Origin of the sequence: Enterovibrio baiacu, assembly GCF_004120195.1 — a bacterium.
Classification (GTDB): domain Bacteria; phylum Pseudomonadota; class Gammaproteobacteria; order Enterobacterales; family Vibrionaceae; genus Enterovibrio; species Enterovibrio baiacui.
In genome coordinates this window covers 346,028-461,370 of sequence record NZ_SCHN01000008.1, presented here as the reverse complement: position 1 = coordinate 461,370, position 115,343 = coordinate 346,028, and the positions used below count along the sequence as shown (strand labels likewise).

The following is a 115,343-nucleotide window of genomic DNA, read 5'->3' as shown; positions in this document are numbered from 1 at the left end:
ACAGAATCTCTCTTATTGACGCTCACACAGAGCAGCAATACAAAAGAACAAAAACCAACGTCAATTTACATGAATGGTGAAAAAATCTCGTCAACGTCCATACGTCAAACGAGGGCGCAAACCTTATTGAACCTACCACTGAACAAACAAAACACAGAGTACGTGATTCGCTTTACGATGACGGAAAGTACCGCAGGTAACGTCGGCGCTGTTGCCTCGGATAGCCGGTGTTTCATCGCAAGCCTGGTCTTTTCCGACAGCCCTTATGTCCTCAAACACCTCAGGGCATTTAGGGACCACGTATTGTTAAACCTGCCATTTGGCGACTCCTTGGTCACCGCGTATTACGTGCATTCGCCGTTCTGGGTGAACACCATTCAACATAATCAAAGCGCTATCTTTGTCATTCAAATCACCCTTTTATTTTTCTTTTATCTGTTACCGCTCTTGTTGCTGATGGGTCTTTACAGAAAAGTCATGCACCCAAACAACCAGAAGACGCGGAATTCAACGAGTTTGTGCATACGTTAATGTTTCCACCATACAAAAATGGGCCAAACACTGGCCCATTTTCGCATTAAGGTGAAACTGATATATCTATATTTTTCATATTGTTACAACCAATATCTCCAGCCTGATTTATGACAAAAAATTGGCGTGTATTTTTGACACCTCAGTCGCAATTATTAGCCACTGCATAAGAGTGGTCATAAATAACCCATAGAATAACCCACATCCTAGAGAGCGAAAAACTAACAAATCTAACGCCTCATCTAGACAACAAAACATACACAAACAACTCAGTTAGGCTTAGGTATGACTATGTACACACCTTATATCGGTGCTTTTGCATTATCGTTTATTTCACTCTATCTATTTAGAAAGTTGGCATATCGAATAGGGCTCGTTGATATACCAACAGGAAGAAAACAGCACCAAGGCGCAGTCCCGCTTGTAGGCGGCCTCACCGTATTTTCTGTGGTCTCCACCTATCTTGTTTTCTTTGTCCCTTTTTACCCCGCAAGCGTGGTTTTTTTGGCATCTATTGCCTTATTAACACTCATTGGCGTATTGGATGACAAATACGATGTGAGCTATAAAATCCGCTTCTTTATTCAGATATTACTCGGCATCGTCATGATTGCCTCTGTCGACGTTGAACTTGCATATCTGGGCAATATGTTTGGGTTTGGCATATTACAGCTCGGTGTGCTTACTTACCCAATCACGGTATTGGCGGTCATTGGTGCCATAAACGCGTTCAATATGGTGGACGGTATTGATGGGCTGCTTGGCGGCCTGTCAATCGTCACTTTTGGTGCGTTAGCGTATTTCTTCTCTACAGCAGGGGTTTGGGAGCTTGTTCAGCTTTGCCTCGTTGTTATTGCGGCACTGATCCCCTACATCATGATGAATTTGGGGATTTTTGGTAAGAAGCGAAAGGTTTTCATGGGCGATTCAGGGTCAATGATCATTGGCTTCATGGCGCTGTGGTTAATCATTAAAGCCTCACAGCCTGATTTTGAAGCCGCCATGCGTCCAGTAACTGCCCTATGGATCATTGCGCTACCGCTAATGGACATGGCTGCCATTATGATCCGACGTATCCGTCGAGGCGATTCCCCTTTCAAACCAGACCGCGAACACTTACACCACATTTGCCAACGCGCAGGGTTAAACCCAATTCAAACCTTAACCGCCATTTGCACGCTGGCATTGATATTTGCAGCAATCGGTATCATTGGTGAAAACACAAACATTCCTGAGTACGTGATGTGTTTTGCTTTTGTTGCTACTTTCGGGCTCTACTTCTTTGCACTCAGCCACATCTGGCGACTACTCACCTTTGTCCGTCGTCTGTTCGGGAAAGAAGCGCTTGTCTACCAGAACGAAAGCTAACTGTTCGTGTTAACAATGAGCCTTTGAGTTGCTCACACAGAGTAAGTAACGCAAAGGCTTAATCCAATCCAAACAAATCCCGCGTATATACCTTGTGTTTGACGTCTTCTAATTCGAGCGCCATCCGATTAGACACAATCACATCTGCTCTATCTTTGAATTCCGCTAAATTCTCCACAACGTCAGAGCCATAAAACGCATCTTCTTCGTACACTGGCTCATACACAATAATCTCAATACCCTTGGCTTTAATTCGCTTCATCACACCTAGGATTGAAGAGGCTCTAAAGTTATCTGAACCACTTTTCATGATCAGCCTGTAGATCCCCACAACGCGCGGTTTTTTCTCCAATATCGCATTGGCGATAAAGTCCTTTCGGGTTCGGTTTGCATCGACTATCGCGCCAATGATGTTATTGGGCACCGCTTGATAATTCGCTAGCAGCTGTTTAGTGTCTTTTGGAAGGCAGTAGCCCCCATAACCGAACGAAGGATTATTGTAATGGTCACCAATTCGCGGGTCTAAGCACACCCCTTCAATGATTTCGCGCGATTCCAACCCCAGCGCCTCGGCATAAGAATCCAGTTCATTGAAATACGCCACACGCATTGCAAGGTAGGTATTAGAAAAAAGCTTTACCGCCTCGGCTTCCGTCGAATGAATAAATAACACCGGCACATCGTCACGCTCAGCACCCTCAATCAGCAAATCAGCCACCAGCCTCCCTGCATCATTTTGGGCACCAATAATGATACGAGAAGGGTTGAGGTTGTCTTTTAGCGCTTTGCCCTCGCGCAAAAACTCTGGGGAAAACAAAAGGTTTTCAGTTTGATAAGTCTCTTTGGCAGATTCGGTAAAGCCCACAGGCACTGTCGACTTAATCACGATAATGGCATCAGGGTTCACACTCATGACCTGCTGAATGACCGTTTCTACCGAAGACGTATTAAAGAAATTAGTCGTAGGGTCGTAGTCGGTTGGTGTCGCAACAAACACAACATCTGCCCACTCATAAGCAGCGTTGCTGTCCAAAGTGGCGTAAAAGCGTAGGTCTTTCTGAGTAATAAATACTTCGATATCAGGGTCTGAAATGGGCGAAAAGCCCTGATTAAGCATATCGACTTTATTGGGGACAATATCAACCGCAACCACATCATGATTCTGTGCAAGTAACATGGCGTTAGATAACCCGACGTAGCCCGTTCCTGCTACCGCTATCTTCATTCACTCACCCCATAAAAAAACAAATTAAAAGCACATCCAACTGCTTTTTGTTCTGCCTCTTGCGTTCATCCACAAGGGCAAAATCTCGATTTATCTTAAATATAGGACATGAAGAAATTCTGACGTTTATTTTGAGGTTTGATGACGCTGACGAAGAGAGGAAAGAAGGAGGGAAAGTGGATAAACAGAAAGCACTGCAACAACATTCACAATTGCATCACTGACGCTACCTTCACGGCCTTGCACCCAATAGGTTTGCGCAAACTCAGAAAAGATACCAAGCGCTAAGAGCGTTAACCACGCCAGACATCGCTTACCTGCACCGAATGAATATACAAGCCAACCACTGAGATGGAAAAGCGCGAAATGAAACAGCCAGTCACCATGACCGAAGAAAAAATGGCTGCCTTCCAAGTTAATGGCAGAAAGCCCTATACCTGTGAACAAAGAACTGACGCCCAAAAATGCAATAAAAAGTGCAGAGATATAGAGGGCGAGAGATAGACGTGATTGTTTCAAGAAATAAGAATCCTTGTGTAGGAGCAGGAAGTGCAGGAGGAGCAGATCCTAGGTCATAGATCCTAGAAAAAAAAGCAAAACTGCCCCCCTTGAAAAGTGGAAGGAGCTAAAAGTAAAAGCCCGGCACGTCCGTTCCGCCATGTTTGCTTTTTTCTAAATTCTGCCCTTTCTCTTATCTCGTCCCTGCTCTTCCTCGAACCTGCTCTACGAGTTACTTATCCGGATAACCATTCGGGTTGTTAGACTGCCAGCGCCAAGTATCAGTCACCATGTCATCTAAAGAGTGCGTGGCTTCCCAGCCCAGTTCAGCGCGCGCTTTTGCAGGGTCAGCCCAGCATTCTGCGATATCACCAGGGCGACGTGGTGCAATCTTGTACGCGATTTCCTTACCGCTCGCTTGGCTAAAGGCAGCGACCATTTCCAGTACGCTTTTACCATCGCCCGTGCCGAGGTTATAAATGTGCAGACCTGCTTTTGGTCCCACTTTGTCTAGCGCAGCCAAGTGACCATTCGCCAAGTCGACAACGTGGATATAATCACGTACACCACTGCCATCTGGCGTTGGGTAGTCATCACCGAACACAGACAAAAACTCACGACGGCCAACAGCGACTTGAGAAATAAACGGCATGAGGTTGTTCGGAATGCCTTGCGGGTCTTCTCCCATTTCACCGGATTCGTGCGAGCCAACAGGGTTGAAGTAGCGAAGTAGCGTAATGCTCCAATCAGGGTTTGCTTTGTGGAAGTCTGTTAGACACTCTTCCACCATCAACTTGCTGCGACCGTAAGGGTTAGTCGCAGACGTTGGGAAATCTTCACGAATAGGCACAGACGCAGGGTCGCCATATACGGTTGCTGACGAGCTGAAGATGATCGACTTCACACCGGCATCACGCATGGCATCAACCAGCACCAGCGTGCCATTCACATTGTTGTCGTAATATTCCAGCGGCTTCTCAACAGACTCACCCACGGCTTTCAAGCCCGCAAAGTGGATAACGGCATCAATGTTCTCTTTCTCAAAAATCGACGCGAGGAAGGCCTTGTCGCGAATGTCACCTTGATAAAAGGTCGGCATCTTGCCAGACAGCTTTTCGATGCGGTTAAGAACAGCTAACTTACTGTTGTGGAGGTTATCTACGAGGATCGGGTTAATACCCGATTCAATCAACTGCACACATGTGTGGCTGCCGATGTAACCCATCCCGCCTGTCACTAATACATTCATGTTTTATCCCAAAAATTATTGTCACTTTTCACTATTGAGCAGCATAGCAATACCAGCTCAATAATGCAGATTCCTTGGTAAGACGTAGAGAACTGTCGATAGAAATGGACATTATATCGTTTATCTCTAGATAGACGAACAACCTCTTCGGTTATTCCATTCTTTTTTAAGTGGTGATGAGATGCTAGATGCTAGATGCTAGATGCTAGATGCTAGATGCTAGATGCTAGATGCTAGATGCTAGATGCTAGATGCTAGATGCTAGATGCTAGATGCTAGATGCTAGATGCTAGAAAAAGCGTGAGGGTATATCCGGAGTATTGCAAATGGTAGAGAGACTTTTGCTTGAAAAAACATTGAACATTTGAGCTCTATTTCTTGACGCAGCCCTTCCTAGGCAAAAGGTACGCTATTTCAACAGAAACCACTAAAACATTCGGCTCCGAGCATTCCCCCCCAAACTCCCCCTTGGAAATAGGGACGGGCCAAAGCAAAAAACGCGACATCTCCGCACCGCAAGTTCTGCTATTCCCTGGTACTAGGGCCGTACTTCCTGCCCTTCCCCGCTCTTACCCCATACTCTTTTGCTTTTTAGGCGGCGTTAGAAACAGTTCATGCAAACAACCTGCGCAGTGTGCTTTCTGGTCATGACGATGTGTCAGGTTGCGCTCTACCCAGCTGCGTTTGATACGTACGAACCCAACCTTTTCCCCACAACTCGGACATTTGGTATTGCAAAACACTAACATTTGATTTTCCTCACAAAAAAACAAGCACGAACCTAACGCGCCCCAAAAATTTAGGCAATTAATAAATTGGCAAAAAATCAGAATATCGATCACGCTCAAATAATGTGATATTCAGCCCAAATAAAAGCCCTGAAACTCATAACAAGCGTCAACATCTCGTCACAAAACAGCAATGCGTCAAAGTACAACACTCTCGATGACCAACAAGATAGACAGAAGATTAGGTAGGGCACTCCGCGTAGAACGGAAAGCTCCCGAGAGCACTTCTGCGCTATCACGCGTTTTCAATATCCCCAGCGATCGTGAAATAGCATTAGAGGGCGCAGCGCTTATTCACATCTTCGTCATTTAGCGCATGAATATTGAAAAGAAGAAAAGGTAATAACATACCGCGACTGTTGCAAATTAATTGAATCTCTTCATTACAATGATCGCGCAGGTTCAAATGCTTGTTGCAAATAGCATTTCTTACATTCAGCTAATTCGAGTGAACAAGAAGAGCTATTATTCGACTCATCAATAAATAGCCACGCCATAAAGCTACTTATTCAGTTCTCTTTTATTTCCAAAAAAACCAATGAACGGCACCCCATACATTTGGCTTTTATTTTGTTACGTCGTAAAAAATGACGTTCAAAAAAACTTCTATTGATTCGATAGTACCCGGAAGTCTCCTGGCACTTTGGACATGGTATGGTTGGTAATATCAGCATTATTACGATCGCTACTTGGAATCATTCTCACAAAACCTAAGCGCTGCATTTCAACCCAAAGTCGTCAAACTAGATAGTTACAATTGTCACATGGCAATAAATTATAGAAAATGTAAGCGACTTACATTTTGAACCCAAGATGCAAAAAAAATTTACAATCACCTTTATTTCAATAATTTATGATGCAATAGTGCTTAACCTCGCCTCCCATTCACCTTTGATCTGCTGCGTGGCATCATCGGCACAAAAAACGAACACCGTGATCTCCCATAAAAGCATGAGCGAATAGACGAACATCAACCGTTAATGTAATTGATGTAATTATCACTCACACCTTAACCCGACGGACGCCAAACTTATTAAAACTGAAAAATAAAGTACATATATTATTTTTATACTCCTTCATTGACGAGATAAATATAGCAACCCATATGTCGATATTTTTTAAAGCACTGTTCACCGCCTTGATCATTTTAACCTTGTTTATTATTGACCCGCTTGGCATTCGTGTATCTGCAGAAAAACACTATGAAGACCATATCTTGAGGTTACTGTCTCCTTTCTTTAGCGACACAGTTTCAGATGAAATAACTGTCGTCCTTTTAGATGAAGCTTTCTTAGAGCAAACCAATACATTTCCCGTTAGCTATACCAATCTGGCTCGTTTATTAAAAGTCATTAATCAACACAAACCTGACGCTGTATTCTTTGATATATTGCAGCACCACGAACATTCCGAACGTCTCAGCCGCTGGTTGAAGGCATTAGAGCGCGCCAAAAGCCCTGTTTTTATGGCGAGCGATCCTGAATACGATACGCCGGATCGACTTAGTCAATCAGACTCCCTAAGGCGCAAAATTGCTGACGTTTCCTCTTTAGCTGCCGTTTCCTGGAGTGGCGAGAAGCACTACTACCCGATGCAGGTGGAAAGCCAAGGCAGATCAACCCCCAGCGTTGCGCATGCCATGTATGAAACATACTGCGAGAAACCATCGATTATCTGTGAACATAACGATGCACCGGGTAACCTTTCATCCTCAATGATTGTTCAATGGTCAAACACCTTCGACCCTCGGCAAAATCGCTATTTGTACGTTGGAGACAGTTGCCTCAAACAACCAGACTCTGCAATAGGCAGCATGTTCGACACCCTCTGGAGCCTATTAACACAAGGGCTGAGATCCGAGCAAGAACTCGATGACAGATTAAGAAAGCAATGTCCGCCGCTACTCACGCTTTCTGCCACATCACTCTTTGCACCTGGTGCATCAAAGTCACCCGAATTAAAAGAAGCACTCGAAGGGAAAATGGTGCTTGTGGGGTACCACCTAGGCGGAGGACTGGATACGGTGTTATCGCCCGTGCACGGAAAACTCCCCGGGGTTTTTAACCACGCCATGGCGCTCGAAAACCTCATACTCAAAGGTGGCGAGTACTGGCATGTCCCTGAGAATATTGGCGTATACAATCTTAGTATTGCCGACATTATCGAAATATCGATTCAGATCATCGTCCTATTTACAGTCATTTGGTATCGCTATTCCCACCTTGAAAATGGGCAAGCACATCGCAATCCCATTTCCGGTATCTGGCCCGTTTTGTTGATTGGGGGGCTCATCCTCGCATCTGTGCTTCTCTCGCACCTTTCTCTCGATCTTGGCGTGGCAAATTGGTATGCCCTGCCGCTTATCCTGATGCTCGATCTTCCCATCTTTCTCTACTTCTTACTCGAATCACTCAAAAAACGCATGCACACCATGAATCAACGCGCCCTGAGAAATTCGCGCGTTAGGTTTCGGTTAGCGAAGCGAAAGGTAAAACAAAAACACACCATCATTTTCAAGGAGGCAAAATGAAGAAAACCATCACACTACTGTCCACACTGTTGTTTGCACCCCTCGCGCTGAGTAACGCCAATGAAGGGGTAAAAATCCTCGCGTTTCTTATGGATGAAGTCGAGATCTGCGACAAAGATTATGCCTGTGCCGACATCGACAAGAAGCTGCTCCCTGACCCCGAGAAAAGTCCGATTTTTGTCACGTCATATGATGAAAGTGAAGGCATGCTGGAGTTTTTCCTGAACAACGACAAAAAATGGGTTCACCAAACCGAAGTCGAGCTCAATCAAAAAGCGGTCGCGTCAGTCATTTGCACGAATCAAAAAATCTCACGAAAAAGCGACAAAGAAGTGTTTGCCACATACGGATTAGGAGAGGGTTGCTGATATGAAAATGCACATACTCCCTCTCGCGTTAAGCACAGTGCTGCTCTCTGGGTGCGGCCTTCAAACCTTAACGGGCAGCACATATGCATCCTTTGACGGTAAGTTTATCGAACAAGAAACCAACACCCCAGTCGCCACTGATGCCGCTGGTAACCTGACAACTGATGATAAAAACACCACCGAGTTATCGAACACGCCAGCGAGTGAACACAACCATCAATCCCTGAGTAAGCTGCGCGCAGCGTCAGACAAAGACTTAGTAAACAACCCTTACGCACACCGCTACCTTAGCAGCATTCTCAACAATATATTGGAAGCATGGGACACACCGTTAAACACACCTATTTATGTCTCCATCACCACAGATCGTTCCTACACCGCGAGCGCCAGCAAAGACACAGTCATGATATCGCTCGGTGTGCTAGCAGATGCAGAATCTGAAGATGAGCTGGCGTTTATCATGGCGCATGAGCTCAGTCATATACTGCTCGAGCACAACGACACTAATGAGTATTTCAATAAGCAGAAAGCCTTAGTGTCTAAAGCGGCCAATGTGGCCATGGTCACCGCCAGCCTCTCAGACGTCAGCACCACCAAAAAGCCTGGCGGTTTGAAGGTTAACCTCAACACCACCAGCGAAACACAAAATCAAATTGGCGATATCTACAAAATGGGCCTCACCATCAACCGCTTAAGCCGTGATGTGATTAGCTCCTCCATGACGCGACTTGACGAAGACGAAGCGGATTTGCTTGCCATCGATTTGATCACCAAAGCCGGTTATTCCCCTTCGGTATACAAAGTGGTGATGCAGCGGTTGGAGAGCAGCCAGACATTTAACGATGAACAGCTAGCTGAAAAGAAAATGGAGTTCCAAAACTTCGTCAGTCTTGCATCCGATGCCAATAAAAACGTCACAGGCTTAAACAAAGAAACCCTTATGTACATGGCCGCTAATGAAGCATCTACCCGCTTACTCCAGGTGTTTGCAGAGCGACATAACTCCCCCAAAGAGCGGGAACTTGACCTCGCACACTATGTAAAACGTGAATACCGAAAAGAGAGAAGACGCCCAATTAACAGTGACGCCATCAATAAAAAGCTAAAGAAAGGCCATGCTGCAAACATGTCTAAAAACTACTGGTATGCATCAGAAGCGTTGCGAGCAGTAGAAGCAGGTTACCTTGATGAAGCAGAAAAGCTCGCCAAGCTGGCCGTACGCGGAAAAACCAAACACCACGCCTACCCACGCCTCGCCTTTTACACAGTCAGGGCGCAGCAGGGACAACACAAGAAAGCCCTCGCTAACCTGTCATTGATTAAACATTGGGATTACGCCTCCATCCAAACGTTTAATGCCGCGGCACAGGCATATCGCCAACTGGGGCAGCCGAAGAAAGCTGAAAACATCCTAAAAACCGCCGAGAAAAGCGTCGGAACGACACTGCCCTTCTATCCAGAATACATTCGTACCTACAACGCAATGAACAAATCAGCATTGGCGCAAAAAACGTTTGCTGCTTGCTCAGCATCATCAGAAGAAAACATCGTGAATCAATGTCATGAAGCCGCAGGCATCTCGCAAGAAACCAAAAAGCAAAAAAATGACGGTGGTGTCCTTGGCGTGCTCGATTCCGTCACCAATTTGATCGAGCTGTAACCAAACCACTGTGAAAAGAAAGCGCAGTATGGCTCACCGCTGCGCTTTCTTCTTTATACACCTAGCACCTAGCATAGGCGCTCACACCTTTCATTTACAAACCGTGATAATAATCATACATATCAGATAGTTGTAATTTGAAATCTTTTACAATCGATCTACTTATCGCCTCCCAAATTGTACATTTGCGCAAACTCGCAAATACATAATATTGGGCAATCAAGTCCATTTTCAACGATTAATAAGATGGCCAAAATAACCACTCCATCAACATGGAGTAACGTTCAATGAAAAAAACCACCCTCTGTCTAGCGCTCTTGTTAGCAGGCTGTGGCGGTGATGGCGGCAGCTCTACCGATACCGGTTCCGGTGGCGGAGAATCTTCGTCCAATACTGTTTCAGCAGACCAAGTGTTTGAACAGGCAACCGTCGTTAAAGATCCGACGACAGGTGTTAGCTACCAAGAAGTGAAGGTTGATGCAGGTGAAACCCTCATCGTCGAAACCACACCACAAGTGCCCTTTACTATCGCACAAGGCAAAGAAGCCCCTCAGCGATTGGTTGTGAAAGGCAATCTCACTATTTCAGCAAAATAAGGATGTAATGATGAATAAGTTCATGATGACAGGGCTGGCACTGCTGGTTTCATCAACAACAGTGGCTGCCGCCGACCACGCTGTATTGAATGTAGAAGGTGAAATTCAGATCAATGGTAAAACAATCATTGATCAAGAAGGCAACTGGACGGGAAACACCTCATCACCCGCAGTGATAAATGTTCTAGAGTATTTAAGTCCGACAGTCACGAAAGTAGAGTTAGTCAGCACCGTCGATTCAAACATGGAACATCACATGACATACAACCCGGCGACGGGCATGTCAGTGAAAGAGGAAACCGTATCAAATGGTAGCGTCGTCTGGTCCATGGAATGGTTTGAACAAACAGACACCAGCAACAAAGTGAGAACAACCAGTTCTTACGGCGAAGAGGTTTGTACCAAAGAGGTATTGAACACTTTTGCTGCCTCAACGTCATACCCTTCGGTTCCCGTAGGCACTCTAGCCGCCCGTGCTGATGTGCTTGATCAAGAGGTGACAGTAGATAATTGCTTCCCTGAAAATGTCGGAACAAAAACACCTATCAAAGACACCATGTCGATGATCGTCGCAGCTGAAATGACTTATCCTTTCGACGGACAAAACCTTGAATGTATTTACGCAAGTCAATTCCTTAGCTGGAAAAACGAATATCAAAACCGCGTGTACTGTAAAGGTGTTGGCCTTGTTGAAATGGGCGAATACAAATTGAAAGCCATCGTTCAGTAACCTTTCGCGGATCGAAACGTAGCCTCTAAAAGCGACAGTTTCCTGTCGCTTTTTCTTTTCAAGAGGGGGGGGCTTATACCCATATGTTTAAACGCGATGAGGTTCAACAACGAAAAGATAAGCACCTAAGCAGTATAAAGGACGCTCTGGATACCATAGTGCGCCTTTATACTGCGCGCCTGGTGTGTTAACCCTCTCATCGGACCGCATCAAGTAAGGGGAGGAATTGGTTACGTTTGCACTAAACCTGCATAATCACTTTGTCGTATCGACTGTGGCTATAACAGACATATCGCTGAACACATCCCTTTCTACGATCCACAATCAACCGATATCCACGCGGAAGAGAAAATCTCACAATGTGTTTATTACGTCTTAGCCGCCGACCTTCTTCCCGACAAATAGCGTCGCAGTCATGCCTTAGTTGATCACACAAATACCTGACACGCCGATAAACACACTTCGGTAGCCTGTCGCCCTTAAATTCAACGCCGCTATCAGTCATAAAGATAATAACCTTACACATACTTTCATCCCTCATTCGCTATCGTCGTAGCGACGTGCAAATTTTTCTGGGTGGAAGCCCGTTTCGGCCAAAGCCATGGCAATAGGAGTTGATAACAAAGAGCGGCTTTTTAAGTAGCCATCTTGCGTTCCCCCATTTTGATAGAAGCGCCCATCAGGGCTAACCATCAAATACGACCCCGTCATGGTGTCGTTGTTCTCAATAGACATGATTGATTGAACGCTTTGATGCCTTTTTACAAAGCGCTCGAACTCTTCATCCGTTACCGTCGGAATTGATTCAAAGACGGGCAATACACGCAGTACTTTCCATTTTGATGGCTGAAGTGAACGCATCACATCCGTCAAATTCTCATCGAGGTTGTGACGATTAACTACAGTATTTATTTTTAACTTTGTTTCTGGTGCAAACTGGCGAAGCTGTTGACCCATGCGAATTAGAGATGCTGATGATAAATAAGCACCAGAACGGGTCATTCTCCCAACGGATTGTTGTACATCTGGTTGGGAGGCATCGAAACTTATCCCTAGAAGCGCCATCTTTGCAGCATGTTGTTGAATAAAGTCATCATCAATCAAATGGCCATTGGTGATTAAAGACGTTTTAAACCCCAACCGTTGCGCCATATCAAGCGCATGAGTGAATCGATGTTTCAGCAACATCGGCTCACCACCGGCAAAGTTCAAGCGAACACTTTCATACCCGAGCGCATCTTGTATCGCGTTACTTTGCAGGAAGTGATCCGCCAAACGCTCAAGCAACATATCGACAGCCCCGTCAGTCTTGTGTATTTCGTGGGGTTGTTCCCATTTGGCATAGCAGTAGTGACAGTCGTAGTTGCAACGCTCTGTCATGTGATAATTGATAACAAGTTGTTTTGTTGTTTGATTTGCGCGGTGATTGTTGGATTTCATGACACTTCTCCTTAGTAATTAAGAGAAGTGTCTGAGTGTGCAGTGCACAAAAAAGCAGTTATTTGGGTAATTGGTTGAGTAACGCTTGGAATGACTCTGCGGCGTGATATTGCTTTTTCGTGTTATCGACGAGATCGGCAAGTACAGGATCAGAATAGCGAAGGTCATCTTCGATTGTTGACGCAAGATCATATGCGGCTTTTAGATCTCCCCCCATCAACTCGATAAGAAGCTGTTCTTTGAGAGATAAGCGCAAGCGGTGATGTCTTAGCAAAGCGTAAAGAAGGCCGCTGTTTTTTAACGCAAGGTCAGCTTGCGGCATTTTCTGGTCGATAAACGGATTACTAAATTTTTCAGTTTGAATAGCAAACGTTGGAGAAGAAAACTCACGTAAAAACGCCGTTGCTTCCGGTGACAGGTGTTCAGTTTGAGCGTTATCTGAACGCTGCGAGCCTAAAAGCAACTCCTTCATCAACTCACAAGACGACAAACGCTCATCTACCGAAGACATGATTTTTTTAACACGCTTTGTGTCATTAAAAAATGCATCCAGAATAAGTGCGTTGTACAAACAAGGCAGCGCATTCGCAGCTACAAGGCATTTACTCCGCATGTTTAATTGCGCATCGGAGTACCCCTCTCTGACTATCGCTTTCTCTGGTACCGTTTTATTGCGAATATAAGAATTTGCTTTATCGCGAAGAAATTTCCCCTCAACACCGAACAGGGCTTCGACAGCTTGATTACTGTTCATCGTTGCTTCTATCGACACAACGCCTCCTCGATCAGACGGTCTTCAGACTGATAATTAAGTTCCTCAAAGTCAGTATTGTTCGCAATGCTGCTGGCTTTTGAATAAATAGAGCCTTCTGCGAGGCCAGCATAAGTGCCACAATAATCACGACTCGACAGATGCAACAACGCCCCCAAACAGTACCCCGCACGGAACCCCTCTTCTTGAGACGTTGTCAAAAATGCGCCGAAACGCTCATCATCTTTTTTGTTGTACAACTCAATGTATTCTTGGCATGCACTGGCAAGAAAGGCTGCCGAACCCGGCCCTGAAAAAGCCGCACTTCTGGCCAACACAGCGTGAGGAAATAGCATGGCCAAAAACAATAAATACTTCATGACGATGCTCCCTCTTTTGAGTTGTCTTTATCCTTCGGAAAATCTTGGTTGGAATTCTGCTGAATATGATTATCAAGTTGTCGATAAGAGAAAAATAAAACCAACAGCATGGCCGCATAATTCGCCATTTCCACCATCGGTGAGTAGAAAATGAATTCAGTTTCCGACGGGAAGTAGATCAACAATGGCGTCGCCACAACTCCGACCCAAAAAAACAATTTACCTTGAGGGATAACTAACAATTTCACCCACTCAATAAATTTGTGCTTTCTTTGTTTCGCTTTTGAGCTGAATCTAACTAAGCCAATCCAAGACACCAGTAAGAATGCTAGCTCAAACCAATCCAGTTCGCGTATCGATAGACCTCGTTCAAAGATCACAAAGGGTGTAAAAACGAATACCAACAACCCACATAGGAATAGAAATCCTCGCCAGACCTTCACTGTAAACTTCACAACCGCAATCCATCCCTTTTAACAACCAACAGAACCACCTCAACAAAAACCGCTAAGTCAATGTTTTAAATAAGGATACTATCATGTTCACTGTGCTTTAATTCTAGTTTTTTGAGCGACATTCTCGTTTCATACAGCTTAGATTTAACAACCTTTCGAATATACGACGCATTTGGCGATCTTGATGAAATATTCGAACAACGCACCAATGAAACAAACCACCATGTTTTTGCACAAAAAGAAAGGCGCATTGATTCTCGATGCTTTCGAGTCGGTATTCAGTACTAAAGGTTGTCCTTGAAGCTGCGCACTCCGTTCAAAAGACGATTGATCACAGCGAGATTTGGCATGATATGTCCAAAGTGAACAATCAACATTTCACTGATGCTCATCCCACACCTCATGCCCACATCAATTTATGAGATCTCCCTTCAGGCCACCTTTTGCTAAGCAGGCCAGATATTGCTCCGCGCTGAGCAAACTTTGGCCTGTTCCACCAAATGTTGCAGGTTATCTCATTGTTTTTCTTATAAGCCCAAATTGGCATACACATTGCGTGGGTGTATTGGTCAACTGATACTCTCACTCAATAAGGAAAATGCGATGCCTACTCCTTGCTATATCGCCATCGAAGGCAAAACTCAGGGCAACATCACCGCTGGTGCTTTCACTGCAGACTCTGTTGGTAACATCTATGTTGAAGGCCACGAAGACCAAATGCTGGTCCAAGCCTTTGACCACATCGTCACTGTACCTACCGACCCACAAAGCGGTCAGCCTTCAGGCCAACGTGTGCACAAGCCATTCAAGTTCACCGTGGCACTTAATAAAGCTGTACCACTGATGTACAACTCACTCGCCTCTGGTGAAATGCTGCCGAAGATTGAGCTGAAGTGGTACCGCACCTCCGTGGAAGGAAAGCAAGAACACTTCTTCTCGACCATTTTGACTGACGGCACCATCATCGATATCGATTGCCAAATGCCCCATTGTCAGGATGCAGAGAAAAAAGAGTTCACTCAGTTAGTTACCGTCTCTGTTGCTTATCGCAAGATTGATTGGGAACACACAGTGGCAGGTACGTCAGGTGCCGATGACTGGCGTGCGCCGATCGAAGCGTAAGTCATGTGATAGAGAGTACGCAGACTGTATTGCACTGCGTACTCTTTCAAAAGCGGCCATCAGCCTGCTTTTGAAAGAGTACACACACTTAGATGGACGAAGCAGGTTACATTATGGCGACGGAAAGCGGACTGCAGTTTACATTAACAATCGAAGGGCTGTCGGACGATACATTTGCCGTCTTGGCATTTGTCGGTGAATCCGCCCTTTCCGCTCCCTTTGTCTTCGACGTCAAGCTTGCGAGTCGTCACGCCTCAATATCAGCGCTTGATACTGTTGACCGAAAAGTCACCTTACAGATTTGGAAAAACGGCCTGCTTGAGCAACGCGTTAACGGAGTTGTTAGGCAATTCGTAAAAGGAGACCGCGGGTTTGGTCATACGCACTACACACTTGAGTTTGTTCCTGCCCTCTCACGCTTATCACTGCGACAAAACAGCCGCATTTTCCAACATCAAACGGTTCCAGAGATCATCAGCCTTCTGCTTGATGAAATGGGAATCGATGATTATGCATTCTCGCTTTCAGGCTCACCCCAAGTACGAGAATACTGCGTTCAATATCGTGAAACCGACCTTGAATTTCTTGATCGCATTGCTGCTGAAGAAGGCATCTTTTACCTTTTCGTTCAGGAAAAAGACAAACATACCGTTCTATTTTCTGATGACACGCAAACCCTTCCCCATTCTGATTTATCACTGCCTTACAACCCACAAGCTGGCGGTCTTAGCGAAGAAGCCTTCATTCAACAATGGCAATACGCCGTAAAAAGACGGCCGTCGTCCGCAGTATTAAAAGATTACAGCTTTAAAAAACCTGCTTACGGATTCCTGCATGAAACCGCAGGAAGTGACATGGCATATCAACGTGGCGACTATGAGCACTATGACTTCCCCGGCCGATACAAAAGCGATGCAGCAGGCAAACCGTTTGCCCAATACCGCCTTGAACACCTAAGAAGTGACGCCTTTGTCGCACACGCGACCAGTAATGTTGCCCAAATAGATGCAGGGCTCCTGTTCGAACTTGAGGAGCAAGACGATACGTCAAGCAAAGGCTGGATTGTCATCTCAATGCAGTGTGAAGGTACACAGCCTCAAGCGCTCGAAGAATATGGGGGCGAAGGGATGACGTCTTTCAATAATCACTTTTCAGTCATCCCTGGACATCGACCATGGCGCCCCGCACCGCAGCCAAAACCTTGTGTTCAAGGGCCGCAAATCGCGACAGTCACAGGGCCTGCCGGTGAAGAAATTTTCTGTGACGAACATGGACGAGTGAAAGTGCAATTTCCGTGGGATCGCTATGGCCAAAATGATGAAGCATCAAGCTGTTGGGTTCGTGTGTCACAAGGCTGGGCTGGCGGTCAGTATGGCATGACAGCCATCCCTCGTATCGGACATGAAGTTATTGTTTCTTTTTTAGAGGGCGATCCTGACCAACCCATCATCACTGGACGCACACATCACGCAACTAACACGCCACCGTATGTATTGCCAACCAACAAAACCAAAACCGTCATCAAAACACAAACCCATAAGGGAGAGGGTTTTAATGAGCTGAGCTTTGAAGATCAACATGAAAGCCAGCTGATTTATGTCCATGCACAAAAAGACTACAAAGAAGACGTCAGGAACAATCAAAACAAGAACGTAGGCAATGACCGCGAGAAATACATTGGTAATGACCAACGTCTAACGGTGGGTCAAGATGAAGAGAACAACATTCATCGCGATCGCAAAACTGTCATCGGCCAAGACCAACATTTTGAGGTAGGGCGAGACGAATTTAGGTTAATAAAGCGCCACTTTAGGCTTGAAGTACAAGATCAACGAAAAGACATTTCTCGCGCTAATCATGATGTGTCCGTGGACGGTAACTACACAAATAAAGTCCTAGGGAAAACGGTTTTAGAGTCTTCTCAAGGTGTACTCATTCATACCGACAACCTCACACTCAACGGCTCTCAAAAAGTCGTCATTCAAGGGCCCGGTGGCAAAATTGTTATCGATGGCGGAGGTGTCACCATTGAATCACCCAATATCCAATTAAAAGGGCCTGTAGCCGTCTCCACGGGTGCCAGTGCGCAACTTGCGACTTTACAAGGCGCAGCTATTGAAGGGACGCCGCTCGTTGACCCTTGTCACGATTGCGGAGAATAGACCAATGACAACATCCAAGCGCGACAGTCTTATTGCGCACCAACAGTTTTTTGCCGTCATTGATAGCGCACTATTACCAGAGCCTTTGTGGTACGCCAAAGGGGCGGGGCTTCCTCTTAAAAGTCTTTTCTTGAACAAAGATAAACCGTTAGAAGACAAAGGCCCTTGGCTTATCAACCTCCAAGATGCACCTGACATGATGGATTTGCTGCTAGAACAAGATGTTCATGGGCATGGCACACTGTGGTGTTCCAGTCCTCTCGATATTCAGTCCCTCTCTGATCAACTGACAAAGCGGGTTTACGCGAAAAAGCCCGATGGCACCATCACCCGTTTTCGGTTCTACGATCCTCGCGTCTTACACCATTACCTTCTCTCAGAATCAGACGAAAAGGTTGGGCAGTTTCTTCAGCCATTTTCACGCCTCACTTACGCAAGCCTCAACCCCTTTCGGTTCGAACACTATTGGAATGAATGGCTCGTGCAAGAACAAGAGACCGTTTACCTAGAATCTCCTCTTTATTCAGCATCAACGGAGCAAAGCCATGGCAACGCCGATCGCGCTTAAAGGACATCATCACGCCTGCCCAATGGTGACAGGAAACACCCCTCATGTGGGAGGTCCCATCACCGACGGTGACAGCGCACTCACCATTAATGGCGTGCCTGTTGGGTTGGTCGGGCACGCTTGCCAATGCCAAGTTGGCGGGCCTGACACATTGTCACAAGGACACGGGGGGTTAACGGTGAACGGAACGCCTGTGGTACTTCAAGGCTACGGCACCCAGCATGGCGGTGTTGTAACCCAAGGCGATGGCGCACTGACCGTGGATTAGGACACAGATATGAACTGGGAACTGACTCAAGACATCATGGACGACATGCCTGTATGGATGCTGCGAAACGAACAGCACGCACTCGTCAGGCATTTATTGACACTGCCCTCCCCTCCTACGGATGAAAATCATTGTTATGAGTGGGTGGAAACGGAGTCGTCGCTAGCACGGCAATTGACGATCACCTCTTGCGACGCCTTAAAGCTCGTCATTGAAGCCCTGTATCTCACCGAGAACACATTGGCCGATGACATCACCTCACTCAAACTTGCTGGTAATGGGCTTCAAAGTGCTCGCGCTACTCTCTTTCATCAAGCGTTAATGTCTGCACATAGCCAAAAGGAAGATAGCCATGTCGTCATGTAGTGCCAATTGTAAATGCCGTTGTGGAACCATCGCCTTTGTTTTTGTACCGGGCATTATGGGGACGCGTCTTAAAAATGCTGGAAGTGGCAAATCAGTCTGGGATCCAGCAGCGGGAATGGAGTTTTCTGGTCCAAGTAGTCACGCGGAAGAAATCAAAGCAGAACGGGAAGCAGAGCTCGAAGCCGCTCAACCAGATAGCAGTGATAGATGGTATTGGGAAACACCCGGAAAATGGCTTCAGCGCCGCTGGATTGGCGTAAAAGATGTAGGGCATGGTGCATCTGAGAAAGTACGGAGGGGCCGAACCACAGTGGCGCTGGTTCCGCGCGTTTCTGACTTGTTGTTTTCAGGCCCTCTCGCACGAAAAAAACTTCTGGTCGACGCTAACACAAAAAAACAAGGCCCGCCCATTAGCCAGCGAAATGATGATTTACTGGATATTGATGAAGGAACGGATGACTACTTTCGTGTCTATACCTCTGTACCTAAATCTCAAATGGCAATGAAACGAGAGCGAGGCTGGGGAGAAGTGCATTGGGACAGTTATGGCCCCTTATTGAGATACCTAGAGCAAAAAGCACCGGCGCTTAAAAAAGATTTCCCAGGCATCGAGTTCCCTGTTTTTGCCGTCGGTTATAACTGGATGCTCAGCAATGAAGAAGCAGGGAAAAGATTAAAAGAAAAACTCGCCACGTTTAAAAAGCAGCTCTTAGACGAAGATAAGGCTGGCCCTAACCGAGGAATAACAGACAGCGACATTAAATTCATCGTGATCAGCCACTCTATGGGCGGGTTTGCCAGTCGCGCAGGGTTCAAACTCAGTGGTGTCGAGTCTGACGTGGAAGCGGTGATCCATGGAGCAATGCCAACCCATGGCAGCCCATCGACGTATCGGCAGTTTCGTGCGGGGGCCGTAGGCGGCGGAGCAGCAAAATTTATACTTGGCAAAAATGCCGCTGATACCGCCGCTATTTTGGGTTTCTGCCAAGGCGGCTTAGAGCTATTGCCGAATCAACTGTATGTCGATGCAAAGAACAACAGCGAATGGTTATTTGCAAATACCTCTCCGTCACAATCATCCTCACATCGGCAATCACTGATCAGCTACGGTGCATCAGTGTTTAGCTTTTATAAGAAGTTTGATAAGTGGTACAGCATGGTTCAGCCCGTGTTACTGGCGCCGGAATTAGCGGGAGTTAGAAACGCCAGTTTGGAAAAACATATCGATGCATACTCTGACAGAATAAATAAGATTAAAAAGTTCCACCTCTCTTTGGCTGCACAATTTCATGCTACAACTGCATTAATCTATAGCAACAACCCTGACACCAAGGCCTTTGATCATTGTGAATGGCGACGTGTCGATGATGCAGGTGATGATTTGTCTAAAGCGCCTATCGACAGCTTGCATGTTTACTCTGATGAAAATCATCAATGGTTTGGTGTTGACGGAGATTTAGGGTTATTGACGCCCGCAACGTCAGCAAAATTTAACCGAGAATTTGATGCGTGGATCCAAAACCAAAGATACAGCACCCGGCAATACCCTTCATCACCGCCGAAGGCGCCAGCGGCCAAAATGAGGCTTGAAGATGAAAGTGCCAATGGTGATGGAACGGTGCAAGAAGGTGCGGGGCTTTATCCTTCAGGGGTGCTGACGGAAGGGCTCAAAGCAACAGAAGAACACCAAGGGTTTTATAACTGCAATGACGTTAGGGATAAAATGATGGTTTACTTAGAGAAATGGGTAGCGGATATCCACCAACAATTTGCAGGGCCTTAAATGTTAAAACGTATCAAGTTTACAAGCCTGAACCTCATTAATGCAGGACTCCTCAGTTTTTTCATAGGAATGACGACAATGACACAAGCAAGCTCGCAACCAGAAGGCCCTGAGTCCATACCATTTAGTACACATTGCCTAGGCCGTTACCTTATCGATTTGCCACAAGACATGGCACTGTTAAAGCTCAGTGTTGTACATCCGATATACCAATTCAACACCTTTGGCAGCGGCGCAATTCGCGGTCGAGACAACAAAGGTTTGCTTGAAGGCAAAGAGAGAATCGCTACTTGGTTGAAAATGGTTGATGAAGAAAAGATAAAATACTACCAAGAAAATCCCGCTCAGTATGTTGCCCAAAAATTGGATCAAGATATAAAAGTAGGAGTCATCGAAGTTGACTTAAAAGCCTTAAGGGAGGACCCAAACGCAGACCGTTTATTTCAGACCTACTTGCTCGTCGATAATCCGGACATAAAGAAAAGCCTAGTGGTCAATGAAATCTATGATTTGAGGCTACCAAAGGGACAAAAGGATGCCACAGAAAAAATCAATGCAAGAGCAGCGAATCTTGTAAAAGCAGCGAGTAACATAGAACTTGGTAACGTGAGTAACACTAATGCGGTTGGTTTGTGTTTCCCAGACGGTATTACGGTCCACGCGTCTTCCCCTGAAAAAGACACAGACGGCTCATACAGAGAGCTTTACACCGTCTCGTTTAGAAATGGCAAAAACTCCTCGTTGGAATTTGATGTCACGACCTACCCAAGTGGCGCCGAAAGCAGTTTAGAAGAAGAAACAGATAAAGCCTCAGGGCTTTGGGCGATGCTGGCAAGCAAGAAAGTGACAGTGGCGGGCAGAGAAGGACGCTTGTTCATCAGTGACGGACAATACTCTTCGTCGCAAAGAGAGTTTGTGTGGACGAGTTCTGATTCCAAAACCAACAGCGTGCGAAATACGCACATCCAGATAAGCGGAGAACTTGAAATAGAAGATTACCCGCAAATGAAACCACTCAACGCCACGGATGTGATTATTGCTCTGCTTAAGTCAATCAGGATCAGAGAAAATGGGATGGCGGGTGTCACAAACTAACATGATGAAAGAACATGAAAATGCAACGGTGCTTGACGCCTTCAATACGGTACTTGGTATTGAAGGGCGTCCGTTTGGACAAACGAATAAACCCGTTTTTGGTTTGAGTGATAACAAGAAAGGCGTGCAGTGGAACATCGCGATATTTGCAGATACCAGCTTCATGCGTATCGGCGTTAACCTTGAGGGCATGAAATATCGTGATTGGCCTATCGCCACCTTCATCTTGAACGAACTGGCCGAGCCATCTCTGAACGATCTCAAACGTCAATTAGGTCCAGACAAAGAGATCCGCATTCGTTTCACGCGAGACGCATGGCAATTGGCTTCCCGCCCCACCATCGAAGAACAATTGATTGGCGGAAAAGCGTTCACGTTAGATAGCGTTGATGGCAACACGTGGCAAGCCATGTTGGAAGAAGCCAAAGGGTGTTTAGATGAGACAAAAGGCTATCGAGGAAGAGCAAAGCAACACGTTACCGTGCTGAAAAAAGATGGCAGCGCAAACCTAAAAGAGATGGAAGTGTCTCCCCACCTCACCATCTGGACGCCCCTGACATACGGCACAAACATGCAGACAAAGATTCAAGAATGCATGGAAGAATTACAGCCTGTGCACGATTGGATGACTGCTTGTTCAAAGGCATAAAACACTTTTCAGCGGCATTCACGATGTCTGCATTTACCACGAACATGACGTTCGTTCACACTAAGGATAGACAGTGAAACTACTTGGCATTGACCTCGCGTGGCAGGGAGAGAAAAACACCTCAGCACTGTGCTTCGGCACCTTGCATCATCAACGCTTAACCGTCGACACCCTCATACCCGCCGTGCTCGGTATAAACAATATCAAAACGCTCATCGCGCAGCACCCCACCACCAAAGGGATAGCCATTGATGCACCGCTTATCATTCCCAATAAAACGGGACAACGTGAATGTGAAAAAGCCTTGAGCAAAGTTTACGGCGCACGAAAAGCATCCTGCCATACCTCAAATCAAACACTTTACCCAGATGCACTAAGCGTTGCCTTATCCCAACATTTATATCAATCAGGTTATGAACACCTTGGACGCGATTGCTGGCAGATAGAGTGCTACCCCCACCCCGCCATCATAGAAAGTTTTGGGCTCTCAGAAAGGCTTCTCTACAAGAAAGGCACCGTGGCCGACAAGAAAACTGGCCAAGTTCATTTTGCTGACAAACTCAAAGCGCTCGCACATTCCTCGGTTCTTGCTCTGGACGTACCACCCGCTTATGCCCACGTTTTGAACCGCGATGAAATACAACAACTCAAAGGGCAAGCACTTAAACAAAATGAAGACGCATTAGACGCCATCATGTGCCTTTATATTGCAGGCTTATATGCGTCAAACCCCTCAATGGGTGTTCAATATGGAAACAGAGAAAGTGGCTACATATGGGTACCAACAACATTATGCATTTAGCTTATAAAAACCTGTAATTGCTCCTATCCGCTCAGCCTCTACTCTGCCCTCTCTGCTCTTCAAGCTCTTCCCAGACCCCAGGTCCGCTTTTCGCTTTCCCTGCTCTTCCCGCTTTTATCTGCTCTTTCTCGTATCTCGTCCCTGCCCTTACCCGCTCTTACAAAAATTAAGACAAACCTGTAAACAATAACGTCATATCCTACTTAGCGACTAAGAACAAAATCCAATAAAAATAAACAATTACGCGCATATCAACACGCTGTATACACGGAAGTATCTATGCTAACCAAAACCAAATATCTGCCCCTTCTCCTTCTCTTATCTGGCTGTAACTTGTCAGACTCCGCGCCGCAGAATGACGAAAACAATACAGATAGCCCCCCCATTACCGATATCGAGGTTCCCGAAGAAATTGTTCAAGAACTGAAAGATCAGCCAACGGTCGATGCCCAGTTTGGCGTGCTCTATGGTCAATATGACCACCTGCTCGATCGCAGTGATTCGTTGACAGGCACCGATGAGAACCAAAACGGCATTCGCGATGACATAGAAACCTTCATCAACCTCTTAGATGTTACCGAGCCAGTGCGCAACGCCCTGATGCAAGATGCCCGTCAAAAGCAGGAAAATCTCTACCATGACTTTAGCGAAAATACGGATGAGAACATCGATAAAGCCTGGGAGATCAGCGATAAGTACTTAAGGGTTATTGCCTGCAAGGAATACGTGGGTATGGCTGTAAGAGATATGACCAATACCTCAAAGACATTGACAGCACTGACTTACAATACGAAATCCCGAACACTGGCCTATCTGGCTTACAACCGATTACTCGACGGCCACCTTTCAACCTTGTTAGATGCAAAGGAGGAGTACTGTGAATAAGTTATTGTTCTCGGTTGCTTTGCTCATTCTGCCTTGTTTCACAACAGCAGCCACCCAAGATGAATGTAAGGTTGAAGGGTATGTGGTCGGATTTTTCAATGGTGTGGCAAATACCGAATCACAAGCACAAGATGGACTCTTTGAGTTAAAAAGCACCATAGGGATTAATAGCTACAACGGTGAAGACGTCGAATACCAGTTGTTTTATAACGACTCAAGGATAGACGAGGGCGCAATATATGTACTTGGCGATCTCGCTGAAACCTTCGATCAACGGACTAACGAATTAGGCGATATCGCGGGCGATCGATGGGAAGCGTTTTGGGATATCATCAGCGGTCGAAGTAACAGTTCGATGATCCAACGTATCATTTCAATCATCCCGTCTTTCGCTGATTTTGTACTCTCTGTTGTCAATAGCACCATGAACGAACTCATCACCGCGCTACTTGAATCTCTCGCCTCCTTGAGTGGCGGCTCTGCCAACACAGCAGAAGTGCGAACAACGCATAACCTAATCAATGACTCGCAAACCTGGCTAGGCAAAAAGCTCGTCTATGTTGCTCACTCACAAGGGAATCTGTGGGTAAACGAGTCATATAACTACGTGAATGCACAAGAAGGCTACGACAACGGAAGCTTGGCCGTTGTTCATATTGCGCCCGCGTCTCCCACACTGAACGGTGACTATGTGCTCTCCAGCAGTGACATTGTGATCAATGGGCTGCAATTTACAGGCCCTGGTTCAGTTGCACCGCCAAATTCGCTTGTTCCTCTATCTAGTGGCGATCCTTCAGGGCACATGCTTGTCGAGAGTTACTTAACCGATTCAGGCACCCGCTCTATGATCCGAAATCAGATTAACACGGCTTTTGCGCGTGTGGCAAAACCCGAGCTTGAAGATCATTTGTACAAAATCACTTACCAGTACTCACAGAACTTTTTACAACAACATAAAACGCCCGAATATGATTTTGTCGACAACAAAAAAGACAGAGACTATTGCGATGAATGGGTGAATGGTTACAGTTGCTTTGAATACGTTACCTCGGGAGGCGGAACAGGCTATAACAGCAAGCTAGACCCTGCCAGTGGCGTCAAACCCCTCATGTTCAAAAACAAAAAATCCGCGACCAAACACGACGTCACTATTGAAACATGTAAAGACATTGATGAAGTCGGTTCATTCTTGTTTGGTGATTTTGCCAACCCAAAACAGCTCAAAGGGCCGCTAGACATCACCAAGTCAATCAAAGTCGTGGATAGGTTCGATGACACCTGGTTAGAATTTGATCATGATATAAGCCCAGCCAAAGCTAACTCCCTCATATCATGCGCAGGATTTGGCAACTTCATCGAGCTTATCGCCTCACAAGAACACTACAGCGAAGATGAAAAAAACGCATTAAAAAGGCTCAACCTCTCCGGTAACTACGTCTTAGCCGCTGAAACGTTTGATAGCGTTTGTCTGCTGCACTAACAAACAAAAAAGGCGATGGTCACCCATCGCCTTTCCATTATCAATCAGAATAATTTGCATAACCTGAATAGAGTTCCCTAGCTCCGCTCTCCATGTTCTTCCTGCTCTTAACGCTCTTTGTCCCCTCCACTTTTCAAGGGGAGGGTTAGGGAGAGGTTAAGCGTCAGGGATGATGAAACAGATATCCAATACAAACATCCAGCACCGAGCAGTAACCCCCTCCCAGCCTCCCCCTTGAAAAGTGGGAGGAGCAAAAAAGCAAAAACACGGCACGTCCGCTCCACCATGTCTGCTTTTTTCTGCTCTTTCTCTTATCTCGCCTCTGCCCTTTCTGCTCTTCCCGCTCTCCCAAGGTCCTAGGACCGCCCCTCGCTCTCCCCGCTCTCACTCTGAGAGTTTTTTCTCTTTTTATTCAAAGAGATAAATAATATATGATGCTGCTTCCATAAAATTAATCCAGAAACATGGACAAGCCGTATTTATGAAAAAAACCATTCTCAGTGCGCTGGTAGCAAGCGCTCTACTTTCAGGTTGTGGCAGCGACGACAATCAAACCGCAGACAGCGCCACTCCGTTAGATGTGCAAACCACCTTCTCGGCGCGATACATCCAGACCCTGCCGAGTAAAAAAGCAGAAGCATCGGCTTATGCCCTTGAGCAACAAGCCAGCACCCTCGCAGAACAAACCTCGCAGGTTCGCTACCTCGGCAAACTGGAAGTCACTAACGTAGCCTCCGGTGAAGAAAACGTGTTTGATTGGCCGGTAACACAAACGGTTGATGCAGAGGGCAATGTCACCACCACCTCACACCGTGCGCTCACCCTCAAACCCGGCACATATGATTTCGCCCTGCTATTAACCACCGAAGGCGCAAATCCAAAGCAATATCTCGCCAATGCGCTTGCGGTTGATGTGGTGGAAGGTGAACAGCCAGCGATTAAATTCATTGTCGAACCAAACCTTGGCGACACCATCACCGATTTTGATGACATTGCTTATGTGTCAAAGCTCGCGTTCCAATGGCAAGCAGAAGAACTTGCCGCATTGAATAAGCCGCAGTTTGGCCTTTCCGTGAATGGCAACGACGAGCAAGTCTTTGAAATCAACAAAGAGACTGGCCTTGCGGAAATCACCATGAACGTCGAGCCAGGCGAATACACCCTCTCGCTGCGTCTTTATGACGGTGATTTGATGGTGGGTAAGAACGAAGATGATACGACAGTAAACTTTGTTGAAGGCGAAGATGCGCAAACAGACATTATCCCGCTGCAAGCAGATGTGATTTTTGAAGTAGCAGAAATCAAAGACCGTGGCACGATTGCCTTCACGATCCCTGATGTCGTGATTGAAGAAGTGGGCGGCGTTGAAAACCTCACGCTGAAAGCCAGCATCACCGCACAGGGCATAGCACCGCAAGAACACGTGCTCGAGATCCTCGATGTGAACGGCACCCACATCGCAGAAGAGATGTTAGAGACTGGCGGCGCGAAAAACCTTGGCGTTCACCTAGAGTTCTACAACACCAATGCGTCACAAGACTTGGCAGACCTGACGCCTTTCACACGCTGTAATACCACAGTCACGGTAGAAGCTAACCAAACCCTCGGCTGCAAACTGGAGTTGAAGCGTGAAAGCATCATCACCAACCGTATCCTCGGCACGCTTCGCATCAATGCCGTTAACGAAAACTGGACGCCAGCAGAAGGCGCAGATGTATTCCTAAACGGCGAAAAAGTCGGTGTCACCGGTTCAGAGATCGGGGCAGGCACGTTCAAAACGCACCTAGTAGCGGGTGAGTATCAGGTTGAAATAAAACAGGGGATGAACGTCGCACGCGAAGACATTCGTTTACAACCGTTGGATGTGGAAAATGCACAACTCATACTCGGAAAAGATGCGAGCATTGGCACCGGGAATTTCATCAAAGTAGCAACGTATGACACAGACAATTGGAATTCGCGTGGTGACACAGGTGATATTGACGGTGATGGCCACATCGACCTAGTGGTTGCTACGCGCGATAAAACCGTAGATTTGTATTTCGGAGATGGAACGGGGAAATTCAAAGAAATAACAGAGTTGCCACTCCCTAAAGAGGCAGCAAGTGTCACTATTGGAGATTTTGATGGGGATGGTAAACAAGATCTCGTGGTAATGGGTCATCTAAGCCGCGAAGCCAATCCTGCCCATATGATTTATCACAATGAAGGGCTGCGCACTTTCACTCTCCATCAAACCATTAATGATGAAAAACAAGGCGCAAGCTCTACCCCAACCGCATTTTTATCAGATATGGACAAAGATGGCACGTTAGAACTTGTGGCTGCCATTGGTCGCTCAAATGTCGGCATCTACACGCAAGACACCCAACACCATTTCACGCTTAAATCAACGCACTATGTTTCAACAGACAGAGAGTTTGCTGTTGGTGATGTAAACAATGATGGTTACCCTGACATCATTACTCGTGAGGTATTGATCAACAACCAGCAAGGAGGATTTACGCCACTCTCATTGTCCCTTCACGATGCCGCCAATATAAAAACGCAACAGCTGACTGATTTTGACAATGACGGCGACCTCGATCTGCTGGTCACGACAAGTTGGGAAAACCTCACTTCTGTTTACCTGAACAATGGAATGGGTCAATTCACCTTCAGCTCACACATTTCAGCGTACGATACAAGCCGAGAGCTCCCAGCAATTGGTGATATTAATAACGATGGCCTTGCTGATGTTGTCATGAGTGTCGCTGTGCCGAATGAAGGCACAAACTCAAGCAGCTTGAAATTCAACAGTTACACGAACGACATCAATCTTACGTTCAACGAAAAGAATATCGACGGTGGAGGTGGTCAGGCATTGTTAGCCGATTTAGATAACGATGGGGATCTGGATTTAATCAGCATTGATTTTGATGTGACGGTTTATAAAAACGCGCCCACAAATTAAGTTGCTGATTTAAAAATAAAGGCTCAAGCGTTTGCTAGGGCCTTTCTCTCAATATCAATACATACCCATTTCAGCCGATTCACCTCAGGAATAAAAGAGAACAACAGATGAACATTACCCATATTGAGGATCACATCGTTCCTCAGCTTTTCACTACAGCCATTGAAGCCTATGAATTTGACCACCGCGCACATAAAAAAGGAAAAGCGAATAGCCAACTAGAAACCTTTGGTCTGCTTTGGGGCTATACAATACCAGCCAAAGGCGAGCAACCAGCAAGAGTCATCGCGACGATGGCAACGGTGGAAACCTCCGCCCTCAGACATCAGGACTGGGTTGAGCCACAGTTTAATTCCATCATTGCGAAAAAAGCATTTTTTGCTAAGTATTGGCCGAATATCGAATTGGTCGGTACATTCCACTCTCACCCATACCAAGACTTGTCAGAAGTGAACGATGTAAAAGGTTGGAGAGCATCAAAAGGTGATAACAGTGATGAGATATTCTGGCCTTACTTACACAGCATTATTGCGCCAGAACAACCGTTACTTTCGCACCTAGTAATAACAATTACCAAGCTAGAAAAGAAAGGCTGGGCCTACCCAGATAGGCTAAAAGGCCGAGAAGAACTGAAAGGGTATGTCCTGTCTGCAGAAAATCGTAAGTTGTGGCTTCGCACATATGCTTCAAAAATGGAGAATGATTGTGCAACCTTTAGTGATGATATGAACCTTGAAATACCATCACTACAAAATCGTTTTTGGTAAACAGCAGATTAACACGCATAAAAAAAGCGACGAGCCTCAACAGCGTCGTCGCTTTTCTTGCTATAGCTAGCCCCTACAAATCTCGCTTTTCATCCCTTAAGGCGTTCTTCGCCCCCTCCACTTTTCAAGGGGAAGAGCAGCGCGGCATGTCCGCTACTTGCTCTTATCTGCTCTTTCTCGTATCTCGCCCCTGCACTTTCTGCTCTTAACGCTCTTCCCAGGTCCTAGGTCCGCTCCTCGCTCTTCCTCGGTCCCGCTCTTAAACCACTTCCGTCAACGGCTCCTTCCCCAACCACTGGCGAATCTTCGCCGTGATGCGGAAAATGTGGCTAATCGTCGCGAAGTACAACGCAAACAAGGCAATGAAGCCAACAAACATCAGGGTTTCATTCACTTCATGCACTTCACCGAGAATACCAATCGCCGCGAAACTTGCTGCAAGAGAACAAATCACCACTAAGGTCATGCGAGATGAAAAGCCAATGCGCTGACAGATGTGGTGCAAGTGCTCGCGGTCTGGTTTAAACGGCGAATGCCCCTTGCGGATACGGCGCGTCATGATGGTTGCCATGTCCATGAGTGGCAGCGCAATAAACCACAATGCAGTGACAGGGCGAATGGTGTCTGAATGGTCTGCTTGTGACGCGCGGATCAAGAACCACACCACCGAGAAGCCAATCAACATGCTGCCCGCGTCGCCCATGAAGATTTTAAAGCGCTGCCCCAATGGAATGCCAAGGTTAAGCATGATGTAAGGCACCAATGCAGCAATCAGCATCACACAGTTGGCGGCCAACACATTCTGTCCGCCCCACCAAAACACAATCGCAAGCGCACCAAACGACACGGAAGCAAGGCCACCGAGCAAACCATCAATGCCATCTACCATGTTAAAGGCATTGATCGCACCGATAACAGCAATGATGGTCACCGCATAGCTCACCCAATTAGGCAAGAACAGCGGCACGTTACCCGCAATGCTGCCTAAACTTTCAAGGCTCAAATTCGCGGCGAAGATCATCGCCAGTGAAATGCCCGCTTGCACAAACAAACGCACTTTAAAGCTGATATCGAATTTGTCGTCCAACACGCCAATTACAATCAACACCGCCCCACAAAAGAGATACAACAAATCGTCGGGGGTTCTTTCGGTGTAAATCAGCGACGCAATCAGCACAGCTAAGTAAATAGAAACACCACCCACAAGCGGCACCGCACCTTTATGGTGTTTGCGCTCGTTAGGTTTATCAACAAGACCAATTTTTTTCGCCACCTTTCGCAGAACGAAAAGCAGCACAAAAGACAACAAAAACGTCGTTAAGATAGCCAATGACATAAGGATTTAATTTTTAGTTATGGAGTGTAGCCAAGCCTCGGAGGATGAGGGGTGGCGGAATTGGGAAATAGGGGTGGTTCGAGATACGAGATACGAGATACGAGATACGAGATACGAGATACGAGATACGAGATACGAGATACGAGAAAAAGCCTAGAGAGCAAAGATAAGAGCGCAAGATTTATTGCTCTTATCTAGAAACTCGAAACTGCTCTTTCTGCTTCTCCTGCTCTCTCGCTCTTTCTCGAAACTCGATTCTCGTTATCTCAAAATCTCCGATCAGCTACGCTGATAGAGATTTTCAAAACAATAATTCGTCGCTTCAATAAACCCTTCAACGCTGCCGCAGTCAAAACGCTTACCGTCAAACTTATACGCCAACACACAACCGCTCTTCGCTTGTTGTAGTAGCGCATCCGTGATCTGGATTTCCCCGCCTTTGCCTGGTGGGGTATTTTCAATAATGTCGAAAATATCTGGCGTTAAGATGTAACGGCCAATAATCGCAAGGTTACTTGGTGCTGTGCCCTGTTCTGGTTTTTCAACCATGTCAGTTACGCGCATCAGGTTATCCGTTAACGGCTCACCCGCAATCACACCATACTTATGGGTTTCATCGGCAGGCACTTCTTCCACCGCGACGATCGAACAACGGAATTGCTTATACAGCGCCGCCATTTGTGCCAACACGCCTTGCTCTTGGTTAATGCACAGGTCATCAGCCAACACAACCGCGAACGGTTCATCACCCACCAGTGCGCGACCGGTCAAAATGGCATGACCAAGGCCTTTCATTTCGTGCTGACGAATATAGGTGAAGGTCGCAGAATCGATCACGTTACGAATATCGTTCAGTAAAGCTTCTTTGGCAGTACCTGAAATTTGATGTTCCAATTCGTAGTTCTTATCGAAGTGATCCATCAAGGAATGTTTTCCACGGCCAGTGACAATACACATGTCCGTCATGCCCGCTTGAATCGCTTCATCAACGCCGTATTCAATCAAAGGCTTGTTAACGATAGGCATCATTTCTTTCGGCATGGATTTAGTTGCGGGTAAAAAGCGTGTCCCATAGCCAGCTGCGGGGAATAGACATTTTTTTATCATGATTATATTTTTAATTAGAAGTGAGTTTCGAGTTTCGAGTTTCGAGTTTCGAGTTTCGAGTTTCGAGTTTCGAGTTTCGAGTTTCGAGTTTCGAGTTTCGAGTTTCGAAAAGATGGTGTTTAATTGAATAGCAGGCTCAAGCTCTTTTCGCTTTTCTCGCGACTCGAAACTGCTCTTTCTCGTATCTAGATGCTTTTAATCACTTCCAAAAAGATCGCGCGTATAAACCTTCTCAGAGACATCCGCTAGTTCTTCAGCCATGCGGTTTGAAACGATGACATCAGATTTGGATTTGAACGCATCTAGGTCTGTCATTACTTCAGAGTGGAAGAACTCTTTTTCTTGAAGTACTGGCTCATACACAACCACTTCAATGCCTTTGGCTTTGAGGCGCTTCATAATGCCTTGAATAGAAGACGCGCGGAAGTTATCAGACCCTGACTTCATGATCAGACGGTAAATACCCACAGTACGCGGATTCTTCTTAAGAATAGATTCAGCAACAAAATCTTTACGAGTGGTGTTCGCATCCACAATCGCACTGATCAGGCAATTCGGCACATCTTGATAGTTGGCACGCAGTTGTTTCGTGTCTTTCGGCAAACAATAACCACCGTAACCAAATGACGGGTTGTTGTAGTGATTACCAATGCGAGGATCTAGGCCAACACCTTCAATGATCTGACGCGCATCAAGGCCATGAGATTCAGCGTAGGAATCTAATTCATTGAAGTAAGCCACACGCATTGCAAGGTAAGTGTTTGAGAACAACTTAACCGCTTCTGCTTCTGTTGAATCAGTAAACAGCACGTCGATATCTTCTTTCACTGCGCCTTCAACGAGAAGGTTAGCGAAGACTTCAGCGCGTTCGCTGCACTCACCCACAATAATCCGAGAAGGGTGAAGATTATCGTAAAGCGCTTTACCTTCACGAAGAAACTCAGGCGAGAAGATAATATTATCACAACCAAATTCTTCTTTAATACGCTGGGTATAACCGACAGGTACAGTAGATTTAATGACCATCACTGCATTTGGGTTAATCGCCATAACATCTTTAATCACAGCTTCTACAGAAGAGGTATTAAAGTAGTTATTCTTTACGTCATAATCCGTTGGCGTTGCGATAACGACAAACTCGGCGTCTTTATATGCCTCTCCTTTATCCAGCGTCGCAATAAAGTTTAGATCTTTGTTTTTTAGGAAATCTATAATTTCCGTATCAACGATAGGAGAAATATGGTCATTCAATAATTGAACTTTTTCTTGGACGATATCAACAGCTATAACTTCATGGTTTTGCGCCAATAGCATAGCGTTGGAAAGGCCAACATAGCCTGTTCCAGCAATAGCAATTTTCATATTTTTCTCGGAAGATTAAGAAAAGTGAATAGTCTGAATATTTTGTAGGGCTTGGTTCACAATATGTTGAGCACCTATCTCGGAGTTAGATTCAGCATAACAACGCAACTCAGGGGCATTGCCAGAAGCCCTAAAGTGAATGATATCGCCATTCACGAGAGTAATGCGCAAGCCATCTGTTTGATCGACAAATTCAACCTGAGCTGATTCAAAACCCAATGCATTCAGAAATGATGACGGCTCATCTCGAGCGCTGGCTAAAATTGCAACACTCTTCTCTGTAGCAAAGTTCTGAATACGATCGCTATGTGTAAAGCGTTTAGGTAACTGATCAACCAATGCAGAAATTGCGATGTCTTTGGATGCGGAAAGAAGCATTAACGCAGGTAAGACTGCATCTCGCGTTGGTAGCGCCTTAATGATTTGGCCACCAAATGACACGTCAGACCCTAAAAGAAATCCACCATTCGCCTCAAAGCCCGCTACGCTTTTGCTGCGCTTAGCAAGCTCTTCAAACTCGGCAATCACATAGGGAGAACCAATTTTTGTTCGAGATATCTGTGGGAATACAATAGATAGCTCGACAGCGGTATTACAACTTACGGGCAACGCTAAGGCGTCTATTCCTAACTCTTTTGCACACAGTAAGCCAAGAACATCTCCTCTCAACCAATTGCCCTTTTCATCAGAGACTAATGGTCTGTCACCATCACCATCTGTGGAGAAGATGAAATCAAGGTCATGCTCTTGGGACCAAGCAATTGCTTTTAGTTTATCCGTCTCAGAAACAGCTTCCGTGTCGATAGGCACAAACTCATCGCTTCGCTCAAGCGCAATAACTTCTGCCCCTAAACTCTCGAAAAGTTGTCCGTATAAATCACGGCCAGCGCTTGAATGTTCGTAAATGCCAATACGACGATCTTTTAGACACTGCTTATCCAATAGAGAAGCATTTCGTTCAAGGTAAACCTCAGAAGCTTTCGAGTTGATGACCAACTCTTTTTCAATTGCTGAAAGTGAAAATTCGACATTCGCGTTCAAAATAGCTTGTTCGTCGTCCTTGGTAATTTCGCCATCTGGGCGATAGAACTTTAGGCCATTACGGTCAAACGGGATATGACTGCCTGTAACCATGATACAAGGCATCTCATCTTGCATGGCAACATAAGCCAAGGCAGGCGTAGGAACAACGCCGTAATAGATAGGTGTTAACCCCATCTGCTTTACCGCACTGACTATAGCTTTCGCCATGCCAGGGCTGCTTGGGCGATTATCAATAGCGATAGCGACCGAATCGAACTCAAACTGGCTACGGATAGAACAAATAAATGCATGGGTAAAAGCCGCACATGCTTCCGGAGTGAATTGCTCTACCAAACCTCGGGCACCGCTTGTGCCGAACTGTATATTTGCTGCGGCAATCTCTTGACTACTGTTTAACATCCCAGATATCTCCGCTCTCATTGAGCTAATGACGCTTTCTTCTTCATTAGCTTGCCTTTGACCAAGTCGAAAAGGAAAATTGGAGTAGACACAAAGTTTCTTCTCCAAAGTCGTTTAGGTTCTGCAATTAGCCGACCAAGCCATTCAAGGTTTAGGCTAATCCATATTTTATTAGGTCTTTTGACCGTTCCAGCAAAGAAATCAAAAACCGCGCCTATGCCCGATATCATCTTTGTGTCAACACAGCCACTAATTTTCTTAATTAGCTTTTCTTGTTTAGGTGCAGTTAAACCTACAAAAACCACATCAGGAGAAAATTCATTTATAGCCTGGGAGAACTTAGTAATATCTTCAGCACTAAACTCAGGTTTAAATGGTGGCGACAATGTCTTCACCTTTACATTGGAATATTCTTTTATAACCCTTTCTTCAATAGCTTTTAATACAGCTTCACTTGAACCGAGGAAGAATACCTTTCCTGACTTGCCATTGATAACTGACATGGTTTCTTCAAACAAATCGAAGCCTGCAATTTTTTTCACTTCTTTTCCATGAAGAAAATTAGCAGCAATTGATATACCCGCACCATCTGGTATTAGCTCATCAGATTCAATTAGAGCATCACGGAAAGTAGAATCAGTTTTTGTCTCTACATATGAGTGTGGGTTTATGGTATTAACAATGGTAATTCTAGAATTAGAGAGGGCTTTTCTTACTATTTCATTTACACTTTCTGTAGAAACGTCAAAACCAAGTATATTAATTTTTTTCAATTTTACATTCCTCATAATCTTCTAACCTTACAACATCATCTTCTTCCAAATAACCACCAGATCTAACCTCAATTAATCGAAGTGGTATTAGCCCTGGATTTTCTAACTGATGAGGAGTCCCTAGCGGAATATATGTAGATTGGTTTTCACTAAGTATAAAAGAACGATCACCCACTCTAACCTTTGCGGTACCTGAAACAACTATCCAATGTTCTGAGCGATGATAGTGCATTTGCAATGCGGTTTTTTCGCCAGGTTTAACATATATTTCTTTCACATGATAACGTTCTCCGTCGGCTATCGCGTCATGTGTTCCCCAGGGTCGATATACCTCTCTATGTTGCAAATGCTCATACCTACCAGCCTCGGCTAACTTGTTGACAATACTCTTAACGTCTTGAACACTATCTTTATTCGCAACGAGTACTGCATCTTTAGTTTCCACTACGACTAAGTTATCAATACCAACAGTTGCTACTAATTTGTTCTGAGAGTAAATGTAACTATTTGTCGTTCCCTCAGTGAGTACATCACCTCTTTGAACATTTCCCAGTAAATCCTTGTCACTGACATCCCATAAAGATGACCAAGAACCAACGTCACTCCATTTTGCATTCATAGGAACAACAGCGGCATCCTGCGTTTTCTCCATTACTGCATAATCAATAGAATCACTAGGACAAGAGGAAAAGATATCTGGAGAGATACGGAAGAAATCTAAATCCTTTTCACACTCGCTTATGGCCTTAGAGCACACCTTTAGTATTTCTGGGGAGTGTTTTTCTAATTCAGAAATATATTTCGACGCCTTAAAAAGAAACATCCCACTGTTCCAGTAATAATTCCCTGACTCGCAATAGTATCTAGCCGTTTCTAATTCAGGCTTTTCTACAAAAGTATCTACGGAGTATGTATCACAACAGATCTCTCCTCCGCGACGAATATAACCATATCCAGTTTCAGGATGCGAAGGGATGATACCGAAAGTGACTAACTTTCCATTTTCCGCGCTAGGCAATGCAGTATTTATGGCTGAAATAAAAGTATTCTCATCCTGAATCACATGGTCAGCGGCCAAAACAAGTAATATTGGGTCCTCACCCATTTCAACCGCTTTCAAAGCAGATAATGCAATTGCCGGTGCTGTATTCTTACCCATTGGCTCGAGAATAATACCACCACTGTATACACCGGCTTTCCTTAGCTGCTCAGCGACAATAAATCGGTGTTCTTCATTACAAATAAATAAAGGTTCTTTGTGCTCAATATCGGCGAGCCTACTCACTGTTTCCTGAAGCATCGTAGTATTTTTTGCCAAAGATAAGAATTGTTTCGGATAAAGTGTTCGCGACAAAGGCCATAAACGACTGCCTGAGCCACCTGCCATAATGACGGGTAACAACATATGTTTACCTTTTATTATTTGTATAAGTCTGAGAAATAGGCTTTAGTATTTTGATGCACTTGATTGCCATTTAACAACTCTTCGACACTCCACCACTTATAACTATTATGTTGTTCTTGTGGTAGTTCTGATAAATCGAGGTCAATCACGAGTTGATATCCAAGTACAACATAGTGTGTTGAAAAAGTCGTGCCAGAGAAATTATCTTGATATAAATGTTGGAACGAACCAATAAATTCAGCTTGGCCGATATCAAGCTTTTCACCAAGCTCAATTTTAGTCAAACGCTGGAATGCATTATTGAATGTTTCGTCTTTGCAAATACGCCCACCAGGTACAAACCAATAACCTTGAGCTGGTCGATTGGTTCGGTAACCAAGCAAGACCTGATTGGCGCTGTTACGCACAATCAGATCAATCGAAACTAATGGGGTAGATGCAACGACCGTTTTGAATGTCTCAATATCTAACCGTTGCGTCATAGTTTTTTAATGATTAATTACGGAAGGAGTTTTGATTCTCTAAAAACCATTGGTACGTTTTCGCCAAACCGCTCTCTAAATCGATTGTATACTTCCAACCCAAATCGGCCAACCGTGATACGTCCATCAGTTTACGAGGCGTTCCATCAGGTTTCGTCGCATCAAAAGAAATGCGTCCTTTGAAACCAACAACTTTCGCCATAGTTTCAGCCATTTCACGAATCGTACAGTCGACACCCGTACCCACGTTGATGTGCGAGAGCATAGGTTGAGTGCACGATTGATATGTGTAGTCAGGCAGTTCCATAACGTGGATGCTGGCCGCCGCCATATCGTCCACATATAAAAACTCGCGCATTGGTGTACCCGTTCCCCAAACAGCGACTTCTGAGTCATTGTTGAGCCTAGCTTCGTGAAAACGTCGCATTAATGCTGGAATAACATGAGAGTTGTCTGGGTGGAAATTATCATTCATTCCATATAAATTGGTCGGCATCACACTTCGGTAGTTTCGCCCGTACTGACGATTATATGACTCACAAAGCTTAATGCCGGCAATCTTTGCCACGGCATAAGGCTCATTAGTGGATTCAAGTACACCGGTCAACAATGAGGATTCTGTCATTGGTTGTTCAGCCAACTTTGGATAGATACAAGAAGAACCCAAAAACAGCAAATTTTGAACGCCATGACGATGGGCAGAATGAACAATATTGCATTCCATCATCAGATTTTCATAAATGAACTCTGCTGGGAAGGTGTTGTTAGCGTATATCCCTCCCACCTTGGCGGCCGCCAAATAGACTTCATCGATCTTTTGCTCTGCAAAAAAATTATCGACAGCTTTTTGATCTAGAAGATCAAGTTCACTTTTTGATCGAACAATCAGTTCTACATCATCCCTTGAAGCAAGTTGGCGGACGATTGCAGAACCAACCATCCCTTTATGGCCAGCTACAAATACTCTTTTCATAATCAGTACCAACCTCTTAACTTTCTAGAGAAATTGATACATCAAAACCATGCTCTTTTAGCAATACATGTTGCTTAGCTTTGTTGATGTCGGCAGCGACCATCTCAGCACACATTTCTTCTACGGTGATTTCTGGTACCCAACCGAGTTTCTCTTTCGCTTTTGATGGATCGCCCAAAAGCGTCTCGACTTCAGCAGGTCGGAAGAACTTAGGGCTAACACTGACAATCACATCACCGACTGATACCGCAGGAGCCAGACTGCTATCAACCGCTACCACAGTGGCAATTTCTTCTACACCTTCACCAGAAAACTCTAGTGTGATACCGGCTTCTTTAGCGGACATGCGAACAAATTCACGCACTGAAATTTGCTTACCTGTTGCAATAACAAAGTCGTCAGCCACATCCTGCTGAAGCATCATCCATTGCATTCGCACGTAGTCTTTTGCATGGCCCCAATCACGCAATGCATCCATGTTGCCAAGGTGCAAGCATGTTTCAAGGCCTTGAGAAATGTTCGCTATCGCTCGGGTAATCTTACGGGTGACAAACGTCTCTCCACGGCGTGGCGACTCATGATTAAACAGAATACCGTTACACGCATACATACCGTAAGATTCGCGATAGTTTACAGTAATCCAGTATGCGTACATTTTCGCGACAGCGTAGGGAGAACGAGGATAAAAAGGAGTCGTTTCACGCTGGGGGATCTCACGAACTTCACCGTAAAGCTCAGAAGTGGACGCCTGGTAAAAGCGTGTATTCTTTTCCAAACCATTAATTCGGATTGCTTCTAATAGGCGAATAGTACCCATAGCATCAACGTCAGCCGCATACTCTGGCGACTCGAACGAAACGGCAACATGTGACATTGCGCCTAAGTTATAGATCTCATCAGGTTGGATTTCTTTTACTAAGCGGATGAGGTTCGAGCTATCTGTCAAATCTCCATAATGCAACTTAATAAGGGAAGTGTTATTACACACATGATCGATGCGGTCTGTGTTATAAGATGAAGCTCTACGGATTAACCCGTGCACTTCATATCCTTTTTCCAAAAGGAATTCAGCCAAATATGAACCGTCTTGACCTGTTATACCTGTAATCAATGCTACTTTGCTTGACATAACTTTACCTTAGAATTTCTTTACAATTATCTTTGAATAGTTTGTTAGTAAATGAAGATTTATATTTTTTCTTGCAATCCTTAGAAAAATAATGGCGTCCCTTCAACAAAATACACTCCAATGCCTCGCCGAAGTCTTCAAATGGAACGCATCTACCAGTTTTTTCATCAAGAATATCAACAATACCACCAACGGGCGTTGCCAGAACAGGTAGACCACATGAAAATGCTTCCAAAATGGTAAGGGGTTGCGCCTCGGAGTAACTAGGTAGCAATAACACATCTGACATATGAAAAAGAGTAGCCTTCTTTTCTCCATCTACGCGCCCTAATAACTCTATATTGTTCAATTCCAACCTTTCTATTTCTTCCAAAAAATCCATTTTCTCACTTTCATCACCAAACTCACCGGCTATTTTGAAAACAACATTTTCACCTCTAAATTCATTTGCCAATTCCAAAACTCTAAAAGCTCCTTTTGACCTCAACAAATGTCCAATATATAAAGCGGTAAGAACCTCGCTAGAAGTGGGTGAAGTACAATGGTGAATTTCATTTACTGCATTATTCAAATAGTAAATCTTCTTGGGTCTAAAACCCTTTGAATAATCCAGCTTCAAACTAGTCGACAAGAGTATAACTTCGAACCTTCTCGTTAAAAAGTTCCAAAGCGCATTAAGAGTTCGGTTTTGCCCTAGAATCAATGGCCTCATGTGAATGTGACATAAAATTCTTGACTTTGTAAAAAGAGAATATAAGTAGAATATAATTAGCAAAACTAGGTCTCTATAAAAAGCCACTCCATTCAAACTAGGTGTTAGATATACCAATGAAGGTCGCTTTTTTAAAAGCGAAGTGAATATATCTTTAATCAAGCGTAAAAGAAAAAAAACGACTGTAGTTTTAGATGAATTACCTATCTCGGCGATATTAGTAGAGACATTAACCTTAAAGACAGAAACATCATAAATTTCTTGCATAATTGAAAGAACTTTATCACCAACGATCGCAGCACCGTGGTATGGAGGTGGTATATGGCCTAGAAAAAAAGCCCTTCTAGATTCTACTCTCACTTTAATCCCAGTTTAAATAATATTTTGTAGAAATTGCTATGAAAATAGTTGACTTGTTTTAAAGTCTTTGTGTCTATTTTTGGCTCAGGCATAAGGTGAAAATTTCCGCTATTACTCATATCAAGGTTAGTTGGAAAAGGGTTACGTCCCGTACAGTGGGTGGCATCATCGCCAAAGCCTGCGTTAATAACTTTTGATTGGATAGGATACACAACTAACCAATTGGACCGTATGTGATGTATCGTCCACATAATAGCCCAACTGTTAATTCGTCCTTCAAGCTGGTTTTTGTACATTCGAAAAACATCTTGACCTGCTTTTCTCGACTTATACCACATTCTTAGTGCATCAAGTTTAGTTGTGGGCTTGTAATCCCAATCACATTTCTCCCATCTGTCTTTCCAAGTTCCCCATCCCCATGAGCAAGGTCTTGGGTGAAAATGCACGCTTTCAACTTGGTTAGACTGAACTCTTGTACTAAAGCCAGAGATTGAACCGATGAGTTTATTTTCTCTATAATAATCTAGTGACTGATTCATATATAAAAGAAAGTTCTCTGACAACTTGAGATCATCCTCTAGTACAATCAATTTTTCATTATCTCTAAACGCTTCGCTTATTCCACTTTTAAGAGATGAAGCTAACCCCATATTTTTTTCTCTAAAATTAACAGAAAAGCTATTAAAACAGCCGTCAAATTTTTGGATTACCTCACTTTTTACTTGGGCAATGCACATTTCATCCCGTTTATTTCTCGGGCCATCGATGAATAATATGACATTGGTTTCATCTGACAATCTACATTGCTTAAGACTATTTAAAAGATCTTCCAATGGCTTAACTCTGTTAAAGCCAAAAACGACGACATCAGCGTGCATTAAAACTCCATATATCTATTTATAAGATCCATAACTGTACTATCAAAAAGAATAGAAAATGGATCTAATCCATAGTCCCAAGGGGTTGAGTGAAACCTTGCTATGAACACCAATATCGATAATATTAGTATTATGTAAACTAATAGAGGTTTAACCATCCCCCTGTTTGAGATAATCAGTGACAAACTAAGAATCACAAATGGTCTGAGTAAGTCTGCGAGAAAATAGAAACGAAAAAAAAGCAGAGATATATCCCTTGAAACTAAAAGACAACATAGTAACAATACTGAAAAGCAATAAATGTTGAAGACCCGATTTTCAATGTGTTTATTTTTAAACTTAAATAAGACCAAAAAACAAAACAATGAAAGATCAAAAATAACCAATGACAGAGGTATACTCCCGTCATCAATCATAAAAGCAATCTCCATATAAGGCTTGAGATAGGACGAAGCCGAGCCCAATATATATGCGATCAACAACAATGCAATTGTATACTTTATCCAGTGTCTGCTTGACAATAAGTGTTTTGCAAAAGGAAAAGTAAGTATAAATAGGAACATTGAGTTGTGCAGAAAAACTGAAGATAAAGCTAGCATAACGCCTAACTTTCTACGACTATCTAGGTAGGAAAGTCCAAGCAATAAGAATGAAGCTGCGAAATACTGCCTTACTAAGTGACCAACAAGAGAGAATGTGATCGAAAAAAGAAGCATTGCCATAATTAAGTACAGCAATTCTTTTTTCTTTACAGTAAATATATTGCAGAGCGCGAGAGAAACATTAAAGTATATTATATATGTTGATAAAAATGAGAACAACCAACCGGAGTTATCCACCAAGGAAATAAACCATATATAATAATTAAATAAGAATTCAGTACTGCGAAGTGAAACATATTTAAACGTCAAAACCTCAAAGAAATTTTTGTCAGCTATAACACTTATAGCCTCAACATATACTAACAAGTCAGACTCGGGCAACTTCATTGCATTAATAGCTGCGAAGTATACAGGCACGACCATGCAGAATGTTACTTTTAACAAACTTTCATTTAGGCGTAAAAATGGAATAACTAATGGTATTGTCAAAAAAACTAATAGAGGAAAATTTACAGTAAAGACCAAAAAAGTTACGACTAATAAAAACTCTTTTATAAGGTTACTCTTTACGTTTAAAACATTAATATTAACCAAATCTTAAATACCTAGCTCTTTCTTAAACTGAGACGCCTCTAGCAACGTCTATAGGACCCAATACTTACCCATTTTCATGTCCAAATCTCGGCCAGGATTTTTGGAGTACCCTCCCGCTGGAGTGAAGGTTAATTCTCCAAAATACAAATTGCCCTCGGAAACATACCAATCAATCCTAACATAGCTGAAATGCTCACAGAGTTTCTTATTTAATTCTATCGCTTGCATTAAAACATCAGTCTCTAATTGACTAAGACTTGAATCTACTGTTCCTATTTTTCGAATACAATTGTCCAAAGAGTTGTCAAAATATCTAATTGAGAGGTTTGAACTCCTTCCGGATACGACTTGAAGAACCCATTTTATCTCTCCATTCAACTGTTTAAAGCAATGAAACTTATAGTCCTCAGGCAACACGCCATTTTTAGCTATCGACTTTTCGGCATAAACCTTTGGTGTAACTTTCCCATAATGCCATTCATTGGCCAACTTGCTGTAATCTGTGTCTAGCCAATCTGAAATCAACACACCCAGTTGTTCAATTTCATCATCATTTATTTCTATGTCATCATATACTTTTACCATTCCCGCTGAATGGTTCGCTTTAATCACTAAACCAGACTTACCTTTTAGTTCAGTCAATTTTTCCACAGTCAACTCTTCATAGAGTAGAGGTATTAGGTATTTATCACCAATCCTGTCTTTTATATAATTCCTTACTGCTAGTTTGTCTGCGCATAGGACATAGATATGATTTTTATCAAAGTGTTTTCTTTGAATTATCTTTTCATTATAAAGTATCGGATTCTTTACATTTGGAATTCGACCGAAAACTTTAAAATAAACCAGCTTATCCCACGTTAGTGGCGTGATATATCCCCTAACTAATTTAATTATTTTATTTTTCATTTTTTTTATTCTGAGATGATAGTGCAAAATAATAAGACTCGTTCATTCTTAAATGACTCTTGAGTAACTCTTTATCCAGGATTTCTCTACCCAACAATTTAGATATGACTCTCCGGAGGGTTGTGTAAAGCCCGCCATCATATAACCACTTTGACTTAGAATAACGGGACCATTTATTTAGAAGAGGTGTAATGTCGCTGTGCATCTTATCCTCCAGTAGCGAACAACTATTATATAGATGTTCGGATAGCTCTTTCAGTTTAAATGACTTTGGTTCCTTTACTCTAGAAACAATCCCATCCGACAATGAATGATAAATTATATCAATAGTGTAATCCAGCTTTGATTTAAAGTTAATCACTATAGAATATGATTCATTATCTCTATACTTTTCACCTTTATCAAAATAAAAGTTACCTAGACTATAAATTATATTAGATTCTTCGTAACTCTCGATCCCTTGAGGCACATGAGGATGACTGCCAATTACGAAATCAGCTCCTAAGTCGCACATGTTTCTATATACCTCTCTCCAGTAAGATTGCGGCGTTGTATAACCTTCTAGTCCTGCATGAACCATTATCAAAACAAAGTCAGACTTACTCTTCGCAACATTGATAATTTTAGGAAGGTTTGGAGAACTTACCCAAGCATAACCAAACTTTTCTTTTCTAACATTATCGAGTGCTCCATGATGATTTTCTGCAACATTAACAATTGCGATGGTTATATTATTCTTTTGGACGTACTTTACAGAATATGCCTCTTCTAAATTCAATCCTGCTCCGCAGTATTCCATTCCTACTCGTTTAATTTCATCCATAGTTTTTTTAAGACCAATCTCACCAAAATCGAGCATATGATTATTAGCAAGTAGGCATAAATCAAAACCATGCGATTTGAGTATCGATGGAGTCACTTCCAATTGAGCTATATTCGGACCAATCTTTTTTACTTTCTTACCCTTCGATTTGATTGGAGCTTCAAAATTACATATTGCATAGTCACACGACTTAATTACTGCTTCCACCTCAGAAGTACAGATTTTATTATTTGATTTCAGATTGACCACATCACCGCAAACGAATATCTTCATTAGTAACTCCTTCTCGCATCGGCCTCAAAACACCATCTACTTAACTTAAAGTACACCGACAAAATCAGGTAGATGTTTAGAATAGCTCCAGATAGTGCATAGGAAAAAATGAGCGTTTCAGGCTCATTGTTCAGCCATATGGCTCCGACCATACAGGTAGGCCTTATTACTAATGATACTACCGTGAACTTCAGAGCATATTTTTGCATCCCCATGATCTGAAGAGTCTGATTAGATGGAGAGTTAGTAAATGCGAAGTACAGCCATATAGATAGCAGAGCAGCGTACTCTCCTGAAATAAACCAGTCTTCTCCTAGCACAAATGAAAATATATCACCTCCTAAGAAAAATACTATTGAGAATATAGGAATACCTAAGATTGCTAAAGAGGAGATAGATAAAGTAAAAAGTCGCTTCATCTCATTCCTATCTGTTAAGGCTGCCTTCGCCATACGCGGAAAGAAAACATCGCCAACAGATTTACCTATGAGAGTTGAAGGTGCTGAAAGTATACCTCGAGCCATGGCATAGAAACCAACCACTTCCGCCGTAAAGTAATAACCAAGAATAAAAATTGGTATACTCTGATTAAGACAACTCAAAAGTACCTGCGGTGCTTGGTATCGAACAAAATCAAAATTTCGCAGAAAAGAAAACTTTAATTTGTTTAGTGTAAGGCGATTTATTTTAAGAGATAAAAGTTTTGAATTTGATGTGATTAATATCAGTGCGCAATACAGAAAAGGATAGATGCTACTTGTAATCACCAAAACTAACGCTGTTGGATGAACAAAACCTCCAAAAACTTTTAGCAAAATCATTATTAAGGTAGCAACAATATTTGCTTTAGCTAGAATTTTAAATTGGTCTCTTCTACCGAACCATTTTTCTAGTGATTGTTGCATCCCGCTAAAAAGAACAAATGCGACCATTAATGTGATATACCAATAGTCATTCTCATATTCTATGATTTCAACGCCCAGATTTATAACTAAAACTAGAAGGACCAGTAGCGTCGAAGAAAGGGTTAATGTTGTTACAAACGATGTATTCATGTGCAATTTTGCTATTTTTTCTTCCTTCGGAAGCAAAATTGCACTAGCCAAACAAAGACATGCTATTGGTGCTATAACTGATGTATAGGCAGTAAACTCTCCTAGTAGGCCAAAGTCATAAGGGGAATAAAGCCTTGATAAAATAGGTAGGCTCGCAATAATTAGAACTTGCGAAATAGCAGTCCCTCCCATAAGGGCTAGAATTTTGGCTATGAAGGGATTTTTAATTTTCATATGTTTGCATTTTCTTTAATTTTTTATTCGTTTTAAATTTGTAGTTTCTTGGTTTGATGAGGCCTTGTTGATCAAATCGTTAAGCTAACGAATTGGCTTTGTTGATCAAATAAGTTATCTAACGCACTGATCTAATGAGTATTAACCGTATTACACAACTCGGTAACTGACAGGCATACCTAGTTTTATGACTTTGTTCATCGCTTTCACGTTTGCCAGTGCTTCGCCGAACACCTTCAAGCCTGTTGCATCAATAACGACATGCGCAATAGGTCCACGACTCGGTAACCGATATTGAACCTCAACGGTCTTTGCCCGTTTGCTGATGCACCTGTATGACGGCGATTTCAGCGGCACGTCCATCAGGACAAATATCGAGTCGAGAAAGCCTTGAAGGGCGCGTAAAGGGAGCTTGAAAATGCCTTTAATCATCAGCGCCGTTTCAATGGCACCATCTGTGAATGTAAAGCCTCTTCCTCGTTTCCCATGATGCTCTTTGCAATGCCAACTCTGGATAGCGGCTTCATCAACCCAAAAGGTGACCGAACCTCTATTAATCAATGCTTGATTGTATTGCTTCCAGTTGCTGATTTTGTACTTGGCTTTGCTCATCATCGTCACTCGTTTGCAGACTCTGATGATCTGATCGCGGCTCTGATGATTAGTTCAATGATCCAGGAAACAATGCCTTACCTAACCTTAAGTTTTAAATTTTGAACGCAAAAATCCGAAGCGAATAAATGATATTTTTCACTTTAAGCACTCAGATTTTTGTTTGGTGATGAGACAGAAGCGTTCAGAAACGAGACGTAGTAGAAAGCGCTCTTTGTCGCTTTAATTTACTGAAATTATTATATTTATCTTTAATTTTGCCAACAGGCTTGACTGTTGGCGAGAACTAAGGGCGTCTATTTCACGCCCTTTTCTATTATTTGTAGCTGTAGTTGTAATACCCGTAGCTACCACCGCCGTAAGCATTGCTCGCTTTACGCTCAACGGCATTCAAAATAAAGCCTTTCACTTCAATGCCCGCTTTGGCAAAGCGTTCGTTCGCGACTTCAATTTCTTTCACTGGGTTTTTACCAAAACGGCCAACCATTAAGGTTGTGCCTGCGTGTGCACCAATGATTGATGGGTCGGTCACTGCAAGTACAGGTGGTGTGTCAATGATCACCATGTCGTAGTTCGCTTGTGCCCATTCTATGAATGCGGTGAAGCGCGGGTGCATTAACAGTTCAGCCGGGTTTGGTGGAATCTTACCGCGGGTGATCACATCTAAGTTTTCAACGCCACTTGGTTTAATGATGTCGGCTTGTTCCACTTGGCCTGATAAGTAATCTGAAAGGCCTTTGTCCCAGTTAACACCAAAGTGACGCTGCATGTAGCCTTTGCGCATGTCGGCATCTACTACCAACACTTTTTGGCCAGCTTTAGCGATAACCGCTGCCAAGTTGGCTGAAACGAAGGATTTACCAATGCTTGGGCTTGGGCCAGAAATCATCAGAATGTTGTTTTTCGCTTCCATCATGGCGAAGTGCAAACTGGTGCGCAGACTGCGCAGTGCTTCAATCGAAAGGTCTGCAGGGTTGGCTTCGGCCAACAGTGCTTCTTTCGCGGGCATGCCGCGTCTTTTCTTGGCGGCTTTTTCGATTTGAATTTGCAAATCAGACAGCGGCAAACTTGCATACACAGGCAGGCCAATCGCTTCAATATCGTCTGGGTTTTCTACGCCGCGATTGAATGCTGCTTTCAGTAGTGCAATGGCCACACCCAACATGCCGCCCAGCAATGTTGCCAATACTGCGATCAATGGTTTTTTCGGTTTCACGGCGCGTGAATACGAAGCCGCTTCATCAAGAATACGTACGTTACCTACAGTGCTCGCTTTTACAATGCGCAGCTCTTGCACTTTGTTTAGCAGTTGCACGTAGATTTGTTGGTTCACTTCTACATCACGCATTAAGCGCAGCACTTCACGCTGCGTTTTTGGCAGCTTTTGCGTTTGCTTGGTAATGCGTTCTCTTTCTTTAAGCAGTGTGTCTCTTTTATCCAGAAGCGCGGTGTACACTGGGTGTTCTTTGGTAAAGCGCTGACTGACTTCGCTTTCCTTGAACGTCAGCTCGTTAAGCTGTGCTTCCAGTTTTACCATCACGTCTAACGTAGCTTTTGCTTCTAAGCCAAGGTCAACAGATTCGTTCTTTTGGCGGAATGCGTTCAGTTGGTCTTCTGCAATGGTTAGTTTGTCTTTAATGCCTGGCAGGTTTTGGTTTAGAAACGCGAGGCTTTGTTCTGCTTCGGCGGCATTGCGTTCAACGTTCTGCAAGAAATAGTTGGTCGCAATGTCGTTAAGCAGATCTTCAATTAGCGCACGGTTTTCACCCTCGAATGAAAGCTGCAACACACCACTTTGTTTGCCACGCTCACTCACACCCAGATTTTGTTGTAGCCATTGAATCGCGTCTAAGCGGTTACGCTTTGCCAGTGAAAAACTGTCGCCTTGCTCTGCTTGCAGGTCACGCACCATCAGGTTGAAACCGTTTGATTGCACGTTCTCGCCCACGTTACCTTTCAGCAACTCACGACCGTCTTGGTTTTCAAGCAGGTATTCGGTGCCCGCTTCGTTGGTGACGGTTAGCGTGTAAGCATCGCCCATTGAATATTCAGGAACATCAAAACGTGCAATGTCGATGACAGGTTGTTCACCCGTAATACGCGCAAGGCCTTTGCCAATGAACGGGAAGTAGTTCGGCGCAGTGACTGTTGTCAGGTTGAATTTGTCGACCGTCTTGCCCAGCACCATACGAGATTTAATGATTTCAATCTCTGTGGTAGAAGAAGACTCACTCGCGAACAGCTCACCCATCTCCCCCAACGCTGGCATACCGCTGCTTTTTTGTTCTACTTGGATTAGTGCATCGGCTTTATATACCGGTGTTGCTAACAATGCATACGCGACACCCAACACCGCAAATACTGCCGTAATTGAGATGATCATCCATCGCGCGTCGATCAAAATACCAAACAGTTTCCCAAGATCGATTTCGTCCGAGTCTGTCGTTCGGGATTGAGGAGAGTGAGTTACAGTCATAAAAAATATTTTCTCAAAAGGATAGAGAGCAGGGAGAGCACGAAGAGCAGAGAGAGCAGGAGGAGCAGGGAGAGCACGAAGAGCAGGAAGAGCAGGAAGAGCAGGAAGAGCAGGAAGAGCAGGAAGAGCAGATCACTATCTCGACTCCCTTATTTCTTGTCTCTTGTCTCTTGTCTCTTGTCTCTTGTCTTCTACTCGACACTCGTACCTTTTATCTCTTGTCTCTTATCTTCTATCTCAACACTCTTATTTTTAAATCTTCTTCGCCCAAGCGTTTGCGGCTTCTTCTATTAGCATCCATGCGTGATCGAATGCTTCTCGGCTTTGTCTGTGTGGATCTGGGATGTCTTTTTGTCCGATCCATTGTCCGAATAACATGGTTTTGCCACGCGCTTCGGGGGCGATGCTGCAAAGGGCGTCGATATGGCCTTTTTCCATTACGAGGATCAGGTCATATTGCGATGCCAACTCAGCGGTAAGCTGTTTTGCAGCATGGCCTTCTAGGCTGATTCCGTGTTCGGCGGCCAGTGTGGTCGCGGTGGCGTCAGCAGGTTTGCCTGTTAAGCGGCTTTTTTCTACTGCGATGCCCGCGGAATCGATGTGCTTGTTGGGCAGCAGGTGTTTCAGTAAATATTCGCCTGTCGGTGAACGGCAGATGTTGCCGACGCAGACGACGAGGATTCGGTTAAACATTGGTTTTCTATCCGTTCATTTTCAGTCGCTTCATTAATCTTCTGAGGAGTAATGAACTAACGTGGACTAGATTTGAGTCTCGAGTCTCGAGTTTCGAGAAAGAGCGAACCATCAACCAGTGACTTCATAAGGGGCTTCATCTTCACCCAGTTTTTGGGATTGGAAACGAATCAATCCACCGAGCATGTTGATGATATCCTCTGATTCAGAAATCAATTCGTTGGCGACTTGCTCACTCAAATAATTGAGGTCTCTGGCTAACATCAGTTGTGTCGCCATTTCTCCGCAAGAGCCCTTAGCGATAAACAGAAAGTGGATGAACTCTTTTCGCCCCTTTCGTTCGGCACCTTCCGCGATATTCGAGGGAACAGACACTGCACACCGTTGAATTTGGTTCTTTAGCGAGTAATCTTTACAAGGCTTAACCGCTTTGTAGACCGCCAATGTGAGCTGGTAGCTTCTCTGCCAAACCTCAAGCTGCTTAAAGCGCATATTCCCTCTTCAAATCTTTGAGGTCGATTTAAGTATCAGAAGAAATGCTCTTCATCTGCTTTTTCTCAAACCTGCCCTTTCTGCTCTCTCTCAACACTCGGCTCTTAAGCCCTTCGGGCTTATGGCCACGTCCTAACGCGGAGCACGCCTTCCGTCAACTCGTTAAAGCCTGTGATGGTCGGCAGTAGCTGACGGATCACGCGGTTCCAGCGGGTGATTGGGGCGGCGGTGACGTAGACGATGTCGTAAGGTTGTAGTTCGAATTCGGTGCCAAGAACAAGGGCGGAGGCATCTTTAATGTCTAGCTGGTAGATGCTTGCAATCTTCTGTACTTGCTCCCCAGCTTCGCTTTGCTCTTTCTGCTCCTTCTGTTCTTTCTGCCCTTCCAGCTCTTTCTGCTCTTTCTGCTCGACTCGCTTCTCACCGCGGATAACGAATACGCCGGTTGCGTCGGCTTCAAGTTCGTTGATGCCGCCGACGGAGCTAAGCGCTTCCGTTAGGCTCATGCCTGCACGGTCGATTTTCAGCAGTTTTGGTTCGTTCACTTCGCCCATTACAAACACTTTTTGACCATCGTTACGCGGTACGTGAACAATGTCGCCAGGTTGTAGCAAACGGTTTTGGGTTAAATCACCGCGCTGCATCAGTGCGTAAAGCGAGATGCTTTGTTCTTCGCCGTTGCGGGTCAGGCTGACGTTGCGCCAATCGGCGTTTTCGCTCAGGCCACCCGCGCGGTTCACTGCATCAAGTAGGGTCAGCGGAATGTTGGTGATCGGCTGCTGACCAGGCTTTTCAACTTCGCCCGTGATATAGGTTTTTTGCGAACGGAATGCGGCGATGTTGACGTCAACTTGAGGCGTTTCAATAAAGCGAGCAAGTCGTTTTGCTACATCGTCACGAATTTCTGTAACGGTTTTCCCTTCCACTTTTACGGTACCGATGTACGGGTAAAAAATGGTGCCGTCGGCGTGAACCCAGTTACCTGATTCACTCGAGCTACGGTAAGAGCCGGCAGGAATGGTTAATTCTGGGTGATCCCAAATGGTGACATTCAAAATATCGCCAGGACCGACGCGGTACTCATAACGCGCAATGCGTTGCTCCAACTCTGGGTTCGCTTGTGCGCGAACGTATGCAGACGCTGAACGAAAAGAGGCCACATTTGACGGTGTCAGTTCGAACACACTCACTTGTTGATCCAATGTGGTTTGTTCTTCCTTGTCAGATGACGTGTCTTTGCTGCCACTGACAGATAAATGGCTGCCCGGCATGGCACAACCCGCAAGCGAGGTGGTGAGCAAAATGCTCAGCGCTAGTTTTTTCTTAAATTCCATTCTGTGGCTTCTTTTCAAATGGGGGGGTGAGCAGGAAGAACAGGAAGAGCAGGGAGAGCAGGAAGAGCAGGAGGAGCAGGAGGAGCGGGAGGAGCAGGAAGTTTAGGCTCTTGCTCGTCCTCGAAACTCATCTCTTAGCTCTTTAGCTCGTTCTCAATTCTCGAAGCTCTTATCTCTTTCTCAACTCTCGTATCTCAATCTTGCTCTTACTGCTCTTTCTCGAAACTCGTACTCTCGAATCCCGTATCTCGCTCCGATTCTCGTTCAGGTACGCTACCGCCCTTGGGTGTCGTTCCCAATGTACGCATTTCGTGGCGAAATAATGTGTTTAGCGAAGACGCTAAAAAGGCAAAATGTAACGACCTGTAAACAGTTTTTTGGACAAAAGTGATCGGGGTCGTTTTAAAATCGGCAGGAGTGTATCACTAATAAGGCAGAGATTTACATAGTGAGACGCTTATAAATTTTGTGATATGGATCTACTCGGAGCGAAATAACCTTACAAATTAGGGACATTCTTATATTGAGATTATATTTCGCGTATTTCGGGGGCTGTGGGGCTATTCGGAGAGGGTTTCGTGCCCGAGAGACGTATCAAAGTGCGACAGTTTTGAATAAATACTCAGGACACGAAAGGTTAATACACTAGCAGGATAAGTTTCTGTCTATAAACGTTAACGTTAAGAGGCGAACACCATGAGTTTTCCTACATTGATGACCTTGCCTTTCTCAAGCAATTCTACGTTACCATCACCGCACACGGTGAGTCGGACGGAAGGCTGTGGCTCATTGACATAATACTCACAATCCGGCGTGCCCGCGCCAATGATGCGGCTATAAATCACAAGCTGCTGGTTGGTGAAACTAGCATGTTGGAACACGAGATGTTCATTCGATGAGGAGACTTCCACGCTTTCTTTAATCCCATTCGCCCAAAGAATTGCAGCATTAGTTTTTGTTGCATCACTTCCTTGGACTGAGCACCCAAAAAGGGTGGCCAAAAGCAGCGTGACTGGGAAATAAAACGCATTTTTCATACAACGGAGTTCCTGTCTTAATTTTGCGAGGCAGTGTAAACAGATTATTTGGGAAAGTGCAGCCCTGATTCGCCCTGGCTGATCGTTTTAGCGGTTTTTTTGCGGTGTATACCTAAGGTGGCCATCAATGAACACTGACAACGAACAAACAAAAAATATAAGCCAATGTCACTCGCTTACAGTGTCGACTTTACTGTACTTTTTAGGCCGAGCGGGCCCCGCTTTTAGAAAGAAGATCCCCTGATTTCCTGCCTTCGCTTTACAACGATATGACACAAAAAGCCCAAGTGAATCCCACTCTGTTTATTTTGTTTTGGGTTTCATTAGCTTGTGCTTTTTCTTTGTTGCGGCATCACGTAATTTGATCTTTATTCAATTAGGCGCAGTGAGATCACAACAATATTCAGGTTTGTCTGAAGTATTGGCGTTTTATGTTTACTTGATCAGCATATGTGTTTAGCATTTTACGCGTCATGACCATTTTAGAGTCAGACGCATTAATTATAAGAAAATGGAGTGACCCATGAAAAAATCTATGATTGCAGCACTGGCTGTAATGATGATGTCTGCACCAGCAATGGCTGCTGAAGAAGTTGCGGCATCTACTGGCGGTTCTGCTGGCGGCACTGCTGCTGGTACTGCTGCTGTTGGTGGCGTAAGCGCAACAGCTGTTGCAGTAGGTGCGGCAGTTGTTGCAGCAACCGTTGTTGCTGTTGATGCAAGCGGTTCTACCGGCACGACTGGTACCGTTGGTACTAACTAAGTAGTGTTTTGCAACCGAACGGGGTTCCGTTCGGTTGTTTTTACCAATACCCAAACAACCTGAAGATGCCGGATTCAGCGAGCTTTACTGACGTTATGATCAAGGCGTCCCTTTGCCGATGTAGTGCGCTCCATCAAAAAGGGACAACACCGAGCATGGCGTCAGTAAACTCGCCCGAAGGGAGGCCCTCAGAGCGTCCACTTCATCGTTAAATCCCTGTGAAATAGAATGACTATTCCTACAAGAATTTGCCTTGAATTGAACACTCTGATGGCCTCTGAAATTGAGCATCTTTAGGTTGTTTGGGTATATTGCTCATCCTTACGTTTTATTCCTTGTTCTATTTCTCTCTAGTAAAGAAACACATACCTATTTAGGTGGTTAGGTAAATCATGCTGACAACTCTTTCTCGCATCGTGCCTATGGCATTGTTTGCACTCACCTTGCCACTCTCCGGATGCAGCCAAAAATCAACTGCTTTGTATGACACTTTTTCGGTTGCTGCATTTGGCCCTCAAGACATTGAAAAATCCGCTGATGATATTAATGCACTGCCATGGGCAAGCATTTACGCCAAGCTAGACGGCGATGCACAAGCCTTTATGGTGTTAGGGTTTGCCGAGCCTCGTCATTCGGTATACCAACTGAAATGGCTGTCTGCGAACAACGAGATGGTGGTGACAGAATCTGGCCGTTTGATGAAAACCGTCGGCCTTCAAAACGGCAACTTACTGAACAGCGAAAGCGATGCCATCGACCCGCTTCAACTGGGTTTACATAAAGACAGCACGCCGACATCTTGGGCGAGAACCATTGATTGGCAACCGGGCAACCACTTCGGCGTAACCCTGACTTCATCGTTTGCAAACAAAGGCATTCAAACGCTGATCATCAATGAAAAACCGGTTGAGACGCTGTATTTCGTTGAAACTGTTGATGCACCTGAGCTTGATATTCAATTTGAAAATGAATTCTGGGTATCTCCGCAATCTGGGCGTGTTCTGAGCAGTAAGCAGGCTATCTCGCCGACGCTTCCCTCCATCGACATCACGGTACTGAAACCTTTCTCTTCATAGGACTCACATGAAACTGACACATGATCGCGTGTGCGCACCGGAGCTTGAAAAGGCCGGTGAATCTGTACGCGGGCTGATGGGTGTAGCACTTTTATTATGCTCACTGTTTGCACCTTCAACTTTTGCCACCACGTTAATGGTTCAACAAACCGCGAACACGCCGCTGTTAACTTTGTCGTTTTCAGAGACGCCACGTTTATCTCAATTGGTGCTTGAAGGCACGAGTGCGCTTCAGCAAGCGCCTGCTTACCAACAAACCACCCGTTCACATCAAACTGACGGCATTTTTTGGCCTGCCGCATCCTTGTTTGATAACACGCAGCAAGCGTCTGTCACGCAATTGAAGATGGATGTTTCTACCCAGCTTTCTCGCCTTTCCGCTGAATGGGGAAATGATGCCGATAAGAAACACGCTATCGATACATTACTGCGTTTTATTGAAGAGCAGGATTACGGGTTTCGTGTTGATGTGAGCGTCGATCATGACGATCTTTTGTTGGGCAAACACGCTAATCCCTTGTTAGAGGCCGACTACACCTTGTTGTTGCCCTCTCGCCCTACTTCTGTGGGTGTGTTGGGTGCGGTGAAAAACAGTGCCCCGTCTGATTGGTCGACGGGTTTGAGCGTCAGTGATTATCTGAATGATCATGAGCGCTTATTTTGGTTCGCAGAACGCAGTCACGTTGTTGTAATAGCGCCGAATGGCGTCACACACACCGTGCCTGTGGCCTATTGGAACAGCGCAGATGCGCGCCTTATTCCTGGTAGCCTTGTTTACGTACCTTTCGCTTCGCTTCCGTCTGAATTTGACAATTTGAACGCGACGATCGTTAACCTTCTGACACGCCGGATGATGTAATGAAGACCCACGTCCCTTTTCGCTATTCAGCACTCGCCCTTGCGCTTTTTCCTTTCATCACAACGCATGTCGCTTTTGCATCCGATTTAACCGCTGCTTCTGAGCCAACCTTTGCTTCAGAGCAAAAAGCAAAGGCCTTAAAACCGACCTATGACCACACCTCGCAAAGCGATTTTGGTGGTGTGGGCTTGATGCAGATGCCTTCTGGCCGTTCTGCGCCTGAAGGGGAGTTTTCAGTTGGTTATACGGCGAATGAAGATTACCGTCATTACCATGCATCTCTGCAGCTTATGCCTTGGCTTGAAACCACGTTGCGCTATACACAAGTGCCTTCGAAACGCTATGGCGGCAATGGATTCGGCGAAGACACGCACTACACAGACAAAGGCATCGACGTAAAGTTCACGCTGTGGGAAGAAAGCTATTGGCTACCTGAAACCTCCATCGGTATGCGTGACCTTGGCGGCACAGGATTGTTTGATGGTGAGTTTATTGCCGCCAGTAAACGTTTCGGCCCTGTCGATATCACCATGGGTGTCGGCTGGGGCTATATGGGCAACAGCGCAAACCTTTTAGGTAACAAAGCCACCGACGATTGTGGTCGCGACACGTCTTATAAGGGTAAAGGCGGCTCGATTGATTTCGAACGCTTCTTTACTGGCTGTGCGTCGGTATTTGGTGGTGTGGAGTACCAAACCCCTTGGGAACCACTCACGCTAAAACTGGAATATGACGGTAACGATTACCGTAGCGACTTTGCCAATATCGATGAGGCGCAAGAAACGAATTTCAACGTAGGCGCACTTTATCGTCTCGGGGATTGGGGTAATATTCGCGCCAGTTTTGAACGCGGGAATACCGCGACCTTGGGCTTTACGCTTCATACCAATTTCAACGAAATGAAACAGGTATGGGTGGATTCGCCTAAACCTGCTTATGCGCCAGCTGCCGAAGGCACTGACACCGATTGGGACAAGGTTGCTGAAGATTTGGCGTACATTTCAGGCTTCCAAAAACCCAAAATCTACGTGGATGATAATGTCATCACGGTAGAAGGTAATCAGTCTAAGTACCGCAAACCGGCGGAAGCACACGACCGCGCCGCGGCGATACTTGCCAATACCCAAACACCTGCTGACACATACCGTTTTGTGGATGTGAAAAACGGTTTGGCCGTCACCACCACCGACGTGGATGCCAACGCCTACCGCACCGTCGCCAATCAGGAACATGTTGGTGCGTCGATTCATGATGCTGCTACCCCGTATCAAGCGTCAACCACCGCCAATGGTGCGTTGAAAGCGGATCGCTCAGAGAATTTTGTTTACGGCATTTCCCCTACATTGCAGCAATCACTGGGCGGTGCGGAAGATTTCTATCTGTTTAATATCGGTGTGTCAGGTGACGCGGCCTATTGGTTTACCGATAACCTTGAACTTGGCGGCAGCGTTTACGTGAACCTGTATGACAACTACGACAAGTTCACGCATACCGTTGCCCCTGGCGACAGCACGGAACTAAAACGCGTAAGAACCTTGGTGCGTCAGTACATTTCTGACAACCCTGTGCGCTTGAATAATTTACAGCTCACAGGCTTTGGTCAGTTCTTTGATGATGTCTACACCCAAGCGTACGCAGGTTACCTCGAAATGATGTACGCCGGTGTGGGTACTGAAGTACTTTACCGTCCAATGGGCAGCAACTGGGCGTTTGGCCTAGATGTTAACTATGTGGCACAGCGCGATCCGAACAGCCAGTTTGGTGTGTTCACCGATGAGCACTATTACGACCCGATTGATAAGCGCAATTACACCGTACAAACCGGCACGATGACGGGCCATGCTTCGGTTTATTATCGCCCTGAGTGGTCTTGGTTTGATGATTTGACGATCAAGGCGAGCGCAGGTCGTTACCTTGCGGAAGACCAAGGCATCACACTTGATGTGTCGAAGCAGTTTGATAGCGGTGTGATCGCTGGTGCGTTCGTGACCAAGACAGATCTGTCAGCAGAAGAATTTGGTGAAGGCAGCTTCAACAAAGGCTTCTATATTTCGATTCCGTTTGATGTATTCACGGTTCAACCAAGCGCCAACCGCGCACTGATCCAGTGGATCCCACTCACACGCGACGGCGGGCAAATGCTAAGCCGTAAATACCATTTGTACGATATGACGAATGGGCGTTATCCGCGCAGTGAGTTTACGAATCGGTAGGTCTTAGATAGCGAGTGGCGAGTGGCGAGAAAGAGCTCTTTTCTCTATTCTCGTCCCTCGTACCTCTAATCTCGTATCTCTCATCTCTCATCTCTCACCTCTATTCTCGTCTCTCCAATCTCAAATCTCAAATCTCACGATTTTGCTGCAAGCACTACCTTCTCCGCCAACCCTCGTTCCTCGATCACCTCCCCCAGTGCCTCTTGTGCTTCTTTATCTCCATGCACGATGCGTATTTCTTTAGGCATGTTTTTTATGCCCTCGATAAAGGCGAGCAAATCGTCTCTGTCTGCGTGGGCGGAGTAGCCGGACATGGTGTGGATGTGGGCGTTGATGGCGATGTTTTCTCCGTCTATGTTCACGTGCTTATCGCCGCGCTGAATATTGCGCCCAAGTGTGCCTCTGGCTTGGTAGCCAGCCAAAATCACATCAGTACGTTTATCCGGCAGTAAGGCTTTAAGGTAATTTAAGACTCGCCCACCATTGCACATACCGCTTGCAGCAATCACGATCGCAGGTTCGCCCGTTTGTTTGAGGCGATTGACCAAGCCAATGTGGTCGCGATGGGTATTGATGGTGATGCATTGTTCGAACGCGAGTGGGTGTCGCCCTGAATCCAAAGTTGTTTTAGCTTCTTGGCTCCACAACGTTTTGAAGGCGCGGTATTGTTCCGTCACTTTTGCTGCCATTGGGGAATCGAGGATCACTGGGATGGTCGACCAAGTGCGCTTTTCATCGTCAGTTAACGATGTGGCCAGCAGGTTTTCGATATCGAACAGCAGCTCTTGGGTTCGGCCAACACTGAACGCGGGAATGATGATCACGCCACCATCATGAAGCGAGCGGTTGATCAGCGTCTTCAAACGTTCGGCACGGGAGGCTATCGACTCATGGGTTTTGTCGCCATAAGTGCTTTCGATCACCAAAACATCTGCGCGCTCTGGCGAGATGGGGTCTGGAAGCAGCGGTGTGTTGTTCGGACCAAGATCGCCAGAAAAGACGACGCGTTCACCATTTGGTAAATCCACTTCTATGTACGACGAACCCAAAATGTGCCCCGCCGGTTGAAAGCGAATGCTGGCGATGGTGGAAGCGATCGTAGAGGAAGCAGAAGCGCGTTTGATGTTTGTCCAAGTGTTGTATTTGATGGAACGTATCAACGAGCGAATCAGGTTCAACACGCGCTTTCGTTGTCGTGTCTTCATACCGAGTTGGAGACGCAACCCGTCATCAAGCATCATCGGCATCAGCTGTGCTGTCGCTTCGGTGCAGTAAATTGGCCCTCGAAAGCCCGCCGCTAAAAGCCAAGGAATACGGCCTATGTGGTCAATATGGGTATGCGTGACGAGCAATGCATCGATATCTTTGACGGGAAAGTCTATATTGAGCGACTTGGTATCCTCCCCTTGGAATAACCCGCAATCAATCAGCAATTTCCCTTGGTCTGTATTGAGTTGATGGCACGAACCTGTCACGCCATCTTTGGCACCGTGGTGGATGATGTTCATTGTTCTTCCTTGATTGTTGCTCATCGCGCTAACCGCATTAAAGGGCTAGAGCGCGCACTGTGTTACTGTTACATAGTGGTGGTTTATCATTGGCATCTGTTTCAACGTCTCTGCCGCTTAATCCCTCCCCTTGAAAAGTGGAGGGGATTAAGAGCAACTATCCCACTGAAATTTATTGATTTAATTGTGCCAAGAATTATGAGCACTAAGAGAATTGTTATGAGGTTTTTGGAGCGGGCTAACGCCAACAAGTCGCGTGGATGTATAGAAAGTGACTAGTTTGATTGATGCGCTCTTGCTCCTCCCACTTTTCAAGGGGGAGGTTGGGTGGGGGTTACTGCTCAGAGGTGGAGGTTTGTCGTAAGCATCGGTTTAATCATACCTGCCGCGTAACCCCTCCCTAGCCCTCCCCTTCAAAAGTGGAGGGGATCAAGAACAAGATCAAAAGCATACAACCACCCGCTTTGGCTTTTGCTCCTCCCGCTTTTCAAGGGGGAGGTTGGGTGGGGGTTATTGCTCGGAGGTGGAGGTTTGCCGTAAGCATCGGTTTCATCCTCTCTGCCGCTTAACCCCTCCCTARCCCTCCCCTTSAAAAGTGGAGGGGATCAAGAACCAGATCAAAAGCATACAACCACCAGCTTTGGCTTTTGCTCCTCCCACTTTTCAAGGGGGAGGTTGGGTGGGGGTTACTGCTCGGAGGTGGAGGTTTGTCGTAAGCATCGGTTTCATCCGCCCTGCCGCGTAACCCCTCCCTAGCCCTCCCCTTGAAAAGTGGAGGGGATCAAGAACCAGATCAAAAGCATATAAACCGCCTGCTTTGGCTTTTGCTCCTCCCACTTTTCAAGGGGGAGGTTGGGTGGGGGTTACTGCTCGGAGGTGGAGGTTTGTCGTAAGCATCGGTTTCATCCGCCCTGCCGCGTAACCCCTCCCTAACCCTCCCCTTSAAAAGTGGAGGGGATCAAGAACCAGATCAAAAGCATATAAACCGCCTGCTTTAGCTTTTTGTACAAACCGGGTACATCCTTTACGTTTCTGACCGGGCACATTGTTTACGCATGTAATGCTTTACGGAGGGAAAAATTACTCTCCTTCTTTTAAAACGTCACAGATAACTTCTAATACGGATTCTATTTCTTCCATAATTTGGATATTCGTAAAACGGAGTACTCTGATACCCAACTTTTCTATAAATCTATCCCTTTCAATATCTAGCTTTACTGCCTTATCCAAGAAGTGGCTATCTCCATCTAATTCGATCACTAACTTGCCAGCTCTGCTATAAAAATCGACGATATAGCGCCCAATACCTTGTTGACGCCGAAAATTCACACCAAGTTGTTTAGCCCGCAAATGCTTCCAAAGTCTTCGCTCGGGCTCTGGCATATTGCTTCGAAGCTCTCTACGCAATGTTTTGTGTCGCTTGCTGTTGTACATCGGCTTCCTCGCCCCTGCTACTTATCCCTCCCTAACTCTTCATTTGAGAAATGGAAGGATTCAAGAGCGGCTATCCAACTGAATTTTATTGGTTTAATTGTGCCGAGAATTATGAGCGCTGAGAAAATTGTTCTGAGGTTTTTGGATCTAGCTAACGCCAACTATGCAGAATGTTGTAAACCATGTCCCCGGTTTAAAATGTAAAGGATGTGCGCTTTGGGCAGGGGGTTACTGCTCGGAGGTAGAGGTTTGTCGTGAACATCGGTTTCATCCTCACTGCCGCGTAACCCCTCCCTAGCCCTCCCCTTCAAAAGTGGAGGGGATCAAGAACAAGATCAAAAGCATACAACCACCCGCTTTGGCTTTTGCTCCTCCCACTTTTCAAGGGGGAGGTTGGGAGGGGGTTACTGCTCGGAGGTAGAGGTTTGTCGTGAACATCGGTTTCATCCTCACTGCCGCGTAACCCTCCCTAGCCCTCCCCTTCAAAAGTGGAGGGGATCAAGAACAAGATCAAAAGCATACAACCACCCGCTTTGGCTTTTGCTCCTCCCACTTTTCAAGGGGGAGGTTGGGTGGGGGTTACTGCTCGGAGGTGGTGATTTGTCGTAAGCATCGGTTTCATCCGCCCTGCTGCATAACCCCTCCCTAGCCCTCCCCTTCAAAAGTGGAGGGGACAAAGAGCCAGATTAAAAGCATATAAACCGCCTGCTTTGGCTTTGGCTCCTCCCACTTTTCAAGGGGGAGGTTGGGTGGGGGTTACTGCTCGGAGGTGGAGGTTTGTCGTAAGCATCGGTTTCACCCACCCTGCCGCGTAATCCCTCCCTAACCCTCCCCTTGAAAAGTGGAGGGGATTAAGAGCCAGATTAAAAGCATATAAACCGCCCGATTTGGCTTTTGCTCCTCCCACTTTTCAAGGGGGAGGCTGGGTGGGGGTTACTGCTCGGAGGTGGAGGTTTGTCGTAAGCATCGGTTTCATCCGCCCTGCCGCGTAACCCCTCCCTAACCCTCCCCTTGAAAAGTGGAGGGGATTAAGAACAAGAGCGAAAAGACAAATTCCAGATACGAAAAAGCCCGCTCAATGAGCGGGCTTTTTCTAATTTGGCGGAGCCAAGAGAAAAACAACAGCGGGATTTACTCGGTCACTTCGTTCCCTTGCCCTTCGGGCCGTCGCCTTTTCCGACTGCGTCGGGGCAACGTTGTCTCGCTTCGCTCGGCTGAACCCTGACTAGGGTCCTGCACCCCTATCTTTTTAGAGGTTTAAAAATGCAAAAAGGCCGCTGTAAGAACAGCGGCCTTTTCTAATTTGGCGGAGAGATAGGGATTTGAACCCTAGGTGCGCTATAAACGCACGCCGGTTTTCAAGACCGGTGCTTTCAACCACTCAGCCATCTCTCCGTGGTTGCGGCGAATATTATAGGGGGTTCAGGATCTTGTAAAGCAAGAATTTGATGAAAATGGTGCGTTTGCACAGGGTTTGAACAAAGTGAGTGTGACACGATCAATTCGTGCAATAACTGCACGTGCAAAACATTCGTCATGAGTATAAAAACAAAAAAAGCGAGCTCATGGCTCGCCTTTCCTACGGGTTTATCGGAGATTAGCCGAAACGGCCGCTGATGTAATCGCGTGTAAGTTTGTGCTCTGGGTTGTTGAATACATTTTCTGTGGTATTCAATTCCACCAAGTCGCCCAAATGGAAGTACGCGGTGCGGTCTGATACACGCTTTGCTTGCGACATGGAGTGCGTAACCATCACGATGCTGAAGTTTTCTTTGAGTTCTTCTATAAGATCTTCGATGATGCCCGTTGCGATGGGGTCAAGCGCTGAGCACGGCTCATCCATCAAAATAACTTCCGGTGCAATCGCGATGCTCCGTGCGATACACAAACGCTGTTGCTGGCCGCCAGACAAACCGGTGGCTGGCTGATCTAAACGTGACGCTACTTCATCCCACAAACCTGCGCGACGCAGTGATTCTTCGATCACGCCATCTAGCTCATCTTTGTTATCAACCAAGCCATGGATGCGTGGACCATAAGCCACGTTGTCATAGATAGATTTCGGGAACGGGTTCGGGCGTTGGAACACCATGCCGACTTGTGAACGCAGCTCAACGATTTCTTGCTCCTTGGCATAGATGTTATGGCCATCCAGCAAGATCTCCCCTTTTACTTCACAACCTGGCACTGTGTCGTTCATGCGGTTCAAACAACGAAGGAAGGTCGATTTACCGCAACCTGAAGGACCAATCATGGCAAGCACTTGCTTCTCGCCAATGTCGAGGTTGATGTTGCGAATGGCTGATTTCGCGCCTGCTTCGTAGCTCACGCTGACGTTTCTTGCCGTCATTCTCGGTGCGTCTACAAAGGGCACGCCACAGGTTTCTTTCGGTGCGGCAGTATGCTCTGCAGCGTCCATTTTTTTGCTTTGCGGGAATTCGCCGGCGTGTGTCATTGTGGTTGTCATATCCATACTCCTACCATCTGCGCTCTAGGCGCTTACGCATGATGACGGCACATGCGTTCATAAATGCCAAGAACGCCAGCAACACCATGATTGCGCCGGATGTATTCTCAACAAAACCTTTTTCTGGGTTTTCTGCCCAGAGATAAATTTGTACTGGCAACGCGGTTGCAGCGTCTAACGGGCCTGATGGCACATCAACAATGAAAGCAACCATGCCAATCATCAGCAGTGGTGCGGTTTCGCCCAAGGCTTGTGCCATACCGATGATGGTGCCTGTTAGCATGCCCGGCATCGCCAGTGGCAATACGTGGTGCAATACCATTTGCATTTTTGATGCGCCCACGCCCAATGCGGCATCACGCACTGACGGTGGCACCGCTTTAATCGCTGCGCGGCTTGAAATGATGATGGTTGGTAACGTCATCAATGTGAGGACCAAACCACCCACAACCGGCGCGGAACGCGGTAAATCTGCCACGTTGAGGAACACCGCCAAACCTAACAAACCAAAAACAATCGACGGCACAGCTGCGAGGTTATTGATGTTGATTTCGATAAGTTCGGTAGCGCGGTTACGTGGAGCGAATTCTTCTAGGTAGATCGCCGCAGACACACCAATGGGGAAGCTCAGTACCAGTGTGACCAACAAGGTATAGAACGACCCAACCGTAGCGCCCCAAATCCCCGCAAGCTCTGCATCGCGGCTGTCACCGTTGGTGAAGAAGTTCGAGTTGAACACGGTGCGAACATTGTCTTCGCGTACCAGTTCGTCGTACCACGCGATGTGTTGGTTTTTGAACTGACGGCCATCTTCTGACGTTTCTGCTTTGATGTTGCCTTTGTTGTATTGGTTAAAGTTGTCGCCAGCTTGCGCCCAATATTCGATCTTCTGACCAACCAAAGATGGATCGGCAATCACCATGTCACGCAGATCGTATTCCGCGCCGTTTGATAGGAAGGAATACAACGCACGTTTGTTCTTACGACCATCCACCGGGATCTCTTGAAGAATGGCTTTGCGCACCACTTTGCGGAAGCTGGCGTTCATCAAGGTCTTTTTGTTGATGTCCTCGCCTTCGATGCCGAGCGCACTTTCAGACAAATTCACGGTCAGTTTGATTTGCGTGGTGTAGAAGGCGGTATAGCCGTCAGAGACAATGGTGGTCATCAACACAATAAGGAAAGCAAACGCCATGGAAATCGACGCGATGCCGTAGAAACGGAAGCGGTTTTCCTTTGCGCGGCGGCGTGCGACGCCGGCTTTGACTTTCTCTCGCTTGGTTTCAGCGATTTTCAATAATCTATCAGTCATACTGCTCTCGATATTTCTTCACGATTCGAAGTGCGACAAAGTTAAGCGCCAAGGTCACGACAAACAGGGTCAACCCCAGAGCGAATGCTGCGAGTGTTTTCGGGCTATCAAACTCTTGGTCGCCCACCAGCAAGGTGACGATTTGCACCGTGACTGTGGTAACAGAATCAAGTGGATTGGCGGTGAGGTTTGCTGACAAGCCAGCGGCCATTACCACGATCATGGTTTCACCGATGGCACGGGAAACGGCAAGCAACAACCCACCGACGATGCCTGGCAATGCCGCGGGGATAACCACGCTTTTAATGGTTTCTGAACGCGTTGCGCCCAAACCTAATGAACCATCGCGCAGCGCTTGCGGCACTGCTGTTATTACGTCATCAGACAGGGATGACACAAACGGAATGATCATCACGCCCATGACAACACCTGCCGCCAATGCGCTTTCTGATGAAGCACCGCTCAGCCCCATTGCATTGGCGATGTCACGGATAAAGGGCGCGGCGGTCAATGCTGCAAAGAAGCCGTAAACCACGGTTGGGATACCTGCGAGGATCTCCAAAATGGGTTTAACAATGTTGCGCACGCGAGGAGATGCGTATTCCGCGAGATAAATGGCGCTCATCAAGCCAATTGGGGCTGCGATACACATGGCGATCAATGAGATCATCAAGGTGCCAGTGAAGAGAGGAATCGCGCCGAATGCGCCGCTTGCGCCTTGTTGGTCTGCGCGCAGTGCGATTTGTGGTGACCAAGACGTACCAAACAGGAAGTCGGTCACGGGAATAATTTGGAAGAAGCGGATCGCTTCAAACAACACGGAAAGGACGATACCTAGGGTGGTCAAAATCGCCAGTGTTGAACAAAACATCAGGAAAATCTGAAGGCATTTCTCGACATAGTGTCGTGCTTTCAGTTTTGGTTTAACGATACGCCAACCCAACGCCAAACCGACAAGCGACAAGGCTGCCACGGCGACGAAACGCAAGGTTTGGCCGATGCCTTCAAGGTGTTGGTAGTGACCTGCTGCTGCCAATAAGCTTGGGTCTTCCGTTTGAAGTACGCCGTTAGCAATATGGATGATTTGGCTATAGAGCAATTGGCTGTTTTGGTGTGCATCAATGGTGGCTTGTGGCAATTGTGCCATCACCAAGGATTCCACTGTGCTTGGTTCAATCGCTTGCCAGATGATCAGCAAAAGAAAGCTCGGAATCGCCGCAAGAATGGCAGCGAACGAACCGTAATAAGCAGGCCGAGAATGCAGCGTGTTCAAGCCACCGTGCACGGTAGCAACATCTCGGGAGCGTTTTTTGGCGAGGAAGTAAGCACTAAAAGCAAGCAGCGCCACTATAACCATCAATGTGGATGTCGTCATCCCTATTCCTTAATCCCTAATATACTCAAACAATCTAAAGATACTCGGATGATGAGGTCTTCATCTTGCTTGAATAAACAGCAAAAGTGGCGTGCCTCTCGACACACCACTCAGGGGTTACAACTTACAGATTTGGTGTTAAATCTACTGCGCTGTTGCGAACCAGTTTCCAATCACGTGCTGACAGTGGAATCAAACCACGGTCTGTCAGGTAACCTTCGTCACCAATTGCATCTTCAGAGGTAAAGGCTGCAACATACTGTTGAAGACCTGGAATCACGTCTGCGTGTGCTTTTTTCACGTAGAAGTACAGTGAGCGAGATACAGGGTAAGAACCGTCGCCAATCGCGTCGAACGTTGGTACTACACCGCCAATTTTTGCGCCTTGTACTTTGTCAGAGTTCTGCTCAAGGAAGCTGTAACCAAAGATGCCGAATGCACTTGGGTTTGCATCTAGCTTCTGAACGATAAGGTTATCGTTCTCGCCCGCTTCGATGAATGCACCGTCTTCACGAATACCGTGACACACTGCTTTGAACTTTTTCTTGTCCGCTTTTTTCATCGCTTTCAATGTTGGGTACTGCTTACAACCACCTTCCATTGCTAGCTCAACGAATGCATCGCGAGTACCTGACGTTGGCGGTGGACCAAGCACTTCAATTTTCAGCGCTGGCAGTGACGCGTTTACGTCTTTCCATGTTTTGTTGGGGTTTTCAATCAGGTTGCCGTTTGCATCAGGTACGACTTTCGCGAGTGCGGTGAAAAGGTCTTTCAGAGTGATATCGAACTGCTCTGATTTTTTAGAGTTAGCGAATGCGATGCCGTCGTAGCCCACTTTCACTTCAACGATGTCTTTCACGCCGTTTTTCGCACAAAGTGCGACTTCAGAGCTTTTGATTTTGCGTGATGCGTTGGTGATGTCTGGCGTGTTTTCGCCAACACCTGCACAGAACAGCTTCAAACCGCCGCCTGAACCGGTAGATTCGATTTTTGGTACCGAGAATTCTGAGGTGCGACCGAAGCGTTCCGCTACCACTGTCGCAAATGGGTACACTGTTGAGGAACCAACAATACTAATGTAGTCACGTGTTGCTGCCGCTGCGTTGCCCGCTGCAAACGTTGACAGGCATACTGTAGATGCCGCAATCAGAGCCTTAAGTTTCACATCAACCTCCAAGTCGATATTTTTGAAATGTTCGCTCTCTGGCGTTGTTACCGTTGAGCTATTAAGTTTTGCCTCATGTCTGCGGACAAATTTAGATTTCTTATGTGACACTTCCCTGAATGAATTGTGAAGTTTTCGTTACGACCCATTCACACAAAACACCAAACATTAATGACACCCATTCGTCATAACATTGACACATATCCGACATACTCTGTTTTCGCGGCGTTCAGGCGTATTCGGTTCAATGAATATGCTTTTTCCATAAAGCAAAACGTCCACAAGACACACCAACACAAAATAAATAAAACGAGATACATATCACTCACACTCATTTGCTTGCGCAGTTTCAGCACGTGGCTTAGTAATAAAAAAATACGAGAGAAACGGATGACTCAGCCAATACAACACGTCACCTCAAACACCTGCACACACAACCCTGATGCCACATCGGCAGACAAACGCAAAACACTGCGCGTCGACAAAAAGCCGCGGGTATTATTTCTGTGTGATGGGCAACAAGGGTTCTCTTTGATTGCACAAAGTGTTTTGAACCATAAGGCAGACAGCCACTACGTCGCAGTCAGTGGGTTTACTGGGAAGGTGTTTAATGAAGAGGCTGCCTGCGGGACTCTTCGTCGGTACAACATTGATTGCACGTCTGCGCACTTAAAGCCTTTGGAGGAGTATGCTGAGGAACACGTTGATTTTGTTGTGGCGTTGACGCCTTCTGCCGTGCAATCAGGCAAGCCTTTTCCTGCTTACGACAAGTTTATTCCTTGGGATATTACAAGCGGTGGAGACGTCACGGAGATGGCGATGATCATTAAGGCGATTAACGATCAGGTGAATTATTTTCTATCTGTTTATTTGTATAGGTAGGGGGAAGAGCGTTGAGGTTTAGAGGTAAGAGATTTGAGATACGAGATTAGAGAATAGAGCGAGAGACTGTCCTAATCTCGTAATCTCGTAATCTCGTAATCTCGTAATCTCGTAATCTCGCATTCTCGCATTCTCGCATTCTCGCATTCTCGCATTCTCGCATTCTCGCATTCTCGCATTCTCGCATTCTCGCATTCTCTCAATCTCACATCAGACTAAGCTAATTCTTCTAATTCACTGACGGCAAGCGAGGTGTTTTTGTAGATGACATAGCAGTCTCGGCCTGCACCTTTTGCATCAAACAATGCGGTATCAGCCAAGTAGATGATGCGATCAATGGTTTCTTCCGCGCTAAACGATGGCGTATTTTCGCAATGGAAATGGCACACGCCCATACTCGCTGTCACGGTAATACCCTCCAGCGGCATCTTGCTCAGTCCTTGTCGAATGCGCTCACACACAGCATCAACTTTGTGAAGCTCGATATCTTGTAACCACAGCATGAATTCTTCACCGCCGTAACGCCCAACAAAATCATAATTTCGAATCGCATTTCTGAGCACTTCCGCCACTTCCATCAGCACAAGATCGCCCCGTTGGTGGCCATAGGTGTCATTCACCAACTTAAAATGATCGAGATCGACCAAGACCACAGCGCCTTGTGATTCACGTCGATTAAGCATGTTGAGGCTTTGCCCTATGTGCTCAAACAAGAAGCGTCTGTTGGGTAATTCCGTGAGGGGATCGGTGCGCACTAAGCTCTCAAGCTTGCGGTTGAGTCTTTCAAGCTCTTCGCGTTGTTGTTGGCGGGTTAATTCAACTTCTATCCACGTCGCCATGAGCTTGAGCGAATCAATATCAATGTCTCGAAATTCACGTGGGTAAGGATTCGGACTGGTAAAGTTCAGGGTACCAATGACTTCACCAGCAAGCTTAATGGGAATACCAATGTAGGATTCCAAACCAAACTCTAAATACGCAGGGTGTTGGCCCAACACATCTGATTCACCCACATGTTCAATCGCGATCGGGCCGCCTGCATCCACCGTTACCCAGCAATAGGAAAGATCGTAAGAAAACTCATCACCCGCTTTGAGAGGAACATCGTTAGGACATACCACATGTTGAATGATGTAACGGCCTTCAGTGATCAGAGAAAGAATGCCAATATCGAGATTAAAGCGCTCCAAACCCATTTGAAGCAACTCGGCTATTTGATGGTCGAACCCTTTATCATAATCATGTGTGATTTGATAAAGGCGTCGAATCACCTTTTCGCTCTCAGACATCTTCACAAAAACACATTCCAACAATTGATACACTTATTAAAAGCTTAGACTTTTTCAGTGTTATCAACCACGTTATCGCAAATGAATTCAGTGGTCAGTCTAATTTGGCTAGCCCGGAGTCGTTAAGGATGTGATCGTAATAGGTTTTTTCGATGCCGACACGGCGCAGTTTCTTCCCTGATTTTTGGCCTCAAGCAAGGCATTGTGTGCCATGTTGATCAGCTTATCTAACGCACGGGCATAAGAGATAGGGTATTCACTGTCACTTCTAAACGCGCAATACCCCACACTGATGGTGACAGGTTGTCCATCAAGCAAGCATTTGTTCACATGAGCTGCCATGCGCTCACAAACCTTCGCGACTTCAGATTGCAAGGTATCCGGTAACCAGACAATGAATTGCTCACCGCTATAACGCGCCACATAGTCATAGTTTCGAATGGCATGGCGAAGTGCTGTCGCGACCCCTTTCAGGATGCGATCCCCTTCATCGTGGCCGTACTTCTCGTTAGTCATGCGCAGAAAATCGATATCTACAAGCGCCACCGCCCCTTCCCCATCGCGACGGATAAGTTGGTTTAGCTCGCGGTGAAGATAATCAAACAAGGCACGGCGACTTGGGAGTTCCGTTAGCGGATCAACGAATTGTAAATGTTCGAGTCGTTGGCTCAACTCGCTGTAAGACTGCCTCGCCCCTTCAAGTTCGGCGCTGTATTCTTCATTCTCTAACTTCATTTCTAGCATCCCTGCCATTAGCACCAAGGCATCTTCATCTTGCGCGTCGTTGTGTCGTGGCTCAGCGGTGTTACGAGAAAAACTCAAGGTCCCCCATACCGCACCACCAAAATAGATTGCGACTCCCCAATACCCTTGAGGGAGCGCATTTAACGCCGGGTGACCCGAGAGCTTTTCATGTTGCTGGGTATCCGGCGCAAGAATGGCGCTTTCTGCCCCTGCAGCAATCCCACAAAACGTACTGCTGACCGGCACAACCTGCCCTGAGAAACGCTCAGGCACACTGCCTTCTGAAATACATTCAACGATATGAAGTTCTTTATTATCAATGCGCGATAAACAAGCGGCATTTGCGGAGAAGTAATTGAGGCCGATAAGCAGCACTTCCTGCGCCCACACCGAGAACGGAACATCACGTCTACGAACAATAGCGGGAAGTTGTTGAAATACGGTATTGGGTAGCGCGAGTTCCTGTGACATAACGGCCTCTTACTTTTTTCTTACTCATTAAACAAATAGCACAATGTGTTGAATCGGTTTTTATTCCGTGCGCTCGTTTTGTGTTGCGGCCATTGAATTAACGGCCTGCAATCATCTGTACAATAAGAAACCAATATGCCTATAAATTGTCACTTCAATATATCAAATATCTGTACAAATAATCTAAAGCGCAATTCTTAGAAATTAAATTATGCTTATTATTAGCAACTTGAAATCATGCTTCGCTTTTGCGTTTTTTCTTCATTTAACAGTAAAGGATCGAATTCATGCCAAGAGTGACCTTCTCTCGAACCGGAAAAAGTGTCGATCTTCCTGCGAACAGCTCTTTGATTGATCTCGAAGACAGCCGAGACAATGAAGTGCCGTTTGGTTGTCGCTCGGCAGCATGTGGAACCTGCTTGATTGATGTGGTGTCTGGCATGCATAACGTCTCCCCGAAAAATGAAGACGAGCAAGACTTGCTGGATACGCTGGACCTGGATGGCGACAAGCGCCGCTTAGCGTGCCAATGCGTTATTCACGGTGATGTGACCATCGATCCGCAAAGTTAGCGCCACCACCTTTCCCACCTCTCACTTCTTTCTACACCCGTCTTGATCTCAACCACCCGCGTTGTGCTTGATTGGTGTAGAATTCACGATCTTTCAGCAATCTTTGCTGTCTCTCCTTCTGGTTAGCATTTTCAACAAAGGTTTTTACGTGATTTCCAAACTGCCCAAATGGGTTGAGTACGGTGCGTTTGTGCTTGCGATGACAGCGGGCTGCGTGAACGGTATTGGGTTATTGGGGTTTGAACATCAGGCCATTTCCCACCTGTCAGGCACTGCGACACTGATTGGCACCGACATCATTAACAATAATCCCGTGAAGTTTGTTCACTTGATGGGTGTGTTAGCCGGTTTCTTTGGCGGCGCATTTTTGTCTGGTGTGGTGTTGAAAGACGGCACGCTGATCTTGGGCCGTCGATATGACTTCCTGCTGATCATCGAAGCTTTGCTGCTCGTTGCGGCGATATACCCGATGCAGCAGGGTGTAGCTTATGGACTGTATTTCGCAGCCGCGGCATGCGGGATTCAAAATGCCCTCGTCACCAGTTATAGCGGGGCGATTGTGAGAACCACCCACATCACGGGCATCATTACCGACTTGGGCTTAATGTTTGGTGCGCTCATGCGCGGGCATCCGTTAAACCAACGCAAGCTGGTGCTGTTTTGCGTCATCGTTGCCGGTTTCATTCTTGGTGGTACAGTCAGCGCCATCATTTATCCCATGATGGGCGCGTATTCTTTTGCTGCACCCGCGTTTATTTGTGTGGCGCTCGCTGGGGTATACCGCGTGCATATGTGGCGACAACGTATCAGTCCAAAGGCGTAATAGGTTTATGCCCAAACAAACTGAAGGTGCTTGCTGGATCCGGCGTCTTCAAGTTATTTGGGCTTATTGCAAAGGCTCGTTATCCGATGTGAGAAACTTGAGCACAAACAACCTACATTTTTTTTCTTTGTGCCATAGTGGAGAGCTGATGTGGTTCCATTTACAAGGATGAAAAATGAAAGACGAAACACTCTCCATTCACGCTGGATATCAAACTGACCCGACAACGAAGTCTGTTGCGACACCTATCTACCAGACTGTTGCTTATGAATTCGACAGCGCCCAGCACGGTGCAGATCTGTTTAACCTTGCCGTTCCTGGCAACATCTATACCCGTATTATGAACCCAACCAATGACGTGCTTGAACAACGCATGGCAGCATTGGAAGGCGGTATTGCAGGTTTGGTTGTGAGCGCGGGAAGCGCGGCAATCAATTATGCAATCCAAACCTTGGCGGAAATTGGTGACAACATCGTTTCTACGCCACAGCTTTATGGCGGCACTTACACCTTGTTTGCGCACATGCTGCCAAAACAAGGTATTGAAGTACGCTTTGCAAAAGACGACAAGCCAGAAAGCCTGGCCGCGTTGATTGATGAAAACACAAAGGCGGTTTACTGCGAAAGTATCGGTAACCCAGCGGGTAACATCATCGATTTGGCGAAAGTGGCTGAACTTGCCCACGCACAAGGCGTGCCTGTGATCGTTGATAACACCGTTGCGACGCCTGTTCTGTGTAAGCCGATTGAACACGGTGCTGACATCGTCGTCCACTCACTCACCAAATACATAGGTGGACACGGCACAACGCTGGGCGGCGTGATTGTCGATTCCGGTAAATTCCCGTGGGCGCAGCATAAAGCACGATTCCCTGTGTTTAACCAGCCTGAAGCGGCATACCACGGCGTGGTGTATACCGAAGCATTCGGTGATGCTGCCTTCATTGGCCGTGCCCGAACTGTACCTCTTCGAAACACGGGTGCTGCACTTTCTCCAATGAATGCGTTTATGTTGATGCAAGGGTTGGAAACGCTGTCATTGCGCATGGAACGCCACGTTGAAAACGCACTGAAAGTAGCGGAATACCTTCAAGGTCACGAGAAAGTAAGCTGGGTGAGCTATGCAGGTCTGCCAGATTCTGAGCACCATGCCCTTGCGCAGAAATACATGAAAGGACAACCTTCAGCGATTCTTTCATTCGGCATGAAAGACGGCTACGACGCTGGCGTGCGTTTTTATGATGCCTTGGCCTTGTTTAAGCGCTTGGTAAACATCGGGGACGCAAAATCACTGGCATGCCACCCTGCTTCAACCACGCACCGTCAGTTGAGTGAAGAAGAGCAAGCACAAGCGGGCGTTTCACCTGAAATGATTCGTTTATCTGTGGGTATCGAGCACATTGACGACATTATCGCTGATTTGGAGCAAGCGCTGAACGCTTGAGGCGGCAGCGTACTTATCCGTTGCAGTGACAGCGACATGACAATGAATGTCGAATCTAAAAGCCCGCATTGCGGGCTTTTTTCGTTGTTGGACACTCTCTAACCACCCGTAACTAAATGAAAAAAGAGTGAAATAAAGCCTAAAGCAACGGTCATTTATGCCGATACAAAAAAGGTATCCGACATAACCGTAGAGAATTATGCAAATTCACGCACTCGACAAAGCCAATTTAATCACAGATGTTCAGCTAGGCGATCAGCTTAGCCACGCTGTGACGCAAGGCCGTCGTTCGGATTTTGCATTGATGCTTGCGCTGCTCTCTGTGGATGCAACAGAAACCACCCCTATCGATCCCCCTTATCCAGAAAAATCGACAGACGCCGATTTGCGTAAAGCGCTTAATCTTCCTGAACCTGCTCGACTTTCAGCGGAAGACATCGATTACGATCTTTGTGGAAAACAAGCAGATGCCTTTCACCAATCAGGTATCGACAGTGCGCGACTGAACCATTGCGTTTCACCTTCTGCGCTACATTTTCCTGCATTTGGAACACATGATTTGGGCGAAGATGTGTATCATAATCTGTCAGGTCACCAGCGTAGAAAGCTAGCTGCTGAAAACCGTACAACTACCGAACTGGATCCGGTAAATCTGTATAATCAATTGGTTACCGCCAAGCGTTACCAAGAACTAAGCGCTCACGCCTAACCTTTTGATTTTATAGCACAAACCAAAAACACCTAACACGATCACCCTTCCGCTTCAAGCTAGATTCCCAAATAAAACATAACTGTGATCACTTCCTAAAAAATTAACTTTGCACACAGTTTGCACACTCTTTTTTGCACATCTACATACCACTTTCGCAGATCATGGTCCAAGATTGTTATCCACCTCTTAAAAAGCTGGGTATAAGTTGTTAATGAAAGCAGTATAACAATGGATGAGTCGAAAACAGATAAGTAAGGTCAGACAATGGATATTGCCAAATCCGTCATTGTAATCACAGCAGCAGGAACACCAACAGGTCGCGCAATGGCCGAGCATTTCTGTAAACTTAGGGCGCGCGTGGCATTGGTTGATACAGATTGCCAAAAACTTCAGGCAACCTATGAGTCCTGTTTAACGGCGGGTGGCAGTTGTTTCTCCTTCTTCTTGGAGAGTCGAAATGTAGAGAACATTTCTTATCTGTTTGAGGAAGTAAACCGAGAAATGGGGGCGGTTGATGTTCTGATCAACTATTGGCAAGCCGGTGGCCTACCGTGTCTCCTGGCCAGCAGCGATACCGTGAATCAAACCATTGCTGATGTGGCATCCAACTTATATCTCTTTGGCCGCGGTGCAGCCTTCAATATGCTCGATACCGGACGCAAAGGCGTGATTGTGAATATTCCAGGCGTGCTGACTGATATGGAAAAAGAAGCCACGTTAGACAGTTCGAACGCGGTGATTAGAGGGCTTACCCAAAGTTGGGCGCAAGAACTTGAGCACGCAAACATTCGCGTTGGGGGCGTGCTGCCGCGTTTACGCCACAACGACAAAGGGCTGATTCATCATCACCCTGCGATTAACTATGACATGATTGACGGTGCTGCTTACATCGTAGAAAACGACAGCTTCACAGGACGTATTCTCGAAGCCGCTAGCTGATCAAAGCATTCTCCAAAAAGAACCATAAAAAAAGCCCGCATCTGCGGGCTTTTTTCTAAGAGTCAGTTATCGCATTACGCTTTAGCTGCTTCTTTCTTTGTTTTTGCTGCTGGTTTCGCGGCTTCTTGGTCTGCTTTCTTCTTGATAACAGTTGTACCTTCGAACGTTTCACCTTCAACAAACGCGTTACCGTAGTAAGAAGCAACCAGTACTTCTTTCAGTTCGGTGATCAATGGGTAGCGTGGGTTTGCACCAGTACATTGGTCATCGAATGCTTCTACTGCTAGCTCATCCAGTTTCGCAAGGAAATCAGACTCAGACACACCCGCCGCTTGGATAGACAATGGGATATCTAGGTTTGTTTTCAGCTCTTCCAACCAAGCAAGTAGACGCTCGATTTTCTGTGCAGTGCTGTCACCGATTTGTGCTAGGCCCAAGTGCTCAGCCACTTCTGCGTAACGACGACGTGCTTGTGGACGGTCGTACTGAGAGAATGCTGTTTGCTTCGTTGGGTTGTCATTCGCGTTGTAACGAACCACGTTAGAAATCAATAGTGCGTTCGCCAGACCGTGCGGTAGGTGGAACTCAGCACCGATTTTGTGCGCCATTGAGTGACATACTCCTAGGAATGCGTTAGCAAACGCGATACCTGCGATGGTCGCTGCGTTGTGTACTTTCTCACGTGCGATTGGGTCTTTAGCACCGTTCGCGTAGCTTGATGGTAGGTATTCTTTCAGCATCTTCAGAGCTTGAAGCGCTTGACCATCAGAGTACTCGTTTGCAAGAACAGAGACGTATGCTTCTAGTGCGTGAGTCACTGCATCGTAACCACCGAATGCGGTTAGCGACTTAGGCATGTTCATCACTAGGTTTGCATCTACGATTGCCATTTGTGGTGTCAATTCGTAGTCAGCCAGTGGGTATTTCGCACCGGTCTTGTCGTCAGTAACAACCGCGAAAGGCGTCACTTCTGAACCTGTACCAGACGTGGTAGTGATACATACCAATTCTGCTTTTTTACCCATTTTAGGGAATTTGTAGATACGTTTACGGATGTCCATGAAGCGCATTGCCAGTTCTTCGAAATGCGTTTCTGGGTGCTCGTACATTACCCACATGATTTTCGCTGCATCCATCGGTGAACCGCCGCCCAGTGCGATGATTACATCAGGTTGGAAGCTCTGCATTGCAGCAGCACCTTTCTCTACAACAGACAGTGTTGGGTCTGCTTCTACTTCGAAGAAGGTTTGCACTTCCATGCCTTGTGCTTTCAGCAAGGCAACAACTTCGTCAGAGTAACCGTTGTTGAACAGGAAGCGGTCAGTCACGATCATCGCGCGTTTTTTACCTTCCAAATCGCTCAGTGCGATTGGCAGGCTACCACGGCGGAAGTAGATAGATTTAGGTAGTTTGTGCCACAGCATGTTTTCAGCTCGCTTCGCTACAGTCTTCTTGTTGATAAGGTGCTTAGGACCTACGTTCTCAGAGATAGAGTTACCACCCCATGAACCACAACCCAATGTCAGTGATGGTGCAACGTTGAAGTTGTACAGGTCACCGATACCACCGTGAGTGGTTGGGATGTTGACAAGAATACGTGCTGTTTTCAGCTTGTCGCCGAAGTAACGGATGCGGTCTGCATTAACGTCTTGGTCAGTGTATAGGCCAGAAGTGTGACCGATACCGCCGATTTCAACCATGGTCACTGCTTGAGCAACGGCATCTTCGAAATCATCAGCGCGGAACAGACCTAGGGTTGGAGACAGTTTCTCATGCGCGAATTCATCGTCATAAGACACTTTACCTAGACCTTCACCGATAAGTACTTTGGTGTCTGCAGGTACTGTTACGCCTGCCATTTCAGCAATCTTAACCGCTGGCTGACCAACGATTTTCGCGTTAAGCGCGCCATCGATAAGCAGTACTTTACGTACTTTCGCTGCGTCGTCTTTGCTTAGTACGTGACCTTTGTGAGAAGCAAAACGTGCTTTCACTTCGTCGTAAACAGAATCAACAACGATTGCCGCTTGCTCAGAAGCACACACAACACCGTTATCGAACGTTTTAGACATCAGGATAGAAGCTACTGCGCGTTTCACGTCAGCCGTTTCATCGATAACAACTGGCACGTTACCTGCGCCTACACCGATAGCAGGTTTACCTGAAGAGTAAGCCGCTTTAACCATGCCTGGACCACCAGTTGCAAGGATAAGGTTGATGTCATCGTGCTTCATAAGAAGGTTAGACAATTCTACAGATGGTTCGTCGATCCAACCGATGATGTCTTTTGGTGCGCCAGCAGCAACGGCAGCGTCAAGAACCAGCTTCGCAGCGTCGTTCGTTGAGTTTTTAGCACGTGGGTGTGGCGAGAAGATAATACCGTTACGCGTCTTCAAAGAGATAAGAGATTTGAAGATAGCCGTTGAGGTTGGGTTGGTGGTTGGAACGATACCGCAGATGATACCTACAGGTTCAGCGATAGTGAAAGTACCGAACTCGTCGTTCTCTTCCAAAATGCCGCAGGTTTTTTCGTCTTTGTATTTGTTGTAGATAAATTCAGAAGCGAAGTGGTTTTTAATAACCTTGTCTTCGACAATACCCATGCCAGATTCTTCGACAGCTTGTTGTGCCAGAGGAATACGGGCGTTGTTAGCAGCTAGAGAAGCAGCACGGAAAATCTTATCAACTTGCTCTTGTGAGTAAGTTGCAAATTCTTTCTGCGCTTTTTTTACGCGCTCAACCATTGCGTTGAGTTCAGCTACATTAGTTACAGGCATAGTTGTCTCCTACATACCTAAAGTTTGAAAATTATTTAGTAACTACATGCTCGTTTTGTTAGAGGCCTAAGCGTCACACTTCCTCAGTGAGCCTTGGCAAGCATTTAGTAAATAACTTTCAAAACCGATTATAGATTTTCACAAACTCAGGAAATTGATCAGGATCATATGTAGTAAACTTTCATAAATATTTTCGTTTATTGTACATTTACTAGACATATCGCAGGCTATCATTGGCTTTATTGACCAAATTCCACAACAAAACCACGGGAATGTAACACACTGCTTTCGTGGCTCATACACATGTATAACGACTTTCAGTGACATTTGTTGAATAAGTTATTTTAATGTGACCCACGTCATACTTATTTCAAGGTGAAACTGTGTAACCCCAGCTTTCCAAAAATCTTATCTATCTGTTTTAAATATACTTAATTTATTTTTCGTGCTGTTATCGATGAATCTATCACTGGTTAAATTCGTTGCTAGACGATCCCGCGCTATCTAGCAATTGGCATTTGATAATTCGACGCTATACTAGCGCCGATGATTGAGATATTTGCGATCGAAATCAGATTATCGTGTCACCCATCGAGTGATTGGAATGAATAGCATCGAGCTTGTAATATTTTTTCAATTTTTCATTGGTCTGTTTGCCGCAGTGAATCCGCTGGGCATCATGCCGATATTTGTGTCTTTGACTGCACACCAAGATCCTGCTGAACGGAACAAAACGGCTTACACCGCAAGCCTTGCTGTTGCCGCCATCTTGATTGTTTCTCTTTTAGCGGGACAATTACTGTTGGATCTGTTCAGCATCTCGCTAGATTCGTTCCGCGTCGCGGGCGGTATGCTGCTCGTCAGTATTGCCTTCACCATGATGAGCGGTAAACTCGGCGAAGTGAAACAGAACAAACAAGAACAATCAGAGTCCATCAGTCGCGAACAGATCGGTGTGGTTCCTCTTGCAATGCCATTGCTAGCAGGACCAGGCGCCATCAGTTCAACCATTGTGTATTCGTCTCGCTACCCAAGTTCGTTAGATACCTTGGGGTTAATTGGCACCATTGGCCTGTTCTCCGCGGGTATTTGGGTATTGCTACGTCTAGGTCCCTCCATTGTGAAGTTCCTTGGTCAAACGGGTATCAACGTTATCACCCGTATCATGGGCTTAATCCTTGGTGCACTGGGTATTGAATTTATTGCGAATGGTATGCGCGCGCTATTCCCAGGCCTCAGCTAAGTAGCGTCAGGCGCGGAATAAAGCACCCCCTTCCAAAACTCAAAAAGGAGCCTTAAAGGCTCCTTTTTCATTATGTTTATCCGGTCACTATCCGTTAGAAGTTGTAACGAATACCCGCTTGGAACTGGTCATCGTTTTGCTTACCGTCAAGACGGTTGAACTCATAACCTGCATAACCCAAGAAGTTATTGGTCACGTTGTAAACACCTTCGATCGCGTGGTAATCAACTTCGAAATCAGAAATCTTCGTTTTGTTGTCTGCATCGCGGTTGTTATAAACATAGCGGAAAACAAAATCGTCTAGCGTGTAAGCGGCTGCGATTTCATAACCATCTACATCCACGTTGTCGATTTCGCCCGAGACGTATATACCGCCCATGTAGAAATCACCGACGGCGTAGGAAGCAACCACGTTCATTTGGTTTGCATCAACGTCATTTTGCTTTCCATCCACATAACCGACACCAAAAGCAAAGCCAATCGGATCGTCATAGATCAGTGAAAGACCCGCGCTATCATTGTTCTCTTCATCAGACGCAATGTAGTTCGCAGTCGCTGTCACACCAAAAGGAATTTCAAGCTCGTAAACAAAGTTGTTTTCACGCTTGTCTTGGTTGCCTACCACAAGATCTGAGGCACTGCCCCCGAACGTTTCCATGATGTCAGTCACGTCTGTCAGAATCACCTGCGCAGAGTCCTGTTTACCATAAGAGAACGCACCAAAACCTGTCGCAACACCTGCGTACATGTATCGGTTTTCAATTTCAGAGCTACCAGACGTCAGCTCACCTTCGTAAAAACCAAACACAGAGACATCTTCATTGACGCGGGTTGTGCCATCAATGTAGATACGTGCTCGGCTAATGTCATCAAACGAACTCTTATTTGAATCAACAACTCCTTCACCGTTCGCGTCAGTAACAAAATTTCCATCAGCGTCTTTTTCGACGGTATTGGCATCTGAAACATTAAAACGCGGTTCGACTCGACCGCCTAAAAGTAGAGAAGAATCGTCATTGGAATACACCTCAAAGGCAAATGACGAAGTAGAAATGAGCGTACTCAGTAGTGTTGTAGAGAAAATTAGTTTGTTCATTGCTGCTGTCCTTAAAGACTTATCGTTAATCTCTTTTCCTAGAGAGCAACATCAAAAGTTTCCGTACAGCTCAATCGGGCGAACCCCACCTGACCACAAGACAGGGCTCAAAAACCTTTCACGTTGACTACCGACATCATGGGATATGCAGGATTTTTTCTTGTTCTATCTTTGAGAAAATGACATGTTTTCTATACGCGAATTATCTGGCATTTTAGTCACACCAAGAAATTCAAACAGTTACAGATGAATATGTTGTCACATTAAAATTAGTGCCAACTTTGACCGACTCTAAACATGTATATCTAGTGACATAGAATTGTTAAATTTACTTAAACAGCATGTTTCTCTTTTGACTGAGCTCGACCATTTTTTCCCTCTTCGCGCCCAAAGCATGCTCACACCTCGGCATGCGCGCCCTAGAAACACCATGATGAAAAACAGGTATAAAAAAACGGAGCCTAAGCTCCGTTTTATTTTTCTCGATGTTCCCGTCGTGTTTACTTGCGACGCCAGGTTGTGCCAGCAGCACCATCTTCTAACACAATACCCATGTCGGTCAGTGCATCTCGCGCTGCATCGGCAGCCGCCCAATCTTTGCTTGCACGCGCATCGTTACGCGCTTTGATCAGGCCTTCAATCTTCGCGACTTCATCATCATCGCCACCTGCTGCGTTTCCTTGAAGGAAAGCTTCAGGCTCTTGACCCAACAAACCAAGCACGTCAGCCAGTTCACGCATGCGTGCAGCCAGCTTCTCAGCAGAAGAGGTATCTTCCGCTTTTAGACGGTTGATTTCACGCGCCATATCAAACAGTACGGAATACGCTTCTGGTGTATTAAAGTCGTCATCCATTGCCGCTTTAAAGCGCTCAACAAATGCATCGCCACCTTCAGCATCAACAGACAAATCAAGACCACGTAATGCGGTGTACAAACGCTCAACGGCAGCACGTGCTTGCTTGAGGTTTTCTTCGCTGTAGTTCAACTGACTACGGTAGTGACCCGACATCAAGAAGTAACGCACAGTTTCTGCGTCGTAATGACCTAGAACGTCACGGATGGTGAAGAAGTTACCCAGCGATTTTGACATTTTCTCACGGTCAACCATCACCATGCCGCTGTGCATCCAAGTATTTACATACTGGGTATCATGGGCGCAGCAAGATTGTGCGATTTCGTTTTCATGGTGTGGGAAAGTCAAATCTGAACCGCCACCGTGAATATCGAAATGGTTACCAAGGATCGCTGAGTTCATTGCAGAACATTCAATGTGCCAGCCCGGACGACCTGCGCCCCACGGAGATTCCCATGTTGGCTCACCCGGCTTAGACATTTTCCACAATACAAAATCCAGTGGACTCTTTTTCGCTTCTTCGATGTTAACGCGCGCACCGGCTTGCAACTGATCCAAATCTTGACGAGACAACTTGCCGTAATCGTCAAATTTCGCCACTTCAAACAGCACGTCGCCATTTGATGCAACGTAGGCATAACCACGTTCAATCAGACGCTCAACCAGCTCGATGATTTCAGCGATGAACTCTGTCGCGCGTGGTTCGATGTCTGGGCGCTTCATGTTCAATGCATCAAAATCCGCATGCATTTCGCCAATCAAACGGTTGGTCAGTGAATCACAGCTCTCACCGTTTTCAGCAGCACGTTTGATGATCTTGTCGTCAATGTCAGTGATGTTGCGAACAAACTTCAGGTCGAAACCTAAAAAACGCAGGTAGCGAGACACCACATCAAAAGACACGAAAGTACGACCGTGGCCGATGTGACACAAATCGTAAATGGTAACCCCACACACATACATGCCAACTTTGCCTGGCTCAATCGGTTTGAATTCTTCTTTCTGTTTGGTGAGAGAGTTATAGATTTTTAACATGGTTGTCGAGTTACCCATTACAATTATTAGCTAAACACTAGAGATGTATATTACCTCAAGACACTGGGTTTCAAAAGGTGGTTAGGCGTTCGATTTGATGGTGCAAATCAATGGAATTTAGCGCAGTTTGCTCTGATTGTGAGCATCTAAGCCATCACTGATTTCGACATAGGCCGATTAATAGACAGAATTACGTTGCAACATGAAGACCACACCGTTATCGGGAAGGCTTTTTCTCCGTAATCAGTTGAATGTCGCGCCCGTTGGGATAGAATCAAACGTCTAAGCTAAAAGCTAATTAAATTAGGAACAAAACATGGTTACGCTTCATACCAATTTTGGTGACATCAAAATCCAACTTAACACTGAAAAAGCGCCACTCACGTCAGAAAACTTCATGCAGTACTGCCGTGACGGTTTCTACAACGGCACGCTTTTCCACCGTGTCATCGACGGTTTCATGATCCAAGGCGGCGGTATGGCGTCTGGCATGGAAGAAAAAGAAACTGGCGCATCTATCAAGAACGAAGCAAACAATGGTCTAAGCAACACAATTGGTACCATTGCAATGGCGCGTACGATGGAACCGCATTCAGCAAGTTCACAATTCTTCATAAACGTGGGTAACAACACTTTCCTAGACCACAAGTCTGAGTCTATGGATGGCTGGGGTTACTGTGTATTCGGTGAAGTGGTTGAAGGCATGGACGTTGTTAACAAGATCAAAGGTGTTGCAACGGGCAAATGGGGTTACGTTCACCAAGACGTGCCTGTTGAAGAAGTGCTGATCAACAGCGTAACCATCGAAGAATAAGACAATGAGGGGCAGCAAGGTTACTTGCTGCCCTCTTTCCTATGACAGTACTTTTTATATCCGATCTTCATCTCAGCCCCTCTCATCCTGAAATCACCGATTGTTTTTACCGTTTTTTAAACGATGAAGCGCCTCATGCGTCGGCCTTGTATATTCTTGGCGATTTGTTTGAAGTGTGGGTAGGTGATGACGACGACGTTCCACTTCATCACGAGGTGGCAGCCGCACTGAAAGTGCTCTCCGACAAAGGCGTGGCCATTTACTTCATTCATGGCAACCGCGATTTCATGATCGGCAAACGTTTCGCAAAAGCGTCAGGCATGACCTTGCTACCTGAACACACCGTGATTGATCTGTTCGGAAAACCCACCCTGATTCTGCATGGCGACACCTTGTGTATTCAGGATGAAGGGTATCAGCGCTATAGGAAAAAAGTGCATAACCCTTTTGCCCAATGGCTATTCATGCGCCTCCCTCTGTCTTACCGCAAGAACATCGGCAGTAAGATCCGCAAAGGCAGCACAGAGAGCAATCAACAGAAAACGGAAGACATCATGGATGTTGATCAGGGTGAAGTCTCACGTGTGATGGCATCGGAAGGTGTAATGACGATGATTCATGGTCACACACATCGTCCAGATATTCATACCTTCTCAATCGGCAATGATCTCGCGCAACGAATCGTTTTAGGCGATTGGTATACTCAGGGCTCGGTACTTGCCTGCACCAAAGACGGCTGCAAGTTGGAAACACGGTCGTTCTAACCGAATACTCCCTCGAAATTCAATGCCCTCAAATTCATCAAGTTTAAAAAAGTATGAATTTGATGATTTAATTTTCGTCGCGAAATATCAGTCTTTATTGGCACTCTCATTTTTAAGACATCCAATACACTTATCAGGTGTCCCTAATTCATAGGCATTTTGGCTTCATATGAGCTCTAACATTGCACGACAGGCTATTTTCAATCGACAGAATCAACTCGTTGGTTATGAGTTGCTTTTTAGAGATGGTCGTTGCGATACGTTTCCTCTCGTTGCCGCTGAATATGCCACTGAGATCGTGCTAAATGACCTCTTTGTCTCAGGGAAAACCTCTGTCCGAACCGTCTCAGACGGCCAACCATGTTTCGTTAACTTCTCTTATCAAAGCCTGATCAATGGCACAGCGCTCAACTACCCACCGCAAGATTTGGTGATAGAAGTGCTAGAGAATTGCGTGCCTGATACTGTGTTGTTCGATGTTCTGGTTGATTTGAAAAACCGCGGTTATCGCATCGCCTTTGATGATTTCAACCCGTGCGACGCGTGGCGACCTTTCCTGCCATTGGCAGACATTGTGAAGCTTGATTTTCGCGCGCTTTCCCCTGAGACCATCAGCCGCTTTGTGTTGGATTGCAAATTAACAACAGGGTTTCTGCTTCTCGCGGAAAAGATAGAAACCCCTGAAGAACTGATACTCGCACGTAAGTTGGGTTTCGACCTGTTTCAAGGTTACCAACTGAGCAAACCTGAGCGCATTCCCTTCGGCGATGTCACCGAACACGTCGCATAGCAAGCGAGAAAGCAGAAGAGAGAAAAAAGGAGCCAGATCAGATGGGCTCCTTTTTTTTCCCCGTTATTTCGGGTATCAGACGCTGTTTCACGCCATAAATGCTATTTCATGGTTGGCATAATGAAATCGGCATTGGTACGAATACCGGTTGGCCAACGCGCCGTGATTGCCTTGCGTCGCGTATAAAACCTCACACCGTCAGGGCCATGCATGTGCAACGGGCCGAACAAAGAGCGCTTCCAGCCACCAAAACTATGAAACGCCATGGGAACAGGAATGGGCACGTTCACGCCCACCATCCCCACTTGGATTTCATGACAGAATTGTCTCGCGGCATCGCCGTTTTGCGTGAAGATAGCAGTGCCGTTGCCAAACTCATGTTCGTTGATAAGCTTTACCGCCGTGGCGTAATCTGGCACACGTACAATCGCGAGCACAGGGCCAAAAATTTCGTCGCGATACACCGTCATGTCTGGCGTGACATTGTCGAACAAGCAACCGCCAAGGAAGAAACCTTCAGCATTCCCACCGTCCGCACTTTCCGCCTTCACGCCACGCCCATCCACCACTAAGGTCGCGCCCTCTTGAACACCTTGTGCCACGTAGCCTTCGACTTTCTTCAAGTGCTCAGCGGTGACCAAAGGCCCCATTTCCATGCCGTCGATAGTGCCGTTGCCCACGCGTAACGCTTCAACTTTCGGTGTCAATTTGTCAATGAGCGCATCAGCAACATTGCCAACAGCGACCGCCACAGATATCGCCATGCAACGCTCTCCCGCAGAGCCATAAGCCGCGCCCATTAAGGCATTAACCGCTTGATCAATATCCGCATCGGGCATTACCACCATGTGGTTTTTCGCGCCGCCCAGTGCTTGAACTCGCTTACCGTGCGAAGAGGCTGTGCTGTAGATGTATTCTGCAATGGGTGTCGAGCCTACAAAACTGACCGCTTGTACATCTGGATGCGTCAAAAGCACATCCACCGCTTCTTTGTCGCCATTCACCACGTTAAACACACCATCAGGTAAGCCCGCTTCTGTGAGCAATTCTGCAATGCGTAACGTCGAACTCGGATCTTTCTCTGAAGGCTTCATCACAAACGTATTGCCGCACGCAATGGCAATAGGAAACATCCACATGGGAACCATGATGGGAAAGTTGAACGGGGAAATACCGGCCACCACGCCCAAAGGCTGATTGAGTGACCATGCATCAATACCCGCGCCAATTTGCTCCGTCATTTCGCCTTTTAAAAGGTGCGGAATACCACAGGCAAATTCCACCACTTCGAGTCCACGAGTAAGCTCGCCTTTTGCGTCATCAATGACTTTACCATGCTCTTGCGTGATCAAGGCGGCAAGTTCATCAAGGTGCTCTTCCACCAGCGCTTTGAACTTGAACATGACGCGCGCACGTCTTAATGGTGGGGTTTCAGACCAAGCAGGAAATGCCGCTTTTGCCGACGCCACTGCATCCGCGGTTTCGCTTGCAGACGCAAGAGATACGCTTCCGGACACTTGCCCTGTCGCGGGGTTGTAGAGTGATTGGCTTCGCTCGCTCGCGGCAGTGTATTTACCGTCGATGTAGTGTGTTACTGATGTCATGTCCGTATTTCCCTCAGCAATAGGCACAATCAAGATGCCGATTTAATGGCTTTTTCTAATGTCGTGACGATTTGATCGATGTGTTTAGATTCCAAAATTAGCGGCGGTGACAGCGCAATGATGTCGCCCGATGCGCGCACGAGAACGCCATCTTGGAAGCATTGTGTAAAGACCTCGTAACCGCGCTTCCCTGCCCCTTGAGCACTTGGAGCAAACTGCACGCAGCCAATAAGCCCCGTGTTTCGCACATCAATGACATGATCTAATCCAGCCAGAGAATGCAGCGCGCTTTCCCACTCTGTTTCCATGTGTCGAGAACGCGCAAACAAGTTCTCATCGCGGTAGATATCAAGGGTTGCCAACGCGGCGGCAGCCGCAACGGGGTGCCCTGAGTAGGTGTAGCCATGGAAAAGCTCGATGGTATCGTCTGGGGCTTGCATGCATGCCTGATAAATCTGTTCACTGACAAGCACAGCGCCCATCGGAATCGCGCCGTTTGTCAGGGCTTTTGCTGTCGTAATGATGTCAGGTGTGACATCCCAGCGCTGCGCCGCAAACGCATCACCAACACGGCCGAACCCAGTGATCACTTCATCAAAAATCAGCAAGATGTCATGTTTTGTGGTGATTTCACGAAGGCGTTTTAAATATCCCACCGGTGGCAATACCACACCGCCAGAGCCGGACATGGGCTCCACCATCACGGCAGCGATGTTTTCTGCGCCATGCAAGGCGATGAGCTGTTCCAACGCATCCGCTTTCTCGATCCCGTGTTCAGGCAAGCCGCGAGAAAAGGCATTGCGTTCAATGTCCAAGGTATGTGGAAGGTGCGCGACGCCCGGCAGCAATTGACTGCTAAACGCTTTACGGTTGTTGACCATTCCTCCTACCGAAATGCCGCCAAACCCCGTGCCGTGATAACCCAGCTCACGACCAATGAACATGGTGCGATTTGCATGGCCTCTTGCACGCTGATAAGCCAGCGCAATTTTTAGCGCGGTATCACCTGACTCAGATCCCGAATTGGTAAAAAAGACGCGGTTCAAATCCCCCGGAGAAAGTGCCGCGAGACGCTGGGCAAGTTCATAAGGAAGGGGATGACCCATTTGAAACGTGGGGGCGTAATCGAGTTCAGAAATTTGTCGGCTAACCGCATCCGAAATTTCGCGACGACTATGTCCTGCATTACAGCACCAAAGCCCTGCTGTCCCATCAAGCACTGAATTTCCGTCTACATCCGTGTAATACATGCCTTCGGCTTTCGCTAACAATCGAGGCGTCGACTTAAATTGACGGTTAGCCGTAAACGGCATCCAGAAGTTATCTAACGGTGCATGTGCATTGTTCGGATTCTGCTCTGCCATAATCAGGTGTCCTTTGCGCTTTACGTTGTTAACGAGTTGTTGCTGAACGAGCAATATTTGCAATACTATGTCAAATATAACGAACAGTAAACACGCCATATCGATTATAAATTGAACAAAATAGGCCAATTGTAAAATATTTTGAAATGGTGCACAGTGAGCAAAGAGTGCGTTAAACACATGGATTAGAGAGGCAATTATGTCGTCGTTATCATCACGCAATGATTGGGAATCTTACGCTAACCGCCTTGAAATTCGCGGTCAGGCTTTTATCGATGGTGAGTACGTCAATGCTGTATCAGGAGAAACCTTCCCCTGCTTGAGTCCCATTGACGGGCGATTACTTGCGGATGTCGCCAGCTGTGACACTGACGATGCCAACAATGCCGTCGCCAGCGCACGCCAGGTTTTTGAGAGTGGCGCTTGGTCTCAGCTTCCTCCAGCAGAACGTAAGAAAGTCGTTATTCGCTTCGCGGAATTGATCGAAGAAAACCGTGACGAATTAGCACTGCTTGAAACCCTCGACATGGGTAAACCTATCCGCTATTCCAAGGCCGTCGATGTCTATGGCGCAGCACGCGCTATCCGTTGGTCAGGAGAAGCCGTCGACAAGATTTACGACGAACTCGCGCCCACGCCACACAATGAAATCGGCATGGTCACCCGTGAACCCATTGGTGTCGTCGCAGCGATTGTTCCTTGGAACTTCCCCATGCTAATGGCGTGCTGGAAGCTCGGCCCTGCCCTTGCTTCGGGTAATTCCGTGATCCTAAAACCGTCAGAGAAATCGCCGCTTACCGCGCTGCGTTTAGGCCAATTAGCCGTAGACGCTGGCATGCCAAAAGGCGTGTTAAACGTATTGCCGGGCTTTGGGCATACCGTAGGCAAAGCGCTCGCGCTGCACATGGATGTCGATACCTTGGTCTTCACAGGTTCAACACGCATCGCCAAACAATTGATGATTTACGCGGGCGAATCCAACATGAAACGCGTTTGGCTAGAAGCGGGGGGTAAAAGCCCGAACATTGTGTTCGCAGACGCACCGGATTTGGATGCAGCAGCAGAATCTGCGGCCTCTGCCATTGCCTTCAACCAAGGCGAGGTGTGCACCGCGGGCTCTCGCCTTCTCGTTGAAGCATCCATCAAAGATGTGTTTGTTGAAAAAGTGGTTGCCGCATTGAAGAACTGGCAACCTGGACACCCGCTCGATCCCGACACACAGGTCGGTGCCATGGTCGATCAACAGCAATTGGATACCGTGCTGAGCTATATCGGCAAAGGCACAGACGCAGGCGCAAACCTTGTTTGCGGTGGTACAAGAGTGATGGAAGCCTCTGGCGGTTTGTTTGTTGAACCTACCGTGTTCGATAACGTGAACAATGACATGAGCATCGCACGCGAAGAAATCTTCGGCCCAGTGCTCTCCGTTATTACCTTTGATACCCCAGAACAAGCCATCGCGATTGCCAACGACACTGACTACGGTCTAGCCTCTGCAGTGTGGACATCCGATATCAGCAAAGCCCACAAAACCGCAAAAGCTCTGCGTACTGGCATGGTGTGGATCAACCACTACGACGGCGGCGACATGACCGCACCGTTCGGCGGTTATAAACAATCCGGCAACGGCCGCGACAAATCACTCCATGCGTTTGAGAAATACACGGAAGTGAAAGCAACGTGGATTGCGTTGTAGCGGTAACAGCAAGTATACGAGAATAAAAACGGGCAGTGGATTCACTGCCCGTTTTTGTTGGGGGTACGAGGTACGAGGTACGAGGTACGAGGTACGAGGTACGAGGTACGAGGTACGAGGTACGAGGTACGAGGTACGAGGTACGAGGTACGAGGTACGAGGTACGAGGTACGAGGTACGAGGTACGAGGTACGAGGTACGAGGTACGACTCTCAGTGTGTGTTACGAACAATAACCGTCAAGTTCTAATTTTCAGCTCTTGCTCTAATCTGCTCTTTCTCGACACTCGCAACTCGCCATCTGGCGCTTCCTGCTCTCCCCGCTCTTCCCGCTCTTCCCGCTCTTCCCCTACTCCGCCAACGCCGTCGTAATCACGATCTTACTTTCCAGCGTTTTATGCACCGGACACTTATCCGCGATTTCCAGCAGGCGCTGACGTTGTTCGTCCGTCAAATCACCCACCAGCTCGATGGTGCGCGCGAGGACTTCGACTTTCGAATGTTCTTCATCGCAGTGTTCGCAATCCGCGCCGTGTTGGCGGCTATGGGACAGGGTGACTTTCACATCATCCAACGGGAGTTTCTTGCGATTGGCATACATGCGAATGGTCATGGAGGTACACGCACCCAGTCCTGCCAGCACATGTTCGTAAGGATCGGGGCCAAGGTTGTCGCCACCAAAATCAATCGGCTCGTCAGCAAACCACTGGTGGTGGTCAGTTTGGATGGTGCGCGTAAAGGCTTTATTGTGCTCACTCACCAGCACTTCGCCGCGTGTGACGCCAGCTTCTGCTTCTTTGATGGGCGAGGCTTTGTCGATGTAGCGTTGCGACCACGCTGCAATGAGCTCAGCCACGTATTGCGCATCATCTTTGTTGGTGAGCAGGTGATCGGCAGTGTCCAAGGTGACGAAGCTTTTCGGGTGTTTGGCACGGGTGTAGATTTTTTCCGCTTCTTTGATCAGCACGATGCTGTCGATGGGCGAGTGCATCACCAGCAGAGGCACACGCAAGTTCTCGATGTCATCGTTCTCTGCACGAATATCATCAAGGAATTGTTTTTTTATGGTGAACGGACGACCTGCAAGACTCACTTCCGCCTGCCCTTCTGCATCAATGTTTTCAACGTGTGCAGCGAATTGCTTCGACACATGTTCTGCATCCGCAGGTGCACCGATTGTCGCGACCGCTGACACTTCTGGGATGCGATGCGCTGCAGACAACACCGCGCGACCACCCAAGCTGTGTCCGATAAGCAGCAGCGGGGCTTCATAGTTATCGCGCAAGAAATCCGCCGCCGCAACAAGGTCGTCGACGTTCGATGAAAAATTGGTGTTCTCAAAGTCGCCGTCACTGCCACCAAGGCCGGTGAAATCAAATCGAAAGACAGCAAAACCAATGTTGACCAATGCGCGTGAAATGCGTGATGCCGCAGCCACATCTTTGCCACAGGTAAAACAGTGCGCAAATAAGGCATAGCCACGTACATTTTGTTCAGGGGTTTCCAGCAACCCAGCAAGTTCCAACCCGCCACTCGTGAAGGTCACTTTATTGCGTTTTCCAGTCATTTTTATCTCCTGATTTAACCCACGTCTTACAATGACACCTTCCCTGAAGGCCTTTCGAAAAGTATTGCAGACCTACTAGGAGACCGGAAAACGAGAAAAGTATGACAAGGCATCTCTCGCTTATTTTTGAGACGCTAAGTCACTGAATTTATTATTCATAGAAATCAAGTGCCGAGCATTACATTGAGCTACTGAAGCACTTCTTTGATTCGATGATACGTCATGCCAATGGCGAGCAACGGCGAGCGAAGTAACGGCCCCCCCGGAAACGTCATGTGTTTCACGCGCGCAAACACATCAAAGCGTTCAGCCGTACCCGATATAGCTTCAGCAATGACTTTGCCAGCCATGTGCGTCGCGTTCACGCCATGACCTGAATAGGCTTGCGCGTAAAAGATGTTTGGCGAATCTGGCAAGGTACCGATTTGCGGTAGTCGGTTTGCGCCTATGCCAATCATGCCTCCCCACTCGAAGTCGATCTTAATTCCTTTGAGTGTTGGAAAAACACGCTCTAAATTCGGCAATAGTGCGCCTGTGATGTCTTTAGGGTCTTTGCCAGAATACGTGCACAAGCCGCCAAATAAGAGACGGTTATCGCCCGAGAGGTGGTAGTAATCCAGCGCAATGCTTAGATCCGCAAACGCCATGTTTTGAGGAATGGTCTGACGGACTTGTTCATCCGTTAAAGGCTCGGTGGCAATGATGTAGCTTCCTGCAGGCAACACCTTTCCACCAATATAAGGTTCGAGTTTATGGCCGATATACGCATTGCCCGCCAGCAATAGGTAACGGCATGTCACTTGCCCTTTTTCCGTTTTCACTACCGGCTTGTCACCTTTCGTGATGCGCACGGCGGCGCTGTCTTCAAAGATTTGTACGCCCAATGACGCCGCGGCGACCGCTTCGCCCGCCACTAAGTTGAGTGGGTGTAAGTGACCACTTCCCATGTCGAGCATGCCGCCCGTATAGCGATCGGAGCCAATCACCTCTGCAAGGTCAGCTTTGCTCAGCATTTTTATGTCATGGGGGTAACCTGATGCCGTTAACGCATCAAAGTCTTCTTGTAGCTCTTTGATGTGAGCAGGTTTTAACGCGAGATCGCAATAGCCCATCGCCAGATCGCAGTCGATATTAAATTCGTCCACGCGATCTTTGACGATCTGCACCGCTTCCACGCCCATTTGGTTGATGGCATCTACGCCCTCTCGCCCAATTTGGTTGGTGAATTGCTCTATCCCATGGCCGATACCACGAATAAGCTCTCCGCCGTTTCGACCCGATGCGCCCCAGCCAATCTTGTTAGATTCAAGCAACACCACGGAATACCCGCGCTGCGCCAGTTCAATCGCACTGTTCACGCCACTGAACCCGCCGCCCACAATACACACATCGGCAGAAATGGATTCTGACAATTGCGGATAGCGTTGCGGGTATTTAGCTGTCGCTGCGTAGTAAGACGACGTGTGCGGCAAATTCGTTGTCGCGGTGCACATGGCGGCATCCTCAATGTAAAATATAATTAACAAAGACTAACGCATTCATGGACTTTCGTTGGCGCGTTTGGTCTCAATTCTTATTGGTTACTCACAAAACACTTGATTACCCACGGTGAGTCAGTAGGATCTCATGTTCAAAATCTATTACAGTTATACCCAGACACCTGAAGATGCTCGCTGATTCCTGCATCTAACGGTGGTTTGCTTTTATTTTGAGTACCTCGGGATTCGAGCGTGCTCAACCACTTTCAGGAAACAAAAAGGAGACGCTGACATTGGATATCGGTGCCAACCTTAAAGCAGTAAGAAAAAGCCGTGGTTTGTCCCAACGCGAACTCGCAAAGCGTGCGGGCGTCACGAACAGCACCATCTCAATGATCGAGAAAAACAGCGTCAGCCCTTCCGTCAGCTCCCTCAAAAAAGTGCTCTCAGGCATCCCTTTGTCATTGGTTGAATTCTTTTCTGCCGATATCGCGGAGGCAGACACCGCGCCGGTTGTTTATCGCCAAGACGATCTTCTTGAAATCGGCTCAGACCAAGTGTCCATGAAAGTCGTGGGCAAAGCGTTTCCAAATCGTTCTCTGTCTGTACTTTCGGAAATCTACCCACCGAACACCAACTCCGGTGATGACATGCTCCAGCACGACGGTGAAGAGTCTGGCATTGTGATTGAAGGTCGCCTTGAGCTTACCGTCGGTGATGACGTTTACGTGCTTGAAGCGGGCGATAGCTACTACTTCGACAGCAACCGTCCACACCGTTTTGCCAATCCTTTCGAGGAAACCTGTCGCATTTTCAGTGCGACAACACCAGCGAACTTCTGAGGGCTTTTGCCGTCAATCACACCGCATTCAAAGCACTCAAAACATCGCCTCCAACGGCTTCGTTGTGGAGGCGATACGTTACTTCTTTAAAAGCGCTCAACATCAAATACCAAACTTATCCCGCACCGTGTAATACCACGCCCCTAACATCGAAAACGGCACGCGCAGCATGTGCCCGCCGGGGAACGGTAAATGCGGTAAAGATGCAAACGCATCATAGCGCTCAGCTTGTCCTTTCAACACTTCCGACATCAATCGCCCAGCAAGGTGCGTGTAGGTGACGCCATGGCCGCTACAGCCTTGGGAATAATAGATATTGTTGCCAATGCGCCCAACTTGCGGCAAGCGTGACAAGGTCATTAAGAAGTTGCCCGTCCAGCTATAGTCAATGTTGACGTTTTCTAGCTGGGGAAAGGTTTTGAGCATTTTTGGGCGAATAATGGCGTTGATGTCTGAAGGGTCACGAGCGCCATACACCACGCCGCCTCCATAAATCAGGCGTTTGTCGCCGGATAAACGGTAATAATCGAGCAAGTAATTGCAATCTTCAACGCAGTAATCTTGCGGCAAAATGGCCGCTGCTTGCTCATCAGATAACGGCTCTGTCGTGATCACTTGTGTCCCGCAGGGCATGGATTTAGCTTTCAGTTCCGGCACTAATCCGCCAAGGTACGCATTCCCCGCCACGATCAAAAACGATGCCGTGACCGACCCATGCTCGGTGAACACTTTCACTGGCTCGCCGCGCTCAACACGCACAACGGCCGAGTCTTCATAGATTTTTCCGCCAAGGCTTTCAACGGCAGCCGCTTCCCCTAAAGCGAGGTTTAGCGGGTGAATATGACCGCCGCTTTTATCGAGCAGGCCGCCCACGTATCGGTCAGTGTCTACCACCTTACGCATGTCTGATTGAGAAAGCATTTCAAGTTGATCGTTTCCATAACGCTCCCACAATGCTTTTTGGTGCTGAATTTCTTTAAGCTGTTTGTCGTTTAGTGCGGCAAATACGCCACCGTCTTTGAGGTCACAGCGGATACCGTATTTTTCAACGCGCTCGCGGATAATGCGCCCGCCTTCAAAGGCCATATCGCCGAACAAGGCCGCGTTTTCTTTGCCGACGGCTTTCTCGATCACATCAATGTCGCGGCTATAGCTGTTAACGATCTGTCCGCCATTTCGCCCTGACGCTCCCCACCCTACACGCGCCGCTTCAAGCACAGTAACACGAAAGCCCGCTTCAAGCAGATGCAACGCGGACGACAAGCCGGTGTAGCCTGCGCCGATAATGCAGACATCGGTTTCAATGTCTGCGGTTAACGCATCGCGAACCGGAGAAGGATTGGCAGACGCCGCGTAATACGAAGGCGCATGCGCCACGGCAGCATTAAGAATCCCAGACGCCGCAGCGCCTGCATCGTGGTCACTCGAACGTGTTTGTTCCAGCATGATGTTATCTTCCCTAAATGATAAAGCGTTTAACGGTTCTGGGTTTTCGGTCCTGGGTCCTGGGTCCTGGGTCCTGGGTCCTGAACCAAATTGTTCGGCCCTTGCTATGACGCCGACAAGTCTTCGTTCATCCGTTTCATGTCTTCCAAGGATTTCCGTTCAGCGCGTCGTGCCACGTACCAAGAAAGAAACGCAAACAAGGACACAGCGAGAATGATCAGGGTCGCGAGCGCATTGATTTTCGGTGACACGCCCAGCCTGACAGAGGAGAACACCACCATCGGCAAAGTCGTTGAACCTGGACCTGAAACAAAGCTCGCGATAACCAGATCATCAAGCGACAAACTAAAGCTCAGCAACCACCCCGCCACCAGCGCGGGCGCTATCATGGGCACGGTGATCACAAAAAAGACTTTCAGCGGCGTTGCACCTAAATCCATACCGGCTTCTTCAATGGAAAAATCGAGTTCCCGCAACCGCGATGACACCACCACAGCCACATAAGCCGCACAAAATGTAGAGTGTGCAATCCACACCGTCGTCATGCCGCGCTCTGCTGGCCAGCCGAACAACTCGCCCATTTGCACGAACAAAAGCAACAGCGACAAACCGATGATCACATCTGGCATCACCAAAGGTGCGGTGATCATATTTGATAGGCTTAAACGTCCCCATGAGCGTCTAAATCGCGTCATGACGAACGCTGCCAATGTGCCAATGATGACGGCCATGGTTGAGCTATAAAACGCGATACGAAGGCTTGTCCACACGGCTTGCAGAATCTGTTCGTCTTTGAACAGCTCTGCATACCATTTGGGCGAAAAACCGCCCCACACGGTAACAAGCTTGGACGCGTTGAAAGAGTAAATCACCAAGATCAGCATGGGTAGATAGAGAAACACCAACCCGACCCAGAGCATCACGGTAGAAAATTGCCAACGTTTCATCGGTCAGCCTCCATGTCTTTGGATTGATAGTGATGGAACAAGGTGATCGGAATGATCAATAACAACAGCATCACAATCGCCAAGGCCGATGCGACAGGCCAATCTCGGTTATTAAAGAATTCCTGCCACAGCACCTTCCCTATCATCAAGGTTTCAGGGCCGCCCAAGAGTTCGGGTATCACAAACTCACCCACCACGGGAATAAACACCAACATAGAACCCGCAATGATGCCGCCTTTCGACAGCGGTAAGGTTACTGTCCAGAAGGTATTGAAGTTACGTGAGCCGAGGTCGGAGGCCGCTTCCAATAAGCTCCCGTCAAGCTTCACCAAGTTGGCGTAAAGCGGTAGCACCATGAACGGCAAATAGGTATACACAATGCCGATATACACAGCGACGTTAGTATTTAATATCTGAATCGGGTCGCTGGTGACACCCAGCCAAATGAGCGAGCTATTTATGATGCCGGTATTGCTCAGCAGTCCCATCCAAGCGTAAACGCGGATCAGAAATGACGTCCACGATGGCAGCATGATCAGCAGGAGTAACAAGGTTTGCATACGCGCAGGAGCGCGGGCGATGGCATACGCCATGGGGTAACCCAACAACAAGCAGCCTAACGTAGAAAAGAAGGCAATTTTGAGGGAGCTGAGATACGCCAGGTAATACAAATCGTCATCAAGAATACGGATGTAGTTTTCGAGGTTGATGGCAATCTCGAGCACTTCATCGGCGTATTGCGCGATGGCTTCGTAGGGTGGAATGGCGATGGCTGCCGTTGAAAAACTGATTTTTAAAACGATGGCAAACGGCAGTGCAAAAAAGAGTAACAGCCAGAAAAACGGGAACCCCATGGTGAAGTGACGGCCTTTAGGGAAAAGGACACGCGACTTATGGGGTGCTGCTGTTTTGGTGCCGTTTTGTGAGGGGGTTGTGTTCGTCATACGCGCAATACCACACCACTGGTGGCCTCCCAGCTGATGAAGACTTCATCGTCCCACGTGGGTCTGTCTTGACGACGCGTCACATTGGCCATGCTGCACATGACAATCTTGTTGGATGGCAGTTTGACGTAGTACACCGAAGTGCCACCCAAATACGCGATATCGTGAACAATGCCTTTCGCCCAATTGTATTGCTCGTCAGGTTGTTCGCGCCCGATGAGGGCTTTTTCAGGCCTGACCGCTAACCACACCTTTTTGTCTTCAAGGTTGGTTGCCACACCATAACCGACATACATCGGCTGCGGCGTTTCTTGTGATTCAATGATGCAATGGTCGGCTTCGTCGGTGACGATTTCCCCTTCGAACAGGTTCACCGAGCCAATAAATTCAGCAATCATTCGGCTGTTCGGGCTTTCGTAGATATCTGTCGGTGTGCCCGTTTGCGCTATCCATCCTTCATGCATGATGGAAATGCGTCCCGCCATGGTCATGGCTTCTTCTTGGTCATGTGTCACCATCACACAGGTCACGCCGACACGTTCCAGAATCTCAACCACTTCTAACTGCATTTGTGTCCGCAGTTTTTTATCCAGTGCGCCCATAGGCTCATCAAGCAACAATAGCTTCGGCCGCTTGGCAAGTGAACGCGCCAATGCCACACGTTGACGCTGACCACCCGAAAGTTGGTGCGGCTTGCGATTCGCAAAGGCTTCCATGCGAACAAGGCGCAACATTTCGTCGACGTGAACTTTGATCTCGTCTTTCTTCATCTTGTCTTGCTTGAGCCCAAAGGCAATGTTTTGCGCCACGGTCATGTGGGGAAACAAGGCATAAGACTGAAACATCATGTTGATCGGTCGATCGTAAGGAGGGATATCGGTGATGTCTTCACCATCGAGAAAAATGCGCCCGCTTGAGGGTTTCTCGAAACCTGCCAACATTCGCAACAAGGTTGATTTTCCCGATCCTGAACCGCCAAGTAACGAGAATATCTCGCCTTGGTCAATGGTCAGAGACACATCATCAACGGCACGCACATCGCCAAACAACTTGCTGACGCGATCGATTTTCAACAGCGGCTCTTGTTTCGCCAAGCCCTGTTCCGCGCCGTGCTGTAAATTACTGGGTTGCGGGTTACTGGTCGTCATGAGACCTCCTACTAACTGCTGCAATCGCCGTCACTGCTCTGGAAGGACAACCACCTAACATTCGACATGCCTCGGCAGTTCATCTCACTAAGTGGCTCTCCTTCGAGCGACACATTTGGTGTAGAAACACGCCGCGCTAAACCTTCGAGTCAGCGCGGCGAAAGCCTGCGACAAGGCGTCGCTATTGCCCCGTTTTCATGCGGGTCCAAATGCGCGTTCGTACGCGATTGATTTTCAGCGGCAGGACTTCAGAAATGAACAATCTATCCATCACTTCTGGCGTCGGGTAAATCGAGGGGTTCTCCAAGATGTCTTTTTCAATCAGATCGTTGGAGGCTGGGTTCGGGTTCGCGTACACCACGTAATCCGTGATGGGTGCAATCACTTCTGGGCGCAGCAAGTAGTTCATGAAAGTGAGTGCGTTTTTGGCATTCTTCGCATCAGCAGGAATGGCCATCATATCAAACCAAAGCTGTGCACCTTCACTGGGGATAGCGTAGTCAACAACCTGTCCATTCCCTGCTTCATCGGCACGGTCTGCCGCTTGGAAAATATCGCCTGAGAAGCCGTAGGCGAGACAAATATCCCCATTCGCAAGATCGGTGATGTAGCGAGAAGAGTGGAAGTAGGTGACATAAGGACGAATTTTGGCGAGGGCTTCACCCACCGCTTTGTAGTCTTTCTTGTTGGTAGAGTTTGGATCTTTACCCAAATACTGCAGCACTTGCGGCATGACTTCGTCCGCTGAATCAACGACAGCAATCCCGCAGTCTTTCAGCTTGGCCGCGTATTTCGGGTCTAGGAGTAAATCCAATTTGTTCTCAGGCAGTGGCTCACCCAGTGCCGCTTTGACTTTTTCTACGTTGTAGCCAATACCGTTGGTGCCCCAAAGGTAAGGGATTGAATACTGGTTGCCCGGATCGGCCATTTCGAGGCGTTTCATCATGGCTGGGTCAAGGTTGCCGCTGTTGGTCAGAAGCGCTTTATCCAGCTTTTGGAATGCACCTGCTTGGATTTGTTTGGCGAGGAAATTACTGGAAGGCACTACCAGGTCATAACCAGAGTTTCCTGACAGCAGTTTGGCTTCGAGTACGTCATTACTGTCGTACACGTCATAGGTCACTTTGATGCCTGTTTCTTTTTCGAAGTTCTCGATCGTATCTTCGGCGATGTAGTCGCTCCAGTTGTAGATACGGAGGATTTCTTCTGCATGAGCACCGGTAGAAACCACCAGCCCCGTTGACGCCAATAGCCCCGCAAGGGCAACTGCGGTGGTCTTATTTCGGATTGCCATTTTCATGTTCTCTCCTTTGGGTCCTTTCCGTACGGAGATAGAGCGCACTATCACATCCCTGTCTCCCAACCAGATCTATCCAATCTGGCGTGATGGTTTGCGCACACCGAAATGCGCGCATGAGATCGTGTCCTGTTGATGTCCCTTACATTAACGCTACACCGCATCGAGGCGTTTAAGATGCTCGAAGGTGAGATCCAACGCCAAGCTCGCTTTTTCAACAAGTTCATCCACTTCCGAATGTGAGATGACAAGCGGTGGGCTGATGATCATGGTGTCGCCGCAAGCCCGCATGACAAGACCGTTTTCGACACTCAGGTCGCGACAAATTTCACCAATACCCACTGATTCATCGAATCGCCCGCGCGTTGCTTTGTCTTTCACCAATTCAATGGCGGCAACAAGTCCAACGCCACGCGCTTCTCCCACCAAGGGGTGGTCAGCCAGTGTTTGCCATTTGCGTTGCAAGTAGGGGCCAATGTCTTCTTTGACATACTGGACCAAATTCTTTTCTTTCATCACGCGCAGATTTTCGAGCGCCACAGCCGCAGAAACGGGATGCCCTGAATAGGTGTACCCGTGGTTAAAATCACCGCCCATTTCTTCGAAGGTATTCGCCACGCGGTCGCTCACAATCACGCCGCCCATCGGGATGTATCCGGAGGTCATGCCTTTCGCGATCGGCATAAAATCGGGCTTGATACCAAAATGTTGGCTACCGAACCATTCGCCCGTTCGGCCAAAGCCACAGATCACTTCGTCAGCGACCATGAGGATGTCGTATTTTTCAAGAATGCGGCCTATTTCAGGCCAATAAGTAGAAGGAGGGATAATCACGCCACCCGCCCCTTGGAAAGGTTCAGCAATAAAGGCGGCAACCTTGTCTTCGCCGAGTTCGAGAATGGCTTTTTCGAGTTCTTGTGCGGCTTGGATACCAAACGCTTCTGGCGTGAGATCCCCCCCTTCACCAAACCAATAAGGCTGGGGAATGTGGTGAATACCCGGAATGGGCAAGCCGCCTTGTTTGTGCATGGCTTTCATGCCACCGAGGCTCGCACCGGCAACGGTAGAGCCGTGATAGCCATTGTGGCGGCCAATAACGGTGAATTTTTCAGGTTGGCCTTTGAGTGTCCAGTAGTGACGCACCATGCGCAGCACAGTGTCATTGGATTCCGACCCAGACCCCGTGAAGAACACCTGATTCATGTGGTCAGGCGCGAGATCAGCAATCTCTTTGGCAAGTTCAACCACGGGAGGATGCGCGCATTGGAAAAAGCTGTTGTAGTAAGGCAGTTCCTGCATTTGGCGTTGCGCAGCATCCGCTAAGCGCTTTTCACCATAGCCAATATTGGTGCACCACAGACCAGCCATGCCATCAAGGATACGGTTACCGTCGCTGTCCCAAATGTACACCCCTTCCGCTCGCACAATCATTCTCGCACCCTTTTCACGCAGCGACTTGTGATCACTGAAAGGGTGAAGGTAATGTGCATTGTCTAATGCTTGTAGGGTTTGTGTATCTTGGTTTTGCACGGCGTGTGTCATACGACCTCCACATCCATGTTGGTTTGTCATCGGCAACCCGCGCTACGTCATGCAGGTTGCCACCTTTTCTTCATTGTTCTTTTCTCGCTGGTTTCTTTCTTTGTTTATTGGCTTCTTGGCTTTTCATTTGGGCTTGGGTTCGATGCCCCTAAACCGATAACGGTTAGACCGTTAGCAACAAGAACTCACGCTCCCACGAACTGATCACGCGCTTGAAGTTCTCTTGTTCTTTGCGTTTCACCGCGATGTAGGCCTTCGCAAACGCATCACCGAGATATTCCGCCACTTCGTCACACGCTTCCATGGATTCAAGCGCGCTCTCTAGGGTGTAGGGCAGTATTGGGCTTCGAATTTCGTAATTTCGTCCTTGTGCGGGTGACGTCGGTTTTAACTCTTTCATCATACCGATGAAGCCACACAATAAGCTCGCTGCGATCGCCAAATAACTGTTGGCATCAGCACCCGGTAGACGGTTTTCAACGCGGCGGTTTTGCGGAGAACAATTCGGGACGCGCAAGCCACAGGTACGGTTTTCTTCACCCCATTCCACGTTCACAGGCGCAGACGTATCTGGCAGGAAGCGGCGGAAGGAATTCACGTTAGGCGCAAACAACGGCAGCATTTGAGGGATGTATTGTTGTAAACCCGCAATGTGACCGTAGAAAAGTGATGAGCTGGTGCCATCTTCGCTGGTGAAGACATTCTTGCCCGTTTTGGTATCCAAAATACTTTGATGCAAATGCATCGCGCTGCCCGGCTCGTCAGTGATGGGCTTGGACATAAACGTCGCGACCACATTGTGTTTGAGAGCCGCTTCTCGCAGCGTACGTTTGAACACAAACACTTGGTCTGCAAGTACCAGAGGATCGCCATGACGGAAATTGATTTCCATCTGCGCCACACCTTCTTCGTGGATCAAGGTATCGATCGACAAACCTTGCGTTTCACACCACTCGTACATGTCTTCGAACAGAGGATCGAACTCGTTGGCTGCATCAATGGAAAACGACTGACGACCGGTCTCAACACGCCCTGAGCGCCCAATCGGTGGCTCTAGCGGTAAATCCGGATCGGCACTTCGCGCGGTGAGGTAAAACTCCATTTCCGGTGCAACAACAGGTTGCCAGTTTTGCTCTTCATACAGTTTGAGCACTTTTTTAAGCACGTTTCGAGGTGTCAGGTCGATAGGGTTTCCCATCTTGTCGAAGGTGTCATGAATGATTTGTGCGGTTTTTTCGACAGTCCACGGCAAGAGGTACACAGCGTCCTCGTCTGGCTTACAAATGAAGTCGATATCCGCTTCATCTAACAACGCGTAATAAATATCATCATCAACATAATCACCGGTCACAGTTTGAAGCAATACACTCTCAGGTAGGCGCATTTCGCCTTCACTGATGAACTTGTCGACAGGGGCGATTTTGCCGCGTGCAATTCCAGACAAATCGCCGACCACGCACTCTACTTCTGTGATTTCATTGTCTTTTAACCATTTCTTTAGCTTATTCATTGGCTTTCTCACGTTCTTTCGCTCGCTGTCTGCAGGCATTTCCGAATACTTCGAAGATAGCTGAATAAAAAGGATTTTTTGTGACCTTCCACTCAGGATGCCATTGCACACCTAAAGCAAATTGTTTCGCATTGATAACGGACATGGCTTCGATCAAGCCATCAGGGGCTGTCGCTTCAGGTCGCAATCCTTCACCCAACCTGTCTATACCTTGGGTATGAACAGAATTAACGTCAGCAGAAGTGCGACCCCACGCCTCGCAGAGAATGCCCCCAGGTTCAATGTTTACGGTGTGAGAAAGTCCGTATTGAATATCAACCGGCGCAGTTTTGTCTTCGCGGTGTTCAATGAAACCACCCACGTCGTGCAATTTTTGATGAAGCGTCCCGCCCATCACCACGTTCATTTCTTGAAAGCCTCGGCATATCGCCAAGAAAGGTACGCCCATTTCTAACGCAAGTTTCATTAGAGGGAGAGTGGTGGCATCACGCGCAGGATCATGCTCTGTTCCCGGCTCGCTGGGTGTACCTGAATAATGATGGGGTTCAATGTTGGACGGAGATCCTGTGAAGAGAATGCCATCGAGTGATGAAAGCAGATCGCGCATAGGCAGCGCATCACCCAACGCAGGAATAATTAATGGACAGCAATTAGCACCGTCTGACACCCCTTTGAGGTATTTGTCTCCGGCGATATGGAAAGGATGTAACCCTAGCTGGCTTGTGCAGCCGCTCACTCCGACCATAGGCATTGCTGAGCGAGTCATAAACACCTCTTTATCAATCCATCTCTTTATCGATCCAAGGTCCGCACTGGTTATGTGTCCACATCACACAATGCTCGCCCTTTATTTCACGTTCCTCGTATTTCACATCCATTACGTTTCAATACGTGATGAGGCGGCGATTTAAAAAGCCTGTGATGTTTTACATTATCTGTTGTGCGTTCGTTTTTTCACACGCTACACGTTAAAAATAAATTACGCAAGAGAGCCAATCAACATTTGCGTTCGTTTTATTTTTCATTTTCTTAACATTGGTAATGGTTTGATTTATCGCACCTTATCGCATTGATTTTATAAGATAAGATGTTTTTTGTGAGCCGCGACGCGGTTGACATTCAATAGGGTTTACTATTCACTCAGAGATATCACTAGGAGTGATTGATATAATTTACACCCAGACAGGTGACATATGCGATATCAAACAGACAAGGCTTTGTTCAAGGAAAAAGATACCGCGCTGCCCGACCCTGACGAGGCATCGCAATTTCTCGCAGAACACCCAGAAATGGAATTCATAGACCTGTTACTGATTGATATGAATGGCATTGTTCGCGGGAAACGCGTCGAGAAAGACAAGCTACCAAAAGCTTATGAGCACGGTATCGCCCTTCCTATCTCTATCTACGGCATGAACATCAAAGGCAATCCAGTAGAAGAAACAGGATTAGGGTTGGAGATTGGTGAATCCGATGCCATCTGTTTTCCCGTCGCCGGCTCGCTCACCACTCAACCTTGGCAAAAGCGCCCTATCGCACAATTGCTGCTCGAAATGTACGAAGATCCACAAACCCCTTTCTTCGGTGATCCCCGCATGATCTTGCGACGCCTTGTCCGACAGATAAAAGACAAAGGCTTAACGCCTGTGTCGGCCTTTGAATTGGAGTTCTACTTAATCGACAGTCAGGAATCTGGCCAAGCACCACTGCCGCCGATTTCCCCCGTGACAGGCCGACGCCCCGAAAACACACAAGTTTATTCGCTGGATGACTTGGACGAATACTCTGAGTTCCTCACTGGCATCATTGATGCTGCGCGAGAACAAGGCTTACCTGCCGACACCATCGTCGCAGAATCCGCCCCCGGGCAATTCGAGATTAACCTTACCCATACCAATGATCCGCTCGCAGCCTGTGACTATGCCCTTTTGCTTAAACGCGTGATCAAGCAAGTGGCCCACGAACATGAGCTTGATACCACCTTTATGGCAAAGCCTTATGCTGATCAAGCCGGTAACGGCATGCACGTTCACATCAGTTTGGTCGATGAAGAAGGCAACAACGTCTTCCAGCCACCTGAAAATGGGGAAATGACAGACACATTGCGCTGGGCCTTAGGCGGTATGTTGGCCTTGATGCAGGATTACATGGCAATCCTCTGTCCGAACATCAATTCCTACCGTCGATTCAGCCCGGACTTCTACGTGCCGAATGCCGCGACTTGGGGGATTGAAAACCGTACCACGGCGCTGCGTATCCCGGGGGATGCGCCGGAAGCGACACGCATTGAACACCGCGTGGCGGGCGCAGACGCAAACCCTTATCTCATGATGAGCGCCCTGCTGGCCTCAGTCCTTTATGGCATTGAAAACAAAATCGAGCCCTCAGAGCCCATTGTCGGCAATGCCTACGACAAAGAAATAGAATTTGATGCGTTACCCACCAACCTGCGTGATGCGCTGCGCGTGCTTTCGCAATCTGAGCCAATGCGTGAATACCTCGGCACCGATTTCGTGGATGTTTTCGTCACATGCAAAGAGAAGGAATTGGAAGAGTTTGAACAGCATATAACGGGCCTAGAATACGATTGGTATTTGCACGCTTTTTAGGTAAGTAACTGTTTATACCCAAACAACCTGAAGGCGGCCTGTTCTCAACACGTCGCCTTTTTCACGGCTATCGCAGACGCAAGCAAGGCGCATTCAGGCTTATCTTGACTCTGTTTCGGTTGCCTTTGAAAATAGGCGCGATTTTACTTTATCGAGCGTCTTTTCATGACCACAAACCTCATGACCGAAAAACAACCTAGCATTGATCTTTCTCTTGCGCGCGAGTCAGCGTGCCCGTGTTGCAGCACTAAACTGTACCGTGACTGTTGTGAACCTGTTCATATCAACCACGCGAATGCTGACCACCCTGAGAAGTTGATGCGCTCACGCTACAGCGCACATGCATTGGGCTTGGTGGATTTTGTGATAGAGACGTATCACCCATCCTGTGAAGCAGAGAAGCACCGCGATGCCATTGCCCAATCCGTCAACAGTGAGTGGTTGGGCCTAGAGGTGATCGCAAGCTCTGTTGAAGCCGAAGGCAACCTGGGTTACGTGCAATTCAAAGCGCACTACGCAGAAAACGGCAACGAGTATTGTCTGCAAGAAAAATCCCGTTTTGTCACCGAGCAAAAAGGCAATGACACAGTATGGTATTACCTTGATGGCGAATACCCGCAACAGCAAAAAGTTGGCCGCAATGACCCATGCCCGTGCGGCAGCGGGAAAAAACACAAAAAGTGTTGCGGTTAAAAAACACTCAAGTCGCACTGATTGACGTCGATAACATAGGGGAACGGATCATGAGGATTGATGATGACTTGGTTCCCCAAATTGACAGAAGCACCGCTTAAGAAAGTCGGTACGATCTTGAAACAAGACAAGACGAAATCTAACGCCGAGCGCGACATTGAAAATGACGAGCAAGAGGCATCGAACAGCGGGGCCGCCAATAGCACGGACAAAAAGAAAAAAGACGGGTTACTTGATATTTACGTCTAGAGCCCATTAAACACACAAGTCTGACAGAAAATCCTCTGTTCGATACCAAGGTATCGCCCTGTAATCAAGAAAGCAGCGCCGTTATGCCCTCGAAAGGCGTTGCAAAAAAGAGTCATCTAACTGTCACTAAAGTGTCTTCCAAATGCGAGTCAACTCAGTATTTCTTGCCTTTCCCCGCGAACCCCTTCTGTAAATGTAGAAACCCACAAATTACTTGTTGCAATATTTAGTGAGTTTGTTAGTGTTGATGCCAAGTAAACGTTAAACCTATTTGTTACGCACATTACAAACATTGCGTGCTGGTTTACACAAGTACACAGACAAGGTAGTCAAGTAAATATGCAAAAATCGCTCATGACCATTCACCATCATCACCATCCTGAGTAGTCTTTCGGGAAGATTGGTTTCGACTGGAAGACAAGGATTAGGTTCTTCCAACGGTCATTGAAAGCGAATACAAGATTCAGACCCCCGGAAGCGAACCTTCCGGGGGTTTTTTACATTTTAGGATTTAAAATTGTGGCAATGTCTCCTAGACGGGAGCATCAGAGCCAAAGATACAGGGATTAGATCATGCAAACTGAACGCTTAAGAATCGCAATACAAAAGAAAGGCCGCCTAGCAAAAGAGTGCTTTGAGCTGCTAAAACGTTGTGGTGTTAAAATCAATGTTTCTGGCGACCGCCTTGTGGCGCACGCTGAAAACATGCCAATCGACCTACTGTTGGTACGCGATGACGATATCCCAGGCCTCATCATGGATGGTGTTGTCGACCTTGGTGTTATCGGTGAAAACGAACTGGAAGAAGTTCGCCTAGAGCGCGTTAAAGTGGGCGAGCCAAGCGAATACAACAAGCTGCGTCGCCTAGACTTCGGTGGTTGTCGTTTGTCTGTTGCCATCGAAAAAGACCAAGACTACAACGGCCCTCAAGATCTCGCAGGCAAACGCATTGCGACGACCTACCCCAACATTCTTAAAGCCTACCTTGATAAGCAAGACGTTAAATTCAGCACCTGTATGCTCAACGGCTCTGTTGAAGTTGCACCGCGTGCGGGTCTTGCAGATGCGATCTGTGACTTAGTCTCAACAGGCGCAACCCTTGAAGCGAATGGCCTGAAAGAAGCAGAAGTTATCTTCCGCTCGAAAGCTGTGCTTATTCAACGTACTGGCGACTTTGCCTCAGACAAAGTCGAATTAATCGACCGCCTTCTTACGCGTATCAACGGTGTGATTAAAGCGAAAGAATCTAAGTACATCATGCTTCATGCACCAAGCGAAACGCTCGAAAAAATCGTTGAACTACTTCCGGGTGCAGAAGATCCAACCATCCTTCCTTTGGCACACGACAAACAACGTGTCGCCGTACATCTTGTCAGCACAGAAAACCTGTTCTGGGAAACCATGGAAAAACTGAAGGACTTGGGTGCGAGCTCCATTCTGGTGCTGCCAATTGAGAAAATGATGGAGTAAGCCATGAAAACGGTGGTTTGGAAATCTCTCAGCGAACAACAACGTGAAGCATTGCTGGAACGTCCAGCAATCAGCGACAGCGCTTCCATTACTGATGCAGTCACAAGTGTACTTCGCGATGTACGCGAGGGTGGCGATGCGGCGCTTAAAGCCCTTACCGAGAAATTCGATAAGGTTGTGCCTGAATCCATCCGTGTTAGCCAAAGCGACATCGACAGTGCCGAAGATCGTATGGGCGATGAGATCAAACAAGCGCTGAAACAGGCATATACAAACATCGCCTGTTTCCACAAAGCACAAATAGCACAACCGCTGACAGTTGAAACCATGCCAGGCGTGGTGTGTGAGCTGGTTACTCGCCCTATCAACCGCGTCGGTTTGTACATCCCAGGTGGCAGTGCGCCATTGCCTTCCACCGTTTTGATGCTGGGTGTGCCCTCGCAAATCGCGGGCTGTCGCAAAGTGGTGTTGAGTTCCCCACCGCCGATTGCCGATGAAATCCTATATGTCGCCAAGCTTTGCGGCATTGACGAAGTCTATAACCTTGGCGGCGCACAAGCAGTTGCTGCCATGGCTTACGGCACAGAAACTGTCAGCAAAGTGGACAAAATTTTCGGCCCAGGCAATGCCTTTGTAACTGAAGCAAAGCGCCAAGTGAGTAATGACTTCAAGGGCGCGGCCATTGACATGCCAGCAGGTCCTTCTGAAGTGCTCGTGATTGCGGACGAAGAAGCGGATGCAGATTTTGTTGCAGCGGATTTGCTGAGCCAAGCAGAACACGGTCCAGACTCTCAAGTGGTGCTGGTGACGCCTTCTCCAGTGTTGGCAGAGAAAGTGGCAGATGCCGTTCAACGCCAACTGAAAACCTTGAGCCGCGCCGACATCGCCAGCAAAGCCCTTGGCTCTAGCCTGATCATCATTGCTGACAGCTTGCCGCAATGTATTGCGATCTCAAACAATTACGGCCCTGAGCACTTGATAGTGCAAACCAAGAACCCACGTGAATCGCTGCCGCTGCTTGATAATGCAGGCTCGATCTTCCTCGGCGCTTGGTCACCAGAGTCCGTTGGTGATTATGCCTCTGGCACCAACCACGTGCTGCCAACCTATGGTTTTACGCGTACCTATTCAAGTCTTGGACTTGCGGATTTCAGCAAACGTATGACCGTACAAGAGTTGTCAGCCGATGGCCTTCAAGCATTGGCACCCACCGTGGTTGCCATGGCTAACGCAGAAGGGCTAGACGCACACAGAAATGCTGTCACGCTTCGCGTTGAAAAACTCAACAAAGCTTAATTTAGGGGTTGTTATGGATATTGAGAAGTTAGCCCGTAAGGACGTTCAAGCGTTGACCCCTTACCTGTCTGCTCGCCGTTTGGGCGGGCAAGGTGACGTTTGGCTAAACGCCAACGAATCACCGTTTAACAACGAATATGTGGTCAGCGGCAATAGCCTAAACCGCTACAGCGAATGTCAGCCTGATCCTTTGATTCGCGCTTACGCAGACTATGCAGGCGTGCGACCAGACCAAGTGCTGACCTCACGCGGCGCAGACGAAAGCATCGAGTTGTTGATCCGCACTTTCTGTGAAGCTGGCGAAGATTCGATTCTGTTCTGCCCGCCAACGTACGGCATGTATGCCATCAGTGCTGAGACCTTTGGCGTTTCACGTAAAACCGTGCCGCTCACAGAAGACTGGCAGCTCAACATGCCAGAGATCGAAAAGCAGATTGATGGCGTTAAGTTAGTGTTCGTTTGTAGCCCTAACAACCCAACGGGTAACCTTCTGAACCGCAATGACATTGAAGCGCTGCTCGAAATGACAGCAGGTAAAGCGCTGGTGGTTGTCGATGAAGCCTATATCGATTTTTGTCCGGAAGCTTCAACGGTCGATCTTTTGGTGCGTTACCCGAACCTCGCCATTTTACGCACCATGTCGAAAGCGTTTGCGCTTGCAGGTCTTCGCTGTGGCTTCACACTGGCGAACACGCAAGTCATCCAACTGATGTTGAAGGTGATTGCACCGTATCCCGTGCCCGTGCCTGTTACCGAGATTGCTTGCCAAGCGCTATCAGAAGTGGGCCTTGCTCGCATGAAATATCAGGTACTTGATCTCAACGCCAACCGCGCATACCTACAAGCAGGGCTCTCCATGCTGCCAGGTGTTCAAGTGTTTGACGGCTACGGCAACTACCTACTGGTTAAATTCGACGATGCTGACCTTTTGTTCTCAACCCTATGGGATAACGGCATCATCCTAAGACGCTCACCAATAGAAGGCTGCATTCGCATTAGCGTCGGTAACCGAGAAGAGTGCGAAAAAACCCTGACCTTTATTCGCCAACAACTGGCGTAGAGCAGGAAGCGAAGGACGTATTGTTAAGGAAAGCAATGTGAAAGAAAAAATTCTCTTTATTGACCGCGATGGCACCTTGATTGTTGAGCCGCCAGTAGACTTCCAAGTCGACCGCCTCGACAAGCTCAAGTTCGAACCTTTCGTGATCCCCGCACTTCTCGCACTGCAAGACGCGGGTTACAAGCTAGTGATGGTGACCAACCAAGATGGTTTAGGCACTGACAGTTACCCACAAGCGGATTTCGATGCGCCACATAATATGATGATGGAGATTTTCGAATCTCAAGGCGTGAAGTTTGCAGATGTTCTGATTTGCCCACACTTCGACCACGAAGATTGTAGCTGCCGCAAACCTAAACTGGGTTTGGTGAAAGAGTACTTGCAACAAGGCCGTGTTGATTTCAAAACCTCTGCAGTGATTGGCGATCGTCAAACCGATATCCAACTGGCAGAGAACATGGCAATCCGTGGCATTCAGTACAACCCTGAAACCTTGGGTTGGAAACAAATCCTGAAAGATTTGACCACCAGCCCACGCGTCGCTTCGGTGACTCGTACCACCAAAGAAACCGACATCAATATCACGGTGAATTTGGACGAAACTGGCGGCAATAGCATCAGCACCGGTTTGGGTTTCTTCGATCACATGTTGGACCAAATCGCGACCCACGGCGGATTCCGTATGGAAGTGGCGGTTGAAGGCGACCTTCACATCGACGATCACCACACGGTTGAAGACACGGCATTGGCGCTGGGCCAAGCGCTGAAAGAAGCGCTCGGTAACAAACGCGGTATTGGCCGTTTCGGGTTCAGCCTGCCAATGGACGAATGCCTTGCACAATGTGCGTTGGATTTGTCAGGTCGCCCTTACCTGAAATTTGAAGCCAGCTTCTCACAAGAGAAAGTCGGCGACCTCTCAACAGAAATGGTCGAGCACTTCTTCCGTTCATTGACGGATACCATGGCATGTACGCTGCACCTATCTTCAGATGGTGAGAACACACACCACATTGTGGAAAGCTTGTTCAAAGCCTACGGCCGCACTCTGCGTCAGGCTATTCGTGTTGATGGTAATGAACTGCCAAGCAGCAAAGGCGTCCTCTAAGGAGAGAGAAATGAGCAAGATTGTCATTATCGATACCGGATGCGCCAACGTCAGCTCAGTGCGATTTGCCATTGAGCGTTTGGGTTATGACGTGACGATCAGTCGTGACCCTGCGGTTGTTTTGGATGCAGACAAGCTGTTTTTGCCAGGTGTAGGCACGGCAACAGAGGCAATGAAAAACCTAGAAGAGCGCGACTTGATTGCGCTCGTTCAGCAGGTAAAACAACCTCTGCTTGGCATTTGCCTTGGCATGCAACTTCTCGGGAATTCATCTCAAGAAGGTAAAACTGACGTGAGCTGTTTAGGCCACGTCCCAGCAAGTACCTCCTTGATGGAGACAGGCGATTTACCTTTGCCTCACATGGGCTGGAACACAGTGACACCCGTGGATAACCATCCACTGTTTAAAGACATTCCAGAAAACAGCTATTTCTACTTTGTACACAGCTACGCCATGCCAGAAGGTGACTACACCATTGGCCGTTGCGATTACGGTCACGCATTCAGCGCCGCGGTGCAAAGCGGTAACTACTATGGTGTGCAGTTCCACCCTGAGCGTTCAAGCAAAGCCGGTGCGCAGTTAATCAAAAACTTCTTGGAGATGTAATTAGGGATGATTATTCCAGCGTTAGATTTGATCGACGGACAAGTGGTTCGTCTTTATCAAGGTGACTACGGACAAGTTACCGAATACAAAGTGAACCCAAGTGAGCAATTCGCGCTTTACCATAAAGCGGGGGCTAACTGGCTTCACCTTGTTGATTTGACCGGTGCGAAAGACACGTCTGCCCGTCAAATCTCCATGATCAGCAGCTTGATTGAAAGCACCCCCGCGAACATTCAAATCGGTGGTGGCGTACGTAAAGAAAGCGATGTGGTTGAACTGCTTCGAGCTGGCGCAAAGCGTGTTGTTATCGGCTCTACCGCCGTGAAGCAGCCGGAAATCGTAAAGAGTTGGATGGAGAAATACGGCCCAGAACAAATCGTGCTGGCGCTGGACATTAACATCGACGACAACGGCAACCGCATTGTAGCAGTGTCAGGTTGGCAAGAAGATTCAGGCGTGACCATTGAAGCGCTGCTTGAAGATTTTTTAACGGTTGGTTTGAAGCACGTTCTATGCACCGACATTTCCCGTGACGGCACGCTGGCAGGCTCAAACGTCGAGCTCTACAAAGACCTTTGCGCCGCTTACCCAAGCGTTCAATTCCAATCATCCGGTGGCATTGGCTCACTGGCAGACATTGAAGCCCTGAAAGGGTCTGGCGTCGCTGGGGTTATCGTCGGCCGTGCGCTACTAGACGAGAAGTTCACCGCTGAGGAGGCATTCGCATGCTGGCAAGAAGAATAATTCCCTGTCTCGATGTGCGTGATGGCCAAGTGGTGAAAGGTGTTCAATTCCGTAACCACGAAATCATCGGTGACATCGTACCGCTTGCAGCGCGTTATGCCGCTGAAGGCGCAGACGAACTGGTGTTTTACGATATCACCGCATCAAGCGATGGCCGTGTTGTCGACAAAAGTTGGGTGGCGCGTGTGGCAGAAGTCATCGACATTCCTTTCTGTGTCGCTGGCGGCATTAAAACCGCAGAAGACGCCAAGCGCATTCTGGAATTTGGTGCAGATAAAATCTCCATCAACTCTCCTGCTCTGGCCAACCCTGAACTCATTACTGAGCTTGCTGAGAAATTCGGTGTGCAATGTATCGTTGTCGGTGTCGACTCTTATTACGACAAAGACACGGGGAAATATCAGGTTTATCAATTTACTGGCGACGAAGCGCGCACCAAAGCAACGCAATGGGAAACCCGTGATTGGGTGCAGGAAGTACAAAAGCGTGGTGCTGGCGAAATCGTACTGAACATGATGAACCAAGATGGCGTTCGCAACGGTTACGACCTTGAACAGCTGAACATGGTTCGCGAAGTGTGCCACGTGCCGCTGATTGCTTCAGGCGGCGCAGGTGAAATGGTTCACTTTGCCGATGCGTACAAGAAAGCGAATGTTGACGGTGCACTGGCAGCGTCCGTATTCCACAAGCAGATCATCAACATTGGTGAACTGAAACAATACTTAAAACAACAAGACGTGGAGATCCGCTTATGAGCCAGACACAAGGAAATGCAGTGCTCGCTGACAGCATTGACTGGGACAAGGTTGACGGACTCGTGCCTGCCATCGTCCAAAACGCAAACAGCGGACAGGTTCTGATGATGGGTTACATGAATCAGGACGCGCTGGCAAAAACGCTTGATACCGAGCAAGTGACCTTTTTCTCACGCACCAAGGAACGTCTTTGGACCAAAGGCGAAACCTCTGGAAACGTATTGCGCCTCAAGCACATCACCGTCGATTGCGACAAAGATACCCTGCTCGTGCAAGCCGACCCAATTGGCCCAACCTGCCACCTTGGCACCGAGACCTGCTGGGGAGAAGACGACGCACACAAACCTTCATTGGTGTTCCTTCATCAATTGGAGCAGGTGCTGGCATCCCGTAGAGGATCCGATCCTTCTTCATCTTACACTGCGTCGCTATACGCTAAGGGTACCAAGCGTATTTCGCAGAAAGTGGGCGAAGAAGGCGTTGAAGTCGCGCTTGCAGCGACGTCGGGCGATAAGGAGGAATTGATCAATGAATCCGCAGACCTGATGTACCACTTGATGGTGCTTCTACAAGACCAAGGTTTCTCGCTAGAAGACGTGGCGAATAAGCTAAAAGAGCGCCACAAATAAGCACCAAATGCATCGAATATCAGGGCAATCCAATGCGGGTTGCCCTTTTTTTACCCTGACAATCACGGTGTATGCATTTTTCTCCAACGAAATCCGACGCTATCAGTTAAAATTACTTTAAATACTGAGACTAATGCTTAAGGATTGAAATGTTTAACGGCAAGTCGATTTTGATCACCGGTGGAACCGGATCCTTTGGAAAGAAATATACCCGCACTATCCTTGCTCGTTACAAGCCTAAGCGTCTTATCATTCTCTCTCGCGATGAACTCAAGCAATTTGAAATGCAGCAAGAGTTTAATGATCCTTGCATGCGCTACTTTATTGGCGATGTAAGAGACAGCGACAGAATGATGCAGGCCATGAATGGCGTGGATTTCGTGATTCATGCTGCGGCGTTAAAACAAGTGCCTGCGGCTGAATACAATCCCATGGAGTGTATTAAGACCAACGTTCATGGTGCAGAAAACATCATTCGTGCCGCGATAGCGAATAACGTAGCCAAAGTCATCGCGCTATCCACAGACAAAGCTGCCAGCCCAAACAACCTCTACGGCGCGACAAAGCTCTGTTCAGACAAACTCTTTGTTGCGGCCAATAACATGCGCGGTGAAAGCCAAACACAATTTGCGGTTGTGCGCTACGGCAATGTCGTCGGCTCTCGCGGTTCCGTGGTGCCCTTTTTCAAAAAGCTGGCCGCAGAAGGCGCAGAATCTCTGCCTGTGACACATCCCGATATGACGCGATTTTGGATCACCTTGCAGCAAGGTGTCGATTTCGTCTTGAAGAATTTCTCTCGCATGCAAGGCGGTGAAATCTTCGTGCCGAAAATCCCCTCGGTTCGCCTCATCGATTTGGCCACCGCTTATGGCAATGGCTTACCGATTAAAGAAGTCGGGATTCGCCCGGGCGAGAAAATGCATGAAATCATGTGCCCAAGCGACGATTCTCATCTCACCCTGGAGTTTAACGATCATTACGTGATGCGCCCAACCATTAAGTTCTACTCCGCGGATTATGACTATTCACACAACCCATTAGGTGAAACAGGTACGCCTGTTGCTGAAGGGTTCGAATACCACTCTGGCAGTAACCCTGAGTTTTTGAATGTTGAACAGATTTTGGAATTTGAGCAGCAATCATGATCCCTTACGGTAAACAAACCATCAGCCAAGCCGACATTGATGCCGTTGTCGATGCGCTGTCGTCAGACTTCATCACTCAAGGCCCTACAGTGGGTGAATTCGAACAGGCCGTTGCCAACAAAGTCGGCGCGGCATTTGGCGTGGCTGCGAACAGCGCCACATCCAGCCTGCATTTGGCTTGCCTTGCGCTGGGACTGAGCGCAGGCAAACGACTGTGGACGTCCCCGAATACCTTCGTCGCCTCCGCGAACTGCGGCTTGTACTGTGGCGCTGAGGTCGATTTTGTCGATATCGATCCATCTACTTACAATTTGTGTCCGAAAAAGCTCGAAGAGAAACTGCTTGCCGCTGAACACGCGAATCAACTTCCTGATGTGTTAGTTGCCGTGCACATGTGCGGACAAAGCTGCGACATGGCAGCCATTGGCCGTTTAGCGAAACAATACGACTTTCGCGTGATTGAAGATGCCTCCCATGCCATTGGCGGCACATACCAAGGTGAGTATGTCGGCAACTGCCAGTACAGCGACATCACAGTATTCAGTTTTCATCCCGTAAAAATCGTCACTACCGCAGAAGGCGGCATGGCGGTGACCAACGACGCTGAATTAGCGAAAGCCATGGAAAACCTGCGCAGCCATGGGATCACCCGCGACCCCGCAGCGTTAAAAGACGCCAACCAAGGCGCTTGGTACTACGAGCAGCACGCCCTCGGATTCAATTACCGCATGACGGATTTACAAGCCGCACTCGGTGTTTCTCAACTCACCCGCCTTGATGAATTTGTTGAACGACGCAATCAGCTTGCCCAGCGCTACAACGAGAAACTGGCGTCTCTAGCACTTACCACACCGACATTGCTCAATGATTGTAATTCGGCATGGCATTTGTATGTGATTCAGCTTGAGGACCCTTCTTGCCGCCGTCGCGTGTTTGATGCGATGCGGGAACAAGGCATTGGTGTGCATGTTCACTATATTCCTGTTCATACACAGCCCTACTATCAAGCGTTGGGATTCGATTGGGGGCAATTCCCCGCTGCAGAAGCGTATTACCATGCGGCACTCAGTTTGCCCTTGTTCTTCGACATGACAGATGAAGAACAAGATCAGGTGGTTTCAGCGCTTTCCGACGCCATTTCGTCGGCGCAGAATGTCAGTTAAAAGGACAATATGAACGTCTGTATCATCCCTGCTCGCGGTGGCAGCAAACGTATTCCGGGAAAAAACCTGAAGACCTTCATCGGTCAGCCTATTATCGCCTATGCCATTGATGTGGCGAAAAAGTCCGAATTATTCGACCGCATCATCGTCTCCACAGACAGCGATGAGATCGCCCGCGTCGCGCTAGCATTCGGCGCAGAAGTTCCCTTCGTTCGCCCTGACGATATCGCCAACGACCATGCCACGACACTGGATGTCATTAAACATGCGATTGAGTGGCTTGAAGACAATGATGAACGCGCCCTCAGCGCAGTGTGTTGCCTTTACGCGACTGTGCCATTTACTCGCCCGTCAGATCTTGAAGAAGGGTTAGCCTTACTGACAGGAAACGACACCCAATATACCTTTGCTAGCACGCGTTTTTCTTTCCCTATCCAACGCAGTATTCGC

101 protein-coding genes, 1 tRNA gene, 1 pseudogene and 1 other annotated feature (2 of these 104 running past the window's edge) are annotated in these 115,343 nt (G+C 47.1%); of the genes and pseudogenes, 50 read left to right on the top strand and 53 right to left on the bottom strand.

All coding sequences use genetic code 11. The annotated features are described in order from the left end of the window. On the top strand, positions 1–531 hold the 3' end of the coding sequence (locus EQP46_RS08975; protein ID WP_129493318.1) for a S8 family serine peptidase. The gene continues 2,076 nt to the left of window position 1, outside the view; only the last 531 of its 2,607 coding nucleotides appear in the window; its start codon lies off the left edge, out of view; the stop codon is at positions 529–531. A gap of 291 nt (positions 532–822) precedes the next feature. Next, entirely contained in the window at positions 823–1,899 is a 1,077-nt protein-coding gene (gene wecA / locus EQP46_RS08970) for a UDP-N-acetylglucosamine--undecaprenyl-phosphate N-acetylglucosaminephosphotransferase (protein ID WP_161972846.1), read from the top strand. A gap of 58 nt (positions 1,900–1,957) precedes the next feature. Here wecA (EQP46_RS08970) and EQP46_RS08965 read toward each other — a convergent pair whose 3' ends face one another. From EQP46_RS08965 to galE, 3 genes are all read right to left on the bottom strand, one after another. Further along, positions 1,958–3,124, bottom strand: coding sequence for a nucleotide sugar dehydrogenase (locus EQP46_RS08965; RefSeq protein WP_129493316.1), 1,167 nt, complete (start codon positions 3,122–3,124; stop codon positions 1,958–1,960). A gap of 126 nt (positions 3,125–3,250) precedes the next feature. Continuing rightward, entirely contained in the window at positions 3,251–3,643 is a 393-nt protein-coding gene (locus EQP46_RS08960) for a VanZ family protein (protein ID WP_129493315.1), read from the bottom strand. A 211-nt stretch (positions 3,644–3,854) separates the two neighbouring features. Continuing rightward, a complete protein-coding gene (galE, locus tag EQP46_RS08955) occupies positions 3,855–4,871 on the bottom strand; it encodes a UDP-glucose 4-epimerase GalE (protein ID WP_129493314.1) in 1,017 nt (338 codons plus the stop codon). 1,893 nt (positions 4,872–6,764) lie between these two features. Between galE and EQP46_RS08950 the strand changes: the two genes are divergently transcribed. The 5 genes from EQP46_RS08950 (at position 6,765) to EQP46_RS08930 (ending at position 11,543) form a co-directional block, all read left to right on the top strand. Further along, positions 6,765–8,189, top strand: coding sequence for a CHASE2 domain-containing protein (locus tag EQP46_RS08950; RefSeq protein ID WP_129493313.1), 1,425 nt, complete (start codon positions 6,765–6,767; stop codon positions 8,187–8,189). Beyond that, positions 8,186–8,557 (top strand): hypothetical protein, encoded by a 372-nt coding sequence (locus EQP46_RS08945; protein ID WP_129493312.1) that lies wholly within the window; start codon positions 8,186–8,188, stop codon positions 8,555–8,557. Before EQP46_RS08950 ends, EQP46_RS08945 begins: the two co-directional genes overlap by 4 nt. 1 nt (position 8,558) lies before the next feature. Continuing rightward, on the top strand, positions 8,559–10,217 hold the full coding sequence (locus EQP46_RS08940) for a M48 family metalloprotease (RefSeq protein ID WP_129493311.1): 1,659 nt from the start codon (positions 8,559–8,561) through the stop codon (positions 10,215–10,217). A 287-nt stretch (positions 10,218–10,504) separates the two neighbouring features. Further along, the gene (locus EQP46_RS08935; RefSeq protein WP_129493310.1) at positions 10,505–10,813 is read left to right on the top strand and encodes a hypothetical protein; all 309 of its coding nucleotides are present in this window, start codon (positions 10,505–10,507) and stop codon (positions 10,811–10,813) included. A 7-nt stretch (positions 10,814–10,820) separates the two neighbouring features. After that, positions 10,821–11,543, top strand: coding sequence for a hypothetical protein (locus tag EQP46_RS08930; RefSeq protein ID WP_129493309.1), 723 nt, complete (start codon positions 10,821–10,823; stop codon positions 11,541–11,543). A 241-nt stretch (positions 11,544–11,784) separates the two neighbouring features. Here the strand turns inward: EQP46_RS08930 and EQP46_RS24615 are convergent, their stop codons facing one another. The 5 genes from EQP46_RS24615 to EQP46_RS08910 are packed head-to-tail and all read right to left on the bottom strand — an operon-like array spanning position 11,785 to position 14,569. Then, positions 11,785–12,048, bottom strand: coding sequence for a ParE family toxin-like protein (locus EQP46_RS24615; protein WP_420841372.1), 264 nt, complete (start codon positions 12,046–12,048; stop codon positions 11,785–11,787). Positions 12,049–12,080: 32 nt separating this feature from the next. Continuing rightward, positions 12,081–12,983: a viperin family antiviral radical SAM protein gene (locus EQP46_RS08925; RefSeq protein WP_129493308.1), complete on the bottom strand. Its 903-nt coding sequence runs from the start codon at positions 12,981–12,983 to the stop codon at positions 12,081–12,083. Between the two features lie 58 nt (positions 12,984–13,041). Continuing rightward, on the bottom strand, positions 13,042–13,755 hold the full coding sequence (locus EQP46_RS08920; protein ID WP_129493307.1) for a hypothetical protein: 714 nt from the start codon (positions 13,753–13,755) through the stop codon (positions 13,042–13,044). Continuing rightward, positions 13,746–14,114: a hypothetical protein gene (locus tag EQP46_RS08915; RefSeq protein WP_129493306.1), complete on the bottom strand. Its 369-nt coding sequence runs from the start codon at positions 14,112–14,114 to the stop codon at positions 13,746–13,748. The genes EQP46_RS08920 and EQP46_RS08915 overlap by 10 nt, the downstream gene beginning before the upstream one ends. Continuing rightward, a complete protein-coding gene (locus EQP46_RS08910) occupies positions 14,111–14,569 on the bottom strand; it encodes a hypothetical protein (protein ID WP_129493305.1) in 459 nt (152 codons plus the stop codon). Before EQP46_RS08910 ends, EQP46_RS08915 begins: the two co-directional genes overlap by 4 nt. A gap of 603 nt (positions 14,570–15,172) precedes the next feature. On the opposite strand from EQP46_RS08910, the gene EQP46_RS08905 reads away from it, so the two are divergent. The 13 genes from EQP46_RS08905 (at position 15,173) to EQP46_RS08845 (ending at position 29,469) form a co-directional block, all read left to right on the top strand. Further along, complete coding sequence (locus EQP46_RS08905; protein ID WP_028021530.1) at positions 15,173–15,691, top strand: Hcp family type VI secretion system effector; 519 nt, start codon at positions 15,173–15,175, stop codon at positions 15,689–15,691. 92 nt (positions 15,692–15,783) lie between these two features. Beyond that, positions 15,784–17,853, top strand: a complete 2,070-nt coding sequence (locus EQP46_RS08900; RefSeq protein WP_240671689.1) for a type VI secretion system Vgr family protein — start codon at positions 15,784–15,786, stop codon at positions 17,851–17,853. 4 nt (positions 17,854–17,857) lie between these two features. Further along, positions 17,858–18,421: a DUF4123 domain-containing protein gene (locus EQP46_RS08895; protein WP_129493304.1), complete on the top strand. Its 564-nt coding sequence runs from the start codon at positions 17,858–17,860 to the stop codon at positions 18,419–18,421. Continuing rightward, positions 18,399–18,689, top strand: coding sequence for a PAAR domain-containing protein (locus EQP46_RS08890; RefSeq protein WP_129493303.1), 291 nt, complete (start codon positions 18,399–18,401; stop codon positions 18,687–18,689). Before EQP46_RS08895 ends, EQP46_RS08890 begins: the two co-directional genes overlap by 23 nt. Before the next feature lie 9 nt (positions 18,690–18,698). Beyond that, the gene (locus EQP46_RS08885; RefSeq protein ID WP_129493302.1) at positions 18,699–19,055 is read left to right on the top strand and encodes a hypothetical protein; all 357 of its coding nucleotides are present in this window, start codon (positions 18,699–18,701) and stop codon (positions 19,053–19,055) included. After that, positions 19,042–20,838 carry a lipase family protein gene (locus EQP46_RS08880; RefSeq protein WP_129493301.1) on the top strand — a complete coding sequence of 599 codons (1,797 nt, stop codon included), beginning with the start codon at positions 19,042–19,044 and terminating at the stop codon, positions 20,836–20,838. Before EQP46_RS08885 ends, EQP46_RS08880 begins: the two co-directional genes overlap by 14 nt. Beyond that, positions 20,839–21,933 (top strand): hypothetical protein, encoded by a 1,095-nt coding sequence (locus tag EQP46_RS08875; RefSeq protein ID WP_129493300.1) that lies wholly within the window; start codon positions 20,839–20,841, stop codon positions 21,931–21,933. Next, positions 21,920–22,582: a hypothetical protein gene (locus tag EQP46_RS08870; protein WP_129493299.1), complete on the top strand. Its 663-nt coding sequence runs from the start codon at positions 21,920–21,922 to the stop codon at positions 22,580–22,582. The genes EQP46_RS08875 and EQP46_RS08870 overlap by 14 nt, the downstream gene beginning before the upstream one ends. 73 nt (positions 22,583–22,655) lie before the next feature. After that, positions 22,656–23,384 (top strand): DUF429 domain-containing protein, encoded by a 729-nt coding sequence (locus EQP46_RS08865; protein ID WP_129493298.1) that lies wholly within the window; start codon positions 22,656–22,658, stop codon positions 23,382–23,384. A 279-nt stretch (positions 23,385–23,663) separates the two neighbouring features. Further along, positions 23,664–24,269 carry a chromosome partitioning protein ParA gene (locus EQP46_RS08860; RefSeq protein ID WP_129493297.1) on the top strand — a complete coding sequence of 202 codons (606 nt, stop codon included), beginning with the start codon at positions 23,664–23,666 and terminating at the stop codon, positions 24,267–24,269. Then, positions 24,262–25,749 (top strand): hypothetical protein, encoded by a 1,488-nt coding sequence (locus EQP46_RS08855; protein WP_129493296.1) that lies wholly within the window; start codon positions 24,262–24,264, stop codon positions 25,747–25,749. Before EQP46_RS08860 ends, EQP46_RS08855 begins: the two co-directional genes overlap by 8 nt. 481 nt (positions 25,750–26,230) lie before the next feature. After that, positions 26,231–28,702, top strand: coding sequence for an FG-GAP repeat domain-containing protein (locus EQP46_RS08850; protein ID WP_129493295.1), 2,472 nt, complete (start codon positions 26,231–26,233; stop codon positions 28,700–28,702). Between the two features lie 107 nt (positions 28,703–28,809). Then, positions 28,810–29,469 (top strand): hypothetical protein, encoded by a 660-nt coding sequence (locus EQP46_RS08845; protein ID WP_129493294.1) that lies wholly within the window; start codon positions 28,810–28,812, stop codon positions 29,467–29,469. A gap of 259 nt (positions 29,470–29,728) precedes the next feature. On the opposite strand, the gene wecA (EQP46_RS08840) is transcribed toward EQP46_RS08845, so the two are convergent. From wecA (EQP46_RS08840) to EQP46_RS08740, 21 genes and pseudogenes are all read right to left on the bottom strand, one after another. Continuing rightward, positions 29,729–30,805, bottom strand: a complete 1,077-nt coding sequence (wecA, locus tag EQP46_RS08840) for a UDP-N-acetylglucosamine--undecaprenyl-phosphate N-acetylglucosaminephosphotransferase (RefSeq protein WP_129493293.1) — start codon at positions 30,803–30,805, stop codon at positions 29,729–29,731. Between the two features lie 279 nt (positions 30,806–31,084). After that, positions 31,085–31,912 carry a UTP--glucose-1-phosphate uridylyltransferase GalU gene (gene galU, locus EQP46_RS08835; RefSeq protein WP_129493292.1) on the bottom strand — a complete coding sequence of 276 codons (828 nt, stop codon included), beginning with the start codon at positions 31,910–31,912 and terminating at the stop codon, positions 31,085–31,087. Between the two features lie 195 nt (positions 31,913–32,107). Next, positions 32,108–33,274, bottom strand: a complete 1,167-nt coding sequence (locus tag EQP46_RS08830; RefSeq protein WP_129493291.1) for a nucleotide sugar dehydrogenase — start codon at positions 33,272–33,274, stop codon at positions 32,108–32,110. Positions 33,275–33,289: 15 nt separating this feature from the next. Further along, a complete protein-coding gene (locus tag EQP46_RS08825; protein WP_129493413.1) occupies positions 33,290–34,717 on the bottom strand; it encodes a phosphomannomutase in 1,428 nt (475 codons plus the stop codon). 17 nt (positions 34,718–34,734) lie between these two features. Beyond that, positions 34,735–35,490 carry a WecB/TagA/CpsF family glycosyltransferase gene (locus EQP46_RS08820; protein ID WP_240671688.1) on the bottom strand — a complete coding sequence of 252 codons (756 nt, stop codon included), beginning with the start codon at positions 35,488–35,490 and terminating at the stop codon, positions 34,735–34,737. Next, complete coding sequence (locus tag EQP46_RS08815; protein WP_129493289.1) at positions 35,477–36,895, bottom strand: mannose-1-phosphate guanylyltransferase/mannose-6-phosphate isomerase; 1,419 nt, start codon at positions 36,893–36,895, stop codon at positions 35,477–35,479. Before EQP46_RS08815 ends, EQP46_RS08820 begins: the two co-directional genes overlap by 14 nt. 14 nt (positions 36,896–36,909) lie before the next feature. Continuing rightward, complete coding sequence (locus tag EQP46_RS08810) at positions 36,910–37,377, bottom strand: GDP-mannose mannosyl hydrolase (RefSeq protein ID WP_129493288.1); 468 nt, start codon at positions 37,375–37,377, stop codon at positions 36,910–36,912. A gap of 13 nt (positions 37,378–37,390) precedes the next feature. Further along, a complete protein-coding gene (gene fcl, locus EQP46_RS08805; RefSeq protein WP_129493287.1) occupies positions 37,391–38,350 on the bottom strand; it encodes a GDP-L-fucose synthase in 960 nt (319 codons plus the stop codon). 16 nt (positions 38,351–38,366) lie between these two features. After that, entirely contained in the window at positions 38,367–39,479 is a 1,113-nt protein-coding gene (gene gmd, locus EQP46_RS08800; RefSeq protein WP_129493286.1) for a GDP-mannose 4,6-dehydratase, read from the bottom strand. A 4-nt stretch (positions 39,480–39,483) separates the two neighbouring features. Beyond that, the gene (locus EQP46_RS24080; RefSeq protein WP_161972845.1) at positions 39,484–40,050 is read right to left on the bottom strand and encodes a glycosyltransferase family 4 protein; all 567 of its coding nucleotides are present in this window, start codon (positions 40,048–40,050) and stop codon (positions 39,484–39,486) included. A gap of 497 nt (positions 40,051–40,547) precedes the next feature. Continuing rightward, positions 40,548–41,429 carry a glycosyltransferase family protein gene (locus tag EQP46_RS08790; protein ID WP_129493284.1) on the bottom strand — a complete coding sequence of 294 codons (882 nt, stop codon included), beginning with the start codon at positions 41,427–41,429 and terminating at the stop codon, positions 40,548–40,550. Continuing rightward, positions 41,429–42,454 (bottom strand): EpsG family protein, encoded by a 1,026-nt coding sequence (locus tag EQP46_RS24610; protein WP_420841371.1) that lies wholly within the window; start codon positions 42,452–42,454, stop codon positions 41,429–41,431. The genes EQP46_RS08790 and EQP46_RS24610 overlap by 1 nt, the downstream gene beginning before the upstream one ends. A gap of 219 nt (positions 42,455–42,673) precedes the next feature. Further along, a complete protein-coding gene (locus EQP46_RS08780) occupies positions 42,674–43,534 on the bottom strand; it encodes an ATP-grasp fold amidoligase family protein (protein ID WP_129493282.1) in 861 nt (286 codons plus the stop codon). Next, positions 43,524–44,630 carry a CapA family protein gene (locus tag EQP46_RS08775; protein ID WP_129493281.1) on the bottom strand — a complete coding sequence of 369 codons (1,107 nt, stop codon included), beginning with the start codon at positions 44,628–44,630 and terminating at the stop codon, positions 43,524–43,526. Before EQP46_RS08775 ends, EQP46_RS08780 begins: the two co-directional genes overlap by 11 nt. Further along, positions 44,630–45,919 carry a lipopolysaccharide biosynthesis protein gene (locus tag EQP46_RS08770; RefSeq protein WP_129493280.1) on the bottom strand — a complete coding sequence of 430 codons (1,290 nt, stop codon included), beginning with the start codon at positions 45,917–45,919 and terminating at the stop codon, positions 44,630–44,632. The genes EQP46_RS08775 and EQP46_RS08770 overlap by 1 nt, the downstream gene beginning before the upstream one ends. Before the next feature lie 222 nt (positions 45,920–46,141). Next, positions 46,142–46,531 (bottom strand): annotated as a pseudogene (locus EQP46_RS08765) (transposase); the annotation flags it as partial. 316 nt (positions 46,532–46,847) lie between these two features. After that, positions 46,848–49,007 (bottom strand): polysaccharide biosynthesis tyrosine autokinase, encoded by a 2,160-nt coding sequence (locus EQP46_RS08760; RefSeq protein WP_129493279.1) that lies wholly within the window; start codon positions 49,005–49,007, stop codon positions 46,848–46,850. Between the two features lie 252 nt (positions 49,008–49,259). Further along, positions 49,260–49,700, bottom strand: coding sequence for an arsenate reductase/protein-tyrosine-phosphatase family protein (locus EQP46_RS08755; protein ID WP_129493278.1), 441 nt, complete (start codon positions 49,698–49,700; stop codon positions 49,260–49,262). A gap of 111 nt (positions 49,701–49,811) precedes the next feature. After that, positions 49,812–50,192, bottom strand: a complete 381-nt coding sequence (locus EQP46_RS08750; protein WP_129493277.1) for a four helix bundle protein — start codon at positions 50,190–50,192, stop codon at positions 49,812–49,814. A gap of 119 nt (positions 50,193–50,311) precedes the next feature. Then, positions 50,312–51,463, bottom strand: a complete 1,152-nt coding sequence (locus EQP46_RS08745) for a polysaccharide export protein (RefSeq protein WP_476729639.1) — start codon at positions 51,461–51,463, stop codon at positions 50,312–50,314. A gap of 743 nt (positions 51,464–52,206) precedes the next feature. Further along, a complete protein-coding gene (locus EQP46_RS08740; RefSeq protein WP_192545489.1) occupies positions 52,207–52,563 on the bottom strand; it encodes a hypothetical protein in 357 nt (118 codons plus the stop codon). Between the two features lie 523 nt (positions 52,564–53,086). Here EQP46_RS08740 and EQP46_RS08735 point away from each other — a divergent pair. From EQP46_RS08735 to EQP46_RS08720, 4 genes are all read left to right on the top strand, one after another. After that, entirely contained in the window at positions 53,087–53,326 is a 240-nt protein-coding gene (locus tag EQP46_RS08735) for a hypothetical protein (RefSeq protein ID WP_129493275.1), read from the top strand. Positions 53,327–53,718: 392 nt separating this feature from the next. Next, positions 53,719–54,402, top strand: coding sequence for a YjbF family lipoprotein (locus EQP46_RS08730; RefSeq protein WP_129493274.1), 684 nt, complete (start codon positions 53,719–53,721; stop codon positions 54,400–54,402). Positions 54,403–54,409: 7 nt separating this feature from the next. Next, positions 54,410–55,261 (top strand): capsule biosynthesis GfcC family protein, encoded by an 852-nt coding sequence (locus EQP46_RS08725; RefSeq protein WP_129493273.1) that lies wholly within the window; start codon positions 54,410–54,412, stop codon positions 55,259–55,261. Further along, positions 55,261–57,474: a YjbH domain-containing protein gene (locus tag EQP46_RS08720; RefSeq protein WP_129493272.1), complete on the top strand. Its 2,214-nt coding sequence runs from the start codon at positions 55,261–55,263 to the stop codon at positions 57,472–57,474. The genes EQP46_RS08725 and EQP46_RS08720 overlap by 1 nt, the downstream gene beginning before the upstream one ends. A 134-nt stretch (positions 57,475–57,608) precedes the next feature. Here the strand turns inward: EQP46_RS08720 and EQP46_RS08715 are convergent, their stop codons facing one another. The 7 genes from EQP46_RS08715 to EQP46_RS08685 all read right to left on the bottom strand — a co-directional run bounded on the left by EQP46_RS08715 (position 57,609) and on the right by EQP46_RS08685 (position 66,735). Continuing rightward, the gene (locus EQP46_RS08715) at positions 57,609–58,982 is read right to left on the bottom strand and encodes an MBL fold metallo-hydrolase RNA specificity domain-containing protein (protein ID WP_129493271.1); all 1,374 of its coding nucleotides are present in this window, start codon (positions 58,980–58,982) and stop codon (positions 57,609–57,611) included. A 1,080-nt stretch (positions 58,983–60,062) separates the two neighbouring features. Continuing rightward, positions 60,063–60,416 carry an endonuclease domain-containing protein gene (locus EQP46_RS08710; RefSeq protein WP_129493270.1) on the bottom strand — a complete coding sequence of 118 codons (354 nt, stop codon included), beginning with the start codon at positions 60,414–60,416 and terminating at the stop codon, positions 60,063–60,065. Between the two features lie 1,304 nt (positions 60,417–61,720). After that, a tRNA-Ser gene (locus tag EQP46_RS08705) sits at positions 61,721–61,811 on the bottom strand. 202 nt (positions 61,812–62,013) lie between these two features. Continuing rightward, positions 62,014–62,766, bottom strand: coding sequence for a phosphate ABC transporter ATP-binding protein PstB (gene pstB / locus EQP46_RS08700; RefSeq protein WP_208862545.1), 753 nt, complete (start codon positions 62,764–62,766; stop codon positions 62,014–62,016). A gap of 127 nt (positions 62,767–62,893) precedes the next feature. Then, positions 62,894–64,195, bottom strand: coding sequence for a phosphate ABC transporter permease PstA (pstA, locus tag EQP46_RS08695; RefSeq protein ID WP_129493268.1), 1,302 nt, complete (start codon positions 64,193–64,195; stop codon positions 62,894–62,896). Beyond that, complete coding sequence (gene pstC, locus EQP46_RS08690) at positions 64,188–65,570, bottom strand: phosphate ABC transporter permease subunit PstC (protein ID WP_129493267.1); 1,383 nt, start codon at positions 65,568–65,570, stop codon at positions 64,188–64,190. The genes pstA and pstC overlap by 8 nt, the downstream gene beginning before the upstream one ends. A gap of 124 nt (positions 65,571–65,694) precedes the next feature. Further along, a complete protein-coding gene (locus tag EQP46_RS08685) occupies positions 65,695–66,735 on the bottom strand; it encodes a substrate-binding domain-containing protein (RefSeq protein ID WP_129493266.1) in 1,041 nt (346 codons plus the stop codon). 390 nt (positions 66,736–67,125) lie between these two features. On the opposite strand from EQP46_RS08685, the gene EQP46_RS08680 reads away from it, so the two are divergent. Beyond that, positions 67,126–67,617, top strand: coding sequence for an arsenate-mycothiol transferase ArsC (locus EQP46_RS08680; protein ID WP_129493265.1), 492 nt, complete (start codon positions 67,126–67,128; stop codon positions 67,615–67,617). A 215-nt stretch (positions 67,618–67,832) separates the two neighbouring features. Here EQP46_RS08680 and EQP46_RS08675 read toward each other — a convergent pair whose 3' ends face one another. Both EQP46_RS08675 and EQP46_RS08670 read right to left on the bottom strand, forming a co-directional pair. Continuing rightward, complete coding sequence (locus tag EQP46_RS08675; protein WP_129493264.1) at positions 67,833–68,906, bottom strand: sensor domain-containing diguanylate cyclase; 1,074 nt, start codon at positions 68,904–68,906, stop codon at positions 67,833–67,835. A 108-nt stretch (positions 68,907–69,014) separates the two neighbouring features. Then, on the bottom strand, positions 69,015–70,121 hold the full coding sequence (locus EQP46_RS08670; RefSeq protein WP_129493263.1) for a sensor domain-containing diguanylate cyclase: 1,107 nt from the start codon (positions 70,119–70,121) through the stop codon (positions 69,015–69,017). A 287-nt stretch (positions 70,122–70,408) separates the two neighbouring features. Between EQP46_RS08670 and EQP46_RS08665 the strand changes: the two genes are divergently transcribed. The 5 genes from EQP46_RS08665 (at position 70,409) to EQP46_RS08645 (ending at position 74,611) form a co-directional block, all read left to right on the top strand. Next, a complete protein-coding gene (locus EQP46_RS08665) occupies positions 70,409–70,693 on the top strand; it encodes a 2Fe-2S iron-sulfur cluster-binding protein (protein ID WP_129493262.1) in 285 nt (94 codons plus the stop codon). 148 nt (positions 70,694–70,841) lie between these two features. After that, positions 70,842–71,516, top strand: a complete 675-nt coding sequence (locus EQP46_RS08660; RefSeq protein ID WP_129493261.1) for a YoaK family protein — start codon at positions 70,842–70,844, stop codon at positions 71,514–71,516. A gap of 175 nt (positions 71,517–71,691) precedes the next feature. Beyond that, positions 71,692–72,960, top strand: coding sequence for an O-acetylhomoserine aminocarboxypropyltransferase/cysteine synthase family protein (locus EQP46_RS08655; protein ID WP_129493260.1), 1,269 nt, complete (start codon positions 71,692–71,694; stop codon positions 72,958–72,960). 199 nt (positions 72,961–73,159) lie between these two features. Next, the gene (locus EQP46_RS08650; RefSeq protein ID WP_129493259.1) at positions 73,160–73,669 is read left to right on the top strand and encodes a VC2046/SO_2500 family protein; all 510 of its coding nucleotides are present in this window, start codon (positions 73,160–73,162) and stop codon (positions 73,667–73,669) included. A 267-nt stretch (positions 73,670–73,936) separates the two neighbouring features. Beyond that, on the top strand, positions 73,937–74,611 hold the full coding sequence (locus EQP46_RS08645; protein WP_129493258.1) for an SDR family oxidoreductase: 675 nt from the start codon (positions 73,937–73,939) through the stop codon (positions 74,609–74,611). Between the two features lie 74 nt (positions 74,612–74,685). Here the strand turns inward: EQP46_RS08645 and adhE are convergent, their stop codons facing one another. Then, a complete protein-coding gene (gene adhE, locus EQP46_RS08640; RefSeq protein WP_129493257.1) occupies positions 74,686–77,388 on the bottom strand; it encodes a bifunctional acetaldehyde-CoA/alcohol dehydrogenase in 2,703 nt (900 codons plus the stop codon). A gap of 604 nt (positions 77,389–77,992) precedes the next feature. Here adhE and EQP46_RS08635 point away from each other — a divergent pair. Then, entirely contained in the window at positions 77,993–78,631 is a 639-nt protein-coding gene (locus tag EQP46_RS08635) for a YchE family NAAT transporter (protein WP_129493256.1), read from the top strand. Between the two features lie 94 nt (positions 78,632–78,725). On the opposite strand, the gene EQP46_RS08630 is transcribed toward EQP46_RS08635, so the two are convergent. After that, positions 78,726–79,727 carry a porin gene (locus EQP46_RS08630; RefSeq protein ID WP_129493255.1) on the bottom strand — a complete coding sequence of 334 codons (1,002 nt, stop codon included), beginning with the start codon at positions 79,725–79,727 and terminating at the stop codon, positions 78,726–78,728. A gap of 500 nt (positions 79,728–80,227) precedes the next feature. Beyond that, positions 80,228–81,616, bottom strand: coding sequence for a cysteine--tRNA ligase (gene cysS, locus EQP46_RS08625; RefSeq protein ID WP_129493254.1), 1,389 nt, complete (start codon positions 81,614–81,616; stop codon positions 80,228–80,230). A gap of 316 nt (positions 81,617–81,932) precedes the next feature. Between cysS and EQP46_RS08620 the strand changes: the two genes are divergently transcribed. From EQP46_RS08620 to EQP46_RS08610, 3 genes are all read left to right on the top strand, one after another. Further along, the gene (locus EQP46_RS08620) at positions 81,933–82,430 is read left to right on the top strand and encodes a peptidylprolyl isomerase (protein ID WP_129493253.1); all 498 of its coding nucleotides are present in this window, start codon (positions 81,933–81,935) and stop codon (positions 82,428–82,430) included. Between the two features lie 41 nt (positions 82,431–82,471). Further along, a complete protein-coding gene (gene lpxH, locus EQP46_RS08615) occupies positions 82,472–83,194 on the top strand; it encodes a UDP-2,3-diacylglucosamine diphosphatase (protein ID WP_129493252.1) in 723 nt (240 codons plus the stop codon). 169 nt (positions 83,195–83,363) lie between these two features. Further along, positions 83,364–83,984, top strand: coding sequence for an EAL and HDOD domain-containing protein (locus tag EQP46_RS08610; RefSeq protein ID WP_129493251.1), 621 nt, complete (start codon positions 83,364–83,366; stop codon positions 83,982–83,984). 101 nt (positions 83,985–84,085) lie between these two features. On the opposite strand, the gene EQP46_RS08605 is transcribed toward EQP46_RS08610, so the two are convergent. Continuing rightward, the gene (locus EQP46_RS08605) at positions 84,086–85,588 is read right to left on the bottom strand and encodes a CoA-acylating methylmalonate-semialdehyde dehydrogenase (RefSeq protein ID WP_129493250.1); all 1,503 of its coding nucleotides are present in this window, start codon (positions 85,586–85,588) and stop codon (positions 84,086–84,088) included. Between the two features lie 29 nt (positions 85,589–85,617). After that, positions 85,618–86,952: an omega-aminotransferase AptA gene (gene aptA / locus EQP46_RS08600; protein WP_129493249.1), complete on the bottom strand. Its 1,335-nt coding sequence runs from the start codon at positions 86,950–86,952 to the stop codon at positions 85,618–85,620. Positions 86,953–87,151: 199 nt separating this feature from the next. Here aptA and EQP46_RS08595 point away from each other — a divergent pair, with 199 nt between their 5' ends. Then, positions 87,152–88,648, top strand: a complete 1,497-nt coding sequence (locus EQP46_RS08595) for an aldehyde dehydrogenase (RefSeq protein WP_129493248.1) — start codon at positions 87,152–87,154, stop codon at positions 88,646–88,648. 348 nt (positions 88,649–88,996) lie between these two features. Here EQP46_RS08595 and EQP46_RS08590 read toward each other — a convergent pair whose 3' ends face one another. Together EQP46_RS08590 and EQP46_RS08585 are read right to left on the bottom strand one after the other, a co-directional pair. Further along, positions 88,997–90,214 carry a bifunctional alpha/beta hydrolase/OsmC family protein gene (locus tag EQP46_RS08590; protein WP_129493247.1) on the bottom strand — a complete coding sequence of 406 codons (1,218 nt, stop codon included), beginning with the start codon at positions 90,212–90,214 and terminating at the stop codon, positions 88,997–88,999. 188 nt (positions 90,215–90,402) lie between these two features. Then, entirely contained in the window at positions 90,403–91,707 is a 1,305-nt protein-coding gene (locus EQP46_RS08585; protein WP_129493246.1) for an NAD(P)/FAD-dependent oxidoreductase, read from the bottom strand. Between the two features lie 278 nt (positions 91,708–91,985). On the opposite strand from EQP46_RS08585, the gene EQP46_RS08580 reads away from it, so the two are divergent. Then, the gene (locus EQP46_RS08580; RefSeq protein WP_129493245.1) at positions 91,986–92,534 is read left to right on the top strand and encodes a cupin domain-containing protein; all 549 of its coding nucleotides are present in this window, start codon (positions 91,986–91,988) and stop codon (positions 92,532–92,534) included. A gap of 102 nt (positions 92,535–92,636) precedes the next feature. Here EQP46_RS08580 and EQP46_RS08575 read toward each other — a convergent pair whose 3' ends face one another. From EQP46_RS08575 to EQP46_RS08540, 8 genes are all read right to left on the bottom strand, one after another. Then, positions 92,637–93,980, bottom strand: coding sequence for an NAD(P)/FAD-dependent oxidoreductase (locus EQP46_RS08575; RefSeq protein ID WP_129493244.1), 1,344 nt, complete (start codon positions 93,978–93,980; stop codon positions 92,637–92,639). A gap of 104 nt (positions 93,981–94,084) precedes the next feature. Next, complete coding sequence (locus EQP46_RS08570) at positions 94,085–94,927, bottom strand: ABC transporter permease subunit (RefSeq protein WP_129493243.1); 843 nt, start codon at positions 94,925–94,927, stop codon at positions 94,085–94,087. Continuing rightward, on the bottom strand, positions 94,924–95,871 hold the full coding sequence (locus tag EQP46_RS08565) for an ABC transporter permease subunit (RefSeq protein WP_129493242.1): 948 nt from the start codon (positions 95,869–95,871) through the stop codon (positions 94,924–94,926). Before EQP46_RS08565 ends, EQP46_RS08570 begins: the two co-directional genes overlap by 4 nt. After that, positions 95,868–97,019 carry an ABC transporter ATP-binding protein gene (locus EQP46_RS08560; RefSeq protein ID WP_129493241.1) on the bottom strand — a complete coding sequence of 384 codons (1,152 nt, stop codon included), beginning with the start codon at positions 97,017–97,019 and terminating at the stop codon, positions 95,868–95,870. Before EQP46_RS08560 ends, EQP46_RS08565 begins: the two co-directional genes overlap by 4 nt. 181 nt (positions 97,020–97,200) lie before the next feature. Then, complete coding sequence (locus EQP46_RS08555) at positions 97,201–98,319, bottom strand: polyamine ABC transporter substrate-binding protein (RefSeq protein WP_129493240.1); 1,119 nt, start codon at positions 98,317–98,319, stop codon at positions 97,201–97,203. Positions 98,320–98,469: 150 nt separating this feature from the next. Further along, complete coding sequence (locus EQP46_RS08550; RefSeq protein ID WP_129493239.1) at positions 98,470–99,858, bottom strand: aspartate aminotransferase family protein; 1,389 nt, start codon at positions 99,856–99,858, stop codon at positions 98,470–98,472. Positions 99,859–100,021: 163 nt separating this feature from the next. Beyond that, positions 100,022–101,368: a glutamine synthetase family protein gene (locus EQP46_RS08545; protein WP_129493238.1), complete on the bottom strand. Its 1,347-nt coding sequence runs from the start codon at positions 101,366–101,368 to the stop codon at positions 100,022–100,024. Further along, positions 101,361–102,134 carry a gamma-glutamyl-gamma-aminobutyrate hydrolase family protein gene (locus EQP46_RS08540; RefSeq protein WP_129493237.1) on the bottom strand — a complete coding sequence of 258 codons (774 nt, stop codon included), beginning with the start codon at positions 102,132–102,134 and terminating at the stop codon, positions 101,361–101,363. The genes EQP46_RS08545 and EQP46_RS08540 overlap by 8 nt, the downstream gene beginning before the upstream one ends. Positions 102,135–102,561: 427 nt before the next feature. Here EQP46_RS08540 and EQP46_RS08535 point away from each other — a divergent pair, with 427 nt between their 5' ends. The 14 genes from EQP46_RS08535 to pseF all read left to right on the top strand — a co-directional run. Continuing rightward, positions 102,562–103,977, top strand: coding sequence for a glutamine synthetase family protein (locus EQP46_RS08535; protein ID WP_129493236.1), 1,416 nt, complete (start codon positions 102,562–102,564; stop codon positions 103,975–103,977). Between the two features lie 165 nt (positions 103,978–104,142). Further along, positions 104,143–104,670 (top strand): YchJ family metal-binding protein, encoded by a 528-nt coding sequence (locus tag EQP46_RS08530; RefSeq protein ID WP_129493235.1) that lies wholly within the window; start codon positions 104,143–104,145, stop codon positions 104,668–104,670. 60 nt (positions 104,671–104,730) lie between these two features. Next, a complete protein-coding gene (locus EQP46_RS08525; RefSeq protein ID WP_240671687.1) occupies positions 104,731–104,919 on the top strand; it encodes a hypothetical protein in 189 nt (62 codons plus the stop codon). Positions 104,920–105,281: 362 nt separating this feature from the next. Next, positions 105,282–105,421: a sequence feature (His leader region), on the top strand. Positions 105,422–105,492: 71 nt separating this feature from the next. Beyond that, positions 105,493–106,389 (top strand): ATP phosphoribosyltransferase, encoded by an 897-nt coding sequence (gene hisG / locus EQP46_RS08520; RefSeq protein ID WP_129493234.1) that lies wholly within the window; start codon positions 105,493–105,495, stop codon positions 106,387–106,389. A 3-nt stretch (positions 106,390–106,392) separates the two neighbouring features. Further along, positions 106,393–107,685 (top strand): histidinol dehydrogenase, encoded by a 1,293-nt coding sequence (gene hisD / locus EQP46_RS08515; protein WP_129493233.1) that lies wholly within the window; start codon positions 106,393–106,395, stop codon positions 107,683–107,685. A gap of 19 nt (positions 107,686–107,704) precedes the next feature. Further along, a complete protein-coding gene (hisC, locus tag EQP46_RS08510; protein ID WP_192545491.1) occupies positions 107,705–108,745 on the top strand; it encodes a histidinol-phosphate transaminase in 1,041 nt (346 codons plus the stop codon). A gap of 37 nt (positions 108,746–108,782) precedes the next feature. Then, positions 108,783–109,850, top strand: coding sequence for a bifunctional histidinol-phosphatase/imidazoleglycerol-phosphate dehydratase HisB (hisB, locus tag EQP46_RS08505; RefSeq protein ID WP_129493232.1), 1,068 nt, complete (start codon positions 108,783–108,785; stop codon positions 109,848–109,850). 10 nt (positions 109,851–109,860) lie between these two features. Continuing rightward, positions 109,861–110,457, top strand: coding sequence for an imidazole glycerol phosphate synthase subunit HisH (hisH, locus tag EQP46_RS08500; protein WP_129493231.1), 597 nt, complete (start codon positions 109,861–109,863; stop codon positions 110,455–110,457). A gap of 6 nt (positions 110,458–110,463) precedes the next feature. Beyond that, positions 110,464–111,201 carry a 1-(5-phosphoribosyl)-5-[(5-phosphoribosylamino)methylideneamino]imidazole-4-carboxamide isomerase gene (gene hisA, locus EQP46_RS08495; RefSeq protein WP_129493230.1) on the top strand — a complete coding sequence of 246 codons (738 nt, stop codon included), beginning with the start codon at positions 110,464–110,466 and terminating at the stop codon, positions 111,199–111,201. Beyond that, positions 111,183–111,956: an imidazole glycerol phosphate synthase subunit HisF gene (gene hisF, locus EQP46_RS08490; RefSeq protein ID WP_129493229.1), complete on the top strand. Its 774-nt coding sequence runs from the start codon at positions 111,183–111,185 to the stop codon at positions 111,954–111,956. Before hisA ends, hisF begins: the two co-directional genes overlap by 19 nt. Then, a complete protein-coding gene (gene hisIE, locus EQP46_RS08485) occupies positions 111,953–112,585 on the top strand; it encodes a bifunctional phosphoribosyl-AMP cyclohydrolase/phosphoribosyl-ATP diphosphatase HisIE (RefSeq protein ID WP_129493228.1) in 633 nt (210 codons plus the stop codon). Before hisF ends, hisIE begins: the two co-directional genes overlap by 4 nt. A 149-nt stretch (positions 112,586–112,734) precedes the next feature. Further along, positions 112,735–113,730 carry a UDP-N-acetylglucosamine 4,6-dehydratase (inverting) gene (gene pseB / locus EQP46_RS08480; protein WP_129493227.1) on the top strand — a complete coding sequence of 332 codons (996 nt, stop codon included), beginning with the start codon at positions 112,735–112,737 and terminating at the stop codon, positions 113,728–113,730. Next, positions 113,727–114,893: a UDP-4-amino-4,6-dideoxy-N-acetyl-beta-L-altrosamine transaminase gene (pseC, locus tag EQP46_RS08475; protein ID WP_129493226.1), complete on the top strand. Its 1,167-nt coding sequence runs from the start codon at positions 113,727–113,729 to the stop codon at positions 114,891–114,893. Before pseB ends, pseC begins: the two co-directional genes overlap by 4 nt. 9 nt (positions 114,894–114,902) lie before the next feature. Beyond that, positions 114,903–115,343 carry the 5' portion of a pseudaminic acid cytidylyltransferase gene (pseF, locus tag EQP46_RS08470; protein ID WP_129493225.1) on the top strand. Its footprint extends 261 nt past the window's final position, so 441 of the gene's 702 nt are visible here — the first part of the coding sequence; it begins with the start codon at positions 114,903–114,905; its stop codon lies off the right edge, out of view.

Bases quoted from the DNA above. Each gene is read 5' to 3' on its own strand.
- wecA (WP_161972846.1), top strand. From the start codon at position 823: ATGTACACACCTTATATCGGTGCTTTTGCATTATCGTTTATTTCACTC.
- EQP46_RS08965 (WP_129493316.1), bottom strand. From the start codon at position 3,124: ATGAAGATAGCGGTAGCAGGAACGGGCTACGTCGGGTTATCTAACGCC.
- galE (WP_129493314.1), bottom strand. From the start codon at position 4,871: ATGAATGTATTAGTGACAGGCGGGATGGGTTACATCGGCAGCCACACA.
- EQP46_RS08950 (WP_129493313.1), top strand. From the start codon at position 6,765: ATGTCGATATTTTTTAAAGCACTGTTCACCGCCTTGATCATTTTAACC.
- EQP46_RS08945 (WP_129493312.1), top strand. From the start codon at position 8,186: ATGAAGAAAACCATCACACTACTGTCCACACTGTTGTTTGCACCCCTC.
- EQP46_RS08940 (WP_129493311.1), top strand. From the start codon at position 8,559: ATGAAAATGCACATACTCCCTCTCGCGTTAAGCACAGTGCTGCTCTCT.
- EQP46_RS08935 (WP_129493310.1), top strand. From the start codon at position 10,505: ATGAAAAAAACCACCCTCTGTCTAGCGCTCTTGTTAGCAGGCTGTGGC.
- EQP46_RS08930 (WP_129493309.1), top strand. From the start codon at position 10,821: ATGATGAATAAGTTCATGATGACAGGGCTGGCACTGCTGGTTTCATCA.
- EQP46_RS24615 (WP_420841372.1), bottom strand. From the start codon at position 12,048: ATGACTGATAGCGGCGTTGAATTTAAGGGCGACAGGCTACCGAAGTGT.
- EQP46_RS08925 (WP_129493308.1), bottom strand. From the start codon at position 12,983: ATGAAATCCAACAATCACCGCGCAAATCAAACAACAAAACAACTTGTT.
- EQP46_RS08915 (WP_129493306.1), bottom strand. From the start codon at position 14,114: ATGAAGTATTTATTGTTTTTGGCCATGCTATTTCCTCACGCTGTGTTG.
- EQP46_RS08905 (WP_028021530.1), top strand. From the start codon at position 15,173: ATGCCTACTCCTTGCTATATCGCCATCGAAGGCAAAACTCAGGGCAAC.
- EQP46_RS08900 (WP_240671689.1), top strand. From the start codon at position 15,784: ATGGACGAAGCAGGTTACATTATGGCGACGGAAAGCGGACTGCAGTTT.
- EQP46_RS08895 (WP_129493304.1), top strand. From the start codon at position 17,858: ATGACAACATCCAAGCGCGACAGTCTTATTGCGCACCAACAGTTTTTT.
- EQP46_RS08890 (WP_129493303.1), top strand. From the start codon at position 18,399: ATGGCAACGCCGATCGCGCTTAAAGGACATCATCACGCCTGCCCAATG.
- EQP46_RS08885 (WP_129493302.1), top strand. From the start codon at position 18,699: ATGAACTGGGAACTGACTCAAGACATCATGGACGACATGCCTGTATGG.
- EQP46_RS08880 (WP_129493301.1), top strand. From the start codon at position 19,042: ATGTCGTCATGTAGTGCCAATTGTAAATGCCGTTGTGGAACCATCGCC.
- EQP46_RS08875 (WP_129493300.1), top strand. From the start codon at position 20,839: ATGTTAAAACGTATCAAGTTTACAAGCCTGAACCTCATTAATGCAGGA.
- EQP46_RS08860 (WP_129493297.1), top strand. From the start codon at position 23,664: ATGCTAACCAAAACCAAATATCTGCCCCTTCTCCTTCTCTTATCTGGC.
- EQP46_RS08850 (WP_129493295.1), top strand. From the start codon at position 26,231: ATGAAAAAAACCATTCTCAGTGCGCTGGTAGCAAGCGCTCTACTTTCA.
- EQP46_RS08845 (WP_129493294.1), top strand. From the start codon at position 28,810: ATGAACATTACCCATATTGAGGATCACATCGTTCCTCAGCTTTTCACT.
- wecA (WP_129493293.1), bottom strand. From the start codon at position 30,805: ATGTCATTGGCTATCTTAACGACGTTTTTGTTGTCTTTTGTGCTGCTT.
- galU (WP_129493292.1), bottom strand. From the start codon at position 31,912: ATGATAAAAAAATGTCTATTCCCCGCAGCTGGCTATGGGACACGCTTT.
- EQP46_RS08830 (WP_129493291.1), bottom strand. From the start codon at position 33,274: ATGAAAATTGCTATTGCTGGAACAGGCTATGTTGGCCTTTCCAACGCT.
- EQP46_RS08825 (WP_129493413.1), bottom strand. From the start codon at position 34,717: ATGTTAAACAGTAGTCAAGAGATTGCCGCAGCAAATATACAGTTCGGC.
- EQP46_RS08815 (WP_129493289.1), bottom strand. From the start codon at position 36,895: ATGTTGTTACCCGTCATTATGGCAGGTGGCTCAGGCAGTCGTTTATGG.
- EQP46_RS08810 (WP_129493288.1), bottom strand. From the start codon at position 37,377: ATGACGCAACGGTTAGATATTGAGACATTCAAAACGGTCGTTGCATCT.
- fcl (WP_129493287.1), bottom strand. From the start codon at position 38,350: ATGAAAAGAGTATTTGTAGCTGGCCATAAAGGGATGGTTGGTTCTGCA.
- gmd (WP_129493286.1), bottom strand. From the start codon at position 39,479: ATGTCAAGCAAAGTAGCATTGATTACAGGTATAACAGGTCAAGACGGT.
- EQP46_RS08790 (WP_129493284.1), bottom strand. From the start codon at position 41,429: ATGCACGCTGATGTCGTCGTTTTTGGCTTTAACAGAGTTAAGCCATTG.
- EQP46_RS24610 (WP_420841371.1), bottom strand. From the start codon at position 42,454: ATGGTCGTGCCTGTATACTTCGCAGCTATTAATGCAATGAAGTTGCCC.
- EQP46_RS08780 (WP_129493282.1), bottom strand. From the start codon at position 43,534: ATGAAAAATAAAATAATTAAATTAGTTAGGGGATATATCACGCCACTA.
- EQP46_RS08775 (WP_129493281.1), bottom strand. From the start codon at position 44,630: ATGAAGATATTCGTTTGCGGTGATGTGGTCAATCTGAAATCAAATAAT.
- EQP46_RS08770 (WP_129493280.1), bottom strand. From the start codon at position 45,919: ATGAAAATTAAAAATCCCTTCATAGCCAAAATTCTAGCCCTTATGGGA.
- EQP46_RS08760 (WP_129493279.1), bottom strand. From the start codon at position 49,007: ATGACTGTAACTCACTCTCCTCAATCCCGAACGACAGACTCGGACGAA.
- EQP46_RS08755 (WP_129493278.1), bottom strand. From the start codon at position 49,700: ATGTTTAACCGAATCCTCGTCGTCTGCGTCGGCAACATCTGCCGTTCA.
- EQP46_RS08750 (WP_129493277.1), bottom strand. From the start codon at position 50,192: ATGCGCTTTAAGCAGCTTGAGGTTTGGCAGAGAAGCTACCAGCTCACA.
- EQP46_RS08745 (WP_476729639.1), bottom strand. From the start codon at position 51,463: ATGCCGGGCAGCCATTTATCTGTCAGTGGCAGCAAAGACACGTCATCT.
- EQP46_RS08740 (WP_192545489.1), bottom strand. From the start codon at position 52,563: ATGAAAAATGCGTTTTATTTCCCAGTCACGCTGCTTTTGGCCACCCTT.
- EQP46_RS08735 (WP_129493275.1), top strand. From the start codon at position 53,087: ATGAAAAAATCTATGATTGCAGCACTGGCTGTAATGATGATGTCTGCA.
- EQP46_RS08730 (WP_129493274.1), top strand. From the start codon at position 53,719: ATGCTGACAACTCTTTCTCGCATCGTGCCTATGGCATTGTTTGCACTC.
- EQP46_RS08725 (WP_129493273.1), top strand. From the start codon at position 54,410: ATGAAACTGACACATGATCGCGTGTGCGCACCGGAGCTTGAAAAGGCC.
- EQP46_RS08720 (WP_129493272.1), top strand. From the start codon at position 55,261: ATGAAGACCCACGTCCCTTTTCGCTATTCAGCACTCGCCCTTGCGCTT.
- EQP46_RS08715 (WP_129493271.1), bottom strand. From the start codon at position 58,982: ATGAACATCATCCACCACGGTGCCAAAGATGGCGTGACAGGTTCGTGC.
- EQP46_RS08710 (WP_129493270.1), bottom strand. From the start codon at position 60,416: ATGTACAACAGCAAGCGACACAAAACATTGCGTAGAGAGCTTCGAAGC.
- pstB (WP_208862545.1), bottom strand. From the start codon at position 62,766: ATGACGGCAAGAAACGTCAGCGTGAGCTACGAAGCAGGCGCGAAATCA.
- pstA (WP_129493268.1), bottom strand. From the start codon at position 64,195: ATGACTGATAGATTATTGAAAATCGCTGAAACCAAGCGAGAGAAAGTC.
- pstC (WP_129493267.1), bottom strand. From the start codon at position 65,570: ATGACGACATCCACATTGATGGTTATAGTGGCGCTGCTTGCTTTTAGT.
- EQP46_RS08680 (WP_129493265.1), top strand. From the start codon at position 67,126: ATGACTCAGCCAATACAACACGTCACCTCAAACACCTGCACACACAAC.
- EQP46_RS08675 (WP_129493264.1), bottom strand. From the start codon at position 68,906: ATGTCTGAGAGCGAAAAGGTGATTCGACGCCTTTATCAAATCACACAT.
- EQP46_RS08670 (WP_129493263.1), bottom strand. From the start codon at position 70,121: ATGTCACAGGAACTCGCGCTACCCAATACCGTATTTCAACAACTTCCC.
- EQP46_RS08665 (WP_129493262.1), top strand. From the start codon at position 70,409: ATGCCAAGAGTGACCTTCTCTCGAACCGGAAAAAGTGTCGATCTTCCT.
- EQP46_RS08655 (WP_129493260.1), top strand. From the start codon at position 71,692: ATGAAAGACGAAACACTCTCCATTCACGCTGGATATCAAACTGACCCG.
- EQP46_RS08650 (WP_129493259.1), top strand. From the start codon at position 73,160: ATGCAAATTCACGCACTCGACAAAGCCAATTTAATCACAGATGTTCAG.
- EQP46_RS08645 (WP_129493258.1), top strand. From the start codon at position 73,937: ATGGATATTGCCAAATCCGTCATTGTAATCACAGCAGCAGGAACACCA.
- adhE (WP_129493257.1), bottom strand. From the start codon at position 77,388: ATGCCTGTAACTAATGTAGCTGAACTCAACGCAATGGTTGAGCGCGTA.
- EQP46_RS08635 (WP_129493256.1), top strand. From the start codon at position 77,993: ATGAATAGCATCGAGCTTGTAATATTTTTTCAATTTTTCATTGGTCTG.
- EQP46_RS08630 (WP_129493255.1), bottom strand. From the start codon at position 79,727: ATGAACAAACTAATTTTCTCTACAACACTACTGAGTACGCTCATTTCT.
- cysS (WP_129493254.1), bottom strand. From the start codon at position 81,616: ATGTTAAAAATCTATAACTCTCTCACCAAACAGAAAGAAGAATTCAAA.
- EQP46_RS08620 (WP_129493253.1), top strand. From the start codon at position 81,933: ATGGTTACGCTTCATACCAATTTTGGTGACATCAAAATCCAACTTAAC.
- lpxH (WP_129493252.1), top strand. From the start codon at position 82,472: ATGACAGTACTTTTTATATCCGATCTTCATCTCAGCCCCTCTCATCCT.
- EQP46_RS08610 (WP_129493251.1), top strand. From the start codon at position 83,364: ATGAGCTCTAACATTGCACGACAGGCTATTTTCAATCGACAGAATCAA.
- EQP46_RS08605 (WP_129493250.1), bottom strand. From the start codon at position 85,588: ATGACATCAGTAACACACTACATCGACGGTAAATACACTGCCGCGAGC.
- aptA (WP_129493249.1), bottom strand. From the start codon at position 86,952: ATGGCAGAGCAGAATCCGAACAATGCACATGCACCGTTAGATAACTTC.
- EQP46_RS08595 (WP_129493248.1), top strand. From the start codon at position 87,152: ATGTCGTCGTTATCATCACGCAATGATTGGGAATCTTACGCTAACCGC.
- EQP46_RS08590 (WP_129493247.1), bottom strand. From the start codon at position 90,214: ATGACTGGAAAACGCAATAAAGTGACCTTCACGAGTGGCGGGTTGGAA.
- EQP46_RS08585 (WP_129493246.1), bottom strand. From the start codon at position 91,707: ATGTGCACCGCGACAACGAATTTGCCGCACACGTCGTCTTACTACGCA.
- EQP46_RS08575 (WP_129493244.1), bottom strand. From the start codon at position 93,980: ATGCTGGAACAAACACGTTCGAGTGACCACGATGCAGGCGCTGCGGCG.
- EQP46_RS08570 (WP_129493243.1), bottom strand. From the start codon at position 94,927: ATGAAACGTTGGCAATTTTCTACCGTGATGCTCTGGGTCGGGTTGGTG.
- EQP46_RS08565 (WP_129493242.1), bottom strand. From the start codon at position 95,871: ATGACGAACACAACCCCCTCACAAAACGGCACCAAAACAGCAGCACCC.
- EQP46_RS08560 (WP_129493241.1), bottom strand. From the start codon at position 97,019: ATGACGACCAGTAACCCGCAACCCAGTAATTTACAGCACGGCGCGGAA.
- EQP46_RS08555 (WP_129493240.1), bottom strand. From the start codon at position 98,319: ATGAAAATGGCAATCCGAAATAAGACCACCGCAGTTGCCCTTGCGGGG.
- EQP46_RS08550 (WP_129493239.1), bottom strand. From the start codon at position 99,858: ATGACACACGCCGTGCAAAACCAAGATACACAAACCCTACAAGCATTA.
- EQP46_RS08545 (WP_129493238.1), bottom strand. From the start codon at position 101,368: ATGAATAAGCTAAAGAAATGGTTAAAAGACAATGAAATCACAGAAGTA.
- EQP46_RS08540 (WP_129493237.1), bottom strand. From the start codon at position 102,134: ATGACTCGCTCAGCAATGCCTATGGTCGGAGTGAGCGGCTGCACAAGC.
- EQP46_RS08535 (WP_129493236.1), top strand. From the start codon at position 102,562: ATGCGATATCAAACAGACAAGGCTTTGTTCAAGGAAAAAGATACCGCG.
- EQP46_RS08530 (WP_129493235.1), top strand. From the start codon at position 104,143: ATGACCACAAACCTCATGACCGAAAAACAACCTAGCATTGATCTTTCT.
- EQP46_RS08525 (WP_240671687.1), top strand. From the start codon at position 104,731: ATGATGACTTGGTTCCCCAAATTGACAGAAGCACCGCTTAAGAAAGTC.
- hisG (WP_129493234.1), top strand. From the start codon at position 105,493: ATGCAAACTGAACGCTTAAGAATCGCAATACAAAAGAAAGGCCGCCTA.
- hisD (WP_129493233.1), top strand. From the start codon at position 106,393: ATGAAAACGGTGGTTTGGAAATCTCTCAGCGAACAACAACGTGAAGCA.
- hisH (WP_129493231.1), top strand. From the start codon at position 109,861: ATGAGCAAGATTGTCATTATCGATACCGGATGCGCCAACGTCAGCTCA.
- hisA (WP_129493230.1), top strand. From the start codon at position 110,464: ATGATTATTCCAGCGTTAGATTTGATCGACGGACAAGTGGTTCGTCTT.
- hisF (WP_129493229.1), top strand. From the start codon at position 111,183: ATGCTGGCAAGAAGAATAATTCCCTGTCTCGATGTGCGTGATGGCCAA.
- hisIE (WP_129493228.1), top strand. From the start codon at position 111,953: ATGAGCCAGACACAAGGAAATGCAGTGCTCGCTGACAGCATTGACTGG.
- pseB (WP_129493227.1), top strand. From the start codon at position 112,735: ATGTTTAACGGCAAGTCGATTTTGATCACCGGTGGAACCGGATCCTTT.
- pseC (WP_129493226.1), top strand. From the start codon at position 113,727: ATGATCCCTTACGGTAAACAAACCATCAGCCAAGCCGACATTGATGCC.